Raw genomic sequence first — 111707 nt, 5'->3', positions numbered from 1 at the left:
CTGCTTCGAGGCTGGCCAGATCGTCGCCCAGGGCCGCGCCGCCAATCCCGGCCTGCAGATCATCGCCCGTGCCCATTCGGACGCCGAGGAAGCCTACCTGAAGCAATACGGAGCCTCCGACGTCGTCCAGGGCTCACGGGAAACGGCTGGAGCCATGATCGTCGCTCTCGACACGCCCTCGCCTGCCCCTATCGTCGACCCGGACCCGGCCCGCACGCCGGACAATCCCCCAGACGCCGGCTAGGACGCCACCGAATAACCAGCCGGACAGCCAAGCGTCACGGTCGCGGGACTGTTTTATGCCGCACCCCGCCCCCATATTGCCCCCGCGCCGTCGGGTTCCATTGCCAGTCCCGCCACCCCTCGGCTAGACGGTTCTCATGGCCAAATCGACAAAACCCAATTCCCGCCCCGCCTCCGAGCTGATGAAGACCATCCACGTCCGGGGTGCGCGCGAACACAACCTCAAAAACGTCGACATCGAAATCCCGCGCGACGCGCTCGTCGTATTCACGGGATTGTCGGGGTCGGGCAAATCGTCCCTCGCCTTCGATACGATCTACGCCGAGGGTCAGCGCCGCTACGTCGAGAGCTTGTCGGCATACGCCCGCCAGTTCTTGGAGATGATGCAGAAGCCGGACGTCGATCACATCGACGGCCTGTCGCCCGCCATCTCCATCGAACAAAAGACGACGAGCAAGAACCCGCGCTCCACCGTCGGCACCGTGACGGAGATCTACGACTACCTCCGCCTGCTGTTCGCCCGTGTCGGCGTTCCTTATTCGCCCGCGACCGGCCTGCCGATCGAAAGCCAGACCGTCGCGCAGATGGTCGATCGCGTGCTTGCGCTGCCCGACGGCACGCGCCTGCTTCTGCTTGCTCCCGTCGTGCGCGGCCGCAAAGGCGAGTACCGCAAGGAAATCGCCGAGTGGCAGAAGAAGGGCTACCAGCGCCTCAAGATCAATGGCACCGTCTACGCGATTGAAGACGCGCCGAAGCTCGACAAGAAATACAAACACGACATCGACGTCGTCATTGACCGCATCGTCGTGAAGAAAGACATCGGCACCCGCCTCGCGGACTCATTCGAACAGGCGCTGAAACTGTCCGACGGCCTCGCCATCGCCGAATACGTCGACAAGCCGCTGTCGAAAGCCGAAACCGAAGGCGCCAACAAGTCGAAGAACGACACACACGAGCGCATCCTATTCTCGTCCCGCTTCGCGTGCCCCGTGTCGGGCTTCACGATCGACGAGATCGAGCCGCGCCTGTTCTCGTTCAACGCTCCCGCAGGAGCCTGCCCGGTCTGCGACGGCCTCGGCTCCGAACTCCGCTTCGAGCCCGACCTCGTCGTGCCCGACGGCGCGCTCTCGCTCGAAAAAGGCGCGATCTTCCCGTGGGCGAAAACCGGCGTCTCATCGCCCTATTACGAGCAGACGCTCGAAAGCCTCGCCAAGCACTACAAGATCTCGATGAAGACGCCGTGGGAGAAGCTGCCGAAGCACGTCCAGCTCGCGCTTCTGTTCGGCTCCGGCGACGAGGACGTGACGTTCACCTACTGGGACGGCACGCGCAATTACTCCACCGAAAAGCCGTTCGAAGGCGTCATCGGCAACATCGCCCGCCGCTTCAAGGAAACCGACAGCGATTGGGTCCGCGAGGAACTCTCGCGCTATCAGGCCGCGCACCCGTGCGAAGGCTGCAAGGGCTTCCGCCTGAAACCGCAAGCTCTCGCCGTCAAAGTCGGCGGCAAACACATCGGCGAGGTCTGCGATCTCTCGATCAAGGCCGCCAACGTCTGGTTCAGCGAGATCCCGAAAACCTTCACCAAGCAGCAGTCGGAAATCGCGACGCGCATCCTGAAGGAAATCCGCGACCGCCTGAAGTTCCTGAACGACGTCGGCCTCGAATACCTCACCCTCTCGCGCTCCTCGGGAACGCTGAGCGGCGGTGAATCGCAGCGCATCCGCCTCGCCTCGCAGATCGGCTCAGGGCTAACCGGCGTGCTCTACGTGCTCGACGAGCCGTCGATCGGCCTGCACCAGAAAGACAACGACCGCCTGCTCGAGACGCTGAAACACCTGCGCGACATCGGCAACACCGTCATCGTCGTCGAGCACGACGAGGACGCGATCATGACCGCCGACCACGTCGTCGACATCGGCCCCGGCGCGGGCGTCCACGGCGGCAAGGTCATCGCGCAAGGCACGCCGCAAGACATTATGGACTCACCCCAAAGCATCACCGGCGAATACCTGTCCGGCACACGCTTTGTCCCCGTCCCGAAAAACCGCCGCGCGCCCGACCCCAAACGCATGCTCACCGTCACCGGCGCGCGCGAGAACAACCTGAAGAACGTCACCGCGTCCGTCCCCGTCGGCCTCTTCACCTGCATCACGGGTGTCAGCGGCGGCGGAAAATCGACGCTGCTGATCGACACGCTCTTCAAGGCCGTCGCGCGCAAGCTGAACAACGCCAAAGACCACCCCGGCGAGCACGACAAGATCACCGGCATCGAGCACTTCGACAAGATCATCGACATCGACCAGTCGCCGATCGGCCGCACGCCGCGCTCCAACCCCGCGACCTACACCGGCGCCTTCACGCCGATCCGCGAATGGTTCGCCGGCCTGCCCGAAGCCAAAACGCGCGGCTACGAACCGGGTCGCTTTTCGTTCAACGTGAAAGGCGGCCGCTGCGAGGTCTGCCAGGGCGACGGCGTCATCAAGATCGAGATGCACTTCCTGCCCGACGTCTACGTCACGTGCGAGGAATGCAAGGGCAAGCGCTACAATCGCGAAACGCTCGCCGTCACCTTCAAGGAGAAGTCGATCGCCGACGTTCTCGACATGACGGTCGAGGAAGGCGCCGACTTCTTCAAGGCCGTGCCGTCGATCCGCGACAAGCTCGAAACGCTCGCGCGCGTCGGCTTGGGCTACATCCACATCGGCCAGCAGGCGACGACGCTCTCGGGCGGCGAGGCGCAGCGCATCAAGCTGTCGAAGGAATTGAGCCGCCGCGCGACCGGCCGCACGCTCTACATCCTGGATGAGCCGACGACGGGCCTGCACTTCCACGACGTCGCGAAACTGCTCGAGGTGCTGCACGAGCTGGCGGACGCGGGCAACACCGTCGTCGTCATCGAGCACAATCTCGAAGTCATCAAGACCGCCGACTGGATCATCGACCTCGGCCCCGAAGGCGGCGACGGCGGCGGCACGATCGTTGCTGCCGGCACGCCCGAAGACATCGTAAAGGTCAAGGAAAGCTACACCGGGCAGTACCTGAAGCCGGTGCTGGCGCGGAGCGCGGCTTCCGGCCGGCGCGCCGGAGGCGTGTCGGAAGCCGCAAACAAAAGAGCGAGCAAGAAGCAGGCGGCGGAGTAACTCTCTTCCCTCTCCCCGCTCGCGGGGAGAGGGTTAGGGTGAGGGGCTGACGGAGAGTACTTTGGCCGACGACGAAGCAAACCCGCCGCTCGCGATCAAAGCCGAGGACGCGCCCCTTCGCACCAAACCGTCGAACTATCCGGAGCCCTTCTTCAGCCGCATGGGCAAGCGCGAGAAGCGCCCGCTCGGCGACATCTTCGGTCTGAAGAACTTCGGCGTGAACCTGACGCGGCTTCTGCCGGGCGGCGAGTCCGCGCTGCTGCATCGCCACAGCAAGCAGGACGAGTTCGTCTATATTCTCGAAGGCACGCCGACGCTCGTCACCGACACGGGCGAGATCGATATGGAGCCCGGGATGTGCGCGGGCTTCTCCGCGGCAGGCATCGCCCATCACCTTGTGAACCGGACGACGCGCGACGTCGTCTATCTCGAGATCGGCGACCGCACCCCCGGCGACGAAGGCAGCTATCCGAGCGACGACCTCAAAGCCTCACTCGGCCCGGACGGAAAGTGGCAGTTTACGCGGAAGGATGGGAGTGGGTACTGACAGCCTAGGAGCGGCACCGATCAACGCTTGGCTGTATCGCAAATTCCATCCCGCCAATACCATTCCTCCAATTAGACTTTCGTGAGGGCAGAGTCCGCTAGTCCCACGCTCTTGGTTGCTTTAGACATTACAGCCTCGACGACCCGATTGACCGCATATCCGGATTCAGAGCAGCCGATATTGTGAATTTAGAAGATCGACAAGAATTGAGGGAGAAAATTATAGAATGAAAATAAAGAGATTCAAAATACTGAACTACAGCAGCTTTGAGAACTCCGGCTGGATAAATCTTGATCCCGGAATAAATCTATTTATTGGACAGAACAACTCGGGCAAGACGGCGCTATTGCGAGCATTATCGGGGCTATTTGACGGAAACCCTCACCGCACACTCGAAAATTACCTTGAGGTTCGCTTGCAGTCACCCCTGCTCTACGTCGATTTGGAACTTACCGGAGCTGAACTCGAAACGGCATTTCTTCAAGGAGGCCAAGACGTTTACTGGGGACCTCCGGACAACGCTTTACCGATAGATCAGTCGGCGATCTTTAGTTTCCATCTAAAGAGAAAGCCTCAGAATAGGCTTGAACACGTTGACGATAACACCAGATTGCTATCCAGGCTCCGGGTATCCGACGGGACATTGAAATTTTCCGGAAGATACGAAAAATCCCAAAACGCCAATGAGTCCATCTCTCCCTATTTTGATCAAAAGTTATTTTACTTTGACTCTCAACGCTTCTCGATCGGACGGTGCGACGTAAAAGAGAATCCATATCGACTGCATTTTCAAACAAGAAATTTACCTGCTGTTGTCAATGAAATGCAGGGTAGATACAAAGACAAATTCGAAACATTATGCAGATATCTGCGTTCGATATTCCCAACTGTTCACTCAATATCAGTGAGCACCGCTCCGGGAAATCAAAATGAATTTGTAATTTGGATATGGCCGACGAAAAACCAGTCGCAGCCCGAGTTCGCATTCGAACTCAACAGCTGCGGAACCGGAGTCGCCCAAGTTATTGCAATCCTGACGGTATTGCTCGTGCTTGACAATGCAGTGATCGTGATCGACGAGATCAGTGCTTTTCTACACCCACTGGCTATAAAATCGCTACTGCGCATTATCAACTCATATTACCCGGAACACCAATACTTAATTTCCGGCCATTCAACCGATGTTCTCGCACATTCGTCGCCGTCAACCGTTCACCTTATCCGCCGGCACGGATTCAACTCAACGGTCGAAAGTCTCAATCTAAACGAAGTCGCATCGCTGCGTTCGGCGGCCCAGGAACTCGGCATTTCTATGTCTGACGTATTTGGTGCCGATGGGATAATTTGGGTGGAGGGTCCCACCGAAGCAAATTGCTTTCCATTCATTTATACGGAACTTATTGGCGAAATTCCCCAGGGAACCACCTTCTCGCCGGTTGCTTCGACCAGCGACTTCAGTGCCAAAGGCGTAAAGGCATCGAGGATCATAAACATCTACGAGACGATCTCGAAGCACACCAGCCCGCTAATCAATGCCATTGCATTTAGTTTAGATCGCGAGCAGTTAAAGCCTGAGCAGATAATAGAAATAGAAAAAAAGGCCAACGGCCGATTATTATTTCTTCCTCGTCGCTGCTTCGAATGTTACTTAATCGATCCAGATGCGATATGTGCGCTCATTACTTTGCATATGCCGGACCTGATAGGCACTATAACTCCAGAGAAAGTGCTCGAAGTTCTTTTCAAACTCGGAGAATCGTCTGAGTTTTCTAGCGAAAAATCCTGGTCCGAAGATATCTATGATGAAGTGTGGCTCACCCAAGTGGATGGAGCCCGGCTTATCGCCAAGGCAATCACCTCACTAACAGATGCAAAGCTGAGCTTTGATAAAGTTCGCGACACAATCACGTTGAGCCGGCACATAGTTCAGCACCGCCCGTCTGCGTTCAACGATCTAAAATCATACCTTTCAAAGTTGATGTCGAAAGTATGCAGCGAATGACGCCTTTTTTATCGGCGCATCGCGCCTTCCTTCATCGAGCCGGCCGCCCGCGCACTCAAAAAAACTTATCCCCGCCCTCTCCGCCTGCACGATAATCCCCTCACCCATCCGGCAAGGGCATCGCGCGAGGCGTCGCGCGGCGCTCGGGTGGGACAGCCCGACCCGCTCGCCTCACGCGCGCGATGCGGACAAGGCGGAAGGCAGGTCCGCACGGGGTGAGAAACCCGTGTGCGGAGCACCCCGCTTCATTAAGTGACCTGTCCAGAACCCTGTTCTCGGTCTCGTCACGAAGCGGACCGGTTCCGAGACTGCTCATTGCGAAGACCACGCCGCGGAACCCGTCCGCTTCGTGCTTTATTGCTTGCACACGGCGACTCCCCTCCGGGGAGCCGGCCGCCGTGTGCATTTGCTGCGTCACGCCGGCCGTTGGCGCATGCCTATGTCTTCGTCCTTCGCACTTGCGTTCGAGCAAGCCCGCGCCTTCCGGCCGGCGCGCCGCCGGCGTGTCGGAAGGCGCAAAAGAAAAGCAGTCGCCATGCGCAAATCAAAAGGCGTGTCGCCTCGGCGCAATCAAGAAAAAGCGCATCTATGATGTCGGAACGGGAATGCCGAGACCGTCTTAAGAAAGCACCGGTCGCGCAGCATCAGTCGCGGCTTCCGGCCGGCTCCGCGAAGCGGAGTCGGAAGCCGCAAACAAAAAGGAGCCCAAGTCATGTCCAAGAGCCGGATCTGCGTCTGGTACGACAAGGAGGCCGAAGCCGCCGCCCGCTTCTACGCGAGCGTGTTCCCGGACAGCTCCCTCGACGCCGTCATCCGCGCGCCGGGCGACTATCCCTCAGGCCATGAGGGCGACGTCATCGTCGTCGAATTCACCGTCGTCGGCATTCCGTGCATGGGCCTCAACGGCGGACCGGGGATCAAGCACAGCGAAGCGTTCTCGTTTTCGATCTCAACCGAAGATCAGGAAGAAACCGACCGCTATTGGAACGCCATCGTCGGCAACGGCGGCCGCGAGAGCGAATGCGGCTGGTGCAAGGACAAATGGGGCGTCAACTGGCAGATCACCCCGCGCGTGCTGACCGACGCGCTCGCAGCCGGCGGCGATGAGGCCAAGCGCGCATTCTCAGCCATGATGACGATGAAGAAGATCGACGTCGCGGCCATCGAGAAAGCGCGACGGGGGTAACTCCGCGCAGGCTGCCGCTCGACGAAGGAGCGTCGGCCAGCGCATAACATCCCCGCGCTTTGAGGCCGGCGCGCGGAACGCGTGTCGCAAAGCGCCAACAAAAGCAGAGTCTCCGGGCGCCTACCACGCCAGCGACATTGCCACCTCGCCGGGCATCCCGCCGGGAAAACTTATGATTTCCGCACGGAGCTTGTACCCCAGGGGGCGTAGCTCCGTATCGTAGAATTCATACGCATCTTTTGCGAAACCCGTAAGCGTCGTCGGCCATTCCGGATCGGCAATGTTGATGCGGCGGCCGCCGTCACTGCAGTAGCTCGACGGGAACGTGATGACCTGCAGATGGTGCTGGCCATTTTGAGCGGCAATTCGGATGGCATTATTGACGCGATCAATCGCCAGGGCTTTTTCTGCGACTTTGCGCGACATGAACGCTTCGCGCAGCTCCTTATCCTGCTGCGCTTTCTTTTTCTTGAGGTCTCGCTCTCGATTGTATTCTTCCGTTTCCGCATCGAGCGAAATCATCTTCAGGTCTTCGGGTCGCAAGAGCCCAGGCATTGTTTTTCTCCTTGGATCTTTTCAATTCCCCCCGACTTCAATGGCGTTTCGAACATCCGGTGCTTTTTGGATTCATGCTCGTGTTAGCGAGCGCTTCTTTGACTGAGAACGTCAAGAAATATGCAGCAACTCAGGAAAAGATCAGTCTGCACACTATGTTCGTTCAGGATATTCCGACGCCGAAGAAAATCAAGATTGGAAACCGGAGCAGCATACGGATCGCCCGCTCGCTGCAAGAAACTTTTAACGCCAATCTATCATCGCGCACTTGACGGCAATCAAGGACTTCGCAACGGCACAGCACACCTATTGCAGCAAAATTTGAGCGGCGTACCTTATCCCGGCAGCGCATGCTCAGTCTGCATATGGGGCCTTGAATGACCGTTGACCCCACGGCGACACGAAGCCCGACCCAACGCCCGGTCTTGCGCCCCCAAATGGCAGGTGATCGCGGCGCAGCGGAGCGTTGGCTTCCGGGCCTGAATACGCTTAAGCACTATCAGCCGAGCTGGATAAAGCATGATGTGGTTGCGGGCTTGGTTCTTGCGACGATGCTTGTACCGGCGGGGATCGCATATGCAGTCGCGTCGGGTTTGCCGGGGATTTACGGCCTCTACGCGACGATTGTGCCGTTGATCGTCTATGCCCTTTTCGGTCCGAGCCGCATCCTTGTTCTTGGTCCGGATTCATCCCTTGCTGCCGTCATCCTCGCTGTAGTGTAGCCCCTCTCGGGCGGCGATCCAATGCGGGCAGTGGCGCTCGCAGGAGCAATGGCGATCGTATCCGGCGTCGTCTGCGTCGCAGCAGGCCTTGCGAAGTTAGGCTTCGTCACCGAACTTTTGTCGAAGCCCATCCGCTATGGCTACATGAACGGCATCGCCCTGACGGTATTGCTGAGCCAAGTGCCGAAGCTGCTCGGATTTTCGATTGAAAGCCAGGGCCCCCTGCGCGACATCATTGCGATCGGTAATGGTGTTACCAGCGGCAAGACGAATTGGACCGCGTTCGCGATCGGCGCTGCAACGTTGGCTGTCATCCTGCTTCTCAAGCGCAGCAAGGTTGTTCCGGGCATCTTGATAGCAGTCATTGGGGCTACCGCCGTCGTCGGCATGCTGGGTCTGGCGCAGAGTGCCGGCGTTTCAGTCCTCGGGCCGCTACCCGAGGGTTTGCCGTCGTTTCGCATTCCCTGGATTTATTCGACAGATTTCGCGACGGTCCTGTCGGGTGGCCTCGCCGTGGCCTTGATCTCCTTCGCCGACACGAGTGTTCTTTCGCGGGCATATGCTGCCCGAACGAGGACATATGTCGATCCTAACCAAGAACTTGTCGGATTAGGCGCGGCCAATCTCGCGGCGGGATTTTTTCAGGGCTTTCCGATCAGCAGTAGCTCATCGCGGACCCCCGTCGCGGAGGCCGCAGGCGCCAGGTCCCAGATGACGGGTATCACTGGCGCGCTTGCAGTTGCCTTACTTATCATCGCCGCACCCAATTTATTGCAGAACTTGCCCACGAGCACGCTTGCGGCCGTCGTCATAGCTTCGGCAATCGGGCTGTTTGAAATTCAAGACCTGATGCGCATCTATCGGATGCAGAAGTGGGAATTCTGGCTTTCTATCGTATGCTTCGCCGGTGTCGCCGTGTTTGGCGCAATTCAGGGCATCGCGCTCGCGGTCATCATCGCCCTCGGGCAATTCCTCTGGGATGCATGGCGGCCTCATTATGCGGTTCTCGGCCGCGCCGAAGGCATCAAAGGCTATCACGACATCAGCCGATATCCCGATGCGCGCCGCATTCCGGGGCTTGTGCTTTTCCGTTGGGACGCGCCTCTTTTTTTTGCGAATGCAGAGCTGTTCCAGGACTGCGTGATCACGGCGGTTGAAACCGCACCAACGCCAGCGCGATGGGTTGTCGTCGCCTCCGAACCTATAACGAACGTCGACGTCACCGCAGCCGACACGGTGGCGGAACTCGACCGCACGCTACAGAAAGCAGGAATCGCACTGTGCTTCGCCGAGTTGAAAGACCCGGTAAAAGATAAGTTGAAGCGCTTCGGTCTGGTGAAACAACTCGGCGAACAAGCGTTTTTTCCGACGATCGGCGCAGCCGTCAGCGCCTATCTGAAAGAAATCCCGGTCGATTGGGTCGACTGGGAAGATAGGCTGCCATAGCGCGCGCGGCATCAGGAGAAAGCGATGTGGAATTGGCTGCTGTGCTTCGCCCCTGTCGCTGTGGCGCTTGAGTATCTCGCCCCAAATCAGCACACATATATATTTCTCGCGTCCGCCGTCGCCATTCTGCCGCTAGCAGCCTGGCTCGGACGAGCGACAGAACAACTCGCAGACCGCGCCGGCGAAGGTGTCGGCGGCCTGCTCAATGCGACTTTCGGCAACGCCGCGGAACTGATCATCGCCCTCGCAGCGTTGCGCGCCGGATTGCACGATATCGTAAAAGCCACCATCGTCGGCTCGATCGTCGGCAACATTCTTCTCGTGCTCGGCGCCGCTATGCTGGCCGGCGGTTTGCGCCATCATGAGCAGCACTTCAACGCTGCGGGAGCGCGAGCGCAAGCGACCATGCTGACACTGGCGGCTATTGCGCTCGTCATTCCCGCTGCTTACAGCGCGCTTGTCGGTGAACGCTATAGCGGAGGCGAGAGCACACTGAGCATCGCTATTTCTATTGTGCTTCTCGTTCTCTATGGGCTTTTTCTCATTTTTTCCGTGCGTACTCACCCCAACTTCTTTCTGGCCTTGACCGCACCAAACAATAGCGAACACAGAAAAAACTGGCCGCTCGGCCAGGCGATTGGGGTTCTTGCAGCGTGTACCGTGGCAATTGCCTGGCTCAGCGAAATCCTGGTCGGCGCGATCGAGCCAACGGCACATGCGTTCGGTTTCAGCGATCTCTTCGTCGGCGTGTTCGTGGTCGCCATTCTGGGCAATGCTGCCGAGCACGCGACTGCGGTGACGGCCGCCTTGAAGGACCGAATGGATCTCAGCCTATCGATTGCCATCGGGTCGAGCGTTCAGGTCGCGTTGTTTGTCGCTCCCGTCCTGGTTCTTTTAAGCTTTTTCGTCGGCGCCTCCCCTATGAACTTGCTGTTCGGAAAGGGCTTGGTGCTCGCGGTGTTCCTCGCAGTCGTCGTAACAGGGCAAGTTGCCGGAGACGGCCGCTCGGATTGGTTGAAGGGCGTTCAACTTTTAGCCGTCTACTTCATACTGGGGATCGCTTTCTTCCTGACTCCGCAAGTCTAGTTTGCGCTTCCGCGGAGTTCAGTCGTTCGCATCGCAATAACGAATTTACTCAGATAGACCGTATTCGGATCTTTCTAACGCAGGCAATATCGGCAACAGTGGGCGGCACATTGCATTAAGGACGGCGGGGCACGCGGTTTGCTGAGGCAATGACATGGAAGACAGTAAGAGCGCTGACGCTCCCACCTTGGAAAGCGAACGACCCAGAAATCACAACAAGCTGAAACGCAAGGATTACGAGCGCGAACTGAAGCGTCTGCATACCGAACTCGTCAAACTACAGGAATGGGTTCGCCACGAGCAGAAAAAAATTTGCATCGTATTCGAAGGCAGGGACGGTGCCGGGAAAGGCGGCACGATCAAAGCCATTACGGCGCGTGTCAGCCCGCGCATCTTCCGCGTCATTGCGCTTCCGGCTCCGACCGAACGCGAAAAATCTCAAATGTATATTCAGCGCTATCTGCCCCATCTTCCGGCGGGCGGCGAGATCGTGATCTTCGATCGCAGCTGGTACAATCGTGCAGGCGTCGAGCGCGTCATGGGCTTTTGCTCGGAAAAGCAGGTCGAACGCTTTCTCAGAATCGTGCCTTCGGTTGAGAAGGCCATCATCGATTCCGGCGTAATTCTGATCAAATACTGGCTCGAGGTCAGTCCCGATGAGCAAACGCGTCGCCTTGAGGCGCGCATCGACGATGGCCGTAAGATCTGGAAGCTCTCGAATATGGATCTGAAGTCCTACACCCGCTGGGATGACTATACGCACGCGCGCGACGAGATGTTTTCAGCCTCCGACACCGCATGGGCGCCCTGGTATGTGGCGTACTCGGACGACAAGCGGAAGGCACGGCTCAATATCATCGAGCACCTTCTCAGTCTTATTCCCTACGAGGACATCAAGCGCGACAGGATCAAGCTGCCGAAAAGAGAAGTGAGCAAACCCAAGAAGCATAGCGCCCCCGCGTTCAAGCTCGTCCCTGAACCGCATTGACGACATGAACCAGGAGGCCGAAATGCGCCTTGCTTCGTTCGCCATCCTTGCGCTCTTCGTTGCACCGCCTCTGGCCCTCGCTCAACAGGCTGAGGCACCGAAAATTTCCGTCGGCGTCGTTCGTGCCGATCTTAAGCCGATCTCCAATGCTCTCGATTTCGTCGGCCGAGTGGAGGCGATCGAACGGGTTGACGTCCGCGCCCGGGTCACGGGCTTTCTAGACGCGATCGAATTCAAGGAAGGCGAGATGGTCCCCGCCGGCGCTCCGCTCTTTCGAATCGAAGACGGCCTCTTCAAAGCAGCCGTCAGCGAAGCGCAAGGCGCATTGGAGCGCAGCAAATCCGCGAAAGTGCTGACCGAGGTCCAGCTCGATCGCGCAAAAGATCTGCTTGAACGCAACGTGGGTACCGCTGTCGCCCGCGATCAGGCTCTTGCCGCGGATGAGCAAGCCAAGGGCACGATACTCATCAACGAAGCCAGCCTGCAGACGGCAAAGATCAACCTCGGATATACCGTTATTACTGCTCCGATAGCAGGAAAGGTCGGGCGGTCGACTATCACTAAAGGCAATGTCGTCGGTCCAGACACCGGGCCGCTGACCGTTATCGTTAGCCAGGACCCGATGTACGTGACATTTCCCGTCAGCCAGCGGGAATTTCTGCGTCTGCAAAAAAGCGGGCAATCTCTTGACCTAACGAAACTCAAGGCGACGCTGCGATTTGCGGATCAGAGCGTCTACGATCAAATCGGTACGATCAACTTCGTCGACGTCACGGTCAACCGATCGACCGATACCGTTCTTGTGCGCGCGAGTTTCCCCAATCCGAATGGTGCTTTGATCGACGGGCAATTCGTGCGCGTTGGCGTCGAGACTGGAACGCCCCAAGATAAAGTCGTCGTTCCGCAAGCTGCGCTCATTGCCGATCAGGAGGGCGTTTACGTCTTCGTCGTCGATGATGGAAAGGCAGCGGTTCGAAGGATCAAAACCGGCGGAGATTTCGGAAACGGCGTCGTCGTCGAAGATGGCCTTTCCGCAGGCGAACAGGTCATCGTCGAAGGATTGCAGGGGGTCCGGCCGGGAGCTCCGGTGATCGCAACGCCCGTGCCATCCACGACGGATCGGAGCTGATCAATGCTCTCAGCCATTTTCGTCGACCGGCCGAGGCTCGCAATCGTCATCGCCATCGTCACGACGATTGCGGGTGCGCTCGCGCTCTATGCGATCCCGTTGGCGCAATACCCCGACATCGTTCCCCCGCAGGTGCAGGTTACGACGACCTATCCCGGTGCGAATTCCGCGGTAGTCGATGCGACCGTCGCGCAGCCCATCGAGGCGCAGGTCGTCGGCGTCGACAAGATGATCTACATGAAGAGCGTCAGCGGCGACGATGGCAGCTATACGCTCATCTGCTCGTTCGAACTCGGCACAAATCCTGACATTAACACGGTCAACGTCAACAACAGAGTCCAGGTCGCATTGTCGAGCCTGCCGCCGGAAGTGCAGCGACAGGGCGTATCGGTGAAAAAGAAATCGTCAGCGTTGCTGGGCGTCATCGCACTTTACTCGCCGAAGCACACGCACGATCCGCTCTTTCTCTCCAATTACGTGACGATCAACCTTCTAGATCAAATCAAAAGTACGCCGGGCGTCGGCGACGCGACGTTGTGGGGACCGCAGGACTACGCCATGCGCGCCTGGATCCGGACCGATCGGCTCACAGGGCTCAACCTCACGACGGGCGACATTATCAACGCGATCCAAGCGCAGAACATTCAAGCCGCCGTGGGGCGCATAGGCGCTCGACCAATTTCGAACGAGCAGCAGTTGCAGCTCAATCTCACAACGAAAGGCCGCCTCAACAACGTCGCCGATTTCGAAAAGATCGTTCTGCGGACGAACTCCGATGGTTCCATTCTGCGCCTTGGCGACGTGGCGCGTCTTGAGCTTGGTGCGGCCAATCTCGACCGCGAAACGCTTTTTAATGGTGGCCCCGCAGCTGTCGTCGCGATCTATCAGGCTCCCGGCGCCAACGCGATCGCGACTTTGAACGAAGTGAAAGGCAAGCTCGCAGCGGCAGAGAAGCGGTTCCCGAAGGATCTTGCCTGGAAAGTGACCTACGATCCGACTGAGTTCGTCACCGATACCATTCACGAAGTTCAAAAGACGCTCATAGAAGCTTTCATTCTCGTCGTTATCGTTGTCTATCTCTTCCTCGGCAGCGTTCGCGCGACGTTGATCCCGACACTTGCCGTTCCAGTCAGTCTCATAGGCACTTTCGTCGTGCTGCTCGCCATCGGCTATTCGGCGAATACAGTATCGCTACTCGCAATCGTTTTGGCGATCGGCATCGTGGTCGACGACGCCATCGTCGTGGTCGAAAATGTCGAGCGCGTGATGGAGGAGCGGCCGGACCTATCTCCCGCCGAGGCGACCAAACTCGCCATGCAGGAAATTACCGCGCCGATCATCGCCATTACCCTGGTTCTTCTCTCTGTGTTCGTGCCGGTCGCGTTTATCCCTGGAATTTCGGGAGAACTGTTTCGCCAGTTTGCCGTTACCATCGCAGTGTCGATGTTCCTCTCTGCCATCAACGCGCTTACGCTTTCCCCTGCTCTGTGCGGCATTTTTCTGAAACCGCACCATGGACCGCGCAGAGGATTGATTGGCATCATTATGAGAAGCATCGATTACATTCGGGACGCCTACGGCGCCGCGGTGGCGCGGATGCTTCGGTTCTCGTTGGTCGGCCTCGCTCTCGTGGCAATCTCCGGCGTCGGAATCTGTGCGCTGTCAAAAGTCACGCCGACTGGTTTCCTACCGGAAGACGATCAGGGCGCGCTGTTCGTTATCGCGCAGCTTCCGGGAGGTGCATCCGTCGTGCGCACCACCAATGTCGTGAAGCAGGCCGAGGAAATTTTGAAAGGCGAGTCTGCCGTCCAGGATGTTACGTCCGTCATCGGCCTCAATTTCATCGATAACTATTCCCAGGCCAACGGCGCGTTCATGGTTGTGACGCTGAAACCTTTCGCGGAGAGGAAGGACCGCTCGCAAGGTGTCAATGCATTGATCTCGCGGCTGGGGCCAAAGTTCCGCGAAATCGTGGGCGGAATTGTCGTACCGTTGGCGCCACCGCCGATCATCGGTCTCGGATCGGGTGGCGGTTTCGCATACGTTCTGAAAGATCTCCGCGGCGGCGATCCAAAAGCCCTGGCACAGGTATTACGAGGGCTTCTCGTTGCCGCCAACCAGGACCCGAAGCTCTCGCGCGTCTTCAGCACGTATTCCGCGACGAACCCTTCCATCTATCTCGATATCGATCGTGACAAGGTTCAGGTTCTTGGCGTGAAGCTCAACGACGTGTTTCAAGCATTGCAGGCATCCCTCGGCGGATATTTCGTCAACAACATGAATCTTTTCGGCCGGACGTGGCAGGTCCAAGTGCAGGCCGACGCTGCCGATCGCACGAGCGTGGACGATATCTTTCGGATCAATGTGCGAAACGACAAAGGCGAGATGATTTCGTTGCGGAGCTTGGTGGAAGTGCGGCCTGTCATCGGTCCATCGGCGATCATTCGCTATAACAATCTCCGCGCGGTGACCATTCAAGGCAGCCCGGCGGCCGGTGTGTCCTCCGGTCAAGCTCTCAACTCGATGGAAGCCGTCGCCGCACGCACGCTGCCTGACGGATACGCGGGCGAATGGACGGATACGGCCTTTCAGGAAAAGCGCGCCGAAGGCAAGACGGCGATCATCTTGGGATTTGCCCTACTCTTCGCCTATCTGTTCCTCGTCGCACTCTATGAGAGCTGGACCATTCCGGTCCCCGTTCTGTTGTCGGTCAGCGTCGGCGTGTTCGGCGCATTCGCGGCCATCGTGCTGGGCGGCCTGACGCTCGACCTTTATGGCCAAATCGGCATGGTCGTGCTGATCGGTCTCGCGGCGAAGAACGGCATTCTCATTGTCGAATTTGCCAAAGAGCAGCGTGAGCGCGGTATCGAATTGCATGAAGCAGCGACCGAAGGCAGCCGATTGCGATTCCGACCGGTGATGATGACGTCGTTCGCTTTCATCCTCGGATTATTGCCGCTTGTCATTGCCGTTGGAGCTGCCGAACTCGCGCGCCGGAATGTCGGCACGCCTGTATTCGGCGGAATGATTTTCGCGTCGTTCATCGGGATATTCGCAATCCCGTCACTATACGTGACGTTCCAGGCGCTTCGCGAACGCTTGAGACCATCCGTCAGGCGGCGGGCGAACGCTATATCTGGCAGCCAGAGCCCTACGGCATCGAAAAGCTAAGCATCGCCATGAGGCTTGGTTGTCGCCAACCGACATTTCCGAGCCCACGCGCATGGCGGCCTGCTCCCTGCTGGGGACTTGTTGTGCGCCATCAAAAGACGCCGACGAAAGACAAATCCCGCGCCCTGCCACTCAGCGACAATACGCAGCCGGTGCTGTCACGGTCCGTACGCAAAACCCTGCAAGTGATGCGCGATTGACTCCCTCTCCGTTCCGAGACAGGGTCGGAGCTAGAGGAGCCGTCATTAGCACATGCGCTATTCGCTGGTTATTTTCGATCTCGACGGCACCCTCGCCGACAGCTTTCCCTGGTTCATCGGCAGCCTGAACGACGTGGCGGATGCGTTCCGCCTGCGCCGCGTCAGCGAAGACGAGATCGAACCGTTGCGCCGTGCCGACGTCCCCGAGATTCTGAAACACCTCGGCGTACCGCGCTGGAAATTGCCGATGATCGCCCGCTACATGCGCAAGCTGAAATCGACGCAGCTCGAGACTATCTCGCTCTTTCCCGGCGCAGGCGACATGCTGCACACGCTGAAGAGCGGAGGCGTCACGCTGACGCTCGTCTCATCCGACAACGAGGAGAACGCGAAAGTCGTTCTCGGTCCCGAGAACACTGCCCTCTTCTCAGATTACAATTGCAGCGCGGCGCTCTTCGGCAAGTCCGGAAAATTCCGCCGCGTAATGAAACGCGCGGGCGTCGCCCCGCATCAGGTTCTGGCGATCGGCGATGAAGCCCGCGACCTTAATGCCGCCCGCGCTGCCGGCATTGACTTCGCCGCCGTGACCTGGGGCTACACCGCACCCGAAAAACTACGCACGCTCCAACCTGATATGATATTCGAGCGTATCGAGGACATCGGTGCGCACCTGCTCACGAGCTAGACCAATCCAAAATGTCATCCGCGCTCGGCTCTCCGCCTCCCGGGCACGGAAGGCGCCGAGAGAACTCGCATAAAAAAAAGAGCCGGACGGACGCCCGGCTCTTCCACAAAAAAACGCAGTCGATCATAGAGACGCAAAGGTCTCTTATGGGCACATCCAAACCGGTCCGATGATCACACAACCGCGCGAACGCCAGTTCCACGGACGGCGATGATAGCGATGCCAACCACGATAGCGATTGTGCCGCCAGTGACGCCGATGATGCCAATTCTTGTGGCGATAATGGCGATTGCGTTTCCAATGTCCGCGTTTATGCCGAACAAGCTCTACGCCGCTCTGCGCTTTTCCGACGCCGGCAAGGCTGGTCGATGCAGGCGCGGCTGATACTGCCGTGCCGCCGATGGTCGTTCCGATTGCCATTAAACAAATAAGTGCGAAACGTTTCATCCCGAAGTCTCTCCTTTGTTTTGATTGCGAATGACGCGGCTTGACACCCACCAAGCCGCTGCAATTGCACGGCGATACAGAGATACTCGCCGCATACGTTTTGAAACGATCTCACAGGAAATATCCGCCGCAAGAAAACAGCCTCAAAAGCCTATATTTTAAGTGCTGTGGGCGGAACTTTTTGGGGACGTGCTTGCAGGCAGGCGCCGGTTGGCTCCATCAACGGTTGCCCCCGCATTTTGCAAATGCGTGCAAGGCGTCGCAGGATTATCCACCCGCTCGCCTCGCGCGCTTAGAGATTCGATCGTCAGCGATCAGTAACCGTAAACGCCGACGCCACCAGGGCCAACATAAACACTCACGCCACCGGGGCCATCATCGTAATAGCCATCATCGTAATAGCGATAGCGTCCACGCCAACCGTAGTCATCGTTGCTACCGTAACGGCGAAGATGCTCACGGTCGCTGCGATTGAGATAGCGGCCCTGGCGCTCTTTGGCGCGGGCGCCTTCGACACCACTAATGGAATCCGCGTGCGCAATCGGCGCCGCAAACGCCGCGATGGAAACCGCGCCGATGATAGCGACAAATGTCCTCTTCATCGAAGTCCTCCATGTCCTGGGCGCGCTGGCAGTTTTTTTGCGCGTCCTCAACTACAAAGGGCAACGCGTCCACATGCGGGGCTGTTCCACGCCGATCGGCGACCCAAGGCTACGGCCGCCTTCTGCTTACGGATGAAGCGCTAAAAAAAACGTCGTCTAGTTACCTTTTTTCGTTGGCTTTTAGGCTATTGAGGTAGGCGATGATCCACCCAATCTGGTCCGGATCGAAGCTGAACTCGGGCATATCGGGATGACCCGACATAATGCCTTCCGCCAGCGATTCCTCGAGATCCTCGACAGGATAGCGATGGACGATATCGCGAAACGGCGGCGCTTGAGCGTGCGGGCTGTTTTCCGTCAATCCCAGCGCATGACAACGCGCGCAGTTCTTTTGCAGGATCGCCAAGCCCTTAGCCGCTTCTTGCTCATCCCCGTTTGCGCTTGCGTTACTCGACACTAAGAAGACGAAGCCTAGCGCCAGCATCAATGCACGACAATCCACGCTCAAATAAATCATCTCTACCCACCCGGCCAATTTGCGCTTCGTCAATTCATGACCTAGCGCACCGATGTCACAATTGTATTGATTTCGAACAATGGATTTTGAGGGGTTAGATGACGGCAAAATTGGCGATACGTGCGACGTGTACGTTTGCGACGAATGCTTTGGCATTTGCGGTCATTGCATTTGGCTGTACGGCTCCGTTGCCGGTTTCAGCTTTGGCGCAGCAGATGGATGCGCCGCCGAACTTGAAAGAAGAGCCGGGCAAAGCAGAATCTAAACATCCTGACCTCGAGAACGGAAACAATCTCGCACGCAAGCTGTGCACGTCCTGTCATCTGATTGGAGAACCGGCGAACGCTCCGGTCCCTAGCGATGTTCCGACGTTTGCCGGCATCGCCAACCAACCGGGACAAACGCTGGACCATCTTGCTACGTGGCTTACGCGGCCACACCCGCCGATGCCCAATCTAAATCTGACGCGCATCGAGATCCGAGATCTCGCCGGCTACATCATGTCACTTCGAACCGAGAAATAAGAGAACATGGACGGAGGAGAAGCCGCATGCATCAGTTGCATTCCAAAACGATGCGAGGGCTCGCCACGGCTGCAATGCTCGCCGCCGTCTCAACGCCATCGGCCGTCGACAGCCAGGAGATTGGCGACGCACGACAGGGATACAATTTCGCCGCGAAACACTGCGCTGAGTGTCATGCGATAGACTTCGGAAATCCGAAATCACCCAATGCCGATGCTCCCTCCTTCACAAGTGTCGCTCAAACGTCTGGCATGAGCGGACGTGCACTCGCTGTGTGGCTGGACACATCTCATCCCACGATGCCGAATTTCGTGCTGCATGCGGACGACCGTAACGACGTTATCGCCTACATCATGAGTCTCAAAAATCGCCCGCCGCCTAAATAGAGATCGGACAGCGATCTTGATACTATGTCTGCATTCGGTGAGACGTATCGGCGCAACGCACGTCATCACGCCCGCGCAAGACCGCGGACAAGGCTGAAACGCGAATAGATCAAATACGCGATGATGAAGGCCAACCACGATACGATCGCAAGCCAATCGTGCCATGCCTGCTTCTCGGTGGATATCGTCATCCACACGCCGAAAATGCAGAACGAAAGCATGGCAATCCACGAGGCGATAATCTGTACGCGCAGTGCCCGGCGGACGCCGGTTTCTTTGTCTGCAGGTAATAAATAGCCGCGCCCTCGTCGAGCAAAGGGAAATACCAGGGTGTCGCCAGATGCATCATTGGCAAAATGCCGATCCAAACAAAGGCGATCGAAAAATTCTGTTATTGCAATCATCCGCATTCCAAAATCATGTCGCCGAACTGAGGCAACTGAAACCATCGGCGAATTAGAGTTGTACCATCCGCCCGGTAAGTACGTGGGCGGCCAAAAATTTAACGGCAGCTCAACCAAATCCGTCACTAACAGCCGGCCGTTGAGACACTTCGTCCTGAAACGGGCTATGCTTCACCGAAAGCTGGAGTGCCCTAATGCGTATGCCGTTCGTCTTTCTCGCTGCCTCCCTTCTGTTTGCAGCAACCGCCCGCGCCGAGATTTCACTCAATACGCTGCTAGACCCGATCCGTACAAAACATGCACTCCCGTCGCTCGCGGCGGCGGTCGTTAAAGATGGAAAGCTCGTAGCAGTTGGCGCGGTAGGCGTGCGTGTGGCGGGAACGACAATTCCGGTCACGGTCGATGACCGCTATCACCTCGGATCCGACACCAAGGCCATGACCGCAACCCTCGCGGCGATGATGGTAGAAGAAGGCAAACTGAGTTGGAATTCGACCATTGGAGAGGTTTTGGGCTCCGATCTTCCCAATCTCAGGCCGAAGTTCGCCGCCATCACGCTGAAAGAGTTGCTCTCGCATACGAGCGGCATACCGACCGACAATGAAGAAATTGGCAAACTTTATTTCAGCGCTGACGCCTACGAGCATACGCTCAAGGACTGGCGTCTACACATGATCGAGGCCTGGGGTTCGAAGCACGACCCGAGCTTTCCGGCATCCGGCAAGTTTCAATATTCGAACCTCGGCTACATCACCGCCGGAGCGATGATCGAAAAAGCGGCGGACAAACCTTGGGAGCGTCTGATGTATGAGCGGATTTACGAACCGCTCGGGCTGGCGACGGCGGGCCTCGGCGCTCAAGCAACATTTGGTCTCTACGACGCACCTGTTGGCCATCGCATCGAGGCTGATGGCAAGATCACACCGATGGCATGGGGCGAAAGCGCAGATCTGCCGGCTTCCCTCGGTCCAGCCGGGCTGGCACATATGAGCATCAAGGACTTCGCAACCTGGGCTGGATGGATTGCAGGCGGCGGCAAGCGCGGCCCGGCCCTGGTGACACCCGAGACGCTGAAAATCTTGGAGGCGCCGGCCGTTTCGATGGAGATAAAGAATCCAAAGCCCGGCACGCCGAAATCTGGAGCCTACGCGCTCGGCTGGGGACTTTCAAAATTCAACTGGACGGAAAAACCGATCCTCACGCACAATGGCTCGAACGGTCTGAACTTCGCGTCCATCGCAGTCGACCCAGATCACGATCTCGCCATCGTGGTGACGAGCAATATCGGCGGCCAGAAAGTGGACGAGGTCACGCTGGAAGTCATGAAAGCACTTTACGAAGAATTCGAGAAATAGCGATCCGCAGCAGTTTGAGAACCGCCCATGTCTCTCTTTCTTCCCTTCTGGCAACGCCTGCTCGTCACGATCGTCGCCATGCTGGTGGCGAGTTGGGTCGCTGGTTTGATCTGGCAAGCCGTCTTCCGCTTCCCGCTGCCGAGCTATGTCGGCGGCATGGTCGGGGGGCTAGCGGCGCTCCCGCTTTGGGATCTCCTGAAACGCATCCGTCCGAGCGGCGGACCCTGACACCGTGTCAGGTCGCGCGACACTCGACAGCGTCAGAAAAATTTGCAGCGCGCGGCGGCTGGGGCGCAGGCCGCATGTCACCGCGCGCCAATGAAGCTAGATCGGCAGAACCGAACGGATCTGGTCTTCGTACTGCTTGACCGCTTCCAACGCCCGCTTCTTCATCGCCGGATCGACGTCCACATGCGATGTAAAGCCCTCGATTGCCTCGCGGGCGTTGCCGACGATCTGCGTCGCAGCATTCTGCGGACTCATCTCGCGGCTCACGATCTTCTGCAGAAGCTGCGTAAGAATAACGCCCGTGGCGAGCGACAATCCCGAAAGCTCGGCGATTTCGCGTTTCAGTTCGGCGATTGCCGCGTTCGTATCCGTCGTCTCCGCCATTAGCCCATTCTCCCTTCGAGCGCCGACTTTACGGCCGTTTGCTAATACCGCATCGGAAAGAGCGCAAGAGGACGTCGGTGGCAACGCCGCGCGCTGCCACATGAGTTGCCGCCGCCGCGGACGCAAGATACCTTTGCCCGGTGCGAAAAAGCCTGAAATTCGCCGAAAATATCCGTCAGGCTGATGCCAGCGGGAGTTGTGTCGGCTACGGACGGGTACAAGTTTTATGCGTGACCTCAAGACGACCACCAGCGTCGGCCGCACACTCACTATTCCGCGCACCGCCACCATCGAAGGTGGCATCGACTATCCCGGCCCCCTCGTCATCGAGGGCACGGTCCTGGGCGAAGTCAATTGCCTCTCTCTCACGGTCGCCGCGCGCGGCGTGATCGAAGGCCGGATCAAATCGGAAACCGTCACTGTCGTGGGCGAAGTCACCGGCGAGATTTTTGCCAACGATTTGACGCTGAAATCCGCCTGCGTGGTCAACGCCAACATCGTTCATAAGAAACTGCTGCTCGAAACTGGCTCCTTTTTTGAAGGCAAATCCCGCAGACATCCTAATCCGCTGGAATTGGCTTAGACGCGAGACTAAAGTCCCATAAAAACAGAGAAGCTGCCTCAAATCGCCGATAATAAACGAGAATTTGCTCTTGTTTTGGACGTGTCCATTTAAGCATTCCCCAGTTAGATTCGGTCGTCGATATCTGGGAGGCTTTGATGCTGTCGCGCCGTCATTTTTGTTGCAGTAGCGCCTTAGCCGCCGGTCTGCTGGCAGTCGATCGGGCTTTCGCCGCCGATCAGTGCTCCGTCATGACCTCCGAGCGCCAGTCCGCGACCAGCCCGGACGACGCTTTGGCTAAGCTCAAGGCCGGAAACGAACGCTTCGCCACACAGAACATGCGCAATTGCGATCTGATCGAACAGGTCCGCGCGACAGCGGGCGGCCAGTTTCCCTCGGCGGTCGTGATCGGGTGCATTGACGCCCGCGTGCCGCCCGAACTCGTTTTCGATCAACGTATCGGCGACATATTCAGCGCCCGCGTGGCCGGCAACGTCATCAACGACGATATTGCCGGGAGCGCTGAATTCGCAACGAAGCTGGCAGGCGCCAAGCTTATCGTGGTGCTCGGCCATAGCGAATGCGGCGCTATCAAAGGCGCCGTCGACGATGTCGAGTTCGGTCTGCTGACCGGCGTCCTGGCGCGGATCAAGCCCGCTGTGGCCGAAGCAAGCAAAGACTTTCCGGACGATCGCACGTCGAAGAACAAGGCTTTCGTTCAGGCCGTCGCAACAGCCAATGCCCACCTAGGCGCGGAGCGGCTGACCGCCCTCAGCAGCGTCCTCCGCGATCTCGTCTCAGCCCAACAGCTGAAGATCGTCTCGGCTATGCACGACGTCGCGACCGGACGCGTTACCTTCCTCGACTAGTTCCAGCCCAATCGCAACCGCCTCAGGGAGTCGGCCGCATCACGACGCCCCTGTGAGCCGGCGGGAACACAGGACTTGTCGTTTCGCGGCCGACACCGCGACGCGGCGTCGTGGGGAATAGATTAACCGGCGCCGCTCCCACCTCGCTGTTCCCCAGGGAACAGCCCGGCCTCGATTCAACGCCGGCAGTCGCGTAAAACGCCGACAACAACAATTCGCGGAGCCCCTGCCCCATGCCAAGAGTTCTCGTCACCGGGACGTCGTCCGGCTTCGGACTAGCCATAACGGTCGAACTCGCAAAGCAGGGCTGGGACGTCGTCGCCACGATGCGCGACCTCACCAAGCGCGGAGAACTCGACCGGGCGCTAGTCGCGGCAGGCGTGCACCAAGCGGTAACGGTCGGACAGCTCGACGTAACCGATCCAACGTCGATCGAACGCGCCGTCGCCGAATTGGATCTTCCCAATCGGCAACTCGATGCCGTCGTGCACAATGCGGGCGTCGCGGCAGGCGGTGCCTTCGAAGATCTCCCCGAGACAGACGTCCGCCGGATCATGGAGGTCAATTACTTCGGCGTCTTGGCGCTGACGAAATGCCTGCTGCCGACTTTTCGCGCGCAGCGCCGAGGACGTATCGTCATCATCTCAAGCGAATCGGCATTTGCTGGCCAGCCCGCCAATTCGCCTTACTGCGCCTCGAAATGGGCCGTGGAAGGATGGGCCGAATCACTCGCCTACGAGGTCGAGCACTTCGGCATCGACATTATCCTAATCGAACCCGGCCCCTACCGCACGAGCATCTGGGAGAACTCGCCGCGCATCCTCCCGAAAGATAGCGTCTACCTGCCGCTACTGAGGCATCTCGAGGTGACGGTCGAGGCCCTTGTCGCCAAGTCAGCGGGCGATCCTGCAGATGTCGGCAAGGCCGTCGCGAAAGCCCTGGCGGCGCGGCACCCTCGGTTCCGCTATGCAGTTGGCCCGACGGCCAAGTTCAACCACTTCGCGCGCGGCAAGCTGCCAAGCACCGTCGTCAGAAAGCTGATCGGCCGGTATCTGGGACTTGGCCGCGTCCGCTGGTGACGAAGAGGCGGACCAAAAGAAAACCCGCCACCGCAAGATGCAGCGACGGGCGCAAAGCTTGTTCGAAAGACGCCCGCAGCGCGAGCAAAATTACTTGCCGTGCTCGCGGTGATATTGGTCGATATCAGCCTGCGTAACTTCGCTCGAATGTCCAAGCGCATGGATGCACGAGTCGGTCAACATCTTGCGATGCTCGCGCATGCAGGACCTTGCTGCCTGCGTACCGACTTTGTGCTGACTGCAATACGCAGCGTAATCGGCGCTGCATGCATCTTTCACGGCCTGACTGACCGCGAATGCACAACCCGACGAAAAGGCAAGCGCCACCGCAGCCAAAACCGCGACCCTCTTCATATCCGTGTTCCTTCTAAGTGATATCCCGTCCCCAAACGCAAATGCAGCGGCGTTGTTCCCTGGTCAAGAGCGACAAACACAAACGCAACATGGCAAGAGAGATGTCGCACGAACCTCGTGCCAGCCTTGCATATCAGGAAGCTGATCGTGCATGAGCTCGAAGATGCCTAATCCGTGCATTTTCGAAATGCTCTTGCCGACAACTTTAGTGCGCGAAGAGCCCGCGCTCAGCCATTCCGACGAATTCGACGAACTGCATCCGCGGCGCCACTTGGTTGCGACCGTTTCGCTTCGCCGAATAAAGCGCCGCATCTGCCGCAGCGATTACCTGACCCACGCGAATATCTCGACTCAGGACCACCGACGCGACACCCATACTGACCGTCACGACCTCTCCTAGGTCAAGCGCCGGATGCGGGATCGATGCATCCTCCACTGCTTTTCGAATCCGCTCCGAAATCCTGATCGCCCTCGGCAGATCGACGCCATGCAACAGGACGACGAACTCCTCGCCGCCGAAGCGGAAAACATCGTCGGAATAGTCCCGCAACTCGCTCTGCACGATCCCCGCAACGCGCTTCAGGCAGACGTCTCCGGCCTGATGACCGGCCGTATCGTTGAACGATTTGAAATGATCGATATCGAGCAGAATGACCGCCAACTCTTTGTCAACGCCATCCGCACGGTCACAGTCCTCGATCGCTTCGTCGAGAGAGAGCCGGTTGCGAAGCCCTGTCAGCGCGTCCCGGCGGCTCTTGGCATCGAGATCCTGGCGCTGCAATCGCCCTCTGAGCGACAACAGATAATTCATCCGCGTTTCGCGCTCCAGCACATATGAGGCGAAAAGGGTCAGAACGACGGCGCATCCAAACACGGTGTTGGCCGAAACCTGGAACTCGAACGTGGATGCGGGTAGCAACGACAATCCGACGGCGTGCATCGCAAAACAAGCCAGACACGCGGCCATGGCCCACCAAAACCGCACCCGCTGCACCATCGTTATGAAGAGTATGATGAGAATGAGCGACTGGTGCTGCGCGTCCCCTGGCCCACCTTCGCCGACGAGCATGAGATAGAGAATGCTGCCTGCGCCGAGCACAACGCCACCGGCCGCCACCAGGAATTCGCGGATCGCCACCGGCGGATTGAGGTAGAGCGACGCGATCATAAGCAACGCGATTGGCGTCACCACACCGAGGCGCACCCAGAGGGACGTTACAAACGTCTGCGGGGAAACCAGCCAGTCGGGGATGAGAAACAAGTCGTAAAGCAAGATCCCAAACAACCCGCCAAACGCGAGCTGTCGGCACCGCTGAACCGCAACTTCTTGTTCAAAGGCCGCTTCGAGCTGCTGAGGAAATTTCAGCAGCGGAAAGCCAGACGCAATTGCATTTTCAAGCGTCGAGCGTTCGACGCCGGCCGGAATGGATTCGCCCGTCACTCGTTCCATCACAAGCATTTACCCCGCTCCTCATGAGCGGAGGCTACGGCCCGGACGCTACTATCGGCCTCCTTAATGCGAGGTACACAGACCGCGTGAAGATAAAAGCAATTATTCTCGTCGAGAAAATAATCAGCTGTTTTCCATCTGCGCCGCGCAGACCGCGGGCAACTCGGCACGCAAAAAATATCCAAAGCAGATCAGCACTTTACCAAACAGCCAATTAGCAGCCTTAGCGTGTCGCTTAAGGTGCACGATCATACTTTGTGAGAATCCCAATTAAATTTGAAAGCATGCTTGCCTGAACATTAAGATTTGCCCGTTTCAAATCATGCCGGTCAAAGCGGCTTCCGGACGGGCTGAGATTCGCCAGGCTTTTTTGCACCATCCGCGTCAAGCCCAACACGGAACAAGCTCGACGTTTCCGGCGTTGCTCCCGCGTTCACATGCGTATCCAGACAATCGCAATCGACCACGGGAGATGATCATGAAAGTCGTCGCGCTTGGAATATGCATCGCCGCTCTTGCGCTCGGCGCTTGCCGCAGGGAAACGCCGGAATATGCGCCAATGAAGCTCGGAGGCACGAATACGGCTTCCGATGCCGTGCAGCAGCAATAAGTGTCCGTCCCCTCCTCCGAAACACGTAACGAAAAGAAGCTCTGCAGCGTCGCGGCCACTCTCAGCGGGTGTCGGTGACGCTGCTTCACTTTGGCTATTGTGGCCGAGCCTGAGTCGAACTTAGCCTGTTGAGAACGTCATAAGAAACTTCTTCGGGATCGCCCAGGACCGCACGATTGGCAGTTTGTCTGCCATCGCAACAACCTGTTGGAGCGATCATGAGCGAGAAGACCGACGTGACCTTCCTCTTAGCTCTCCTCATCCTGACGGTCGTCGGACTTGTCATTTCATCGGCTACGCACGCCGAAGAGCTGCTTGCCGCGACGCTGCCTGCCTGATTTCGCGTAATACCAAGGCAGCGGACAAATTCCGCAGGTCTGTCGCGAAGTCGAGTTCGGCGACCTCAATCGTAGATGTAAGTCACGATGAAGGTGCGGTCGGCCTCATTAGAGCCCGCCGGCGGAATAGGATAGCTCGTCTGCTTGGCTGCAAAGACCACATCCTGATTAAGCGATGGATCCTTGGATCCAGCGAGCATTTTTACGAAAATCACGTTGCCGCTGTCGGACAGAAAAATTCGAACGGTCACACGGCCGAGCGTATTCGAGAGCTGCGGCATGGTCTGCTGAAGCGCCCTGATCACCGCCCTCGCGAAAGCATCGTTGAGGCCCGAGCGCGTGATGCCCGGAGGGCGCTGGAATGCAGCCGCGCCACCGCCGCCGCTAAAACTCGGAGCCAGGGCCTGCGTCGATAAATCGAGCGCAGCCACCTTCTTCTGAGCCTTCGACGAAGATTTTTTCGCAGCCTTACTCGTGCTCGGCTTCTTGCTGGCCCGCTTCGTGTCTTCCTTAGGTTGCGGTTTCGGCTTCGGCTCGTTCGCGCTCTGCAGTTTCGATGGATCCTGATCGTCGAGCGAGAAGAGGTCCGGCGGCTGGCTGTCTGGGCTCGTATCGTCTTGTTTGGCGACCTGATCCGGTTTGGCCGGGTCCGTCTCCTGAGGAACGTCCGGTTGCGGCTGATCCGGCGGCTGCGGCGTATCTTGAGCCTGTGGCTCCGGCGGAGGCTGCTGGGGTTCGGGCGGCTGCGGCTCTTGCTTAGCCTGCTCCTGCTGAGGCGGCGTCGGCTGTTGTTGTTTCTCCGGCGGCTGCTGAGGCTCAGGCTTGGCCTTCTGCTCCTGCTGCGTCGGCGCGATCGGCCCAGGCGGTGGCGAAACTTCGTCGGCGACAGTCGCCCGGCTCTTGAGATCCTGCTCGGTGACCAGAGAAACGCTGATCGCGTCATCCGCTCCATTTTCGGCGCCAAGGCGCTTGGCGCCTCCGCTGCTAACCGCGCTGATCAAAAACGAAGCGTGCAGAAGAAGCGCAACGGCCAGCGCGATATAAAAATTCCGCTCGCGCTTCGACGCGCCCGCACCCCAAGGTACGAAGCCCGCAATGGAAAGACCGGCCGTTTGCCCCACGTTCTCGGCAGTCATGTGCCTAATGCTGATCCCAACGGCGCAAGATTACAACGCTTGCCCCAAGCGCTGTCACCAATGATAAATGATCGGCGAAAAAACGCCGAGATGCCGTGCCCGCGATTATCCGTGCATGCGCCCCGAGGTCGCGGGAAAAACAAGAACTTGCCCAGAATTATGGCGATTCGCTGAACACGGCGATTCTGTCCTCGAATATGGAAGGCCTGTCATGGCGCGCAAAGCCGAAACTGCCCGCAGCGGCACGATCCGGGCCGGCATCGGCGGCTGGACATTCGAGCCCTGGCGCGGCGTTTTCTATCCCGAAGGCTTGGCGCACGCGAAAGAACTGGAATACGCCAGCCGCCATCTCGCCACGATCGAAGTGAACGGCACATACTATCGGACGCAGAAACCCTCGACGTTCGCAAGCTGGGCAAAGGCGACGCCGCCCGACTTCATTTTCACATTGAAGGGTCCGCGTTACGCTACGAATCGGCGCATTCTTGCGGAAGCTGGAGATTCGGTTTCTCGTTTCATCGATTCCGGCGTCGCCGAGTTGGGAGACAAGCTCGGGCCGCTCCTTTGGCAGTTTGCGCCGACAAAGAAATTCGAGGAAGGCGACTTCGGCACCTTCCTCGAGCTTTTACCGAAGAAAGTCGGCAAGCGACCACTGAAGCACGCCGTCGAAGTGCGGCATGCATCGTTTTGCACGCCGTCGTTCGTTGCCTTGACCCGCGAGCATGCGGTCGCCATCGTCTTCGCCGATCACGCGATTTATCCGGCCATCGCCGACGTGACGGCCGACTTCGTTTATGCGCGGCTTCAGACGGGACAAGACACGGTGCCCACCGCCTATAAGCCGAAAGCTCTCGATCAGTGGGCGGCCCGCGCAAAAATATGGGCCGACGGTGGCACACCCGACGACCTGCCGGTCATGGCGCCAAAGGATAAGGCTCCGAAAACGCCACGCGACGTGTTTGTCTATTTCATTCACGAGGGAAAGATACGCGCTCCCGCTGCCGCGATGGCTTTTCAGAAGCGCGTGACGCCGGACGGCAAGTCCTGACAGCCTGTCTAGCACGCGAGTCGTCTTAAAAAGGCTCACTACTTACTTTCGGGCTTCGGTGCCTCTTCATCGAGATTGAGGCAAACCGAATTGATGCAATAGCGCTTGCCGCTATCCGTCGGACCGTCGTCGAAAACGTGACCAAGGTGCGATCCGCACCGCGCACATGTGATCTCGGTGCGCACCATCCCGTGAGATGTATCGGTGTGATATTCGATAGCGCCCGGCAGCGCCTCATCAAACGAAGGCCAGCCTGAACCGGAATCGAACTTGGCATCGGAGGAAAATAGCGGATTGCCGCAAGCCGCGCAGGTGAACGTTCCATCGCTCTCGGAATGCAGGTACTCACCGGTGAAGGGCGGTTCAGTGCCCTTTTCGCGCAAGATCCGATATTGCTCCGGCGTCAAGAGTTTCCGCCACTCGGCCTCGTCGGCTGGCATCGATTTTTTATCCATGCCGCATATATCGGCCAACTGCGGCCGCCCTTCAAGACCACCGCTCAGTCGTAATAGCGATCGCGATAGCGTTCTCGTAACCAGAGCCGGCGCAGATCAATCCGGCGGGGCGGCGGCGGCCCGTACTGTGGGTAAAAGCCGCTGGGCGCACCGTAGCGTCTCAACTGCTCCATATCGTACCGGCTGGCGACGCCGGCACGGTACATGGCGCGCGCATGTTCGACATCGAAGATCGATTGCGCTTTCGCCTCGGTGGCGACGAATGCCAATGGCGACAGAGCGATAAGAACAGCACGCGCAAGCGGTTTCATGTAACTTCTAAATGCTCCTGCGGTCGGCAGTTAAGCCGCCGACTCATTCGGACAATTTGGGCACCACGGCCTGAAGTATCAATAACCTGGACAGATGCGCGCGCGATACCTGCGGCTGTAGTAGCAGGTCGGATAATCCGGATAGTAGTAATCATCGTAATAATAGTCGTCATAATACGGGTAATAGCCGCCATAGTAGGGATACCCGCCGTAGAAGCCGTAACCCCAGCCCCTACCGCGCCAGTATCCACCGTGCCAGTGGCGGCCGCCGCCCGCCCAGTGACCTCCACCACCCCAATGACCTCCGCCACCCCAATGGACACCTCCGCCCCAGTGACCTCCGCCGCCACCGCCCCAGTGACCGCCACCTCCGCCGTGCGTCAGGACAAGACCGCTTGGCTTGCCAAACGCGACCGCACCTAAACCGCCAGGCGCCGCGGTCGCGGTACCCGACATACCGACGATTGCCGCCAGCAAAGCGCTGGCAAGCAAATGTACGAAGCGAAGCATGAACGCTCTCCGATCTGGAACCGCGCCTTAAATCCGCCGGTCCCGTTCATCGCTAGCCGCAGCATATGCGACGTCCGTCCAGTATATCCCGGCTTCACTGAACGCTGTTGCCGAAGCTGCGAACATAGTGATCAAGTTGCTTTGAGAGATCGGGCACCGGAAAAGCTCGCCTCGTTGATAAGTCAATGAGGTGCGAACGCCTCGCCCCTGCCACGTTGCCGATGCGAATCTGATAGAAAGGGAGAATAAATCCGGGGCTCCGTGGCGATCGCCGTGCCCCTTCGCCTAAGCAATACGGGAGCAAACCATGTCGGACCGGACGCAACTCGCTATTGGCCGCAATTCCATATCCGTACCACGGCTGACCAAACGTCTGGTCGAAGCCGTTATCGCCACCGCCTTGACGTCGCTCGTCGCGTTCGTAGTTCTCGTTCTCAATAATGTCCTGACGAACCGCGGCGGATGGATTGAAGGCTTCAACGTCTGGCAGTCCTTCATGCGCCAGCCCGCTATTCTCGGCACCATGCTGCTGACGTCGCTCGTAACGGTGCTGTTTCTGTCGTGGCAGCGCGAGCGCGAAATGAAACGCTGAGACGGGGCTCTCCGAAACGAAAAACGGCGAGATGAAAATCTCGCCGTTGTCAGGTCTGCAGCAGATCAGGCAAAGTTACTTCTTCAGGGCCGCATTGCACTGGCTGTAGTAACCGCCGCCCTTTTGAATCCACTTGAGGCCGCCGTTGCCGCCGTTCGCCTTGTTGGCCTTGTACTGATCGAGGCACGTATGCATCCGAGCACGGCCCGCGCTCTCCTTGGCATACTTCGTATCGACCGCCTTCGGGAAAATGGCGCCGGAAGCAGCTTTCGTCGTCTCGACTTTTGCGGCCGGCTTTTCTTCCGTCGTCGTCGCAGCTCCAGCGCATTCCGTTTTGCGGAATTCCGCCCAGGTTTGTCCGTTCAACGTTCCAGCGGACTTCGCAGCCTGATATTTCACGCTGCATTCCTTGGTCGAAAGAGCGAAGCTTGGGCTGGCGCCGGTGACAGCGAGAGCGGCAAACGCAGCCGCATATAAAGCAATGCGTGAGGTCATGTGATGTCTCTCTCCTAGGGACGGCGCACGGGCAAGCTCAACCCATAATACGATGATATCGCCGCCAGCCGGCAAGCTCAAAGACAGGATAGCGCCTTCGATCGCCAATTGCGAAGATAGGGTATATGAGGTTGATGGATTTGCTGAAATGCAAATCGCTTCGACTTACAAAAAAGTATATGCATTTGATGGCATTCTTCGCATCGTTGCCAGCGTAGACTTACATCCGGCACCATCAGCACGCGCTGCAATTCGGACGATAAGTTGCTGAAGCAATCAACGCAACCTAGGAGTACCCCGATGGGCTTGAGGCGGCCAAAAAGCCTTTCTATGCTGCCCTTTCTGGCTCTGGCCGGACTGCTGGCCGACGATAACGCTGCCACGGCAGCTGATCCGCCCAAGGATCTTCTGACGGCCACGCGCACCGCCATCGCCGCCACCAATCTGACGCCTTACGACATTGGTTCCCGCTATGCCCAGGCCCGAGGCGCATCTGAAACCTGCCCCGGCGGCAAGCTGACGGACAAAGCGGCCGTTCTTCCGTCGGTTTACAAGGGCCCCGAACTCGATGTTTTCAACGCCCAGGAAAAGAAGATTTACGACGCCTGGATGCGTGCCAAGCACTGCGCCCAAGATGATCCCTCGAACCAATGCAAGCTGGTCATCGACGAAAGCTGCGCCGCTGCGGTTTCCGAAATCGGCCCATCGGGATCAGCCTTCCCTGGCCTGTTCGAAATCACCCATCCCTAGCGCCTAACCGCCGCGCCGCGTTCCCGCTGCCACGTCCGTGCCAGCAGGGCGAAGACTTCGACTACGGCCCAGACGATCAGCACGGCCGTCAGGATCAGGAATGCGATCTGCCCAAGGCTCGCGGTCAGCAACAAATCCGTGAGCAGTGGACCAAAGTCGATGCCATGCGCTGTGCAGGGTTCCATCGCAGCATCATTGATCTCGCAGCCGAGCGTCGAGGCCAAAAGCGCCGCCGCCGCAATTCCTGAAAACGGCGCAAGAGCGAGAACAATTGAAAACGCGATCATGAACGAGCGAAAGCGAAGCAGCACGCAGCCATCCTGAATATCGTCTGAATGACTCTACGGAGTCGAACGTCATAATCAGCTAGACGTGCTCCTGCGTCTTTGGGCAGCGCGTTCCGAAAAGCTGGTTAATGCTAGCCCTGTTTACGAGCTGCACCAATCCTATTGATCATTCGAGCGACGCCCCTTAATGGCCGTTCCAGACGAGAAGGAGCGTAACGGATGGCCGATCTTTCGCAGTTGCGCGCTGGACTAAGCGGTACGGCAAGCATGCTTGTCACTGATGAGCGCCTCGCAACGCGTGTCGGAAGTGGAAATGTGCCTGTCTTCGCGAGCCCGATGCTGATCGCCGCGATCGAAGCGGCAGCGGTCGACTGCCTTGATGGTTTCCTGCCGCAAGGCCACGAAAGCCTCGGCGTGCACCTGGATGTGACACACACTTCGCCGACGCCGATTGGCTATACGGTAACCGCGACCGCAACGGTCAAATCTATCGATGGCCGAAAAATCACGTTCGACGTTTCGGCAACCGATGGCATTGATCGAATAGGATCGGGAACGCACACTCGGATTATCGTTGACACCGCCCGGTTCATGGCGCGCATTGCCGCAAAATCTGCGTCACGACCGTAACAAAGGCTTCTGCTCGTTTGCGCAAGACCGACGATCGCCCGGCACTGGCGACTGATATTGGAGCTGCAAAGCCATGCGATCGACGCTTGCATTCATTGCCATGATGGCGGCATTGCTGACAACCGCGCCGCGCGCAGTGGCCGCAACCTGCACGGCAAATGACTTCGCTGCAGCCGTCGATCAGTCAGGCGCAAGTCTGCGAACTTTGACGCTCGAAGTGCAACCCAAGCTGCAGGAGCGCCTCAAACGCTATAAGCAGGCGTTGCAGTTGCCCGACACCGATGACGAGGATCTGGCTCTCAACGCCATCGACGACCCGAAGCTCGAAGAATTCGACAAGAAGAGCAGCCAGCTGCTGCTTACCGTAGACTCTCTCGGCCGCATACCCGACGGCGAAGAACCCGACTGCGCCAAGCTCGAAGAACTGAAAATGGCGGCGGCCGAACTCAATACCGTCATCAAGGCGAAATCGGATTATATGCTGAAGCGCCTCGATGAGAAGATCGCCGCAGCAAAGCGCAACGCTCCGCCACCGGCGACAGCGCAGGCCGCCCCTCCCGTTCCAGCGCCCTCTCCCGCAACGCCGCCGGCGGCATCCGCCGCAAAGAAACCGTCCCCGCCTGCCGTTGTGGCGGCCAAGAAGCCGGCCGCCAAAGCCACGCCACACCCATCTCAAGGCTGGGCCACGCGCACACACCCGGATGAGGCTGCGCCGCCGCCGGCTGTTGCAATGCGAGAGCCGCCCCCCATTCCCAATCTACCGCCACCGGAAGAGGAAGGCTATTCGATCGAAGAAATCCGCGACGTCACGCGCGGGTTCTTCGGATCGATTTCGACAAACTTGGCAGCCGTCATCGAGCATGCCTTCAAACAGTCGGGACGCCCGACGGCCTACGTCCTCGGCGTCGAAGGCGGCGGCGCGTTTCTCGCAGGTCTTCGCTTCGGCAAAGGCACTTTGTTTATGCGTTCCCAGCCTGGAACGCGGGAAGTTTATTGGCACGGGCCTTCGGTGGGCACCGATTTAGGCGCCTCTGGCTCGCGCACACTTTTCCTCATCTACCGCATGGATAATGCGAACGATATCTATCGCAATTTCACAGGCATCGACGGATCGGCATATTTTGTCGGCGGCGTCGGTGTGACCTTGCTGAAGGGCGGCCCCGTTATCATGGCGCCAATTCGATCAGGCGTTGGCATGCGTCTGGGCGCCAATATCGGCTACCTTCGGTTCACCGAACAGCCGACTTGGAACCCGTTCTGATCGCCGACAACAAAAAAGGCCCGCAAATCGCGGGCCTTTTCAATCATGGAACGGTTTCACGTATCAGTTTGCGCCGTAGGCGTAGCCCGAATACTTCTTCCCTTTCGGCCTCTTGTAGTAATACGTGCCGTCCTTCGCCTGATAGACCTTCGTGCGAACGCCATCGATATAGACATAGCGTGTTTTCTTGCCGTTCGCCTTGGCGGACTGCGGACCGCCAAAGATGTTGCCCCAGAACGAGCTGCTGCCGCCATTGCTCGCGTAATCATCGTCATCGTGCGAGTCGCGACGCGCGACGGCGTTATCACCCCAATTCGGGCGTCCATGCACGCTGACGCGCGTGCGCATCATTCCGTGGCGCTGAACAAGATCGTAGAAAATTTTGGCATTCGACGGCGCTAAGCGAATGCAGCCGTGCGACGCCGGACGGCCGAGCGCAGCCATATGATATGTTCCATGAACGGCAACGCCACCGTTGATAAAAACAGCGTTCGGCATGGGCGCATTGTCGTATTTCTTCGAATACCACATTCGCGACGTCCATTGCGGGTAGAAGTTGCCCGTCGGCGTCGCATACTGCTGTGTCCCGGACGAGATACGCCAGCGATAGCGCGGCTCGCCATTGACCGAAACGCTCATCGTCTGCCGAGAAAGATCAATGGATGCGGTGAGTGTCGGCGGAAGCGGCCGCGGCTTGGCGACCGGCTCCTTCTTCGCCTCGACGGTCACAGGCTCTTTCGCTCCTTCGGCCTTGCCAAAGTATGTCGTCGTGCCCGACTGCGTCTCGGTGGTCGTCGATGCCCCGTTCGCCGGTGCTTCACTCGGCTCGGCCATAGCCGCAACCGACGGAACGGCAAACAAAATTGCCGCCAACATCATCCTACGCAACATGATAGCTCCCTACGCAATACGCTTATTGCCCGCATAGTACGGCGAAAACGCCCCAACGTTAATGGGAATTACCAATAAATCGCCCCCCGCAGAGGACTGCGGCTCATCTAGCTTACGAAACGGTTTCGAGGTTCGTCGTGAGCATTTCAAAATCACGCACCTGCAAAGCTTCTCTTCAAGGATTCATGTGCAACGACGTTAAATGTCGGAAGTCGCCTCGTATTTTCAACCTCGCTTACTCGATTTCACGCGGTCATACGCCGTCAGCGCGCGAGCGCGCGCCTCTTTATGGTCCATGATCGGCAACGGATAATTTTTCCCGATAACGACTCCCGCTCGTTTCAGCGTCGTCGCATCGGCCGCCCATGGCTTGTGAATATCGGCAGACGGTAACCGTTGAAGCTCCGGAACCCAGCGGCGAACATAGTCGCCATCAGGATCGAATTTCTCACCCTGCAACACAGGATTGAAAATACGGAAGTAAGGCGCGGCATCTGCACCGCAACCGGCAACCCACTGCCAATTCGCAGCGTTATTTGCGAGATCGGCGTCGACGAGCGTGTCCCAGAACCATGCCTCGCCTGACGTCCACGGCAGAAGCAGATGCTTCGTCAAAAAAGACGCCGCAATCATCCGCGCCCGATTGTGCATATATCCGGTGGCCCAAAGTTCGCGCATTCCGGCATCGACGACGGGATATCCCGTTAAACCGCGCTGCCACGCCTTGAGGTTAGCCGACTTCGCCCAGGGAAACGCCGCAAACTCATCGCGCAACGGTTCATTCGGCATTTGCGGAAATTGAAAGAGCAGCGCGTAACTGAACTCGCGCCATGCAAGCTCTTTCATAAATGTTTCGACGGCGCGATCGCTGCCGTGCGTTTGATGCAATGCGTCCACTGCTGCACGCCAGCACGCCGCCGGAGAAATTTCACCGAATGCAAGGTGCGGCGAAAGTCGCGACGTCCCCTCCACATTGAGCCGATCGCGTCCGTCATCGTAATTTGCAAGACCCTCGCTGACGAAATTTTTTAGACGCAACTGCGCGCCACGCTCGCCGGGCCGCCACGCCTTAGCCAAACCTCCCGACCAATTCGGTTTCGTCGGCGCGAGCTTCCAGTCTGAAATATCGTCCGATGCAATCGCGTCCGGCACCGAGCCAAGATGACGTGGCGCCGCTAGTGCTTTCGGCGCTGAAAACTCTTTCCTGAAGGCGCGCCAGAACGGCGTGAAGACCTGATATGCAGCGCCGGACGATGTGCGCAAATCTTCCGGTTCCCTCAGCAAACGACCGCCGAAGCGTTTGAAGACCACACCCAATCCACCGAACGACTTATGGAGCTTTTCCTCCAACCCCGTGGCCCAGGGCTCATAACTACGAGTGACGTAAATTGCCGTTGCACCGCTCTCATCGACGAGACGTTTCAAAATACTTTCCGTATCGCCTCGACGCAAAATCAGGCGTGCGCCACGCTGCGCAATGTCGTGGCTCAACGCTTCCAGACTTTTCGCCAGCCACCACCGCGATGCACCGCCCAGCTTCCAACGCCCCGCAGCCGCATCATCGAGAATGAACAGCGCAATGACCGGTCCACCCCGCTTTACCGCAGCGGTCAACGCGGGGTGATCATGAAGCCGGAGATCATTGCGAAACCAGACGATCGTCGCGCTCTCGGTCATCACCAGCATTCCGATTGAGTCGCCGTTATTGCGGCGACGCGCTGAATATTAGAACCCGAAGAGCAACTGGAAGAAAGATTTCGGCTTGGAGCGTCTCTGCTGCCGCTCCGCTCGCGCCCCGTCGGCGTACGTCTGATCGCGACTGCCGACAACCGCAGCATTCACCGGATGAAGTTGATATTCGTCGGTGACGCCATCCACGCTTGCGATCTGCAGACGATCGCCATCCCACGTCCACGACGCGACGCGCGGACCCTGCCGATGCGGCTCGATTGCCAAAACCTTGCCGCCGGCGATATAGATGATCGCGGCAAGTTCGGTGTCTTCCGGGCCGTTTTTCCCGTGAACCGTGCCGCCTGAAAAACGCAGTATGCCGTATCCCGCGTAAGGCGGCTTTTGCACTTCCCACGACAACAGCTTCGGCAGCCCTTCGCCTGTCATCTCCAGCGGCACGCGTATTTGCGGATAGTCGACGCTGGTCGCAAAATAATCTTTGCCGTGCAGCACGACATGCCATTTATCGATATCGAGCGGTGGCACCGGCTTGTCCTCGACATCGTCCGGCGCCGCACCTAGTCGCTGCAGCGCATCCGACGCGAATTGCCAGCTCGGACGAAGCTGCAAGGCGTGGCGCAAATCCGTAATGGCCGTATCGGCCTGGCCATTGGCTTCTTCGATTTCGCCACGCGCCCACAGCGCTTCAGGCGAATTGGGATCGAGTTTGATTGCCGTCTCGACGTCCTTGGCGCCGATATCCGGCTGGCCGTTCTGCTTATAGATGTACGCCCGGAACGCGAACGCCACCGGCGAGCGCGGATCGAGTTCGATCGCGCGATTGAGGTCAGAATTCGCGTCGTCAAAGGCTTCCGCCACACCGTTGGCAAGCCCGCGCCCTTCGTATCCCGCGCTCGATTTGGGATCGAGTTCGATGGCGCGCGAAAAATCCTTGATGGCCGACGCCGGATTGCCGCTGATCAGATAAGCGTATCCGCGCACCACATAAAGCTCGCCATTATTAGGATCGAAGGCGATGGCACGAGACAGATCTTCGATCGCATCATCACGTTGCCCAACGGCCATGCGCGCCTCTGCCCGATTGCGATAGGCCGACGCAAAACGCGCATCGGCGCTGACGGCGCGCGAAAAATCGCGAATGGCAGCGTGTGGCTTGCCGACGGCGAGATAGGCAAGTCCGCGTCCCGATAGCGGCGGCGCGCTCGCGGGCATCAGCTCGATCGCCTTGGTGAAATCCGCCAGCGCCGCAGCCGACTGGCCGAGCTTCATCTTCGCATTGCCGCGGTTCGAATAGGCGGCGGCAAAGCTCGGCGCCAGAAGCAGAGCGCGATCGAAATCCTTCATCGCTTCTTTCAACTGGCCGAGCGCCAGAAGAAGATTGCCTCGGTTGTTGTATGCAACCGGATACTCGGGAAAAAGCTCAACGGCGCGATTGTAGTCCTCAAGCGCCGCCTTGGTCTCGCCAAGACGCACGTTGGCGACAGCGCGATCATTGAGAATCGTCGCGCGCCGGTCGTTGGGCAGCCCCGTGTCCTTGAGCGCTGCCGTATAAGTTGCAACAGCCTTCTCCGCGTCGCCCCGAATGAGCAACGTCGCGCCTTCCTCGACCGGCGAAGGCGCGGTGATGGCATCAGCCGCGAGCGCAGGCGCCCCCGCCAGAGGCGAAGCCATGAGCAGCCACACCGGAAATGCCCGAAAGCTTTTCATGCGCCGAGCCAAACCCTCTTTGGTTCGTCAGATTCGCGATTCATAATTGCACAGGCGATATCGTGCCATTGTGGCCCGCCGACGGGCAATCGCCAAATGAGATCGCGGCAGACCGCGCAATTGACGTATAGGTAAAGGCTGCTTAGGTCTCAATGCCTACATTTCGGAAAACCGGCGCATGAACCTTTGGTTCAGACTGATATGGGTCCTAATGACGGCACGCCGCCGAGGACCTCTCTCGCTGCCCAGCGAAACATCCAAGTTGTGGTTTCGCGTCTGGCCGCACGATCTCGATATTTCGATCCATATGAACAACGGCCGCTATCTGACGCTGATGGATCTCGGTCGCCTTGATGTGCTCGTCCGGTCCGGCCTTTGGCGGCTGGTTTTGCGCCATCGTTGGACCCCGATCGCCAGCGCGATCACCATCCGCTTTCAACGCGAGCTGCGGCCTTTTCAAAAATTCCGCCTCGAAACGCGGCTTCTCTGCTGGGACGCGGCGCTTGTCGTCATGGAGCAGGTCTTCGTCATCCATGGCGGCCCGCGCGACGGACAGCCCGCAACGCGCGCCTTATTCAAAGGCGGCCTTTACGACCGCAGAGAAAAGAAGTTCGTCGAGATCTCCCGGCTGATGTCCCTCCTCGGCGTCTCGGAGGTCAGCCCACCCGCAACGCCGGAAGTCGAAGCATTCCTACACGCCGACGATCAGCTCAAGCAGGCCGGACGAACCGCCATGAGTTCCAGCGCCTGACGCAACCGATCCGGTCAGACGCGCTCCGTAAACAATCGCTGCAGCACCTTCGGCAGAACGTCGGGCAAGTCCTCAGCGATCAAGCCCATGCCAAACGCATTGGCTGCCTCTCCGTGCAGCCAGACGGCAGCACAGGCGGCTTCGAAAGGTGGCATGTGCTGTGCCAAAAGCCCCGTCACGAGGCCACCGAGAACGTCACCGGATCCGGCCGTGGCGAGCCAAGGCGGCGCGTTGGAATTGACGGCGGCGCGACCGTCCGGCGCGGCGATGACGGTATCGGCGCCTTTCAGAATGATGAACGCGCCTGAGAGCTTCACCGCTTCGCGAGCGCGATCGATCTTCGAACCAGGTAGCTCTCCGAACAAACGCTTGAATTCACCCTCATGCGGCGTCATCGCGACAGGCGCCGGCCGCTTCTTGATTGCGGCAAACAGCGTCTCACGACCATGCGGATTATCGCCGTTCCGTGCCAGAAATCCCATGCTGGCTTCGCTGCGCGGCTTTTCTCCTGTATCCGAGAATGAGGTCAGCGCGTCCGCATCGAGCACGACTGAAGCCGATGATCGAAGCACGGCCAAAACGTCATCTGCCGTCTCTGGCCCAACAGACGCGCCTGGACCGATCAACGCCGCGTTGCGACGCGTATCGCGAAGAAATTCCGACAAAGCCGTGGCGCCTGAAACCGATCGCACCATGATCGAGGTGATCTGCGTCGCGATGATTGCCGTTGCGGCAGCGTTGCCGACGAGCGTGACGAGCCCAGCGCCGACCCGCAGCGCCGCGCGCGCACCAAGACGCGCTGCTCCCGTTTGCAACGCCGGTCCCGAGACGACGACCGCATGTCCACGGTCGTACTTATGGCCGCCATCCTTCGGCCAGTTGAAATGATCGACCCAAAGCGGCAGGCCGTTCTCGTGCAGCTTCGGCTTCAACGTTTCGAGCACGCGCTCCGGAATGCCGATATCCGCGACGATAACCTCACCGCAGAGCTGCCGCCCCGGCATCAGCACATGCCCCGGCTTCTTGCGGAAGAACGTCACAGTCCGGCGCGCTTGAACAGCAACGCCGCGCACCTCACCGCTCGTCCCTTCGAGCCCGCTCGGTACGTCGACGGAAAGGACAGGCAGACCGCTGGCGTTGACGGCGCGCACGAGTTCCGCCGCCTCCCCTTCAAGAGGCCTCGACAGACCCGCGCCAAAGAGGGCGTCGATGACCAAATGCATGCTTTGCAGGGCATCCGGGGTTGCCGGGCGAACGACGAGCGGCCAACGCCGAGCCATCTCGGCCGCGTCACCTTTGAGCGCATCTCTGTCCCCGAGCAGAAAAAGCCGGACGTCCCAACCCTTGTCACGTAGGTGCCGGGCCGCAACGAACCCGTCACCGCCATTGTTTCCCGGGCCGCAAAGCACCGCCACGCGCCGGTCCGGACCCCAGACCATGTCAAGCGCCGCCTCGGCCACCGCCTGCCCTGCACGCTCCATGAGGCTGATCGTGGCGACACCGGCCTCGGCCGCCAGACGGTCGGCTAGTCCCGCCTCCGACGTCGTCAGCAATTCATTCATATCCGCTACCTGAACCCCTACTGTTGCTCCGCCTCCGGCGACTGCCTGGAAATTCAGCGCCTAAAAGCCACTCACCGTCGTTGAGAAAAATCAGCATAAAAAATGTGCAACCGGCATGCATTTAAGGCTTACTAAACAGCGGCCGACCATCTAAGAAGCCATCACGACACGCTAAGCCAATGACATATGTAATGTTTCTCGCGAACGTCGCAGGTGGCACGGCCTCTGCTAGCCTTCGGGCCGCTGGGCAAGCGTGGGGTACGACCGACATGCTGTCCAAGATCTAAGGGGCGAAAATGAAAAAGATTGAAGCGATTATAAAGCCCTTCAAGCTCGATGAAGTAAAAGAAGCGCTACAAGAAATCGGCTTGCAAGGCATCACAGTTATCGAGGCGAAGGGCTTCGGACGGCAGAAGGGTCACACCGAGCTGTATCGAGGGGCGGAATACGTGGTCGACTTCCTGCCCAAAGTGAAGATCGAAGTCGTCTTGAGCGACGACATGCTGGAAAAGGCCATCGAGTCCATTCAAAAGGCCGCGAAGACCGGCCGGATCGGTGACGGCAAGATCTTTATCTCGTCCATCGAAGACGCTATTCGCATCCGCACCGGGGAATCCGGTCGCGATGCCATTTGATCGATAAAACGAACTATAAAAAGACTGTCACGCTTGAACCGGCCTAAACCGGCTAAATGACTTGGCACGCGTGAACTTTAACGGAATGCCTAGGCATGGGAGTGTCTATGAAAAATGCAAATGACGTCCTGAAATTCATCAAGGACAAGGAAGCCAAGTTCGTGGATTTCCGATTCACGGACACCAAGGGCAAGATGCAGCACGTCACGGCCGACGTCAGCTGCGTTGACGAAGCCGTCTTCTCCGACGGCTACGCCTTCGACGGGTCTTCGATCGCCGGGTGGAAATCGATCGAAGCCTCCGACATGACGCTGATGCCAGACCCGGTAACAGCCCACGTCGACCCGTTCTTCGCCCAGACGACCGTCGCGATCTTCTGCGACGTTCTCGAACCCTCGACCGGCCAACCCTACGAGCGCGACCCGCGTTCGGTCGCCAAGAAGGCCGAGGCCTACATGATGTCGCTCGGCATCGGCGACAAAGTCTATTTCGGGCCTGAAGCCGAATTCTTTATCTTCGACGATGTCCGCTTCACCACTGACATGTATTCGATGGGCTATCAGATCGACTCTAGCGAGCTGCCCTCGAACACCGGTACGATTGTTGAATCCGGCAACCTCGGCCATCGTCCGCGCGTGAAGGGCGGCTATTTCCCGGTCCCGCCGATCGACAGCGCTCAAGACATCCGTTCCGAAATGCTCTCAGTCCTTTCGGAAATGGGCGTCACCGTCGAAAAGCACCACCACGAAGTCGCTGCTGCCCAGCATGAGCTCGGCGTAAAATTCGGCCCGATGATCACGATGGCCGATCACATGCAGATCTATAAGTACGTCGTGCACAACGTCGCCCAGGCCTACGGCAAAACGGCGACGTTCATGCCGAAGCCAGTCTTCGGCGACAACGGCTCCGGCATGCACGTTCACCAGTCGATCTGGAAGGGCGGCCAGCCGATGTTCGCCGGCGACAAGTACGCCGACCTCTCGCAGATGTGCCTCAACTACATCGGCGGTATCCTGAAGCACGCGAAAGCGATCAACGCTTTCACCAATCCGCTGACCAACTCATACAAGCGCTTGGTGCCGGGCTTCGAGGCGCCTGTGTTGCTGGCCTATTCGGCGCGCAACCGTTCGGCTTCGTGCCGCATTCCGCACGTTTCAAGCCCCAAGGCCAAGCGCATCGAAATCCGCTTCCCGGATCCGGGCGCCAATCCTTACCTTGCCTTTACGGCGATGCTGATGGCTGGCCTCGACGGCATCCAGAACAAGATCGATCCGGGTCCCGCCATGGACAAGAACCTCTACGATCTGCCGCCGGCTGAGCTGGCGAAGATCCCGACAGTATCGGCTTCGCTCCGCGAAGCGCTCGACAGCCTCGACAAGGACCGCGACTTCCTGAAAGCGGGCGGGGTCATGAACGACGACATGATCGACGCCTACATCGCGCTGCGCATGGAAGAGAATATGCGTTACGAGATGACGCCGCATCCGGTCGAGTTCGACATGTACTACTCGGTCTGAGGATCGAGCCACATTTCAATGCTTCGAGAGGCGGTCCGTCGGGCCGCCTCTTTGCATTTTGAACTCAATAGAAAACCAGAACGCCCGCGCAGATCGCGATGAGCGCATAGTAGAAGAACTTTTGCTCGCGGATCAAAAACCATGTCACGATCCGGCGCGGGATATCCGACCAGTTGAAGCGGCCGATAGCGCCGAGCGTCAAGCCCAGACCCAGACCGACGGCCAAAGATCCAAATTGCAGACCTTCGGTCAGCGAACGCACGCTGTCGGGAACATGGGCCGACAGCCAAGGCGTCAACGCAAAAAAGGCCGCCGCGGCCATGACGCCGAAGGCAAGCACGGAAAAGAACGACAGGACGGATCGCACGAACATGGGCAATCTCGCTAAAAACGCATGATTGTGAAGCTTGAGCGAGACTAGCGTCAGTACGCAAACAAACAATTAACCATGATCGCGGTGCGTCGCTCATCGCGCTCGCCGCTGCTCCCATCGATCAAATACGAGTACCAGCGCACCAGAGACAACCGTCAGACCAACAACCGTCGCGACGAAGCCGTGGACCGGCTTCTCCGTCATCGCGATCCCGGAAATGATCGGCCCCACAAGCGCCCCGGCCTGATACATCACGATGAAGGCCGCGTTGACGGCCGCGAGATCCGCAGGACCGATCCGCTCGCCGACGATGGCGAGACCCAGCGCATAAAAGCCCAGGATCATCCCACCAATAAGAAACATCACGATCATCGACGCGACCGCATCTCCGAGCGCCCATGGCAGCATCAAAGAGAACAATATGAAAAGGAAACCGGTGCAGATGACCAAATTGATGCGACACATCTTATCGGATAGCCACCCCAGCGGGTATTGAAGCAAAATCCCGCCTATCGTCATGACTGTCAGAAGTCCGAGCGCGGCGTCTTGCGACCAGCCAGCCGCCAACGCGACGTTGGGGATAAGTGAAAGATTGGTGATCTCGGCGAAGCCGCCCATAAAGGCAGCCATCATCGCCGCCGGGGCAAGCCGCATCGCCCAAAGGAAGCTCTGCGTTCCGTCATGATGCAGCGGAGGCGCCAAGTGCCGACCCAGCACGATGGGTACTCCCGAAAGCACGGTAATGGCCGCTGCCGCACCAAACGGCGCTAATCCCGATATTCCGAGTTGGCGCAACAACATCGGTCCAACAGCGTAGCCAGAGAAAAAGGCAATCGCGTAGACAGCGATAACGCGCCCGCGCATATCTTCACGGGCAACCGCGTTGATCCAGGTCTCGCCTGCCAACCAAGGTAATGCAAATCCGGCGCTCATCAGCAGTCGAATGACGACCCACGCATTTGGCGATGGAAACATATAGAGTGCCAAGAAGCCGATCGAGCCAATGACACAACCGCTTCCGATCGCTCGCACTGCGCCGACTTTCGTCATCAATCGCGAAAGCAGGGGCAAAGCGATAAACACGGCAAGTGCCGGCGCGGCGCCCGCCAGCCCGATCATCCATTTCGGTTGGTGCCAGTCTTCGAAGGTCAGCGCGGTGAGCGGAAAGCCGATACCGAAAGAAATCCCCACGCCGAAAGACGTCGAGATGACCGCAGCCAGACTGAGCATCCTTTCGCGCTCGTTGAACTCGCGCTCAGCCATGACCGCCATGTTCGTCCCTCGTTATTTCAACAGTGTTGGAATAGCGCTTGACGACCGCATTCGCAAGGGGCAATTTCAACACTGATGAAAACAAGGCATACCCGCGGGCAAAGAGGGCTCATCGCAGCCGATTTGGTCCAAGCTGCGCTTTTAGAAATCGAGCGAGCTGGTCTTGAGGGCTTCAGCCTTCGCTGCGCCGCGCGTGCAGTAGGCTGCGACGTCGCGACCTTGAGCTACCATTTCGGCTCCAAGGAAGGTCTCGAACGCGCCGTCGCCGACCGCCTTCAAGGCAGTGTCGAGGCACCAGAACGAGAACTCCCCTGGCAAACCCGCTTCATCGAAACGGCAAAGGCCTATCGCAAACTTGCGCGACAATATCCAAATGCGTTCCCCCTGCTTTTGAGATTTTGGACCAGTGGGCCGATCGATCTGCAATTGGCCGAGGAATGCTACCAAATCCTCCTCGATGCCGGCGTCCCTGAAGCAGAAATTCCGGCCCTAAGCTTCGCCACCTACGCCGCAATTCTCGGCATTTGCGCCGGCGAGATCGGAGGCCTTTTGCAAAAGCCTAGCGCCGAGGCGCTGCGCGAAGTCGAAGAGCAAAGTGGTTTGCCGTTAACGAAAAAACTGCTGCCCATATTCGCGCGTTTGAAAGACGACGATGTCTTCGATGCAGCAATATCCAATTTAATATTTGGCATCGAAGCGCAGGTCGCAAAACAATGGACACCGTCATCCGCAGTCCCCCAGGATTAAGGGCAGCGCTCGTCCCTATGCGTGCACACCCATGAGCACATCAGCGAGGGCACCTGCAAAAATATCGAGATCTTCGTCTCGCCCGCACGAAATGCGGATGAACGGATCGAGCCCCTTCGCGACAGGTTTGCGAACGAAGACGTCCCGCTCCAGAAGTCCGTTCAAGACGCGCGTCGCAAAGGCGCCATCGCCGCCACAGTCGATGGCGACGAAACTCGCTGCCGACGCCACCGGTCTCAAGCCATTTTCGATAGCGATCGCGGCGATCCGCTCGCGGGCCGCAGCAATCTGCGAGACCGCTGTCCTGAGATAGTCCTGATCGAGCAGTGCAGCCCGCGCGCCAAGCTGTCCGACGCGATTGATACCATAGTGATTTCGCACTTTGTCGAACGCTTCGATGGTGCTGCGCTCACCGAGGGCATACCCGATCCGCGCACCTGCAAGCCCGTACGCCTTCGAAAACGTCCGATACCGCACGACCTGCGGATTGGAGACATCGATGGCCGGTGCTGTTCCGATCGGCGCGGTATCGCAATAAGCTTCATCAAGAACGAGCAACGTCCGTGGCGGCAACTCCTTGATAAACGCGTCGATCTGATCCGCCGTCCACCATGTTCCCATCGGACTATTCGGATTGGACACATAAATCAGCGTCGCCGCGATCTCCGCCGCCGTCTCGATCAGGCGCGGAACATCTTCGCGAAAGTCGCGCATGGGAAGGACGTGCACGTTGCCGCCATGTGCTTTGACGTGAAAGTTGAACGTCGGGTACGCACCATCCGTCGTAACGACATTGCTGCCGGGCGTCAGGAACAGCGAACATGTCAGGCCAAGCAGCCCGTCGATGCCCTCGCCGACCACGACACACTCGATCGGGACGCCGTGATACGCCGCAATGGCGGCACGTAATTCGTAGTTCTCGGGATCGGCATACATCCAGTTTCCAGCCGCCGCCTCGCGCATGACGGCAATGGCCTTTGGCGACGGCCCGAAAATGCTCTCATTAGCGCCAAGGCGCGCCTTGAACGGCCGCCCTCGCGCCCGTTCCATCGCTTCCGGCCCGACGAACGGCACGAGCTTCGGTAGAACTTCGATTGTCGGTGTAAACGGAGGACGGGACATGGATCGCTCGAATAATTTCCGCGTTCAAATCAATCCGAGATCGGCAAGCTTTTTGCGCATCTCGGCAGGCATCGCCGCAATCTGATCCTTCTTGCCTTTGCGAAGATCAGGCGGAGCATCGGCAGAATCAAGATAACGCCAACCTTGAAACGCGCGCCGTGGCGTGGGTCGCACCGGAACGAGTGTCCGGTCCAGCATCAACGTACAGCAAGCCGATCCGTCCTCCTTCGTTCCTTCTTCGAAACCGACGAGCTTCTGGCGAACCATGATGATGCCGCGGATAACCCAATAGATCGAGCCACCGTCGAGCAGCTCGGCCTGCCTCTTCGGTGTTTGGAATGTCCGGTGATAGGCGCAATCGACGCCGTCCTGGCTCTTGCGGCGTCGGTGCTCGGTCTGCCAGGCCGCAAGATCTTCGATCGCCGAAACGCCAACACACAGCTTGACGAGGTTCAATGTCATGGCGAGCCTTTTGCCTTAGCCCAACGGCAAGAGCAATTGAGCCGTCCACATGGCTCAGGGCTTAGGAACACATTCACCGGCATACTGTGCAAACACAGGCTGTCCGAAGAGCCCGAAATGCCGTGAATGTATGGCCGGATATTTGCCCGTCGCCGGATCCAAATCATAGATCGTCGTGAGGTTCAGGAACCCCTCGTTGACCACTTCGATGAAATGGTTGGCGTTGATCGCGCGCACGACTTTCAGGTCTTTGGCGGGCTTACCGCCGAGAATGAGCGACGCCGTCTGATGTTCGAGGTCGATACGCGCCACTTCGAAAGCGAGATCGGCGGGCGGAGCGGCTTTGTATTTTCCGGCTTCATAAGTCCACGCATAACCTTGGTTGAAATCGCAGACAAAATGCGTCGGAAAATCCTCCTGGGCCAGAGCCGCTTGCGTGCCAAGAACGGCGGCGATGAGAATAACCCATTTTCGAATATCCAGCATTGCAACGCCCCGCCTGGCAACGGAGGCACCCGCGCCTCCCAACCCCGACCCGCGAAGCAACACGACGCCCTGGCCGCCGTCAATGCCGCCCGTTGGTCCGGGTACCTGGAGTTTGCCTTGAGGCTGCCCAGGAAATGATATGTTTTTCAGATCGAACCCCTGCGAGGCACGATGCGATCATTTGTTCTCATTCTCCTTATCGGCCTAGCCGTCGCCGTGCCTTCTGGTGCCGACGCCAAGAAAAAGAAGCCGGACACGCCCGAGGATAAGCTGAACTGCAAGCAGCTAACCGGACGCATACAGATAAAAATCATGGAAATGCGCGGCTTCAGCGACCGCAAACAAGCATCGGCGCTGGCACGCGGCATTCAATCGGGCTTTTCGGCGACGCTCGGCAACCTCTCGCACGGTGTCGATCCCAATGGCGAATATCAGGGCGAGCTCAACACGCTCCAACAGTACAATCAGCGCCTGGTGACGCTGGGCTGCAAGAGCTACGACCTCGAGGCCGAGCTTAACAAACGCGACATCGACGATGTCCCGGCCCCAACGATACCGCCGCCGAAAAAAGCCAAGGCAAAGAACTGATTCACCGAGCTGACCGCCTCGCTATTTGGCGATAGTCTCCCCGAATGATCGACGAGACACACAACTCTCTCCCCTCGACGCCAGCGACACGGTTTCCTTGGCCGCCGGTGCTGTTCGCACTCGCCATTGCGGCCGCTTGGCTGCTGACGGTATTCGCCCCCATTCCCTGGCCCGGTCTTGACGATAGGGCGGGCCATTGGGTGGGCGCCGCATTCGGCGTCTTCGGCTTGCTTTTGATCGTGTCGGGCTTTGCGACGCTTGCCTGGCACCGGACGACCTACCTGCCGCACAAAGCGTCGACCAAGCTCGTCACGTCAGGACCGTTCATCCGCTTCCGAAACCCGATTTACCTTGGCGAAGTCATGCTTCTTCTCTATGGAGCGGAAATCACCAAGTCGGTCTGGTTCGTCGCGGCAGCATTGCTTTTTGGCCTTCTTGTCACAATTCTGCAGATCATTCCCGAGGAGCGGCACCTGGAAGCGGTCTTCGGGGACGAATATCTGGCTTACAAGGCTCGCTCACGCCGCTGGATCTGATATCAGATCGCCATGAGTTCCGCTTACGCCGAAAAAGAACGCGAATTCGTCGCCAATCTCGCCGAAGACACGGGCCGCGATCTCACGGGCTGGATGACCGCAATTGTCCAGAGCGGACACACCGAGCGCAACGACATCATCGACTGGCTGCGCCTGCAAGGCTTCCAGTTCGCGTGGGCGTCCTGGCTTGAACGCATCCATCATAACGGCGGCCGCCTCATTTACGCTGGCGATCTTCCCGCCGTGCAGACCGACGAGCCGCCCCCGCGCGCGCCGAAGCTTCGTCCGCCGATTCAGCCGCCGCCCAAGACGTCCCCAACCGATATTCAGTCTCTGCTGCGTGAAGCCAAAGGGCTGCGACCGCTGGCCGAGCACATTCTCCGCGAAGTCGGGCGCGCCGTCCCTGCGACCGTGTTTGCAACTTCCGGGCAGCTGGTTACGATGTCTGCACCGCAGCCCTACGCTGCGCTCCACCCTTCGCCGAGAAAGTTACGGCTTTACGCTAATTTCGGAATGGCCGGCGGCAATCGCAGCAAGCCGGCGGAGGCGCTAAACAAAAGCGCGCCGCCGTTCGCCGAGATGCTCGTCCTCGATGACGCCCGCAGCATCGACGAAGACTTTTACCGCCTGATCCGCGCCGCAGCCGCCCGCTAACCCCGCGATAACCTCCTGTCGGCATAAATTGCATCAACCACATCAGCCCAGCACCATTGATTTGCCGGATTTTTCATCGCCATTGTCGCGCCGGAGGCGCTATGTCGGTTGAGCGGAGGCCCTGTTTCGTTGTGAAATCGGCCGGGTATCTTGCACTTATTGTTCTGCTGGGATTTTCCAGCGGCGCTCACGCACAAGCGGCCAAACGCGACGCGATCGCCGACTGGCTGAAATCCGTCGAAGGCAAAACCGCCGCCGAGGGTGCCACGGACGCTCTCGATCCAACAAAAAAGCCATCGAAGCCCAGCGCCGCCGAAGAAGCTGCCAAGGCCGCAGCCTCCGACCCGCGCGATGGCGATCCGCAATACGAGCAGGCCAAATCGCTGATGGCCGCCATCGACAACGTCTTGCGAGATGCAGCCGACACGCGCGCAGGCGCCGAAAAGCTGCCGAGCCGCGACGACTACATTATTCCCCCATTCTGGAAGGAAACCCGCGAGGACCGCAGCACCAAGGTCCGCGGCCTGCTCGATGCCGCGCTCGGCATCGTAACGAATGCGCCGGTCGTTGAAATGCAGAAGCGGGTCGAACTTCTCCGCCACAACATTCGCGAGCTTGAAGACGCGAACGTAAAGATCAAGGAAAAGCAGCTCCTCGCGCCGAAAGACGCTGACTTCCCCGGCATCCTGACCGATACCGTCTCGTCGCTCCAGGATCAGATCACCGAGAACAACAAGCGCATCGAGGCGAACCGCACCGAAATCAAAAGCGTGAAGGCCGAAATCGCAGCCGCGTTGAAAGCCGCAGGCGTGGAGTTGTCGCAAGAACAGGTCGATCTGCTTCTCGATAGCGTGCTCTCCGGCGATCTCGTCCGGCTCGTCGCCGTGTTCAATGCCGCCAAGTTGATTGACGGGCAGCTTGCCAAGCTCATTGGCACCACGGGCGACAACATGGAAGCTGCGCGCCGCTACTTTGCGATGCATGCGGCTCTGTTTGCGATGCTGGTACAGGCCCAGGATGCGACCATCGCCAAGATCGATACGCAATACCTGCCGAAACTCGACGCCATCATCGCCGACATCGCCGCCGCCCGTAAGCGCACGTCCGAACTGCTTAAGGCCGACAATCGGCCCGATCAGACACGTGCGCTGCAATCAAATCGCGACAGCCAGCAGGTCGCCGACGAAGCAGCAAAGGCGTATCGCCGCTATCTTCAGCAACAGCGCGAACAGATTGCCGGTGCCCGTCTCAAAGCGACTCACGATCTGAAGATCGCGGACAACACTTACGAGACTGTCGAAGCCAGCGTCCAGCTTCGCAATTTGATTCGCGAAAGCTCGACATCCTTCGAAGCGATCCAGAAACTCGAAGCACCGAGCTTCGAGCAGATCTTCAAAAGCGATGAGTTGCGTAGAGAATTCGAAGATCTCACCAGGAAACTTGATGTTCCTGCCGGCTGATCGCGTGTGTGACATCTGTGCAAGGCTTCTGTTTCCTTGCCGCATCGACTATGTTTCTGCTCGGACTATTAACGTAGTCCCATGAGCAGGTTTTCGATGGTATTTTCGGGACGTATCAGAGAGAGCGCAGCTGCGACCAAAACTTTCGGTTCGCTGCGCATTGACCGCCGCGTGCTATCGACGCCGACGCGCACGATCGCCATCGCCAATATCGCGACGGTCAGCACGGGCACGCATGTCGCGCACCGGCCGACCGCAATCTATTGGCTGTTGACGCTTCTATTTGTGCTGATGGCGTTGGGTTCCATGCGGCCGGACTTCACATGGGGGCCGCTGGCTCCTAATGGCGGCACGGTCTTGCTCGGCTTTCTGGCCGTCGTCTTTGCCGCGCTTGCGCTGCGCCCCGACGACAAGACGCATTACCTGCTGATCTCTTCGACGGATGGCGTGTTATCTCGCTTCTCCGCTCCGGACCGAACGATTCTCGAAGAGGTCCGCACGATTCTCACCGACAAGATCAATCGCGGCGACGAGTCGATGACGTTCAACGTCAACTTCGATCGTGGGCACATTGAGAATCTCGGCGGCGCGATGCAGCCCGCAGCTCTTCCCGCGCCCGATCATACCTCGCAACATGCCGGCCCATCCACTCGCCCCGCCAATGTCGGCGCGTCCGATCGCAGTCCTCAGACGGCAGGCGGCAGGCCGCGCCAAAACCCGGCCGAAAACACCGTGCCGCCATCACGCCAGCATCCGCAGCAACGCATGCAGCCGACATTGTCGGGAGCGATGAATGGCGCCGCTTCACCCAGTGCGGCACCGACCGAAAGCTTTGTCGATTATAGCGGCGTGCTACCGGCCATCGTCGAAATGCATCGGTTCTATGCGCGCCAATCCGGCACGCAGCATTTGGAGCAACGCTTGTCGGAACTCGAACTTCTGATGCGCGCCGGGACGCCCACGATCTCGCAAAAGACCCGCTTGCGCGAACTCTCCGGCGAAATGTCCCAGATCCTCGGAGCCTATCCGCAGGCGGTCGAGCTTTTCGATCACATCAACAGTCTGGTCTAGACGCGCGGTTTCCTGCCTGCTTGGAGAGCGGCACAGGAGCGAACACGCGCCGATCGACAGCTCATCGCCGATACTGCACGAACTCCGTGAGCGTTCCGATGCGATCGTAGAGTTTACGTGCCGTCGCATTGTGATCCTGCGTCGCCCAATAGGTCCGCCCAGCGTCGCGACGATCCGCTTCCGCGTAGACGGCTTCAATGAGCGCCCGCCCGACGCCCAGTCCGCGCGCCTCCGGTGCGACGAATAGGTCTTCAAGATAACAATACCAGCTCGATGCCCATGTCGAACGGTGGAAGACCAGCGTGGCGATTCCGAGCATGTTTCCGCTATCGTCGACGGCAGCCAGCGCCATCATGTTGTCTTCCTGATTAAGAAGTCGGCGCCACGTCAGTGCGATGATCTCGTCCGGCACGCTGGCTTTGTAGAAAACGATATAATCCCGAAAGAGTTTGAGCCACGCATCTTCGTCGCTCGCAACCACCGGCCTGACACTGACCATCGATCGTTCCACCTCCCGATCTTGAAAGGGTTGCTCTATGACGCAATTCACGGGGGTTGTCAGCGGTCTCCAACGCATCGCCCCTCAGCCCGAAATCGCGCTCGCAAGGTCAGATCGTCAGCATTCGTTCATATTTGGCTTTACAAAAACGTAAGAAATACAGCCAAAAGCGGCACTTCAGTAACAGCGCGCCGAGGATCGGCGGAGGATAATCGCCGTTGCTTGATCATTCATATTCGCCCTCATAATAGTCCGCTTCGGCTCCCTGAACGAAGCGAGAGAGATGCGGTACGTTTCCGTCTATATCCTGGCTGTTGCGTCGCTGTTGGCATTTGCTACGCACGATCCGCTGTCGGCCGAAATCGAGCCCGGCGCCGCCGTCAAGGCTGACGCATGCGCAGGCGACACCACCAAGCTTGGCGTGTCGCGTATCGTCGAAATCGATACCGCGGGTGGCGGTGACATCGGCGGCGATAAATCCGGCGCTAAGCAATTTCTCAACGATGGCGAAGTCGTCCTGACATTCGACGACGGCCCGCTAAAGTCTGTCACCGGACCAATTCTCAAGGCGCTTGCCGATCAATGCACGAAGGCGACGTTCTTCATGGTCGGTCAGATGGCGCTTGCCAACCCCGATATGGTGAAGGAAGTCGCGGCGGGCGGCAACACCGTCGGCACGCACACGTGGTCTCACAAGAACATCCGCGCCATCTCGTTTGAAAAGGCGAAGCAGGAGATCGAAGCTGCGGTCTCGACCGTCTCGAAAGCCAACGGAACCCCGGCCGCGCCGCTTTTTCGCTTTCCCTATCTCAACGCCACCAAACAGACGGAAGCCTATCTGAAATCGCGCAATATCGGCGCGGTCTGGATCGACGTCGACTCCAAAGACTATCGGACGCGCAGCCCAAAGGTCGTCGAACAGAACATTCTTTCGCAGCTCGCCAAGCACAAGAAGGGCATCATCCTGATGCACGACATTCATCCCTGGACGGCGGCACAGCTTCCTGACCTGCTGAAAGAACTGCACGACCGCGGGTATAAGGTCGTTCACCTCGTGCCGAAGAGTCAGGTCGACACAATCGCCTCCTATGACGCCGCGGCCGAGAAGGCGCTGGCCGCCAAAGCCGCAGCAAAAGCGGCCAACCCCTTGGTCGCCCGCTCGATCGTGTGGCCGATGGCAACTGCACCGGGAACGGGAAATGCAAACGCGTCGGCAGCAGCGCCGCGCCGCAAATCGCCCTCCCGTTATAAAAGGGTCGCAACCAAACCTACGCTCATCGATGGTGTGGTGGAGGATAGCCGGCCCGTTAAAATCCCGGCATCGAAATATAGGAAAGGCGCCAAACCCAAGGATGAGGACGTCACCTCGCCCTGGAGCATCTTCAACTAGGAAGTCTGCCGACTCCTCGTGGTACTTCAGTTACTCCGCGCAAACAAATACGCCGCCCGAAGAGACCCGGACGGCGCATCATGAATTTCTACTAACCAGGATGCCAGCAATGCAGGCGTACTGCCGGCTGGTCAGGCTGCCGGAGGCTGCGCTGCTGCCATCGCTGGAGCGTGCGTTGCGATCGCATCGCGCAGGGCCTGTTCCTTTGTATTATCTAGAGACGTCTTGAGTACGACGCCGCCAGTGCCCTTGATCGCTTCGAACACCTTGTCTTCCGTCATCTTCTTGATCTCGACGAACAGCGCAGCGCTTCCAGGCTGCAGGCTTTCCGAGAGGTCCTTCATGAAATCATCGTTGATGCCGTAATCCGAAAGTGCGCCGCCGAGCGCGCCAGACGCCGCGCCCACAGCAGCACCAAGCAGCGGCATCAGGAAAATCATGCCGACCAGCGTGCCCCAGAAGCCGCCCGAAAGCGCACCGGCCGCGGTCGTGTTGATGAGCTGATTGAGCTTCACCTTGCCGTCGTCGTGCTTGACCGCAATCACGGCATCCTTGATCTCGATCAGATACTCTTTTTGAAGATCGAACAGCTTCGTGCGCATTTCCTCGGCCTTTGCCTCGGACGGATAGACGATGACAACGAGATCAGACATGGGGGCTCACTCCACCTGTGGGGTTCCTGGCAGCCCTTCATCGGGCATCGCAGCATATTTGCCAATGAAATAGATCAAATTGACGAATGCTCGAGCGCGGGAAATCTCGAAGCGGTAAATGCCCGGTTAGAACCACCGCTTCGACCACAAACGGATTAGTGCGACGACCGCTTGGATGTGCGAGCCTTGCGCGGCTTATCCGCCATCAGCCGGCGAATTTTAGTGGCGTCGCCTTGCAGCGTGATCCGTAGATAGGTCGGCAATCCACCATGTCCATCCGCACCGTCTGCGATCGAGCTGACGAAATCCCCGATCGTCAACGGCCTGTCGAAATGGCGCGTAACGATGTCGTGATCCGGATAAACCGCCGCCGCTTCGTCGACGTCAGCCAGAATGATCGGATCGTGCTCGGCTGCTTCGTTGTACGAATAAACTCGATTTGCCATTGCCGTCTCTCCTGAGCGTCCGCCGCTGCGGACGACGCCTGTATGGGTTTGAAACTAGCGGCTCTGCAGGGTCGCTTTCTTTCTCAAACGATCTGAAATTGTCCGATTGCACGATATAGAGCGCATTTTGCCGGAACAATTGCGCCGAATGGAATAGGGCTTTTACTTTCTGATTTTTAAGCCATTGGACGGATTCCGGAAAGCTTGGCTTTGGCACATTCGCGTCAACCCCAGCCCGGGGCCAGTGCCGATCCCGCGCACTGCACCTCGTAAAATCAGGAAGACTACGAATGGATGAGACCAACATGAACGCGCCGCAACATTCGGGTGCCGGCCGCGTGATTGCGCGCCACAAAGCGAAATTGGCAGCCTGCGCCGCAATGATTGCCGTTCTCGGCGCTGGCGCTGTTTTCGCGGCAGAGAAACCCGCCCCGAATTCTTTGCTGACGCCGGTCGCAGACGTCAGCACATCAAATGCGCCGCAACAGGCCGTTCCGAGCTTTGCGAATCTGGTCGAGCGCGTGAAACCAGCCGTTGTTTCCGTATTCGTGAAAGCTGAAGAAGTCGATCAGGTCGCCGACTCCGGCCAGCCCGGACAAGGCCAGAACCCCTTTGAAGGCACGCCTTTCCAGGGCCTTCCGTTCCAGTTCGGACCGCAGTCTCAAGATAGCGGAAAACCACACCTGATGCAGGCACAGGGTTCAGGCTTCTTTATCTCGGCAGACGGCTACCTGATCACCAACAACCACGTTGTTGATCACGCCAAGAGCGTCGAGATCATGACCACGGACGGCAAGCGCTACAAAGCCAAGGTCGCCGGCACGGATCCCAAGACCGACCTCGCGCTTCTCAAGGTCGATAGCTCCGGAGACTTCCCCTACGTCCGCCTCGCGACGCAATCTCCGCGAATCGGCGACTGGGTCGTCGCGATGGGCAACCCGTTCGGCCTCGGCGGCACGGTCACGGCGGGTATCGTCTCGGCAAACGGACGTGACATCGGCTCCGGCCCTTACGACGATTTCATTCAGATCGACGCCCCTATCAACAAGGGCAACTCTGGCGGCCCGACGTTCAATCAGAACGGCGAAGTCGTCGGCGTGAACACGGCGATCTTTTCGCCGTCCGGCGGGTCGGTCGGCATCGCATTCGACATTCCCGCCGACACGGTGAAATACGTTGCCGAGCAACTTCGCTCGAGCGGTCACGTTACACGCGGCTGGATCGGCGTCTCCATTCAGCCTGTCACGGCCGATATAGCCGACAGTCTGGGCCTGAAGGAAGCCAAAGGCGCCCTCGTCGATGAACCGCAAGATGGCGGCCCAGCGGCTCGCGCCGGATTGAAGTCGCAAGACGTGATTGTTTCCGTCAACGATCACGAGATCAAAGATGGCCGCGATCTCGCTCGGACCATCGCTGCGGTATCGCCAGGCTCGCAGATCAAGATCGCCTACATCCGAAACGGCGAAAAGCACAGCGTCGACCTGCACGTCGGCAAGTACCCGGATGGCAAGACCGCCAAGAACGACCAAGGCTCCGAGAGCGACTTCAAACTCGGCATGACGCTGGCTCCGGCCGATCAGGTGGACGGCGCCGGTACGCATGGTGCGGTCGTGATGAATGTCGATCCGGAAGGCAAGGCCGCCGAGAAAGGCATCCAGCAGGGTGACGTCATCCTGTCCGTTGGGGGCAAGTCGGTCTCCGGGCCGGCCGATGTCAAGGAAGCCCTGCGTGCGGCTAGGAACGCCAACAAGCGCGCCGTTCTCATGCAGTTAAAGACGGCACAGGGCGATCGCTTCGTCGCCGTTCCGACCACAAGCCAGGGCTAAGAGCTCAAAATGCAATCGGCAGCGGATAGAGATATCCGCTGCCGATTGAGCATGAAGCATCAGGAGTGACGTACAATCAGTGGCGCGTGGGTTCGCTGTCCCGCCCGAGGGCCTTATCGATGCATTGAATCATAGCGCCACCGTCAAATGGCTTGCTTAAAAAGCCGATCGCGCCGGCAGCATTTACGCGCTGCCGTGTCCGCTCTTCCGGAAAGGCCGTAATAAAGATCATCGGCACATTATGGCCCTGCGCCTGAAGATGCGACTGTAATTCCACGCCGGTCATGCCCGGCATGTTGACATCGGTGATGACGCACGAAATTTCCGGCAATCGGGCCGAGTTCAAGAATTCTTCCGCTGAAGCGAACGTAGTTGCCCCGAAGCCGAGAGACCGCACAAGGCTCTCGGTTGCCACGCGAACCGCCTCATCGTCATCGATGATGCTGATCAGGGGATTTTTGGACACTTCGGCAGTCCTTTCGAAAGATTAACGCGGATTGAACCGCATTTGCCAACTCAACCTGCCGCTTTTGCGCTCGGTTTTAAATTATACGCTGGTTTGTAACGGATCGGCCTTTCGGACTGCGCCCTCGAAACGAAAAGCGCGCCGGCTGCGTTCAGGCCGGCGCGCTTGGGCGTCAGAACATCTTCCGGGGGGGTGGGGACAGCCCCGTGGGGGAAACGGGGCAGAGATGCTTCTGACAAACCCTCTAATTAAGCGGTTAACGAGAATTGGGGCCCAGGGCGACCCTGACGCGACCAACATTGCCATCGTCGCGACAAAGAATATTCCCTCTCCGCACAATAGATTCCTAAAATGCACGACCCCGCCTCGACGCTAAAAGCCTTTGCCCCAACAAAAGCGCGAGGAAGCTCCAGCATGCGGCGAGCGCGGTTCGCACTAAACTCCCAACCGCAATATCCATACGAAAGTATGAGCCGACTAATCTGACGATGTAGGATCCCAAACGCTCGTAGAATGGAGCGCCACAGCTCGCTTCCGTACCTTCCCATCACGCTAGGCCAGACACGGATCAGCATTGATCCAAGTCACGCCGGCCACCGAAGCGGTTAGAAAATGGGAAGGCCTCACGCGATGTCGCTCCAATTGACCTCACACTTCCACGGCAACACAGCACAGCATCACCACGTCGACCCGGCCATTTTGGATCGCTTGGCCAAGGCATTGGTGGAAGCCGGCGTCAATCCCGAGAAGCTCGACCGTCACGCCGAAAATGAAAAGCGCCTGGCGATCGTCGCGCGCCTCTTCGAACTTCCGATCTCGCCTATCGCCAAATCAGAGCAGGAACAGCCAACTCGTAGGGCGCCGTCGGCACTCCCGAAGTGGCGCATGAAGCGTGTGGTTGAGTACGTCGACTCGCACATCTCGGAGCAGATCACGCTGGCCGACCTCGCCTCGGCGGCGGGGATGAGCCGCATGTACTTTGCCAGCCAGTTCCGCGTCGCAACCGGCATGCGACCGCACGACTACGTGCTGCACAAGCGCATCGAACGTGCGCAGCACCTGTTGTGCACAACATCAGAATCGCTCGTCGAAATCGCTCTCAGCGTCGGCTTCCAGACGCAGGCGCATTTCACGACGATCTTCAAGAAAATCGCTGGCAACACGCCGCTTCGCTGGCGGCGCGAACAGCAGGCCTGAGCGGTGATCCCGCTCAGGTAGTCCTCATGGCGCGGTTCAGAAAACCCATCGGCTTATCCGAGTTAAACCGCGAGATCTTTCCTCGCAGCTAGCCGGAGCACATTGGGCCGATTGGCCCACCCGCGCGGATTACCCATTTCTATTTCTGATTTTGAGTACCGGCGCCCTGGTCGGGCACACGTGTGCTCATATTCCCTGTCGCAGGCAGTTTGCCTTCATCGCCCATCGTGTGAGAGCCGGACGTTCCGCTGCTCGCTCCGGTTCCTGCGCCCATTTCTGGAACGCGGGTCGTTGCGGAGTTGGTCGCTGGAAGTTTTCCTTCATCGCCCATTCTGTGTCGCGTAGGATCGTTTGAAGGCTGCTGATCTTCGGAGAATGCAGGAAGAGGGGCGAGAGCGAGGACGAAAGCGGAAAAAGCCGCTGCCAAAATAACTTTCATCACATTGAACTCCTTGGTTACAGCCGTTTTTGCCCCCAAAGTGTCCCAGACCCGTATGCGGACTATAGCAAGAGTTCATGTCGAATGCACAAAATGTGCAGGCGATTTTTCGATAGCAATTCGAACGCGTCGATTGAAGATGAGACTTCCCTTCACAAATTCTGCGTCTTTTCCAGCGGCGCCAAGCCTTTGGCGACGCAAAATTTGGCGAAATAATCAATTAAATTGCGGTGTTCGATCCGCGAATGCGACGAGATGCAATTGGCCTCAAGAAGCACCCCACCATCCGTAGACTGAATGAAATTCTGAGGCAGGTCGCTCCTGCTTACTTGCGAAGCGATATCGCTTTCAAGAATCTCGCTCCATCCATTCCTGTCTATGACATGATCGTTGACCAGGAGGCTGCCTTCCGCACAAGCTTCAACGAAAGCTAGCAACTCATTCACGTTAACTGCCGAACGCCTCGGCTTCGGCACGAGAATTGTGGGACGAATTAAAACCGGTTCACCACTTACGACCATGGTGGGGTGCAATGCCGACCAGCAATGTTTTCGAACGTGATCCGGTGCTTGTAGATCTTGCGCTTCAGGGCGGCGGATCCCATGGCGCATTCACTTGGGGCGTTCTCGATCGCTTACTGGAAGAGCCCTGGCTCCGGATCGATGGCGTGTCGGGCACATCGGCTGGCGCAATGAACGCCGCCATTCTCGTCTATGGTCATCATAAAGGCGGCGCGCTCGGCGCACGTGAAGCACTTGCACAGTTTTGGCGGCGCGTGGCCGAGGCAGCGCGCTTCAGCCCATTTCAACGAGGACCGCTTGACGTTCTCCTCGGCCGCTGGACGCTCGATTCCTCGCCCATGTACATCGCCATGGATCTGATGTCGCGGCTTGTATCACCTTATGACGTTAATCCGCACGGCGCCAATCCGCTTCGCGACATCCTTGCCGAGGTCATCGATTTTGATGTGCTGGCAGAGGCGCCGATTCATCTTTTCGTCACCGCAACCAACGTGCGCACCGGCCGCGGCAAGGTTTTCAAGAATGCCGCTGTGACACCCGACGTTCTACTCGCCTCTGCCTGTCTGCCAACGTTGTTTCAAGCGATTGAAATAGATGGTGAAGCCTATTGGGACGGCGGCTACTCAGGCAACCCGACGCTCTCGACGTTGGTGCAAGAGTGCGAATCCGAGGACACGATCCTTGTCCCGATCAACCCTATCGAACGTCCTGGAGTGCCCCGCTCGGCCAGCGACATTCTTAACCGTTTGAACGAAATTTCATTCAATTCGGCAGCGCTCAAGGAGTTGAAGATGATGGCGCTCCTCCGCAAGGTTGCCGATCCCGGTGACGGGGAGGGCCAGCGATGGGCGCGCATGCGGCTGCACGTTGTCCGCAATGACATCATGGCTGAGCTGGGTGCCTCTTCCAAACTCAACGCCGAATGGGCTTTCTTCGAATATCTTCGCGAGGAAGGACGCAAAGCGGCGCAAACCTTCCTTGAAGCCCATGTGCACGATCTCGGTCGTCGCTCGACGCTCAACCTCGACATCCTGCTCGAAGGAATTTGAAACATGGGGCTGCTTGGCATCCTGATCGCGCTAGGGCTACTGATCTACCTCGCCTATCGCGGCTGGAGCATCTTGCTGCTTGCCCCCGCTGCCGCAATCATTGCTGCCGGCCTTTCCGGAGAACCGCTGTTGGCGCACTGGACGCAGACCTTTATGCGCAGCGCAGCACAGTTCGTAATGCAGTTCTTTCCAATTTTTCTTCTCGGCGCCTTATTCGGAAAATTGATGGAAGATAGCGGTTCGGTATCCGCAATTGCGGACTTTATGACGGAACGATTGGGTGCCAAACGGGCCATCCTCGCCGTCGTTCTGGCGGGCGCGCTCGTCACCTACGGCGGCGTCAGCCTGTTCGTTGCTTTCTTCGTGCTCGCGCCGATGGCGCACGCTCTTTTTCGCGCCGCCGCCATCCCGAAGCGGCTCATGCCCGCCGCGATCGCGCTCGGAACGTCCACGTTCACCATGTCGATGCTGCCCGGAACGCCCGCCATCCAGAACGCCATTCCTATGCCGTTCTTTGGCACAACGCCGTTCGCTGCGCCTGGACTTGGAATCCTCGCCTCGGCGATCACGCTCGGCTTCGGCTTATGGTGGCTCACTTTGGTCGAAGCCCGCGCGCGCAAGAACGGCGAAGATTATGAAGGTAATGCGGTGGCGGCCACGGTAGCAGCAAACGACGAGAAGATCCGCGAACGCGCTACGACTTCGGGCACTTTCGATCCCGTCGAGGTCGAGCACGGCGCGCAAAGCGCCGATGCGCCGCCGATTACCATCGCGGTCTTGCCGTTGGCCATCGTCGTCGGCGTCAATCTTCTGATGTCGACGCTTGTGCTGCCGCGCCTCGACACCTCCTATCTCGCCGAACCCGGGTGGGGGTCGACCTCGTTATCCGCAGTAGGTGGCATTTGGGCCGTCGTTACCGCACTCACCGTCGCCATCGCGGTTCTCATAGCCCTGAATCTGAAACGTTTGCCGAAGCTGCGCGAAACCATGGACGCCGGCGCGAATGCCTCAGCGCTGCCCGTACTCAGCGTCGCCAGTTTGGTCGGCTTTGGCGCCGTTGTTGCGGCGCTGCCTGCTTTCGCGGTGGTGCGCGACTGGGTGCTCGGGATCGAAGGCGGCCCCCTCGTCTCGCTTGCTGTAGCGACCAACGTCCTGGCCTCGCTGACCGGATCAGCATCGGGCGGCCTCACCATCGCGCTCGACGCCTTAGGGATGACATATCTCAAGATCGCTCATGAGCAAGGCATCAACCCGGACCTTCTGCATCGTGTCGCCGTCATCGGCGCCGGCACACTCGACAGCCTGCCCCACAACGGCGCAGTCGTCACGTTGCTCGCCGTTTGCGGATCGACGCATAAGGAAAGCTATCTGGATATCGTGATGGTAGCGATTGTCGGCGCGCTCATTGCGTTGGTGGCCGTGATTGTTCTCGGCACGGCGTTCGGATCTTTCTAGACCGCGGCCTCACGCTCGGGCTCTTTGATGCCGAACCAAGCAACGTAGAGCGCCGGCAAAACGATCAATGTGAGCATTGTCGCCACAAACAAACCGCCCATGATCGCAAAAGCCATTGGGCCCCAGAAAACGGTCGGCGCAATCGGTATGAAACCGAGAACCGTGGAAATCGCTGTCAACATGATGGGCCGGAAGCGGGAGACCGTCCCCTGCACGACCGCGTCCCAGGTGTCGCGCCCGCCCGCACGTTCCGTTTCGATTTGCTCGATGAGGATGACGGCATTGCGAGCGATCATGCCCATCAACGCCAAGATCCCGAGGATCGCGACAAAGCCGAGCGGCCGCCCCGACATGAGAAGCGCGGCGACGATGCCGATCAGCCCCATCGGGACAATGCACAAAACCAGAATCAGGCGACTGAAACTATGTAGCTGCGCCATTAAGAACAACAGCATCAGGAACAGCATCAACGGCACCTTGGCAAAGACCGAGGCTTGCGAGTTCGCGCTTTCCTCTACAGTGCCGCCCACATCGACCCGATATCCCCTCGGAAGGGCATCACTAAGTTTTTTGACGGCCGGAGCCAAAGCCGCAACGGCCGCTTCCGGTGTCGCGCTTGACGCCACATCCGCCTGAACTGTGAGCGTCGGCAGACGCTGTCGCCGCCAGATCAAGGGATATTCTTGCTCGAAATCAAAAGTAGCGACCTGTCCAAGCGGCACGGTTCTCCCGTTGGCGACCGGCAACTGCAATGCGCGCAATGTTGATAGCGACACCCGTTGCTCATCAATGGCTCGAGTGACGACGTTGACGAGATATATGTCGTCTCGCAGCTGGGTGATCGGCGTGCCGGTCGTGACCGTATTCAAGACTTCAGCCAAAGTCTGCGAGCTGAGACCCAGAAGCCGGGCTTGATCCTGATCGATCTGGATGCGCACCTTTCTCGCAGGCTCCATCCAATCGAAATTGATGTGCCGCACATTCGGGTCGTCTCCCATGATCTCGCCGAGTTGCAAAGCGGCCGTGCGAACCTTTTCGACGTCGGGACCGGTCACGCGATATTGAACCGGCCAGCCGACGGGCGGCCCCAGTTCCAGCGGCGAGACGCGAGCCACCACACTCGGCAATTGTTCCGCGAGTTTCTTTTCGAGCATGGCCTGGAGACGCTCCCTCGCCGGCACATCTTTGGCGATGACGACAGCCTGAGAAAAGAAGTCGTTGGCCAATTGCACGTCGAGCGGCAGATAGAAGCGGACGGCTCCGCGCCCGATATAGAGGCTCCAGCTCGCAACGTCCGGATCGCCTTTGAGGATCGCCTCCAGTTTCGTCGCAGCCTGCTCGCTGGCAAAGATCGACGCGTTTTGCGGGAGTGCCAGATCGACGACAAGTTCCGGCCGGTCCGATGCCGGAAAGAACTGACGGGGTACCAGCGGAAGCGCCAGCAGGGAGAGGACAAAGCATACCAGCGTCGCCCCGATCGTCAGCCAGCGTCTGCGCATAGCGCCGATGAGGACGTCGTGGAAAATGCGAAGAACCATGCTTTGCTTTTTGGACGCATTCGGATCTGGCTTTTTCAAAAGCCAGACGCCAAGCAATGGTGCAAACAGAACCGCGACGAACCATGATACGATCAGCGCGATCGTCACGACCGCGAAGATCGAAAACGTATATTCTCCTGCCGCGCTTTGAGCGAAGCCGATCGGCACGAACCCCGCAGCCGTGACGAACGAGCCCGTCAGCATTGGAAATGCCAGCGACTTGTACGCAAACGTCGCAGACTGCTCTTTACTGTCCCCGGCAGCCAGACGGGAAGTCATGACGTCGACCGTCGTCATCGCATCGTCGACGAGAAGGCCCAAAGCAATGATCAGAGCACCAAGCGAAATTCGTTGCAGATCAATGCTGAGCCATTCCATAATCGGAAAGACGATCGCCATGGTCAGGGGTATCGACAGCGCGACGACCGCGCCGGGGCGAAAGCCGAGGCTGATAATGCTGACCGCCATAATGATGGCGATGGCCTGCCACAGCGATTCCGTGAATTCGTTGATGGCCGTTTTCACCACCATCGGCTGATCGGAAACAAGCGTCGCATCGATCCCGATCGGCAGATCGGCCATGCTCTCTGCGACCGCTTTTTTGACGTTTGTTCCGAGGTTCAGAATATCGCCGCCATCGCGCATGGCGATCGCAAGCCCGATCGCAGGCTTGCCGTTGACGCGAAATATCGGCTGCGGCGGATCGGAATAGGCGCGCCGCACTTCCGCAATGTCGCGCAACCGGATCAGCCGCCCGTTGGCGTAGAAATTGACGTTCAGAATGTCCTTTTCCGACCGGAAAGACCCTGACACCCGTAAAATGAGCTTCTCGTTTCCGGTTTGAAGAACGCCCGCCGGACTGACCGAATTTTGTGCTTGCAGAGCCGCGATCAGAGCCGCCCTGTCGATCCCGAGCCCTGCGAGTTGCTGCGTTGAAAACTCGACATAGATCTGCTCGTCCTGCGCACCGAGGACGTCGATTTTCGAGACATCCGGAACCTGCAGCAAGCGCGAGCGGATATCTTCGACGTAATCGCGCAACTCGCGGTGACTGAACCCATCGGCCGTGAAGCCGTAGATCAGCCCGAAAGTGTCGCCGAAATCATCATTGAATCCAGGCCCCACGACCCCCGCCGGCAACGTATGGCGAATATCACCAATGTTCTTTCTCACCTGATACCAGATGTCAGGAACGTCCGCGGGCTTCGTCGAGCCTTTCAGCGTAACGAAAATCGTCGTTACGCCGGGCTTTGTGTAGCTACGAAGAAAATCGAGGTCGCGCGTCTCTTGAAGCTTGCGTTCGAGACGTTCGGTAATCTGTTGTAGCGTGTCCTCCATCGTGGCGCCGGGCCATGACGCCTGTACGATCATCGTCCTGAAAGTAAAAGGCGGGTCCTCGGCCCGCCCCAACCGGAGATACGACGAAAGGCCCGCGAACGTCACCGCAATCATGATGAATACGGTGAAGGAGCGATGCTTCAGTGCCCATTCGGACAGGTTGAGTCCACTCACGAAGATGCTCCGAGCAGCCTGACCTTTTGGTCGGGGTGCAACGCCTGAACACCCGCCGTCACCACGATGTCACCCGCACTCAGTCCATTCGATACGACCACTGTTGCAGGATCGAAGCGCTGAACCTCGATATTCCGCAGCGATACAGTAAATTTCGCAGGATCGACGATCCAGACCGCAGGCTGGCCATTGCTGCGGGTCAGCGCACTCGCCGGTATCGTCATACCGGGAGAAGCCTTCTGGCGCATGCTCCCCGTGACGGTTGCACCGAGGCGCATCGTGGCCGGAGGATCAACGAGACTGACTCTGACCCGAAACGTGCGCGTCACCGGATCGGCCTGCGGATCGACTTGCCGCACCCATCCTTTCACTTTCACAGACGGGTTGTCCGTCAACCCCACCGTAATCTCGGGATCGGGCGGCGCAGAGTGAATGACTTGCGCTGGAACATCGAAAACCGCGTCCCGACCCTCGATGCGCGCAACTTGAAAGACCGCTTGGCCAGCCTGTACGACCTCACCCGCTTCGGCAGACCGCGAGGTAATAGTCCCCGTGACATTCGCCTTGAGTTGAGTGAAACTGACGCGATCCTGCGCGATTTCCAACTGCGCCTGGGCGTCGTCCTCTCGCGACTGTGCGGTGCGTAAATTCTGCTGCGCCTGATCGAATAGCACCCGCGTGGTATGCCCGCGGGTTAAAAGCTGAGTCTGACGATCATAATTGTTCCGCGCCTCAACGAGTTGGCCCTCGGCCGCAGAAAGAGCGGCCCTCGCCGATCTAAGTGCGTTGAGTTCGTCCTGAGGATCGAGCTTTGCCAGGACCTGATCAGGCACGACATGGTCGCCCACGCCGGCCAACCTCTCGATAATCCTGCCGCCGATCCGAAAGGAAAGAGCAGCCTCGTTTTCGGCCTGAACCTGGCCGGTCAACGTAACAAGTTCACCCAGTTCACTCTTTTCAACGGTCACTGTTCGAACGGGGCGTGGCTGCTGATCTTCAACCTTCGCCTGTTCCGCACACCCGGTAACCAGAACAGCACACGCTGACAGACAGATCATCATGCCGAGCAAGCTGCGTCGTGCTGCATCCATGGCAATGACCCCGGGGATCTAAATGTTCGTCCCTCAGCGAAATCGATATAGTCGAAAAGCAAATGCGCGAATTAAATCGCCACGAAGAATTTCAGCATACATACTACTCAACGAAGTCAAAATTGAACAAATCGACGAAAAAGGGAGATGGCTAATGCAAAGGAAATGGCTTTTTGCAATTTCATTGTGCATTGCGATGACCGGGCTCATCGGCATTGCGACGCCACGGGCAAACGCTGGCGCGCTCGTTTCCAGCGTTCAGATTATCAAGCCCTCAAAATCGAGCATCGTTGAGAATGCGCGTTATCGGTGCTGGTGGCGCAACGGACGCAGACACTGCCGTTGGGTCGGCGGATGGCGCGGTCCCCGCCACTGCTGGTGGCGGAATGGTCGTCGCATTTGCCGTTGGTAGGCACTGCGACGCCTCGCGTCTTTTCTCCACAAGAATGACGAATGCGCCGGGGCCGTTGCTCCGGCGTAGAGGACAGCAATAGCGCTTCGTCCTCATCTCGATGGTGGACGATCGAGAAATACGACGCAGAGTTTCAAATCGCCAAGGAGCGAAACTCGCCCTGACCAGCGCTCAAGCTCAAGGCCGCTCAGAAGCGGAAATAGTTGAACTTCATTGGCGCAGCTTCAGAGCGATCAAACTCGAACCGGAAATTGCCGCACCGGGGTGACGTGCCCGCTTCACGCAAACAAAAATGGTGTAGGTTCGAGGACTTCCTCGAACCGGAACCCGCGCGATGGGTTGGCGGGCAGCATCGCGCAAATAAAAATGGTGCGGTTGAGAGGACTCGAACCTCCACGCCGTTTCCAGCGCTACCACCTCAAGGTAGTGCGTCTACCAATTCCGCCACAACCGCAGTCCAGACCTGAAATCTGGGAAATCGCGAAAGGCATTGGCGCTGCCCAAATCCGCGAAGACGCCGACGTATCAGAGCCCCTGCCGGAACGCAAGCGGCAGATTGGCCTGAAAAGCACTGAAGGCGCAAATGTCGAGACTCATTATTATATATGCGGCATGGCGAACAGAATGCCGCAAGGTTGCTGGACCTACTTGAAAGCCTAGCGCGGCACGCACGACTTGACGGTCACAGGCGGTCAACAGTGAAGACGCTCACATCGAAACTTCCGAATGCCGGCACGCCTGCCCCAGTCGAGTGGGCCATCACCGAAGGCTACGTCGATTACGATTCTGCTCTGGAGGTCATGCGCCGACGCACGAGCGAAATCCGCGATGGAACAGCTAGGGAGCTTGTTTGGCTTCTTGAGCATCCCCCGCTCTACACCGCCGGCACCAGCGCTAAAGATGAAGACCTGCTGAACCCGAATGCTTTGCCGGTGTTCCGCACCGCCCGAGGTGGCCAGTTCACGTATCACGGACCGGGCCAGCGCGTGGCTTACGTCATGCTCGACCTCGAAACGCGCGGTCGCGACATTCGCGATTTCATCGCCCGCCTGGAATTGTGGCTGATCAACGCCCTCGCGGAATTCAACGTCACCGGCGAAATTCGGCGCGATCGAGTCGGGATCTGGGTTCGCCGATCGTCGAAAGGGGAACAGGTCGAGGACAAGATCGCCGCCATGGGTCTTCGCGTCAGCCGTTGGGTGTCGAGCCATGGCGTCGCCCTCAACGTCGACCCCGACCTCTCGCAGTTCGGCGGCATCGTCCCGTGCGGCATCCGCGATCACGGCGTGACGAGCCTCGCTGACTTGGGCCTTCCGGTCTCCATGTACGATGTGGACGTCGCGCTTCGAACCAGTTTTCAGAAAATCTTCGGACCGACGAAGGTCATCGATCTGCCTGTCATCTCACCCCAGCCCGGGACCGGCACAAACGTCGGCTGAACGTCCGGCAAACTAAAAAGGCGCCTGCATCCGAGGGGGATACAAGCGCCCGATTACCGTTGCCGCAACCTTATCTCTACGTCATTTTCCTTGCCGCTCGTCCGAGGCGCTGCCAACCGGCGGCGCGCCCCCATTTGCGGGTGAATCGTAGTAGAGAAGACCCCCTTCGACAGAAACGCTTTCCGAACCATCGAGTTCGTACTCGTCATTCGCATTGTCGTTGAGGCGGATGATACAGCTCTTCTGACAGACCCCGCCGACCACCTTACCTACTGGGAGAACTTCGTCCTTGATCGACGTGTCCTCGGTGATGGTGAGCTTGACCTCTCTGTCACCTCGGTTGGCAATCGTGGCTGCTGGAGCAGCCGAGGTCATAAGAAGAACTGCGATCGCGCCTGCCGCTATAACCAAAAGGTCGAAACGGCCGCTCCTGCGATCGCGGCAGAAAGTCATTACTTCTTCTTCTTCGCTGCCTTTTTGGCAGGGGCCTTCTTGGCGGCTTTCTTTGCAGCTTTAGCCATTTTCGATCGTCCTTCCGTTTGAACGTTGACAGACACAAGAATCTGTCGACCAGACTTCAAGTCAGGTCGTTTTCGACATTGATGAAATTCAAAGCGATGCACAAACGAAATTTGACGTTTGGTGATATCGGAAATTTCGATAGATGAGTTTCACACCTCATCGATGAGGATCTCAACGGATGGATGTCAATCTCGCGCGTACTTTCCTCGTTGTTGCCGAGACGGGAAGCTTCGTCGACACGGCTCGCAAGCTCAACATCACCCAATCGACAGTCTCCGCACGCATCAAAGGCCTCGAAGATTTGCTCGGCCGACCGCTCTTCACGCGTTCGAAATCAGGAGCAGAACTGACGGGAGCGGGCGAACTCTTCCAGAAACACGCCCTCGCCATGGTGCGCGTCTGGCAACAAGCGCAGCTCCAGGTTTCGCTCGCCGATCAGCATCCCGAACACATTTCTGTTGGTGCGCCGCTCAGTCTTTGGAGCGGTTTTCTGCTGAAATGGGCCGCCGGTCTGCGCGTTCAGATCCCGGGAATCGCCGTCTCGGCAACAGCTGGAGCTTCCCCAGTGTTGGGCCAGCGGCTGATCGAAGGCACGCTCGATCTTGCAATCATGTATCGCCCCTCCCCGCCTCCGGGCCTGACGATCGAACATTTGTTCGACGAAGAGTTCGTGCTCGTTTCCTCAGCCAAGCCCTCAGCTAGGCGTGGCGTGAACGATTATCTGCTCATCGATTGGGGGACGGATTTTGTTCAGGATCACGCCGCCGCGTTTCCCGAGCACGCCAATCCGGCGCTCAGTCTCGACCTTGGCCCGATGGGCCTCGACTATCTTCTGGCAAACGAATGCTCCGGCTATTTCCCCGCGCGTATGGTGCGGGGACTGATCAGCCGTGGGCGGGTGAGAGAGCCGAAGCGGGCCCGGAAATTCGTCTATCCGGTCTATATGGTCTATCCGGAGACGCGCAACGAAGAGGCTTACGAGCCAATTCTGCGAGGTCTGAGGCGGGCGGCGGCGAAGCTCGGCTGAGGCCGGTTCACAAACGTAACGGCTTATTTCAGCGCCGCCCGCGTCTTTGATCTTAAGCGAACTCGATGATCACTGCGTCGACGGCGAGGCTATCGCCGGGCTTGGCCGCGATCTTCTTGACCTTGCCGTCACGCTCGGCTCGCAAGATGTTTTCCATCTTCATGGCTTCGACGACCGCCAAGTTATCTCCGGCTTTGACGTCCTGCCCCTCGGTCACGTTCACTGCCTTGACCAGCCCCGGCATCGGGCAAAGCAGGAACTTCGACATGTCGGCCGGAACCTTCACAGGCATCAGCGCCGCAAGCTCAGCCTCCCGCTGCGTGTAAACATACGTCTGGGCCTGGATACCGCGATACGACAGCGTCATGCCATTCGGAATTGGACGGACCTGGACCGCAACGTCGGCTCCATCGACCGTTCCGATCCAAACCGGCTCGCCCGGCCACCATTCCGATGTGATCTCCATCGTCTTCGAGGGGTGTCCGTCCTTGTCGAGGATCGACACGTAATAGGGTCCGGGAATGACGCCCAGCGCCTCCAACTCCACTGTCGCCGAGCCGATTTTAACGATTCGCCGCTTGGCAAAGCTCACGGCCTGCCCCGACATCTGATGGGTGATGTCCCGACGGCGCGCATTGCTCAGATGGTCGATGGCGCCGGCCACGGCGGCCAACGTGATGAGATCCTTCCCCTCGGGTTCGCGTGGGACGAAACCTTCGGGGAACTCTTCCTTGATGAAGCCGGTCGAAAGGTTGCCTTCCCGCCAGCGCGGATGCTGCATCACGGCCGAAACGAACGGCACGTTGTGTTGAATGCCGTCGATATAGAACGCGTCGAGCGCCGTCGACTGTGCGTCGATGGCTTCGAGACGGGTCGGCGCATGAGTGACGAGCTTGGCGATCATCGGATCGTAATACATCGAGATCTCGCCGCCTTCGAAGACGCCGGTATCGTTGCGCACCGTCACGCCGTCCTTCGTGCCTTCCTCTGGCGGGCGATACTTAACGAGACGGCCGATCGACGGCAGGAAGTTCCGGTACGGATCTTCGGCATAGACGCGGCTTTCGACCGACCATCCCGTCAGCTTGATGTCCGACTGCTTGAACGGCAGCTTCTCGCCCGCCGCTACGCGGATCATCTGTTCGACAAGGTCGATGCCGGTCACGAGTTCCGTCACCGGATGCTCGACCTGCAGACGCGTGTTCATTTCGAGGAAGTAGAACGAGCGGTCCTGTCCGGCAACGAATTCCACCGTGCCGGCGCTGTCGTAACCAACCGCCTTGGCCAACGCGACCGACTGCTCACCCATCGCCTTGCGGGTCTTCTCATCGAGCAGCGGCGACGGCGCTTCTTCCAGAACCTTCTGGTTGCGCCGCTGAATGGAGCATTCGCGCTCGCCGAGATAGACGACGTTGCCGTGCTTGTCGCCCAGCACCTGGATTTCGATGTGGCGCGGATTTTCGATGAACTTTTCGACGAAGCAGCGGTCGTCGCCGAACGACGACTTGGCTTCCGACCGGGCAAGCTCGAAGCCCTCAGCCGCTTCCCGGGCGTTATAGGCAATGCGCATGCCCTTGCCGCCGCCGCCGGCCGACGCCTTGATCATGACCGGATAGCCGATCTCGTCGGCGATCTTGACGGCATGCTTGGCGTCGCTGATTTCACCCATGTAGCCCGGAACGGTCGAAACCTTCGCCGCAGCTGCCGCCTTCTTGCTCTCGATCTTGTCGCCCATGGCGGCAATCGCCTTGGGATTCGGACCAATGAAGACGATGCCGTTCTTCTGGAGCGCCAGCGGGAACGCCTCGCGCTCGGACAGGAAGCCATACCCCGGATGGACCGCCTCGGCGCCCGTCGCCTTGCAGGCCTCGATGATCTTATCCATAACCAGATAGGACTCAGCCGCCGGCGCTGCGCCGATGTAGACAGCCTCATCCGCCATCTCGACGTGGAGCGCATCCCGGTCGGCGTCGGAATAGACGGCAACGGTCTTGATGCCCATCTTGCGAGCCGTCTTGATCACGCGGCACGCGATTTCACCGCGGTTGGCAATCAGAATTTTCTTGAACATCAGCGCTTCCCGGTCCTTCCCGTGAATATTTTGGCTGCCTCAGCTTGTCGCAAGACAACACGCCGTTCTAGAGCGTGTGCAACGCCGCGTAAACACGCCGTTGGCACCCCGAATGCCAGGACCTGTGCGATCCGCTGCCGCATAGCAAAACCGCCGGCGAGAGGGCTCACCGGCGGTCCCGAAGTAACTATGGGGGACCGGGCTGTTAGGCGGCCTCCCCCAACCGGCAGACGGCTTCGGTAAAGGTCGGGTGGATCCGCGGATTTTCGTGATTAAGGTAGGAGACGAGCGCCCGCTCGCTCGGCGTCAGGCGACCGTCGCGGCCGAGGCGACCCACGAGCCACGACGGATCGGCTTCTGCGATCTTCTCGTTGGTAATGATCTCGATGCGCTGATGCTCCAGCCGCGCAAGCGCCCGCTCTTCCACGCTCTGGTCGTGATAGGAATCCTGCATCGACGACAGATTCGCGTGCACCATCGACAGCAGCGAGAACAGAATTGACGTCTGCTCGTCGTCATCTTCGTCGAGCTTCGCCTCCTGCCGCAGCGCCTCCTCACGTGATGGGACCGCGTAACCGGATGCCGACATCATCACATTGGCGATGGCTTTGACGAAAAGGTCCGTCCAGACCGCATTCGGCGGCGAACCCGCGACCGCTTCGTCGATATCGAACAGAATGTCGGCCTCGGCGCGCGTCACAGCCACATGCCCATCGCCGCCAAAGGCATAAAGAATGCGGCGAAGGAGATCGACTTCGCTCTCGCTGATCTTGCCCGCAGCCAGCGACTTGCCTCGACGCAGCGGGCCGCCACCGGTCAGCACCGCGTGCTTGACCTGTTCGAGTGCAAACTTGGAAAGGCTTGCAGGCGCCCAGCGGGCCTTTTCGAGCACGTTCAGAACAAGATCGAGTTCCGTCTTGGACCGGATCTTGCCTTCACGCGAAACCCTGCTTATCAGCCAATTCGCGTTGGCGGCCGTCAGATAGCCGCGCGGCTGTTCCTGAATGATGAGGTAATCGGCAATGGCCTCGACAAAAAAATCCGGCCAATCGGCATGCTGCACCGAGCATCCCTGCTGCAGCGAAAACAACAGATTTGCTTCATCCGACGAGACGACGCCGTCCTCATAGAAGACGCGCTTCAAAAGGAGAATGTCGTCAAACTCGATCGTTTGCCGCTCCAGAATGTCGTCAATCGGCAGCGACCTTAACCCACCCATCGAAAGCCCCCACGCCACGACCTATGCTCATGAAGCGTAAGCAACGATGTTTAATCGCGTCTTAAGCGGCGTCGGAAAATGGAAGGGAAATGCCTGCGATTTCTGCGGCGTGGGCTCCGCGCGCCGCATCAGGCTGTCATAAAACTATCGGGACCGCAGTTCGCACTGCGGTCCCGTTAATTCCCACCGTACTCCCGCATGCACAGTGAGAAAGACAATAACGCTTTTAATAGTTGTCTACGCATCAGCATGAACGGTTGCTGAAGAAAAGGGTTTTTCTCTCCTGAACGGCGGCAAGTCCGAAACTTTCCGAATCCTGATGCAAGAGAGCCCGTTCGGAGGGGGGATCCGAACGGGCGGTCGCGAGCCGGGCGGGCGGTGTGGGTCGCACGCGAGGCCAGTTGCAGGGCACCCCGGGCTGACCAATGGAGAAAGAAGCCCGGCGATGCACTCATGGCTGGGGGTCAAAACGAAAGCTCTTCCGTTTGCCCGCAGTCGATAAGAGGAACGACCACACTGCAGGCATTCCGTCGCTCCCACCGCGCAAATCCGCATTAAAAAACCGAAGGATTTCGAATTCTAGGCCGCGAGCTGCGCCACAAGCCGCATGCGCGACGCTGGCAATGTCTGTCCTTTCGGCAGCAACAGATGCTTTTCTATGAAATGCCCAGTCAGCGCAAAACCGAGATGGACGTCTTGCGCCGTTACCGGGCTCGATCGCTGCTTCGTCAAAAATTGCGGCAGCGCCAGCAGCTTGTCGCGATAAGGCTCACCTGCCGACGCCGAAACGGCGCGGCCCGATTTCGGCGACACGTAAATCAGCTGATCGTTCGCACCCGTCGCCGCACACTGGCTAAGATCCAAACCGAAACCGAGTTCATCGAGCAGCGCCAGCTCCCACCTGACGAGCAGAGCCGGCCATACGGTGGGATCATTCAGGAAGCCGAGAACGAACAGCGTGATCTCATAGAGATTGGGATGCGGATCGCGCTCGGGCAGCAGCGCTGTCAGCGTCGTGATAGATGATAGCGCCATCAGCGCTTGGCTGTCGTCCATCGTCTCCGCCGCAAAGGCGCGCCGCATCTCGACGCTCATCGAGCCGAGCTGATCGGCAAGCCGCGCCTTCCAAATGGCATCGACGTGATTGCCGGGTTGAAGAATGGGACGCAGCCGCCGCGAACGGCCGCCATGGACCAGCCCCATATGCCGTCCGTGGGCACGCGTCCAAAGATCGACGACCGCCGCCGTTTCGCCATGCGGCCTTACCGATAGAACGATGCCTTCATCCGTCCACTGCATCGGGCTTCATAGCAGGCTGCTCAGGATTTGGGAAAAGGCAGGCCCATTTCCCGGTAGCGCTCCGGATCGCTTTCCCAGTTCTCGCGCACCTTGACGAACAGGAACAAATGAATGCGATGCCCAGCCATTTCCTCGATTCCGTGCCGCGCTGCGCTCGAAATCTTCTTGATCGTCTCGCCGCCCTTGCCGAGCACAATCTTTTTCTGCCCATCGCGCTCGACGTAGATCGTCTGCTCGACGCGCGCCGAACCGTCCTTCAGCGTCTTCCAATCCGTCGTTTCAACGGTCGTCGTGTAGGGCAGTTCCTGATGCAGGAAGCGGTAGATACTCTCGCGCGTCATCTCGGCGGCCTGCGTCCGCATCGGCACGTCGGTGACATCGTCTTCCGAATAATGCCACGGTCCTTTCGGCACGACGCCCGCGAGATAGGTCAGCAGATCCTTGACGCCCTTTCCTTCTAGCGCGGAAATCATAAAGATCCGATCCGGCGACAAACGCTCATCGAGCGTTTTTGCAAGCTCCAGCAGCTTCGGCTTGTCCTCGACCCTGTCGATCTTGTTCAACACGACGATCTTTGGCATCCGCACGGACTTGAGCCGCTCGACGATGCCTTCAACGTCCTCTCCGAGACTCGCCGCGGCGTCGAGCACCAGAAGCACCGCATCGGCGTCTTCGAGACCGCCCCACGCTGCGTCAACCATGGCACGGTCGAGCCGCCGCTTCGGGTTGAAAATGCCCGCCGTATCTATGAAGACGATCTGGCTGTCGCCTTCCATCGCGATGCCACGGATCGGGGCGCGCGTGGTTTGCACCTTGTGTGAGACGATGGCGACCTTCGCCCCCACCAATGCATTGACGAGGGTCGACTTGCCCGCGTTCGTCGGACCGAGGATGGCAACAAAGCCGCACCGCCGACCGGCCTCTGTCGATACGTTGTTCTCAGACATCTCCGACACGCGCTCCCACGCCTTCGCGCGTCAGAAGCGCGCTGGCAGCCGCCTGCTCCGCAATTCGCTTAGACGCGCCCTCACCCTGCGCCGGAGCGCGCCCTGCAATCAAGACCTCAGCTGTGAAACGCGGCGCGTGATCCGGACCGTTGCGCGCCACCACGGTGTAACGCGGCAGCGCAAGCCCCTGCCCCTGCGCCCATTCCTGCAGAGCAGACTTGGCATCGACCGTCACTTCCGGCACCGGCTCGGATTGATCCTGCCAGAGCTTGGTGACGACGGCACGCGCCTTGTCAAAACCACCGTCAATAAAGACTGCGCCGAGCAGCGCCTCGGCCGCATCGGCCAAAATCGTTGTCTTGTTGCGACCACCGCTATCGGCCTCGCTCTCGGACAGAATGAGATGAACGCCGAGATCGATGCTGCGTGCGACCTTGGCGCAAGCCTCGCCGCGAACGAGCCGGTTGTAGCGACGGGCAAGCTCGCCTTCGTTCGCTTCCGGATATTGCTTGTTCAGGGCTTCCGCGATGGCAAGACCGAGTACCCGGTCACCAATGAATTCCAGGCGCTCGTTATCGGAGCGGGCGACCTTGCCGCCACGCACGCTGGCATGTGTAAGTGCGCGCTCAAGAAGGCCGGGGTCCTTGAATTTATACCCCAGCTTCGTTTCCAGTTCTTTGAACTTGCGTGGTCTCAACATGGCGCAAATGCCGCTTCGCGGTCACCGCACGAGAGTGAAGAACCTGTTCCAGCGAATGTCAAACGGCCAGTTCCAGGGTGCCCACCAATGCATGGCGTCCGGCCCGTCGACCTTCGCAGAGAAGAAAATGATCTCGGCGCGCCCAATGAAATTCTCATAGGGAACGAAGCCGACGGCGCTCCGGACGCGACTGTCCGTAGAGTTGTCGCGATTATCGCCCATCATGAAATAATGACCCGGCGGAACTTTGTAGACCCCGGTATTGTCGTACGGGCCATCCGGATCGCTATCGAGGACCTTGTACTTCACCCCGTTGGGAAGCGTTTCCTGAAAGACTGAGATTGTCCGTTCCCGGCCATCTTCCCAAGTCGTGAAAGATCCGGCAGGCTCCTTGGGCACACCCTGCCCATTGATGAATACCTGCCCGTTCCGCATCTGGATTTCGTCGCCCGGCAGACCGATCACGCGTTTGATGTAGTCGGTCGAGTTATCACGCGGCAGCTTGAACACCGCGACGTCGCCGCGCTTCGGCTCAGCGCCCCAAATGCGACCTGAAAAAAGGTTCGGGCTGAAGGGGAACGAGAAGCGGCTGTATCCGTACGAAAGCTTCGAGACGAACAGATAGTCGCCGATCAGAAGCGTTTCTTTCATCGAGCCGGATGGAATGTTGAAGGGCTGATAAAAGAAAATCCGCACGAACATCGCAATAGCGAGTGCTTCGACGACGATGATGAGGGTTTCCGACCAGCTCGATCTCGACGTCTTCGTACCAACGCTCATTCAAAGGGCTCCCTTTGCGCCGCCGAGCGGCATTGGCCGGGGCTCGCTTCGTTTTAGCGGACCGCTATAGCGAGTTTGGTCTAACGCCGCAATGACGGGCGCTAATCTGACTAAAAGGTAAGGAAAACAGCGACTCGATGTCGTTTGGCATCAGCAAAATCGCCGTTGGACAACCAATCTGCCGCAACCCAAAAGCTCAGCCTGGAAGATCGATACCTTCCGGCACAGCCGAAATGATGACGATCGCCTCCGCCATCGGATACTCGTCGGTGAGCGTAACGTCGATCCGGGCCTTGAAACCGGCCGGAATGAGATGGGCCAGACGGCGCGCCGCTCCGCCCGTCAGCGCCAGCGTCGGCCGTCCCGACGGAGCATTCACGACCCCGATATCTTTGAGGTAGACCCCGGCGCGAAACCCCGTGCCGAGCGCCTTGCTGGCCGCTTCCTTGGCCGCAAAGCGTTTGGCGAACGTACGCGCGGCATGTGCCCGCGAAAAAGCTTTGCGACGCTCTTCCGCCGTGAAGACCCGCTCAATGAAACGGTCGCCGAAACGCGCGAGCGTCTTCTCGACCCGACGAATGTCACAAAGATCGTTGCCGATGCCGATAATCATTTCGCGCGCCGTGCTTGGGGCGCTGTTGTCATCGCCTCTCGTGCCTCGTCCATCAGCACGCGCATTCGCCGGACTGCCATCGACAGGCCGCCAAAGATGGCTTCCCCGATCAGGAAGTGACCGATATTGAGCTCGACGATCTCAGGCAGCGCCGCAATCGGCTTGACGGTGTTGTAGGTCAGTCCGTGTCCGGCATGCACTTCAAGACCGGCTGCAGAAGCCGCAGCGGCGGCTTTCCGGTGACGCTCCAATTCGCGCGCCATACCGGTCGCATCGTGATCGAGCGCCAGATGGCAATATCGGCCGGTGTGCAACTCAACGATATCGGCACCGACGCTCGCCGCGGACTCGATCGTCTTCAAGTCGGGCTCAATAAACAGGGAGACCCGGATACCTGCATCCTTGAGCTTGGCGATAAACGGCTTCAGCGTCTTCGCCGCTCCGACGACATCCAATCCACCCTCGGTCGTGCGCTCTTCGCGCCGCTCAGGCACGAGACAGCACGCGTTCGGCACGTGCCGCAACGCAATCTGCTGCATTTCTTTCGTCGCGGCCATTTCGAGATTGAGCGGTCGCGTCAGCTCGTTCTTGAGCCGCGTGATATCGGAATCGGAGATATGGCGGCGGTCTTCCCGCAAATGCGCAGTGATACCGTCGGCACCACCTTCGATCGCCAGATGAGCGGCGCGCAAGGGATCAGGATGAATGCCGCCACGTGCATTCCTGAGCGTCGCGACGTGATCGATATTGACGCCCAGGCGCAGGGCGCGGACCGGCATCATAGCTTTATTGGTGTCAGAGGCTTTGCGTGTCGTTGCCACGGGCTGTGCCACCGATTGTTGGGAATTGGCCTAGGACGGGAAGAAGAGCTGCGATCCACCTAACTGACGCTGCGATGACGCTGAAAAACGCGGACCGCGCGACGCGTAGGGTAATAGCTGAAGATAGCTGCAATCAAGCCGACGAGAAGTCCCCCGACTACCATCGGCTCCGCGATCGGCAAGAGATTATCGATGGCGGCGTCAAACGTCTGCAGCGAAGGCGTCATCAAGGTTGCGCCGAGCACGTTGGCCGTTTCACCCAGATGGTTGGCGGCATAGGTCGGATCTTGTCCCAGAAGCAGAGCGCCTGAGACATACGAGGCGGTCCAGATTGCCGGCCAGCTTAGCGGGTTGCCGACGAACGTCCCAAGGAGTGCCGCCGGCATGCTGACGCGCAGCACCAACGCCAGCGCGCAGGCAAGAATCGTCTGGACGCCAAGGAAGGGCGTGCACGCTGTGAATACGCCGATGGCAAATCCCAGCGCCACCTCATGGGGCGTTGCGCGCAGCCGAAGAACCTGCCGCCAGAAATAACGCAGACGCGACCAGAGCCGCGTGGAATTCCACCACGACGTTGCGCGGTCCGCCAATGCCAGTTGCTTTGCGTTCAAACGATTATGTTCCTAGGCGCCATTATGCGACCCATTCCGTGCGCACATTAGCTCACTCGAAAAGCCGTTCCACCTTTGCGACGGATGACTTCGCTCTGAGCCCGGCAATGATGTGGTTTAAATGCACCAAATCAAAAACCTCAAGCTCGATGTGCATCACCGTAAAGTCTGCCGCGCGGCGAGCCATTTTGATATTGTCGATATTGCCGCCCGTCTCGCCGATCACCTTGGCAATCTCGGCAAGCGACCCGGGAGCATTAACCGCTGTAACGCTGATTCGCGCGGGAAAACGTTGCGGCCGATCAGGATCGACGTCCCATGTGACATCAATCCAGTGCTCTTCCTCGTATTCCTTAAGACGAGGCGAATGGATCTGAAAAACGCGAATCCCCTCGCCTGGCGCCATCACACCGACAATCCGGTCACCGGGCACCGCGCCGCCCGGCTCGAATGCGACCGGCAGCTCCTGGCTCGGCCCTCCGATCGAAATAGCCGTCATGCTGTCGATTTCTGTCGTTCGGAACTTGAGGCTGTTTACCTTGTCGATATTGAACCAGCCGTCCTGCTCACGGGCGCGTCCAAACCGCCGCGTTGGTTTATAGCCATCGCCGAGGGTCTGGCCTTGCGGGAGCACGGCCGAAAGAACATCGGGCAATTGCACATCGTTGCGCCCGACGGCAGCAAGCAGTTCGTCTGCAGTCTTGAAGCCGATTTTCGGAGCGGCCGCCCTGACTTTCTCATCCGAATAATCGACCTCGACACCGGCCAGCGTCGATTGCACGAGCTGCCGCCCGAGTTCGACGAAACGCTTGCGCTCCGCTTCACGCGCCGCTCGCCTTATCGCAGCCCGCGCCCGCCCGGTGACGGCAAACGCTTCCCACGCCGCAGGGCGAACATGCCCCTTCTGAGTCTCGATCACGACTTCGTCGCCGTTGCGCAGGTGCGTATCAATCGGAACATGGCGCCCGTTGATATAGGCGGCGACCGCTTCATTACCGATATCCGTGTGAACGGCATAAGCGAAGTCGAGCGGCGTCGCCCCACGCGGCAGCGCAATGAGACGCCCCTTCGGCGTGAAGCAAAAGACCTGATCGTGAAACAACTCGAGCTTGGTATGCTCAAGAAACTCTTCCGGATTTGCCGCTTCGAGAAGCGACGTGATCATCGTCCGCAGCCGTCCATACGGGCTGTCGTCGACTTCTTCGCCCTCACCGACGGCATGCCCATTCATGTGGCCGCTCTGCTGAGCCTTGTAGAGCGCATGAGCCGCAATGCCGTATTCGGCGATATGCTGCATCTCGCGCGTCCGGATCTGCAGTTCCACGCGCTGGTGCCGCGGTCCGTAAACCGTGGTGTGAATGGACTGATAGTTGTTTCGCTTCGGAGCTGAAATGTAGTCCTTGAAACGTCCAGGCACCGTGCTCCAAGTCGTATGCACTATGCCAAGCACGCGGTAGCAGTCCTCGATCGTGTCGACCATCACGCGGAATGCGTAGATGTCGGAAAGCTGTTCGAGGCTGATCTGCTTGTGCTCCATCTTGCTCCAGATGGAATACGGCTTCTTCTCGCGTCCGAACGTGTCCGCCTTGATCCCGGCATCCGCGCATTTTCGTGCGATGGCCTGCCGAATTTCTTCGACAAGACCCTCGTTTCGCTCGCGCATATCTGCGAGCCGCTCCGTCAGCGCTTCGTACGCTTCCGGATGCAGCCAGCGAAAAGCATGATCTTCCAGTTCTTCGCGAAGCGCCTGCATGCCCATCATGCCGGCCAGAGGCGCATAAATATCGAGCGTTTCTTCCGAGTTCCGCTTGCGGCTCTCTGGCTTCATGTGCTCCAGCGTCCGCATGTTGTGTAAGCGGTCGGCGAGCTTGACGAGCAGCACCCGGATGTCGCTGGAAATGGCGATCAGAAGTTTGCGGAAATTTTCCGCCTGCTCGGCTTTCTTGGAAACGAGGTCGAGCCGCTTGATCTTCGTCAGCCCGTCGACGAGACCGCCGATTTCCGGCCCGAACATCTGGTCGATTTCGGAGCGTGTCGCATCCGTATCCTCGATCACGTCATGCAGCAGCGCAGTCGCGATCGTAGCGTCGTCGAGCTTGAGATCAGTGAGAATGGCCGCGACTTCCAGCGGATGCGAGAAATATGGCGCACCCGACGCACGTTTCTGGTTGCCGTGCGCCTTCATCGCATAGACGTAGGCGCGATTGAGCAGAGCCTCGTCCGCACTAGGATCGTATTTGAGAACCCGCTCGACGAGTTCGTACTGCCGCATCATGACCCGCCGCACTCCTTCTGGGCGCAAGCGTAACCGAAGACGCAGGACGGATTAAAGTTGAATGACGCGAGCCTGTTGTCGCGAGCAGGCTTTCCTGGCCGGCTCAGCGGCCGCGGTCGCGCGGATCGCGATCCCGCTCGCGCGGCCCCGAACCCGAGCCGATGTTGGCCGACGGCTCGAGCGGCGTCATGCTTTCCAGGCCGCGGAGAAGCTGCTCTTCCGTCATGACGTCGACTTGTGTGTCGGACGAAAGGTCATCGCGACCGAGCATCGGCGCGCGGCGCTCCGGCGGGAGCAACGGTGCTGCGACCGCTTCCGGCTCGTCGACTTCGGTATTCTTCTGGATTGAAGAGATCAGCGTCTCGCGCATGTCGTCGGGAGAAAGCGTGCGCTCTGCAATCTCACGCAGGGCAATGACCGGGTTCTTGTCATCATCGGGTGCAATCGTAATCGCGCTTCCGTTCGTGATCGCGCGAGCCCGGTGAGCGGCGAGAAGCACCAGCTCAAATCGGTTAGGAATTTTGTCGACGCAATCTTCGACGGTGACGCGAGCCATGGGGCAAACCTTCCCTTGGTGAAATTCAGCCGCACTCTTTCGGGCGTTAATGGGCGCAAACAGCCGTTCGAGACAGCCTTCCGGCGCCACGCTGATGCCTCTGTGCCACGTCGAAAAGAATTAATCAAGCGCTGACGAAGAAAAAACCGCTGCCGAACGTTCTATAGGCACGTCAAAGGAATTACGTGCTCTTTAATAGACTATTTGTCACAATTGTTGACTGCTGCGCACTTCTGTTAGTCCTAGCGACGATAGTATTCTACGCCGTAGAAACTTGTGGACTTCGAGCCTTCGGTCAAGTCCCGATGCTCCACAGTCAAGTCCCTGTAGCCTATAGCGAAGTAGAAAATCCCAACGTTATTTTTTAACATTGTTTAGTTGGGAATTTTACTCAGGATTCGCCAATGCATTTTTACCCCACCGAACGTATCGCTCTTTTCATTGATGGCGCAAATCTTTACGCCACTGCAAAGTCACTGGGGTTCGACATCGACTACAAGCGTTTGCTGGGATTTTTCCGGCAAAAAGGACACCTTGTCCGTGCACTCTATTATACGGCCCTGGCCGAGGAGCAGGAATACTCTTCGATCCGGCCGCTCATCGACTGGCTTGACTATAACGGCTTCTCGATGGTGACGAAGCCGACCAAAGAATTCACCGACGCGACCGGCCGCCGTAAAGTCAAAGGCAACATGGACATCGAGCTGGCCGTCGACGCTATGCGTCTGGCCGATAACCTCGATCACATCGTCATTTTCTCAGGCGACGGTGATTTCCGCAGTCTCGTTGCTGCTCTTCAGCAGAAGGGTAAGCGCGTCAGCGTCGTCTCGACGCTGCAGACCCAGCCGCCGATGGTCGCCGACGAATTGCGCCGTCAGGCCGATCAATTTATTGACCTCGCCGACCTCGAAGAACAGGTCGGCCGCTCACAGACCGGTGGCGGCTCCAACGGCGGCCGTACGCCTCGCGAAGGCGGACGTAGCCCGTCTGCACGCGGACAGGCTTCGTCTCCGCGCGACACCAATTACCTGGGCGACGACGACTTCGCTGAAGAGGAAGTCTAAGCGACAGACGATAATTGAGCGAAGGTAAGATGGGCGCGGCCTTAGTCGAAGCGGCATTGGGCCCCGAAGCTCCGCCTAAATGCACGCGCTGCCCGCGCCTCGTTGCCTACAGAGCTGAAAACGAGCGCCATGAGCCGAACTGGTTCAACGGCGCGGTCGCTTCATTCGGAACGCCAAACTGCAGCCTCCTGATCGTCGGCCTGGCGCCAGGTCGCAACGGCGCCAATCGCACAGGACGGCCGTTTACCGGCGATTACGCCGGCGATCTGCTTTATGGCACGCTGATCCGCTATGGCTTCGCGACCGGCGAGTATCACGCTCGCGTCGATGACGGTCTTCGCCTGCGCAACTGCATGATCACCAACGCCGTACGCTGCGTGCCACCCCAGAACAAGCCTGAGCCGTTAGAAATTGCAAACTGCCGTCCCTACTTTGCAGCGCGGCTTGAAAGTCTGCCGAAACTGAAAGTCATCCTCGCCCTAGGCCGGATCGCGCACGATCAGACACTCACCACGCTTGCAAAAAGAAAGGCGCTTTTTCCGTTCGCACACGGCGCCCGCCACGAACTCGCGCCGGGCCTCGCCCTTTACGACAGCTTCCACTGCTCACGCTACAATACCAACACCGGCCGGCTAACGACGGAGATGTTTCACGCTGTCTTCGATGCGATCAGGCACGAACTGCCGTAAGAGACTCCAGTAGCGTCCGCGCGTGCCCAGCGGGGTTGGTGACCGGATAGATCACTCGATAAATGATGCCGTCACGGACGATCATCGTCAGCCGCGAAAGATAAACGACGCCGCCGGTTTCAAAGCGTGGCAGATCGAGCGCATCGGCAAACGCCAGCTTCTCATCGCTCAGCAGCAGATACGGAATACCGGCGCGCGCAGCGAAAGCGTGCTGCGCCTCCGAAGATTGCCCGCTCACGCCGAACACCTCGTAACCGGCCAGCTCGAATTCTGCATAAGCGTCACGAAACCCTTCGGCTTCAGGTGTCGAACCGTGCGCACCGGGAATCGTATCCCAGTCCGGCGGATTGGGAACGCCCGGCGTCCCCGTCATCGGATAGACGAATACAATCGCTTTCTCTTGAAAGCGCGCGAGATTGACCATCGCACCACGCGTGGCAGGCAGTGCCACATCCGGAAGGCGCGTTCCCGCGATCAGATGTTTCGCCGCGCCATCATCGACCGGCGTGGGCCAGGGTGAATGTGTTTCCATAACGCGTTTCCCCTTCGCTAGCGCGAGCGAAGCGGCCCGCATTCCAGCCGCTCACACGATCAGCCCTTTTCGCGCATGAGGCGCGCTTTTTGCCGGTTCCAATCGCGTTTCGCAGCGTCCTGCCGCTTGTCCGCGTGGTTCTTGCCCTGCGCTAAGCCCAGCTTGATCTTGGCGCGGCCTTTCTCGTTGAAATAAAGCTCCAAGGGCACCAGCGTCATGCCCTTGCGCTCGATCGCAATGCCGATCTTATGAATTTCGGTGGCATGCATCAGCAGTCGGCGCTTGCGCCGTGGCTCATGCGGGAACAGCGCTGCGCCCGGATATTCAGCGATATAGCTGTTGATCAGCCAGATCCCGCCGTCCTCGACCGAGGCATAGCTTTCCGCGATATTCGATTGGCCACGCCGCAGCGACTTCACCTCGGAGCCGAGAAGCTCGATACCCGCTTCCCAGCTATCGGTGATGAAGTACTCATGCCGCGCCTTGCGATTTTCGGCGACAAGCGTGGTGCCGTCGTCGCGTTTGGATGCCATGACTTAGCGCTTTCCGACAGTCGTCACTCGGCCGCTTTCGCGCTCACGAGGTCGAGGTCGCTCAGCACCTGATCGATCGCCCGCTTCGACGCGTCGGTGAGCGGCACCATCGGCAAACGCATGTCCGCCGTGCCGAAACCGAGCCGCGAGACAGCATATTTGACCGGCGCCGGATTGGTCTCGATGAACATCACTTCGTGCAGCGGCGTAAGCCGGTCCTGGATGGCAAGAGCCTTCTTGAAGTCGCCCGCCATGCACGCGTTCTGGAGATCCGCGCATAGCCGCGGCGCCACGTTCGACGCGACCGAGATGCAGCCCGCGCCGCCATGAGCCATGAAGCCCAGCGCCGTCGCGTCTTCGCCCGAGAGCTGACAGAAATCCGGCCCAAGCACTGACCGCACCTGCGAGGGACGCGCAAGATTGGCAGTCGCATCCTTGACGCCGACGACATTCTTCAACTCGTAGCAGCGCGCCATCGTCGCGACCGACATGTCGACGACCGAACGGCCCGGAATGTTGTAGATAACGATCGGAATATTGATGGCGTCGTTGATCGCCTTGAAGTGCTGATAAAGCCCTTCCTGGTTCGGCTTGTTGTAATACGGTGTCACGATCAGCACCGCATCCGCGCCGGTTTTCTCAGCGTATTGCGACAGCTCGACCGCTTCATCGGTCGAATTCGAACCCGTGCCTGCGATCACAGGAACGCGCTTCTTGGCGGTCCCGACCGCAAGCTCGATGACGCGCTTGTGTTCGTCATAGTCGAGGGTCGGGCTCTCGCCCGTCGTTCCGACGGGGACCAGACCATGCGTGCCTTCGGAAATCTGCCACTCGATGAACCGCGTAAAGGCGGCTTCATCCACCTTGCCATTGCGGAACGGCGTAACGAGCGCCGTAATTGAACCTCTGAACATGCGTTCGCCTTAGATTGAAAAAACCGAGACCGGCACCCTGCGGTGCAGCACCCCTGTCTCGATCAGGAATTCAACGTCATTAGGGACTCGAGCCATACGGCCAGGGGCCACGGTCTTGCCGTACGTATGTGCCATGCGTCCGGCCTGAACCGCTTGCCTCAGCATGCATAATTCCGCTTAATACGGTGTATCGTTGCTAGCGACGCAAGCGCTGTAACATTAGGCGCTCGTAAAGCTTGCCGCAAGGTCGGGGCGAGTAGGGCGTTTTACCCAATGGGGAGCAATGCGACTAAGCCTCAAATCCAGAACGCGAATTCGCTCCCTCACCCGCGTTCTCTGCGGTCTGTCGCCGTCCCTTTTCTTGGTTGGCGTCACGTTAACGGGCGCGCCTTCCCCCGCCGAATCTGCGGTGAAGGCGGTTCCCGCGCCGCAACTGCTGCCGTCCGAGAAGGCGCAAGAGCGCAAACTTGATTCGGCGCTGAGCCCTTTGCTGTCGCTCTCGCCTGATCCTGGCGACCTGTCCGCCCTACGCGATGCGGCCTCGGCCATCCGGTCGAAGAACCTCGACGACTTTGCGACGGCGAAAAGCAAGATCAGCGACCCCATCGGCCGAACGCTGGTCGTCTGGATGCGCCTGCGCGCCGGTCTTGGCGACCCGCAGGAATTTCGCGATTTCCTCCGCGAGCATCCCAATTGGCCGGATCGCTCGACGATCCGGGAGGGCTTCGAAGAAGCCGTGTTCATGAATGGCGGCAGCGCCGACGCCATCAAGGCCTACTTCGCCAACAACCCACCCGAGACCGGCGCAGGCTATGCCGCTCTCGCCTCGGCCGAGTTGGCCGAGGGCAACACGACGGCGGCACGCAAGTACGCCTCCAAAGCCTGGCGCGAGATGTCCATTCCGCCGACGCTCGAAAATGGCTTTCTCGATCGCTTCGGCAACCTGCTGACGCCAGCCGATCACAAATGGCGCTTCGACCGCCTCATCACCGATGACGTGCGCTACGCCGGAAACCGCAAGGACCGCGCCGCGCTGGCGAAGCGTCTCATCCCGCTTCTACCAGCAAGCGAACGCAAGAGAGCCGTCGCGCGTCTCGCCGTCTTCAACAAGGCCTCTAACGCCCAGGCCCTGATGAGCGCGCTCGCACCGGGCGGCCGCGACGACGTCGGCCTCGCTTTTCATCGTGAGCAGCTGCTGCGCAAAGCCGGAAAGATCGAGCAGGCCGCCGACATCATTCTGTCCATCCCGCCCGATCCGAAGAAGGTCGCGGCGCTGGACGAGTGGTGGGCAGAGCGACGCGAACTGGCCTACGGAGCACTCAAGCTCGATAAGCCGAAGCTTGCCTACGAACTCGTCAAGGACGCCGGTCCCCTCTCCGTCAATCCGCGCAAAGACCAGACGTTCATGGCCGGATGGATCGCATTCCGATATCTCAAAAAGACCACCGCCGCCGAACGCCACTTCCGCGATATGATCGCCGCTTCGGACGGGCCGTTGAGCAGCGCCAAGGCACATTATTGGCTGGGACGCGTCCTGGCTGCGCGTGGGGACAAGGCGGCCGCGGCCCAGCAGTACCGTGAGGCAGCCAAGTATTCCGATACGTTCCATGGTCTCCTGGCAATGCAGACGCTGGACCCCGGCCGCACCCATCTCGAAATCACCCCGCCCGCTTATCCGACAGCCGCGCAAATTCGCAAGCTGAACGCCTCCGATCAGGCGCATGCGCTGGTGCTTGCGCAAAAGGCGGGCCTCTCTCGCGAAATTACCCGCACGCTCCTGGCAGGCTTGAGAAACGCTGCGCCGTCCGAGGCGGAAGTCGGTATGGTCGCCTTTCTCGCGGAAGAACTGGGCGACCCACAAATGTCCCTGCGCATCGCCAAGATCGCCATCGCGCGTGGACAGAACTTGCTGATCTATGCCTATCCGCTGAAGCCGTTCCCCGGCTACACACCGCTGCGCGCCCCGCCCGAGCTTCCGCTCCTTCTCGGCCTCGCGCGGCAAGAGACGGAATTCAACGCTCAGATCGTCTCGGGCGCCGGCGCCAAAGGTCTGCTGCAAGTCATGACTGGAACCGCGCGCCACGTATGCCGCGACTACAAGATTAAATGCCAGATTGATCGTTTACTCTCCGATCCTCGCTATAACGCGATGATCGGTTCGGCCTACGTCGCGGACCGGATGGATGACTTCAACGGCTCCTATGTGCTTGGACTTGCCGGCTACAACGCCGGCCCGGGCCGGGCACGCCAATGGATGAACGAGTTCGGCGACCCGAGAGACGCAAACGTCGATCCGATCGACTGGATCGAACGCATCCCGATTCCTGAAACCCGCAATTACGTCACCAAGGTTCTGTCGAACATCCAGATCTATCGCGCGCGCATGGGCATGAAAAACCCGCTGCGTCTTCGACAAGACCTCTGGCGCGGCCGTAGCGATACACGGATGCCGAAAGACGACGATTCAGGTAGCGGCATCGCCGACAACAACAGCGACGGTTGAGCAAACCCAAAACGAGGCGCGATATCCCAATGGTGGCGGTGCAGGAATTCGAAGACATTCACTTCACTAGCCGCGATGGGCTGCGCCTCTACGGCCGCCATTATCGGCCCAAGGTCGCGTCCGACGCGCGGCCGGTCGTTTGCCTCGCCGGATTGACGCGCAATAGCCGCGACTTCCACGACGTCGCGGTGGCATTGAGCCAGGGCGCGAAGGCGCGCGACGTGTTCACGCTCGATACGCGCGGCCGCGGCCTGTCCGAATACGATTCTGACTGGAAGAACTACGCCGTGCCGATCGAAATGCAGGACGCGATCGACTTCATGATGATGCTCGGGCTGCGCAACGCCGGCATCATCGGAACGTCTCGCGGCGGCCTCATCTCAATGGTTCTGGCAGCTGCGCAACCCTCACTGATGGGAGCGGTGGTTCTGAACGACATCGGTCCGGTGATCGAACAAGACGGGCTCGCACGCATCGCGGGCTATGTCGGTCGCATTCCCCAGCCGAAGAACTGGGCCGACGCGGCGCGCATCATCGGCGATCTCTTCCGCCGCGATTTTCCGCAAATGACTGATGACGATTTTGCCGCCATCGCCCGCCAGATGTTCAATGACAAGGACGGCAAGCCGGTCGGCGCTTACGACCCGAAGCTGGCGAGATGCTTGTCCGTCCTCGATGGCCCGATCCCGAAACTCTGGCCGCAGTTTGAAGCTATGAAACGCATTCCGGTGCTCGTGCTGCGCGGCGAGAACTCTGACCTTCTATCGGAGAAGACCGTCGAGGAAATGCGCCAGCGCCATCCGAAACTGTCGTCATTCACGGTGTCCGCCCAAGGGCACGCGCCGCTGCTACGTGACGAGCAGACGATCTCAGCAGTCGCCTCGTTCTTTGCCGAAACCGACGAGCAGAATGACGGTACGCGCTACGGAATCCTGTCCCGCAGCGATTTCGGTCACGTCTCGCGGCTGGTATCGACCTCGCCCCTGTCGACCCGGCGCGAAAACTCCGTATAGCCGCCGCTCGCCAGAATGCGCGCCTGCTCAACCCAGCTCTCGCGCTCGATCCGGCCCTTGAATTCCAGCATGCGGCTGACACGGTCGATGTCGCCGCTGGTCCAGTTCGCGATCTGATCGTAGCGGCGAACGCCCATGGCATTGAGGCGCTTCTCGATCAGGACACCTATACCGCGAATGCGCTTTAAATCGTCGGAAGGACCTTCGGCCGTGGCCTCCGGCAATGGCGCATTGTCTTTCGTGATTTCGACGGTCGCCGTGCCCGTTCCCTTTTCCCGGATCGCGTCCGTGATCCGCGCCGGCATCGAAATCTTCGGATCGACCTTCGACAACGGCGAAATCGGCTCGATCGGTTTGAGCCCGCGCGTCACGCTTGCCGACGAAGCAGCAATCGCCGCTGCAGCCGCCGCCGCCATTTCGGCAACCGAACGTCCCTGACTTGCAGCCGCGACGCCGGAAAGCCCCTCGCGCTGCGAGGTTGTCCCTGTGACGGACTGCAACGGCGCCGGCGCTGCTGAATCGTCCCGTGACGTCGTCTGTCCCCCAGTCGGACTTGGCTCCGTTTTCGCTTCGCTTGCGGTCTCTGCTTTGGCCTTAAGCATCGCCTTGCGGTTTCGCGAGTAATAAGTCTCGCCACCTTTCGCCAGGATCTGCGCCTGCTCGACCCACTGCTCTCTATCGATCCGGCCGGGCATTTCGAGTTCCTGGCCGATCCGCCGGACATCGGATGCGCTCCAGCCCGCGATGTGCTCGAAATATACGATGCCGCGCGTCTTGAGCTTCTGCTCGATATCGCTGTCGATGGCACGAATACGTTGAAAATCGTCGCCGTCTTCGATCAGCGCCGCAGGCACGACGGGCGCAGACACCACGGGTTCCGGCTCGGGCTCACGCGTCGGTTCTTGTTCAAGCTCAGGCTCCGGTTCAAGCGCGGGTTCGATCTCCGGCTCAAGCTCCGATGGCGTTTCGTCATCTGATTGTGATTGAGAATCGGCCTCCGGCTCGGCCTCAGACGCTGGCTCCGGCGCCTGTTCCTCTTCAGCCACAAACGTCTCTTCCTCTGCCACAACAGACGGCGGCTCGGCTGCGGCAGCCACGATCTCTTCCGAGGGTTCCACCGCTTCATCGCGATCCGCGTCCGGAGCTTCAGCCTGCGCCGGTTCCGTCATCACCGGTTCCGCACTCGCCTCCTCGATGGAAGGCCGCGTTTCCTCAACGGGCGGTTCTTTCACCGGTTCGCGCCGCGACAACCCCATGCCCGGCATCGCGACCGACGCTGCAGCCGCGGCTTTGGCGGCTGCAACGGCCCCGGCGGCCGCCGCAGTGGTCGCATCACGCAACCGCGCAGCCAACCCACCCGTACGCGGCTCCCGCTCCGGCGCAGGTTCGGGCACCGGTTCTGGCTCCGGCTCCGGCTCCGGTTCCTGTGCTTCCTCGGGAATGTCTTCGATGTCCGGCACTTCGGGCGGAAGTTCTTCGACAGGCGGCGGAGGCGGCAACTCCGGAGGCGCAGGCTGATAGATATCCGTCACCGGCGGCAGCACTGCAGGGCAAATTTCAATAATCGCGATACGCGGAACGCCTTCGTTGAAATGCGGACCGGTCAACGCGCGCTCAAAGCGCGACGGATCGAGCACGGCCGGCGCCGGACGCGGTTCCGGGCGCCGGAGAACTTCGATTTTCGGCTGAACCGGATCAATTGTCCGCGGCGTGACCGGCGGCATCGGTTGCGCCGCACGCGGACGCACCGGTTGCGGCGGGATGACGATCGGAGGTCCGACCGGCACGTCGGCCTGCACCGGCGCAAGCACGCGCTCAGGTGCTTCATCCCGCGAACCGAACAGAGCGCGTTTCACCGTGCACGCGACGAACGCGCCGAGAAAATACGACGCGAGCAACAGCAGGAATGTTTGCAGCAGTAGATACGTCATTTCCTACCTAATCAGATGCCCGAGGGCGGCCGGATAATCTCGGCTGCGCGTCATCTCTTTTTTTCACGGCACGAGACCCAACCAACAACAAGCCCCAGCGCGAACGCCGCTGCGATCCACCAGATCAACTTCATGAACAGATAGTCCATTTGCGGTCTTCCTCCGTTCCCCTCAGTTGACCTTGACCGTAAATTCGATGCGGCGGTTCTTGGCCCGCCCTTCCGCCGTCGCGTTATCGGCGATGGGTTTCGTCGCGCCGTATCCGACCGTCGTCATGCGCCGCGGATCGACGCCGTTCTGGGCCAGGAAGTCGGCGACAGCTTGCGCCCGCCGGTTGGAAAGCCGCTGGTTGCGCTCATCCGTGCCTTCCGAATCCGTATGGCCTTCGATTTGAATTTTGAAACTCGGACATTCGTTGGCGATCTGAGCCAGATCTCTCAGCGTCTGCGCACTGTCCGCCGTCAAATCCGCCTTGGCGCGCGCAAAGTTGATCGTCCCATTGGCCGACGCTTGCCGCATCAGCGTCTGACAGCTGTCAGCCGCCTTCTCTTCCTGGGACATGACCGTGATCTCGTCCCGGCTCTTGAAGCCCGGCGGCAGATCCGTCGAGAGAACGCTGCGGATATCGTTCGCGACCCGATCGCTCTCCGCCGCGCCCTTGATTACGAATTCCTTACCCGCAATCGAGACTTCGCCGTTCTTAAGACGCGCCATCTCCTCAAGTCCGAGATGTGCCGCCGACGACCAGGGCTCGGACGACGCACCGACGATTTTCATGTTGTCGGTCACGCTGGAACCGGCAAAAATCTGCTGCGCGATCTCAACGATACGCAGGCGCGACGCGTCGTCAGGCGCCTCACCCTCGATTGTCACCATGCCGTTTGGCTCACGCGCGGCTTTCCACGTGAGATCGGTCTTCATCTTGCCGGTGAACGCGATGTTCGTCGTCGTTTCGCAGGTCTGCCCGGCGGCCGCCTTCACATCCCCCGGCACCGACTGCGACGCGGCGTAATCATCCGTATCGCCCGACACCTCAAGTTTGTGGTCGGTCAGAACTGACTTGCCCTTTTTGAGCCGCGGCAGCGACGACAAACCTGCAACGACGCATTGCTGCCAGCCATCGGGGGCTCCCGGCGCAACCTGCGATTTGTCGTTGACCTGTTTGCCGGGGAACCGCGCCTTGATCGCATCGAGCAGTGCGCCACGAGCCGCCTCGCTCGGAACCATGCCGACCAGAGACAGCGACGCCCCATCATTTACGATGCCCATGACATAGCCGCTCGGTGGCAGCTTGATCTCCGGCTTTGGGAAGCGGATGTGTTCGACGATCCGGAAATTCTGCGGCACATCGAGCTTCAACGTTCTCTTGACGGCGGTCGCCGTCTGCTCGTCCGGTGCTTCGCCAGAGAAAGCCAGATCGCGATCCGTAAACGCGACGTCGCCGGTGCGAAGCTGCGCAAGCTGTTCAAGCGCCACACTCGTCGCTTTGTTCCAGCCCTGCGGCGCCCCGTCGCCGATATCCGAATTGTCGGTAATCGTCATCGCCCGGAACAATGATTTGGCGCGCGCCTTCAACCGCTCGCGGTCGTCGTCGCTCGGCGCAAAGCCCGAAATCTCGATGCCCGCACCGCTCTTCTTGATGCCCCAGACGAACGGCCGGACGAGCGGCGGCGTAATCGCCTCGCGAGCCAAAGCAAGCCCTGCCGGCCGCTTCTCGGACAGCGCCTCACGAACGTCGCGATAGGCATCTGCAGTCTTGGCTTCGCCTGCGATCGACAGATCCAGCATGGAGAGCGACGCTTGTCCGCGCTTCAACTCGGCCAGATTTTTCATGCTGAAGATTGCAGCAGAGAGCCACGCGTTGCGATTGATACTTCCCCGCGCCAGCCGCGTCTCATCCTGAATCTTAGCGCCGGAGAAAGCTTTGCGAGCAGCGTCCAGCAGCGCGCGGCGCGCGTCTTCCGATGGCACGTCACCCGCAATCCGCACGCGCCCATCGTCGGACGACGTCACCGACCAATGATAGTTGGCGACACTCTCAAGCAGCGCAGCCCTGTCGGCAACGACGCGCACGCCCCAAACGTTCTCGACACTCGCGAGAGCCCGCCCCGGATCCCGCTCATCCGGCGCACGTCCCGTCAGCACCGCATCGCGGCCGACGACATGCAGCTTGGCCCAATCGAGTCCCGAACGCCGCAGCGCTTCGCCTGCACGGCGTGACAGATCGAACTCGATGCCGCCCTGTTCGAAGTGCACGGCAACCCAAGTCAAAAGCGCGATCGGGACGAGTCCCAAAAGCCAATATGATGGATTGCAGCGCATGCGCACGCGACTCCGAATGCTTACCGACGTCTCGCTGTCGCGGAACGACAAAAAACCAACCATGAGGGAAGCGATGCGCTAACCCCCGCCCAGCGTGACAATCTTTGATCCGAGCGGATCCCCCGATCCGAAGTATAGACAAGAGGAAAGACCATTCCAAGCAGGCGAGAGCCACAGCACCGCGCCATAACCGGCTGAAAAAGAAAGATTTTATTCCGTCTTCGCCGAACCGGCTACACCCTGTTGCTCCAGTGCCGCTCAGGCCCGTTGCTCGCACCCCTTCACGGCAACCACATGGCAAAAAAGGTAAAAATCGCTTCTTGTCACCATCGGGCATCGCCTTGGCGGCATCTGTCACGATGACAGCACAACCACCGATATGCCGGCGGCTCGAAGTGCCTCCAGCTCTTGCCCGCCGCCTCGTCTACCCGCATCCGCGTTGAGCCTGAGGCGCACAACTTGGCGGCCGCTCTTTGCCGACGCGACAACGGCCGATGTGTCGCCGCCTTGGGTGCTCGCGATCGGATGACGGCGCGCCTCGCGCCGGGCGAAGTCCAACACAGCGGCCAGAACATCGTCGTCGTAGAAAATATCGTCCGCACCCCGCAACGCTCTCACGGCTCCAAGCGTCAGCATGTCCGCGTCATTTCCAACCCCGATAACCGTCACCGCCTCCGGCGTGCGCGCTTCCGGTTCGCCAGCGATCAACTGCGCAATGTCGTCGGCTCCCGGCCCCCGGTCGAGATGGCGAAGAGCGAAATCGGTAAACCGCCGCCAGAAGCGTCGCTTTTGTTCTGGCGTCTCTCCTAAGCGATCGCTCTCCCTGCGAAGATCGCGCGCTGCGGCTGCCCAGAGCCGGAAACTTTCAGGCAGCAAGCTTTCGACCAGCGAGCGAATGGCCTGTCCGAAAACCGGCGCCGCTCCGTCCGTCGAAATCCCCACGACGAGTGGCGAACGATTGACGATCGCGCCGAACTGAAAATCGCAAAGCGCCGGTCGATCGACCACGTTGACCGGTACGCCGGCAGCGCGAGCTGCAGCCGCAAACGTCGCCGCTTCCGCTTCGTCGGCAAAGGAGCCGACGGCCAGCGCTGCGTTCGCCAAATCCTCCGGCGACCATCCTCGCTGAACAAGAAGAATTTGCCCGCGCGGCGGCGCTTCGGCCAACGCGAAAAATTCCTCGGCAAACGCTTCGGCAAAAACTTCTACCAGCGCGCCCGTCGCCGCCAACAGCTCCGCCTTCCAGAGCGCCGGTTCGCCGCCGCCGATGAGCACGACGCGTTTGCCGTCGAGCTTAAAGAAGACAGGCAGCGTTGCGAGGGGCCCGATACGGGCGCCCTGACGTGTTGAAACCGTCTCTTGGTTGGCGTTCGACATCGATAGAGGCTCGTTTCCGTGCCGCAGCTTCAATGCGGCGACTCTACGAGCTTCGTAACGATCCGAGCCGGAGCGAACAAGCGCCTTCCTGCCAAGATTTGATACGTCAATTGGATTGAAAAGCCCTCAGCGGGAGCAAAAAACTCCCGCTGAATTCGTTAACGTGGCAGGCGGCTTACTGCGAAGCCTGCTTGCTGATGCTCCTGACTTCGTCGGCGGTGATGCGCGACTTCTCGGCTCCGAACCGCGCGGTGATGTAGTTCGACACCGCTGCGATTTCTTCGTCCGTATAGGCGGCGCCGAAGGCGGGCATCTTCACAACCCCGTCCGGCGTGTGCCGCGTCACGCCCCAGACGATCGCCTGAGCGACGTTCCTTGCCGTCGGATCGTTGACCGTCCGGCCGCCGATGAAGTCGGCGTAGGAAAGTACGGCGCTCTTGCCGGTCCAGTTGTGGCACGCAGCGCATGCTCCAGCGAAGACCATGGAACCCCGTTGGTTCTCGCTCATTTCATGGTCGCTTGGGAATGCGGACGCCAGCATCGTCTTCGGAACAGGCAATGAGGTATCGGCGATCGCCGGGATCGTCTTCAGATAGACGACGAGCGCATTGATATCTTCAGGCGCCATATGCCGAAGGCTCATATCGATGGCTTCGCCCATCGGCCCCGAAGCGGTGCCCAAGCCTTCGACGTGGCCATGCGCCAGGAAGTTCGCCGTCGTCTTGATATCCCAGCTGCCGATGCCGGTCGTCTTGTCCTGTGTGATGTTGTAGGCACGCCAGCCCGCAGTCACAGCTCCGGCAAACTTCTTCTTGTTGTCGACGGCTTGCAGCAGATTGCGCGGTGTATGGCATTCGCCGCAGTGCCCGAGCGCCTCCGCAAGATAAGCGCCGCGGTTCCATTCCGCGCTCTGGCCCGGATTCGGGCGATACCGCTGGTCGCTGTTGTAGAACAACGACCAGAACATCATGCCCCAGCGCTGATTGAACGGAAACATCAGCGTGTTTTCCGGCGTCGGTTGATGCACCGGCTTAAGGCTGAACAGATAAGCCTTGATCGCCAGCGCGTCGTCGTCCGTCAGCAGCGTGTAGGACGGATACGGAAACGCCGGATAGAAACGCGAGCCATCCGGCGCAATGCCCTTGTGCAGCGCATTGATGAAGTTGGCGTCCGTCCAGTTACCGATGCCGGTTTCCTTGTCGGGCGTGATATTCGGCGAGTAAAGCGTGCCGAACGGCAGCTTGAACGCTAAGCCGCCCGCGTAAGGCACGCCGCCCTTGGACGTATGGCACGCTTCGCAGTCGGCAGCACGCGTCAGGTATTCGCCGCGCGTGATGATGTCGGCCTTCCCGAGGCTAGGCGGCACGCCCGTCGGATTTGTGTCCTTGTAGTCGGCCAGCGCGACTGTGCTGCCACCCGCAAACGCTGTCGGACCCGGCACATAGATGATTATGCCGGCGACGATGCACGCGACGGCCGCGAGCGCCAGTAGAACCCAGTAAATGCGTTTCATACAGGCTTTCTCCCGGCCAGCGCCTTGCGATCGATCGGAAGCCGCGTCAGCCGCACGCCCGTTGCTGAAAACAGCGCGTTGACGAGGGAGGCTTGCACGGATGCCGTTCCCGGTTCACCGATCCCGCCCGGATGTTCGGTGCTCGGAATGAGATGCACCTCTATCTTCGGCGCTTCGTTGATGCGCAACATGCGATAGTCGTTGAAGTTGCCTTGCTGCACCCGACCGTTCGCAATCGTGATCTCGCCGAAAAGCGCTGCGGTCAGACCGAAAATCATGCCGCCTTGCAGCTGGGCGACGATCGTATCCGGGTTGACGGGAATGCCCGTATCGACAGCCGTGACGAGCCGATGAACGCGGACCTCTCCGCTCTCATCGACCTCCGCTTCGCAGATGGTGGCAAGGTAGGTGCCCCACGCATTCTGCACCGCAACACCTCGGCCCATCCGCGGCGACAAGGGCGCCCCCCAGTTACCCTTTTCGGCAGCGAGCTGAAGCGCAGCTTTAGCGCGCGGATTGTGATCGAGATGCTTTAGCCGAAATGCGACCGGATCGACCTTCTCCTTGAAGGCAATATCGTCGACGAAACTTTCGATCGTGAAGATATTGTTGTTCGGTCCGACACCGCGCCAGAAGCCGGTCGGTACGGCAGGTGGCTCGGCGCGGATATATTCCACCTTGAAATTCGGGAAGTCGTAGGGCTGATCGATCGCCGCATCTACCGCGTCGATATCGACGCCGTTCTTAAACGCCGGCGGAAGCCAACGCGCGATAACGGCAGATCCTGTAATGCGATGTGACCAGCCGACGATCGTGCCGTCCTTGACGGTAGCCGAAACCGCATTGTGGTAGACGGGCCGATAGACATCGTGCTGCGTATCTTCTTCACGGCTCCATGTCACCTTGACCGGACCGTCAACGTGGACCGCGACGCGCGCCGCCCTGACGGCCATGTCTTGGTCGAGTCTCCGCCCAAAACCGCCGCCAACATAGAAGTTATGCGCTGTTACTTTCTCGACCGGGAGCCCGACGGCCTTGGCGACGTCTTCCTGCACACGGCCGATGACCTGCGTTCCGATCCAGACTTCGCATGCGTCTTTCGTGTAGTGGACCGTGCAGTTCAGCGGCTCCATCGTCGCATGCGCGAGGAAGGGCAATTCGTAAACACCGTCGTAGCGCGTTCCGTCCGACAGCGCGGACTTCACGTCACCTACGTCCTTCGCGACTGCGCCGTGTCCTGTGCTGGCGGCCCTCAGGGCCTCCCAGATTTGTTCCGAATTGACGTTCGCGTTCGGTCCTTCGTCCCACTTGATGTCGAGCGCATCGAGCGCCTGTATCGCGGCCCAAGTCGTATCCGCGACCGCCGCGACAAAATCATCCTCGGCAACGAATTGCCGAAAGCCCTTGATCTCTTTCGCCTTCGCATCGTCGACGTTTCCGACCTTTCCGCCGAACACCGGGCACTGCGCGATAGCCGCAAACTTGACGCCTGCCGGCATCGCATCGATACCGTACTTCGAGGCGCCAGTTGTCTTGTCCGGCGTGTCTTTGCGCTTCACCGGCTTGCCGATAAGCGTGTAATCCTTGGCATCCTTGAGCTTCGGATCTGTAACAGGCTTCATCGTAGCCGCCTGCGCCGCGATCGCGCCATAACTGACCTTGCGGTTGCCGGCGTCGTGAATGACTTCGTTGTTCGACGTCCGGCATGACGAAGGGTCGACACCCCATTGTTGCGCAGCCGCTTCGACCAGCATGCCACGCGCCGAGGCGCCCGCTTTGCGCAGCGGATCCCAGAAGGCCCGAACCGACGTCGATCCGCCGGTGGCCTGCACGCCGAAAATTGGATTGATATAGGCTTTATCGGGCGGCGCGTGCTGCAAAACGACTTTGTTGAAGTCGGCATCCATCTCGTCTGCCAGGATCATGGCGACAGTCGTGTAAATGCCCTGCCCCATCTCAACCTGGGGCATAACGAGCGTCACGACATCGTCGTCACCAACGCGAATGAACGCGTTGGGTGCAAACGAGCCGCTCGCCGCACGGGCGACGGGCATCCTGAAGCTGACAAGGACAAAACCAGCGGCACCGGCCTTCAACAGGTCGCGCCGCGAAAGGCCGGGTGTCTCGGCCATGACATTTGTTCGCATGAACGCCTCCCTTACGCCGCAGCGGCTTTTTTGATGGCAGCTCGAATGCGGACATAGGTGCCACAGCGGCAAATATTGCCGGCCATCGCCGCATCGATATCGTCGTCAGTCGGGTTCGGCTTGTGCGCCAGAAGCGCAGCCGCAGACATAATCTGTCCGGACTGGCAATAGCCGCATTGAATGACTTCAAGGTCGAGCCATGCCTTCTGAATTTTAGCACCTGTTTCCGTCGCGCTGACGCCCTCGATGGTCGTGATCGGGCGATCACCGACCGATCCGACCGACAATTGGCATGAGCGAACCGCCTGACCGTCGAGATGGACTGTGCAGGCACCGCATTGCGCGATACCGCAACCGAATTTCGTTCCGGTCATGCCGAGCACATCGCGCAAGGCCCACAGCAATGGCGTTTCGGGCGAAACGTCCACCTCGTGCGACTGACCATTAACTTGAAGGGTGATCATCGAGAGCTCCCGGCACAAAATGATCGACGTTAGACCGACGACCTCTATCGCAGTCTGAGAAGGCTCTTATATTACTTCTATCATTCCTTCGTTCAATGTCGCGGGAATGTCGGAATTCATGCGATTTCCGACATGCGATATAGTCAAACAACTATATAGAATTGCCGTTTCAGTCCGAATCTCCGATTGCCATCGCAGTCGTCGCTCCGCGATCCGCTCGAGAAAGATATGAGACAATCGCACGCATCACCGGCGGTGCGAACAAGATGTTTCGATGACCGAAACCCTGAAACGGCAGCAACTCCGCTGCGGCGACGTTATTGGCGATCTCTTCAGCCGCCTCGAACGTGACGTCACGGTCATCCCGATCGTGGACGACGAGCGCTTTCGCGCCGATAGCCGGCAAAAGCTTAGTGATCGCGAAACAGCGAAGCGCACGGCCGCCGACGCGTTCCAGCCGATGCTCGAAGGCCTGTTGCCCGCCAAGTGTCAGGCCCCAATGCGCGGAAAAATCGGCGGTGACTTGCAATAGACGGTTCGGACAGGCAATCAACACGAAACGCGAAATATCGAGCTTGCAGGGCATCGGCATGCGCCCCTCCGCCGCAACGAGCGAGATCATGCCGCCGAAGGAATGTGCGACGACCGCGCTGATCGGACCAAAATGCGCGGCCACTGCCGCCGTTGCGCGCGCGCAGTCGATCAGGTTCGTCGAATGAGCGCCGCTCAAGCCATGCGCCGGCAAATCGAGCAGGACCACGCGATATCCCGCTCGGCGAATCGGCTCTGCAATCGCGGTCATGAAAGAGGCTTCGGCCGTCCAGCCGTGAACGACGAGAATCGTGCCCCTCGGCACATCGGTGTCTGGATCGAACGTGTACGTTTGAATATTGGCGACCGGCGTCGGAATACGAGCCCAAGACGCATTGCGCAAATGAAACCGCGCCCGCTCGACGAGCTGATAATGATTTGACGCACGATATTGCGATAATACCGGCGTACAAAAAATCCTGAATGCCGTATCACCCGCAATTCCCGGAGGAAGCGCGGAAAGTCGCTGCCCATTCAGCAATGTCTTGGGAATCCAAATCATCGGTTATCTCTGAATTCCGATATTCAATTCCGCAAGGCGCAGCCTGCGACGATGGTTGATGCACCGTTTATTGCGCCACGTTTGCGCCAAGTCCGCAATTAAGAACCACGAGTTCGATTATCTTGCCAGCCAAGAGATATACGGAAATGCCGCCTATTGCATTTCGCTGGATGGTGCCGCCGCGAACGGACGGGCCGCCGACCGACGTGAACAATGCAATCCACTCCCGCGAGTTCGATTGACATTAAAATGACAGCACAATTAGTGGTGCTGACGGGCGTTGCGTCTTTGCTGCGCCGTCACAGAGAGGGATACGCTTGCTTTCTCCAGAACAGCTCCATCACCTGTTCCAAACCTATGGCGTCTGGACAGTTGCCTTGATCGTCGCACTCGAAAGCCTAGGTATCCCGCTGCCCGGCGAAGCCGTGCTGATCCTGGCGTCGGTCTATGCCGCAACCCATGACGGCAATATCGCGATGGTCATCGCCGCGGCCACGATCGGCGCTATCGTTGGCGACAACATCGGCTACATGATCGGCCGTGAATTCGGCTATCGCCTCGTTCTGAAATTCGGTGCTTACCTCGGGTTGACCGAAGGACGCATCAAACTCGGACAATACCTTTTCCAGAAGTATGGCGGTACGGTCGTTTTCTTCGGCCGCTTCTTTGCCGTGTTGCGATTTCTTGCCGCGTTCCTCGCCGGCGTCAATCAATTGGCGTGGCCGCGTTTTCTTGTCGCCAACGCTTTGGGAGCACTCGTCTGGGCGAGCATTGTCGGCATCTCTGCCTACACGTTCGGACGGAGCATACACGCGGTTCAGGGGCCGGCAGGAATCATCGGCATCACGATCGCTCTGGTCATCCTGTTTGCGATCTTTATCTATTTGAAACGCCATGAAGCGGAACTTCAGGCCCGGGCGGAAGCTTCTCTTCCAGGACATCTTCCCGGCTTTGAACCCCGCGATTGAGTTGCGTCACCATCTGAGCAAGATCGCCATCTGCTGGCCCTCTTCAATAAGTGGCAATGGAAACGTCTTCGTTTGGATTGAACCGGCGGTGTAAAAACATGCTGATCGCAGTTTTCGCTGCCAATTTGTCCGCCGTTGCCATACTTAAGCCGCGTCGAGGGCGGTCATGCCGCTGATGCAAGTTTGCTCGGGTTCTGCCCCTAACAATTATCGTCGTATCTCAAAGGCTTATATCTGATGAGAGGATTTCTCCGGGCAGTCGTGGATCAAGTGAAATTGGCGCTCGCCATTCGCTCGCTTTTGCCACCCCGCCCCGAAGACATGGAAGCCCGCGCCGCGGCGCGGGAAGCCAGGTTTCGCAAACTCCTGAACTACGCCAACGAAAACTCACCGTACTATCGCAAGCGGTTTCAGGGCATCGACTTGAATACCTGCGCCATCACAGATCTGCCCACCCTCACGAAGGCGCAGATGATGGAGAACCTCGACGATATCCTGACCGATCGGGCCGTTCGGCGCGAAGGTCTGGAACGCTTCATGTCCGATCCTTCAAACGTCGGCTCGTATTACAAAGACAATTACGCCGTCTGCCATACATCCGGCAGTCAGGGACAGCCGGCAATTATCGTCCAGGACAAACCCGCGATCTTGACGACCTTCGCAGCGCAATTTGCGCGTGGCACACCGGTTTCGCGGCGCTTTCTGCCGTTCCTGCAGAAGCTCTTCAATCCGGCCCGATTTGCGATCATCACGCAGAAACCCGGTTTCTATCCGAGCAGCACGTTCTTCAACTATTTCCCCGAGCGTGCGCGCCGGTACATCAAGTTGCAGCGCCTTTCCGTTTTCGATCCGCCAGAGGTGCTGGTCGAAAAGCTGAATAGCTTTCAGCCGAACTTCATCACCGGCTACACGAGCGCGCTCGAAACGATCACGCATGAACTCCACGCCGGCCGCTTGAAGCTCAACGGCGATCTCCAGCAGATGACGAACATCAGCGAGCCATTGCCGGAAGCCATCGCCCAGCGCGTCGAGAAAGCCTTCGGCGTTCACATCACCAACGTCTACAGCATGGCGGAATGCATGGCTCTGACATGCGGCTGCCAAGCCACGCACGGCAGCCACCTGAACGACGAGCTGGCCTTCCTTGAGATCGTCGATGCTAACAACCGTCCGGTCCCCAAAGGGACCGCGGGAAGCAAAGTGCTGCTTACGAACCTCTACAATCTCGCCCAGCCGATCATCCGCTATGAGATCGACGACGTCGTCACGATCAGCGCAGAGCCTTGCGAATGCGGCAGCCTGCTGCCCTTGGTCAAGGCTGTCGAAGGCCGCGCCAAAGATCAGTTCTGGGTCGACGTCAATGGCGAGATCCGCGACTTGCCGTATTATGTGTTCCTGCTCGCACTCCATACCGAGACCGATCTCGCTGAGCATCAGTTTCTGCAAACCGGCGTCAACAAGTTCGTCTTGCGAGCCGCGCCGCTCGCTGGCCGCACGTTATCCGCCGAAAAACTGCGCGAACTCATTCAGCGGTCGGTGACGGCTGAGGGCCTTGCCGACGTGATTACGTTCGACATCGAAATTGTCGATAAAATTACGCCGGAACAGTCGGGCAAAGTGCGCCGCGCCAAGAACGTTTTCGGCCCACCGCCATCGGCGCCCAACCCGGCGCACGAACTAGCAAGCGAGCCCTGAGCCGCAGCGAAACCGCACAAATCGAGAATGCCATCTGACCGGAATGAACGACGTCACTACACGTCGTTCATTCCCGACGTACGGCATTCTCCTGCCGCCGCCACCAAGCTCATCAAATTCGACCCAGATATCCGGCAGACATATTGAATTAAGCCTACTCATCAGAAGTCATAAATTTTCCTAATCAATTCAAGCGTCCGTGGACTACCATTTGTCCCATGGCGCATCGAATAGGGCGCGTGCTTACCACTTACGGCGAGCCGCGTTGCACGAACGTCGAATGCGGCCGCACCGAGAGCGCCGGGCTACTTTCGGAAAGCCTGCATAAGACGAGTACGGACCGAATGTTGAAAAATACAAACTTGCCTTCCACTATGCAGTCAAATTCCCATCTCAATTCCACACTTGCCCTTCTCGGCGCGACGGCGATTTTTCTGATCGATACATTCACGCCGCTCGATATCGCGGTCGCGGTGCTCTACGTGGCCGTCATCATGCTGTCGGCGACATTCCTCAGCCGCACAGGACTGCTCGCCATCGCTGCCACATGCGTGTTCCTGACGATCTCATCGTTTATTATCGCGCACTGGTCTGATCTGGAATCCAGCGCTCTCATCCGTTGCCTTGTTAGCCTGAGCGCAATCATCGTCACGACGCTGCTGGCGCTTAAAAACAATCAGGCGACCCACGATCTACGCGATCAAGCTGCCCTCCTCGATCTCACCCACGACGCGATCTACGTGCGCGACAACCACGACGTCATCACGTATTGGAACGCTGGCGCGGAACAGCTCTATGGCTGGCCCCGCGAAGACGCGATCGGCAAGGTCGCTATCGACCTGCTGAAATCGAAGTTTCCCAAACCGCTAGCGGAAATCACGAGAGACCTTACGGCCGAAGGTCGTTGGCAGGGCGAAATCACCCATACCAAGCGTGACGGCAGCAGCGTGGTTGTCGCCAGCCGCTGGTCGCAGCAGCGCGACGATAAAGGCCGGCCCGTCGCCACGATGGTCACGAACAACGACATAACCGATCAGCAGCTTGCCGAAACGGCGTTGCACAAAGCACAGTCCGAACTTGCCCATGTCACACGCTTGACGACGCTCGGCGAACTGATGGCCTCGATCGCCCACGAAGTGAACCAGCCACTCGCAGCGGTCGTCACGAACGGCGAAGCGGCATTGCGCTGGTTGAAGCGTGATGTCCCTGATCTCACTGAGGTCAATAACTCGCTCGAACGAATGATCAGCAACGGCCGTCGGGCGAGTGACGTCATTGCGCGGCTGCGGGCGCTGACGCGAAAAACCGATCTCATCCGCGCGCCGCTCGACGCCAACGAATTGTTGGAGGATGTCCTGCTCCTCGTTGAACGGGAACTCATCGCCCGGGACGTTGCCCTGCGGCTGGACCTCGCGGCGACCTCGTTGCCGCTACTCGGAGACCGCGTTCAGCTCCAGCAGGCCGTCATCAATCTCGCATTGAATGCCGTCCAGGCGATGTCGTCTGTCACCGATCGGCCGCGCACCCTCCGCATCTCGACCAGGCTCGAACAGGACGACAAGGCAGAACCGCCGCAGAAAAACGCGATTATCGAAATTGCCGACAACGGCCCCGGCATCGATCCGGCTGTTATTAGCAAGCTTTTCACGGCATTCTACACGACGAAGTCCGAAGGCATGGGTATGGGACTATCTATTTGCCGTTCGATCATTGAAAGCCACGGTGGCACGATCGTCGCGACGTCCGAACTCGGACATGGCGCGACGTTCACGATCCACTTGCCAGTCCGGGAGGACGCAGCGTGAAAAGCAACCCTACTTCAGATCGTTCGACCGGCGGCCGCGCCGTCTACGTCGTCGACGACGATCCCGCGCTTCGCGATGCGCTCAGCAGCTTGTTCAGATCCGTCGGCCTGCAAGTTGAGGTGTTCGGCTCCGCCGCAGAATTCCTGGAAAAGAAGCTGCCGGAAATTCCGAGCTGCCTCGTTCTCGATATCCGCTTGCCCGGCGTCAGCGGCTTGGATTTCCAGGCCCAGCTCGCGAAGGCCGGCATTCGGATGCCCGTGATATTCATGACCGGGCATGGTGATATTCCAATGTCCGTCCGCGCCATGAAGGCCGGCGCCATCGACTTCCTGACCAAACCCTTCCGCGACCAGGATATGCTCGACGCCGTCTTTTCGGCGCTGGAGACTGACCGCAAGCAGCTCGAATCCGATCAAAGCATCGCGGATTTATCGGCTCACTACGAAAGCCTGACGGCCCGCGAGAAAGAAGTCATGGCCTACGTCACGAAGGGGCTCATGAATAAACAGATCGCGGGCGAGATGGGTCTAAGCGAGATCACCGTCAAAATCCATCGCGGTCATGTGATGCGCAAAATGGCTGTAAGGTCTCTCGCCGATCTCGTGCGCGCGGCCGAGAAACTGGGGCTCTCAAGCGTCAGCGCCTGACCGCACCGATTGCACAAATCATCTGTCTTCAAAATAGGGGGCGGCGCCTCGAAGACGGGAGTATTCGAAGGCCTTCGGGGACCAAGGGGGATTGGCTCCGCAGACGACTCGCCGCCCGCCCATAGTTCGTCTAGCCCAAGAAAACGCTTATCGAACCGCGAATTTAGAAGGTCTGCCAAGCATCCCGGACATCCCGCCGGCCATTGAAATTCTGCGCACCGTCACGCCATGCCAAATAGTATAAGAGCATCCCGAAGCGATCGATGCTCGGCCCCTTGGAGCTCATGCTTTGCGCATTCGAACGCGCGGAAACGAAACGGCTACACTATCAGCATTTGATATGAAGCTGATAGGTGCGCTCGGCACTCCCAAACAGATCCGATCCGGAATGGACGACGAACTCTTTGACGATCTGCGGCGCCTCGCATTGATTTTTCAGCGCCAGCAGCGCCATACGATCACGGGCCAACTGATTATCGGCGTTGATGCCTAAATCCTTCCCGTTCTTGATCGTGACGAGATAGTCGTATTCAGGCGATGGCGATCGCTCGACGCGGAAATTTTCCGACATCGGAAGTCCCGTCTTCACGACGCCGTTGTTGGATGTGCCCGTGCTGGCGCAAGCGGATAGCCCGGCGGAAACAACGAGTGAGCTTAGCTTGATCCAGTCCATAATACGCCCACGCAGGCTCGACGCGTCTCGCCTGATCTGACAAATCCATTCTTGTGGCAGCCCCGACCCAAGGCGCCGGAGCGACGCTCCGGCCTGTCCCGAAGCTAGCCCCCTGAGCTTCACGATCTGGAACGCCATTGTGAACAAAAAACGGAAACGCCGTCGTCCATCCACGATGGCATCAAGTTCCGGTGCCTGTGCACTGTCTGTTATCTCGGGGTGGGGTGAAGCAAGGGTACTGGCGGAGACGGAGTAAAAATTAGGTACATCCGTTAGCATCCGTTGATGTACGATTTAGCTCGACCCATCAACGGCTTAGTCTCCGGTTTTGTCCGTTACCGTCCACATGCAACCATCCGAATGACAGGCCGAAATTAGGCCGAGAATTATGCCAGCTTTCCGGTTTGGACGCGTGCGGATGCGGGTTGGAATCTTGCCCCTCTCCCCAAAGTTTTCGGTTATACGCAACCCATATGCGCCTACCCAATAGCGACCAGCATGAGGCGCATGCTAGACGTTGAGACCGTCCGCAAACATCAAACAGACGCCACTCATGCATTTCCGGGTCAAGATTAAAGGCTTCCGAGCTTTCCGTGAGACCGGCTGGGTACGCGTGCGCCCAATCACCCTTCTGATTGGTGAAAATAGCACAGGGAAAACATCCTTTCTAGCAGCCCTCCGCTATATGCTGAAGGCGCTAGGCTCAACCCAATCCTCTTCATTCAACCAGGAGCCATTTTATCTGGGCGCTTACGATCAAATCGCCCACTATCGAAAAGGCGCGGCGGGGCGGGCGAGATGCTTTCAATTTGGCATTGAATTCGAAAACCAAAATTTTCTGCATCGTAAGGAACCGTTAGAGAAACCTGTTTCGCTTGTGATGGAGTTTAAATCGAAATCGGGTCAACCGGTAAATACGCAGATCGAAGCCAGATGGAATCACGCATCCGTACACGCCGAGCTCGGCGACGTGGGCACCGTCGAGATAAACGATGATGGTCGGGCCTATAAGCTATCAAACACTAATGACGCGATTGCTCCCGGCGTCTTCCGAAATCTCTCACTCGATACTCTCAGATTTGTTTTGACGATGGCTCCCTATTTTGATGCCAAAGAGGGCCGCCATGCACCATTTGTTCGCAAAGCTGAGCAATTGGGCCGCCTGCTCACCGACCTCGGTCATGCCTTAGATGGTCGAGTAAAAACGAGTTCTCCAGTTCGGACACGACCAGAAAGGACGTACCAACCAATTGAAGTTTTAGAGAGCGCCGAAGGAAGCGACACGCCATTGCTCCTGGCGCGGATGAACGCGACAGACAAGGCTGGCTGGGCGAGAATCGAAGAAGGCATATCTACATACGGCAAGGCATCGGGACTATTTGAAAACATCTCAATTAAGAGGCTTGGGCGCTCAGCCAGCGACCCGTTTCAAATTATAGTCAAAGGGCTAGGGGCTCCGGCGAATCTCATCGATGTGGGGTATGGCGTAAGCCAAATTCTTCCTCTTCTCACAGATCTTTTAGCGAGCACCGGCCCCACAGTTTTTCTTCACCAGCAACCTGAGATTCACTTACATCCCACGGCGCAAGCAGCGCTAGGTAGTTTGTTTGGAGCAGTGGTGAAAGAACGTCATCATACAATCGTTGCCGAAACACATAGTGATTACATTCTCGATCGACTCCGAATGGATATACGGGATAAAAAAACCATCGCGCCGGGGGATATGATGATCCTTTATTTTAGCCGAAACAATTCCGAGACGGAAATACATGAAATAGAGATTGATGAAAATGGAATGCTAATTGGTACCCCGCCGGGATACCGAGAATTTTTTATCCGAGAACAGATGCGCTCACTTTGGGAATAGCGCATGTGCATAATAATAGATGCAAACACATCGCCCCATTTTAAAGGTAAAACTCCCGAAGCCCAATTCGTTGTGAATTGGATAATCGATGGCAAGGGGACCTTAGAGACCGGCGGCCGTAACCTTGATGAGATTAGGGCGTGCCCCCTCAGAAACTTACTCCAGCAGTTTCTGCTTGCTGGACGCGTCAGATTATACCGACATCAAGATGTCATCCAATATCAACGGGGCTTAGATCAAACCAAAATGGAATCAGATGATCCGCATATTCTAGCCCTGGCTCTGGTGTCTGGCTGCCGGTTGTTATTCTCTCATGACAAGAATTTGCATAAAGACTTCACCGGGAAACATTTCCTCTCGCCTCGCGGAAAGGTATTTCAAGATTTGGACAAGCATAAAAAACTCTTGAAAGGCGCCAAAAAGGTCAGAGCGAATTAGACATGATCACGTTCCAAAAAACTTTGGCCGAAATCTACTTGTTGACCCGGAAAGGGCGCGGCCGGGGGCATGTCTTCCGGCAGCAATTGAAGGACGATGAGCCCGTTGACCTTGGTTCGTCCCACCTCGCGAAAGCCCGCGCGGCGATAGCACTCGCCTGGCGCACTCCGCTTCGAGCGGCGTGATGCCGTCTTCGCCTCATTGATGAAAGTCACCATGCCAAGCACAGGCGGATCGCCGTAGTGGGCTCGAGTCGCTGCAACCGCCTGGCGGATCAAATCACTCGACAGGCCAGCACCCTCATTACGGAAAAGCGAATTGATCCATGCCCCGGCCCATGCGTGTCGCGTCCATTCCGCCAATGGCCAGCTTGTGACCCACAAAGCGCGGCCACAGGCGGAATGCAGCACAAGGCATGATCCGGTCGGCACGAATTGCGGCGAACCGACTTTTTGCCGGTTGTAGTGCCGATCTGCGATCTCGCGGCTATCGCTGCGGGCGCGAGTGGAAAGTTCCCAAATCACGTACACTCTAAAGCACGGCGTCGTCCCCGCCGCGTGGCGAATCCGGTGGCCTAACGGACACCTCCGTTGCGCCCTATCGACATCCGTTAGTCAGTACAAGGATTAATTCGAGTTGGCATAATTTCGGCGCGGAAAATCAGCGCGATTCAAGCGAATTTGGCGATTGGATTTTCTGTAGCCAGCAAGTGGATGATAGCCGTCAATCCACAAGTTTTGAACGCAAGCGTCCGCCCCTAATTAGGCCGGCGCAAAATAAAATCGTTTTATTTCAATGACTTAGAAGACTTCTGGCGGAGACGGAGGGATTCGAACCCGGCAATGGCGACCCCGCAGTGCGTTGTTTTAAATGCGTTTTTCGGGATGGCGTTTTTAATATGTCAGACAAAATGACCTGCAATTTGTCAGACCAACTGAACAGTGCAAAACCAGCGTACTACCACGCCGCCTTAACCCGCATACCGCCGCGCCCGTGATCAATGGCCACGCGCAACACAAAATCACGTGTCATCCCCGCAGGCAGCGGTCCGAGATCACCTTCATAACCCAGATATCCATAGAACCTTAACCGAAACCGCAGCCGTCCATTATGCGCGTCCAGCATCATTCTGTGCTCGCCCTCGTCGCGCGACGGCGGGAAATCGTCCGGCCACAGCCATGTCGTCCACCGCGACCTCAGCCCCAGAAACCCGCACCTGTGCATGACCTCCGCGTCGGCGCCGACATCCAGGATCTCGCCCCGCAATTCATCGAAGGCCTTATCACGCGCCGTTTCGGCCCCGCAGCTGTACGCCACCAGATTAAGCCCTGTTTTCAGCACGCAGCGGTAAACAAGCGGCAGCCGAATTTGCACCGGCACGTGAACCGCCTGCTCGTCGGCGCTGTACCGCCGTTGTGGCAGCAATTGAGGCGCCACACTCAAACGGTCAAAGAAGTTTGCCGCGTCTTCCGCATCGGCCGCCCTGAGATAAAGACGCCCGCGATCGTCCAGCGCCAATCTTCGCGTGATCGCCCGCACTGTGCCGTCCCGGTCGTTAAATGTAGCGCCACGCGCAAGCGCCCGCAGCCATATGCCTTCCGGCGCACTCGCCTCAACGCTTGATTCAACAACATGCTTGCGCGTCGCCGCGTCAAGCACGATCGTCGTTGTTTTGTACCAGCCCAGTCCGCTCCCCGTCGGCTCCGTCAGCACAAACCGCCCCGAACCGACCGACTCCGTCACCGCTTTCTCCAGCGCCGCGCCCTCTTCAGCGTTCGCCGCCACCATCACGACGCCTGTACCGCTCTCGACGATTTGCGGCCGGAAATAGAAATCCCCCGGAAACGCAAAACCCGCCTCATACACCAGCGGATCATCGCCCTGCACCAGGTAGAGCTCATCGACCTCCATCGCCTGTGCGCGCGCATCACCTCCGGACGAACGCCCGCGCGGCCCGCTGAAATTCCGCATCATCGCCTCGACCGCGCTGCCCGCCCAGTGCGATTCAAACTTTGACAGGATGCCGTTGCAAACCCCGCATACCGTCTGCAAGAGCGTCCAGTTTTCGCCGCGGCCGCAAAAAGCGCGCGTCAGCACGTGCTCCTTGGAAAATTCCCCGGGCGCCTTCTCCTTCAAACAATAGATACAGACTGGCATCATCCCTCATGTCCGCATGATCCCATGTTGCCATGGGATCATGCCTGTTCCCGCTACGTCACGCCCATGTAGCGCTTCCACATCGTCAGAAAGAGCTCACTCTTCGCGCCCTTGCCGCTGCCCGAGCGCACCGCCTCGATGCTAAAGCCCTCCCACACCGACTCCGGAACCCAAACCTGCAACGGCTTGAGCAGCTCCGTCTTCTCGCGCGGCGGCTTCTCGATATTCCGCGGCGCTTCCTCAATCGGCGGCGGCGCGCCCTTGCCTCTCAGTTTGCCCACGTCCGTCATGCCACCGCCCTCTCCTTCTCGCGGGCCGCCGCAGCCGCATCGACGATGCTCTGCGCCAGTTCTTCCGCCCGCCGGTTCAGCGTCCTGAAATTCGTCTCGCTCAGCGCCCTGCCTTCGTCCGACGCCTTCCCGTAAGCCGTGCGGAACGGCACGTCGCCCTTGAGCACATTGTAGCCTGAGCGCTCCAGATAGACGCGCGCCGCGCGCTGCTCCGGTCCGCTATCTGAAATCTTCCAGAGCGCGATCGCGACCTTGCTCATCGGAATCCCTTCCTTGCGAAGGTCGTGCGCCAACAGCACCGTCGGATAAAGATCGTCAACCGCCTGCCCCGTCGGGATCACGATCAGGTCCGCCGCCTTGGCGATCTCCCGCGTCTCGCGCGAGGCATGCGGCGCGCCGTCGATGATGAAGACATCGAACTGCCCCGCTTCCGCGAGCGCCGTCTTGACGCTCTGGAACGTCTCGATCCGCACCTCCGGCTCGAGCTTTGCTTCCGCCCGCCGCTTCGCCCAGTGGTAGCTCGTCGCCTGCTGGATATCGAGATCCGCGATCTTGACCCGCAGACCTCCCGCCGCCATTTCCCGCCCCAGCAGACGCGCGATCGTCGACTTGCCGACGCCGCCCTTCTGCGAGACCACGCCAATCACAAATGTCATTGCTTTCTCCGCTGTTGATGGTTCCGTCCAGAATAGGACGTGTACGGATAATCTACCATGCGCGCATGCCGCCCTCAAGCCATGCGTCCATGCTGTCCCCATCCCATGACGCCATGCCGCCCTCACGCCATGGCGTCATGACCGCATGCGCCTGCCGGCCCGCATTACGCGCCGCACGCAGCGGGTGCCTTGCCCATGCTCCCATGCAAAAATGCCGCCATGGAACCATGACGGCGTATCCTTCAGCGCCATGGCGTCATGACCCCATGCGATCATGCGACCATGGCCGCGCGCGCGTTCTTTCGTCCCATAGTTGCACGTGAAACATAGCATTCCATAAGGCACGCCGGAGCTGATCTTTGCGCCGTCATCCGCGCTGAAAGGAATTCCCGTTCCTTCGTCCTTGCTCCGGCGCTCACCAAAAGCAGGCGCGCCTGCTTCACAGCCGCCCTCCAAGGCGCGCGAAGGTGCGGCAGCACCGCCCGGCTATGCGTCAACCCCCGGCTAAAGCCTCTCCCCGAAGGCGGGGAGGGGTTTGACGCGCCGGGACGGGCCGCCGCCCATCCCTTCGCCGCGACGGGCGGCTCCGAAAGCAGGCGAAAAAACCGGGCTCTTCAAACACGATCGGAAGGCCGCGCCGCCACCGGTCGCCGGATACCGCCGTCGCTTCCCGCCGGCCTCCTTTGTTCCATCGCTTCCTGAAGCCGGGCCACCAGCGCCGCCGCCTGGTCCGAGGCTGCAAGCGGCATTTCCGCGACAACGACGCGGCGCTCGCCATACTGCATCACCACCGCCACGACAGGGCGGGAAGAAACCGCGCCCTCAAGCC

107 protein-coding genes, 1 tRNA gene and 1 pseudogene (2 of these 109 running past the window's edge) are annotated in these 111707 nt (G+C 59.0%); 50 read left to right on the top strand and 59 right to left on the bottom strand.

Annotation, left to right across the window (positions count from 1 at the left end; translation table 11 throughout):
- The 5 genes from ACLB1Z_RS07980 to ACLB1Z_RS07960 all read left to right on the top strand — a co-directional run.
- Positions 1-244, top strand: the end of a protein-coding gene (locus tag ACLB1Z_RS07980) for a cation:proton antiporter (protein WP_409562828.1). The gene continues 1565 nt to the left of window position 1, outside the view; the window shows 244 of its 1809 coding nt (coding positions 1566-1809); its start codon lies beyond the left edge, outside the window; it ends in the stop codon at positions 242-244.
- A 136-nt stretch (positions 245-380) separates the two neighbouring features.
- Positions 381-3386 (top strand): excinuclease ABC subunit UvrA, encoded by a 3006-nt coding sequence (gene uvrA / locus ACLB1Z_RS07975; protein ID WP_409562827.1) that lies wholly within the window; start codon positions 381-383, stop codon positions 3384-3386.
- Positions 3387-3447: 61 nt separating this feature from the next.
- Complete coding sequence (locus ACLB1Z_RS07970; RefSeq protein WP_409562826.1) at positions 3448-3933, top strand: cupin domain-containing protein; 486 nt, start codon at positions 3448-3450, stop codon at positions 3931-3933.
- Positions 3934-4159: 226 nt separating this feature from the next.
- Complete coding sequence (locus tag ACLB1Z_RS07965; RefSeq protein ID WP_409562825.1) at positions 4160-5935, top strand: ATP-dependent nuclease; 1776 nt, start codon at positions 4160-4162, stop codon at positions 5933-5935.
- A gap of 712 nt (positions 5936-6647) precedes the next feature.
- Positions 6648-7121 carry a VOC family protein gene (locus tag ACLB1Z_RS07960; RefSeq protein WP_409562824.1) on the top strand — a complete coding sequence of 158 codons (474 nt, stop codon included), beginning with the start codon at positions 6648-6650 and terminating at the stop codon, positions 7119-7121.
- 120 nt (positions 7122-7241) lie between these two features.
- Here ACLB1Z_RS07960 and ACLB1Z_RS07955 read toward each other — a convergent pair whose 3' ends face one another.
- Positions 7242-7676, bottom strand: a complete 435-nt coding sequence (locus tag ACLB1Z_RS07955) for a hypothetical protein (RefSeq protein WP_013946972.1) — start codon at positions 7674-7676, stop codon at positions 7242-7244.
- Here ACLB1Z_RS07955 and ACLB1Z_RS07950 point away from each other — a divergent pair.
- The 7 genes and pseudogenes from ACLB1Z_RS07950 (at position 7676) to ACLB1Z_RS07920 (ending at position 17103) form a co-directional block, all read left to right on the top strand.
- Entirely contained in the window at positions 7676-7948 is a 273-nt protein-coding gene (locus tag ACLB1Z_RS07950) for a hypothetical protein (protein ID WP_409562823.1), read from the top strand. The genes ACLB1Z_RS07955 and ACLB1Z_RS07950 overlap by 1 nt on opposite strands.
- Positions 7949-8113: 165 nt before the next feature.
- Positions 8114-9844: pseudogene (locus tag ACLB1Z_RS07945) on the top strand (SulP family inorganic anion transporter).
- Between the two features lie 24 nt (positions 9845-9868).
- Positions 9869-10930: a calcium/proton exchanger gene (gene cax / locus ACLB1Z_RS07940; RefSeq protein WP_409562822.1), complete on the top strand. Its 1062-nt coding sequence runs from the start codon at positions 9869-9871 to the stop codon at positions 10928-10930.
- Between the two features lie 154 nt (positions 10931-11084).
- Complete coding sequence (gene ppk2, locus ACLB1Z_RS07935) at positions 11085-11918, top strand: polyphosphate kinase 2 (protein ID WP_409562821.1); 834 nt, start codon at positions 11085-11087, stop codon at positions 11916-11918.
- Between the two features lie 22 nt (positions 11919-11940).
- Positions 11941-13047 (top strand): efflux RND transporter periplasmic adaptor subunit, encoded by a 1107-nt coding sequence (locus ACLB1Z_RS07930; protein ID WP_409562820.1) that lies wholly within the window; start codon positions 11941-11943, stop codon positions 13045-13047.
- 3 nt (positions 13048-13050) lie between these two features.
- Positions 13051-16218, top strand: a complete 3168-nt coding sequence (locus tag ACLB1Z_RS07925) for an efflux RND transporter permease subunit (RefSeq protein WP_409562819.1) — start codon at positions 13051-13053, stop codon at positions 16216-16218.
- A 252-nt stretch (positions 16219-16470) separates the two neighbouring features.
- Positions 16471-17103: an HAD hydrolase-like protein gene (locus ACLB1Z_RS07920; protein ID WP_409562818.1), complete on the top strand. Its 633-nt coding sequence runs from the start codon at positions 16471-16473 to the stop codon at positions 17101-17103.
- A 761-nt stretch (positions 17104-17864) separates the two neighbouring features.
- Here ACLB1Z_RS07920 and ACLB1Z_RS07915 read toward each other — a convergent pair.
- The gene (locus ACLB1Z_RS07915; RefSeq protein WP_409562817.1) at positions 17865-18152 is read right to left on the bottom strand and encodes a hypothetical protein; all 288 of its coding nucleotides are present in this window, start codon (positions 18150-18152) and stop codon (positions 17865-17867) included.
- 160 nt (positions 18153-18312) lie between these two features.
- On the bottom strand, positions 18313-18669 hold the full coding sequence (locus ACLB1Z_RS07910) for a c-type cytochrome (RefSeq protein WP_409563241.1): 357 nt from the start codon (positions 18667-18669) through the stop codon (positions 18313-18315).
- A 98-nt stretch (positions 18670-18767) separates the two neighbouring features.
- On the opposite strand from ACLB1Z_RS07910, the gene ACLB1Z_RS07905 reads away from it, so the two are divergent.
- Complete coding sequence (locus ACLB1Z_RS07905) at positions 18768-19193, top strand: c-type cytochrome (protein ID WP_409562816.1); 426 nt, start codon at positions 18768-18770, stop codon at positions 19191-19193.
- A gap of 26 nt (positions 19194-19219) precedes the next feature.
- The gene (locus tag ACLB1Z_RS07900) at positions 19220-19579 is read left to right on the top strand and encodes a c-type cytochrome (RefSeq protein WP_409562815.1); all 360 of its coding nucleotides are present in this window, start codon (positions 19220-19222) and stop codon (positions 19577-19579) included.
- 65 nt (positions 19580-19644) lie between these two features.
- Here the strand turns inward: ACLB1Z_RS07900 and ACLB1Z_RS07895 are convergent, their stop codons facing one another.
- Positions 19645-19989, bottom strand: coding sequence for a hypothetical protein (locus ACLB1Z_RS07895; protein ID WP_409562814.1), 345 nt, complete (start codon positions 19987-19989; stop codon positions 19645-19647).
- Positions 19990-20177: 188 nt separating this feature from the next.
- On the opposite strand from ACLB1Z_RS07895, the gene ACLB1Z_RS07890 reads away from it, so the two are divergent.
- Positions 20178-21338 (top strand): serine hydrolase domain-containing protein, encoded by a 1161-nt coding sequence (locus ACLB1Z_RS07890; RefSeq protein WP_409562813.1) that lies wholly within the window; start codon positions 20178-20180, stop codon positions 21336-21338.
- A 27-nt stretch (positions 21339-21365) separates the two neighbouring features.
- Positions 21366-21566, top strand: a complete 201-nt coding sequence (locus tag ACLB1Z_RS07885; RefSeq protein ID WP_409562812.1) for a hypothetical protein — start codon at positions 21366-21368, stop codon at positions 21564-21566.
- A gap of 96 nt (positions 21567-21662) precedes the next feature.
- On the opposite strand, the gene ACLB1Z_RS07880 is transcribed toward ACLB1Z_RS07885, so the two are convergent.
- Positions 21663-21950, bottom strand: a complete 288-nt coding sequence (locus tag ACLB1Z_RS07880) for a hypothetical protein (RefSeq protein WP_409562811.1) — start codon at positions 21948-21950, stop codon at positions 21663-21665.
- 226 nt (positions 21951-22176) lie between these two features.
- Between ACLB1Z_RS07880 and ACLB1Z_RS07875 the strand changes: the two genes are divergently transcribed.
- The 3 genes from ACLB1Z_RS07875 to ACLB1Z_RS07865 all read left to right on the top strand — a co-directional run bounded on the left by ACLB1Z_RS07875 (position 22177) and on the right by ACLB1Z_RS07865 (position 24460).
- Positions 22177-22533, top strand: a complete 357-nt coding sequence (locus ACLB1Z_RS07875) for a polymer-forming cytoskeletal protein (protein WP_409562810.1) — start codon at positions 22177-22179, stop codon at positions 22531-22533.
- Positions 22534-22670: 137 nt separating this feature from the next.
- Positions 22671-23381: a carbonic anhydrase family protein gene (locus ACLB1Z_RS07870; protein WP_013946953.1), complete on the top strand. Its 711-nt coding sequence runs from the start codon at positions 22671-22673 to the stop codon at positions 23379-23381.
- 233 nt (positions 23382-23614) lie between these two features.
- Complete coding sequence (locus ACLB1Z_RS07865; RefSeq protein ID WP_409562809.1) at positions 23615-24460, top strand: SDR family NAD(P)-dependent oxidoreductase; 846 nt, start codon at positions 23615-23617, stop codon at positions 24458-24460.
- 90 nt (positions 24461-24550) lie between these two features.
- On the opposite strand, the gene ACLB1Z_RS07860 is transcribed toward ACLB1Z_RS07865, so the two are convergent.
- Positions 24551-24814, bottom strand: a complete 264-nt coding sequence (locus tag ACLB1Z_RS07860) for a hypothetical protein (RefSeq protein WP_409562808.1) — start codon at positions 24812-24814, stop codon at positions 24551-24553.
- Between the two features lie 205 nt (positions 24815-25019).
- Entirely contained in the window at positions 25020-26273 is a 1254-nt protein-coding gene (locus tag ACLB1Z_RS07855) for a diguanylate cyclase (protein WP_409562807.1), read from the bottom strand.
- A 469-nt stretch (positions 26274-26742) separates the two neighbouring features.
- Between ACLB1Z_RS07855 and ACLB1Z_RS07850 the strand changes: the two genes are divergently transcribed.
- On the top strand, positions 26743-26874 hold the full coding sequence (locus tag ACLB1Z_RS07850) for a hypothetical protein (RefSeq protein WP_409562806.1): 132 nt from the start codon (positions 26743-26745) through the stop codon (positions 26872-26874).
- Positions 26875-27277: 403 nt separating this feature from the next.
- Here ACLB1Z_RS07850 and ACLB1Z_RS07845 read toward each other — a convergent pair whose 3' ends face one another.
- Entirely contained in the window at positions 27278-28348 is a 1071-nt protein-coding gene (locus tag ACLB1Z_RS07845; protein ID WP_409562805.1) for an energy transducer TonB, read from the bottom strand.
- 211 nt (positions 28349-28559) lie between these two features.
- Between ACLB1Z_RS07845 and ACLB1Z_RS07840 the strand changes: the two genes are divergently transcribed.
- Positions 28560-29396 carry a DUF72 domain-containing protein gene (locus tag ACLB1Z_RS07840; RefSeq protein ID WP_409562804.1) on the top strand — a complete coding sequence of 279 codons (837 nt, stop codon included), beginning with the start codon at positions 28560-28562 and terminating at the stop codon, positions 29394-29396.
- Between the two features lie 38 nt (positions 29397-29434).
- Here ACLB1Z_RS07840 and msrB read toward each other — a convergent pair whose 3' ends face one another.
- The 3 genes from msrB to ACLB1Z_RS07825 all read right to left on the bottom strand — a co-directional run bounded on the left by msrB (position 29435) and on the right by ACLB1Z_RS07825 (position 30672).
- Positions 29435-29836: a peptide-methionine (R)-S-oxide reductase MsrB gene (gene msrB / locus ACLB1Z_RS07835; protein ID WP_013946944.1), complete on the bottom strand. Its 402-nt coding sequence runs from the start codon at positions 29834-29836 to the stop codon at positions 29435-29437.
- A gap of 59 nt (positions 29837-29895) precedes the next feature.
- On the bottom strand, positions 29896-30162 hold the full coding sequence (locus ACLB1Z_RS07830) for a hypothetical protein (RefSeq protein WP_409562803.1): 267 nt from the start codon (positions 30160-30162) through the stop codon (positions 29896-29898).
- 78 nt (positions 30163-30240) lie between these two features.
- A complete protein-coding gene (locus tag ACLB1Z_RS07825) occupies positions 30241-30672 on the bottom strand; it encodes a hypothetical protein (protein ID WP_409562802.1) in 432 nt (143 codons plus the stop codon).
- Positions 30673-30979: 307 nt separating this feature from the next.
- Here ACLB1Z_RS07825 and ACLB1Z_RS07820 point away from each other — a divergent pair, with 307 nt between their 5' ends.
- Complete coding sequence (locus ACLB1Z_RS07820) at positions 30980-31264, top strand: hypothetical protein (protein ID WP_013946941.1); 285 nt, start codon at positions 30980-30982, stop codon at positions 31262-31264.
- A gap of 75 nt (positions 31265-31339) precedes the next feature.
- On the opposite strand, the gene ACLB1Z_RS07815 is transcribed toward ACLB1Z_RS07820, so the two are convergent.
- Complete coding sequence (locus ACLB1Z_RS07815; protein ID WP_409562801.1) at positions 31340-31759, bottom strand: hypothetical protein; 420 nt, start codon at positions 31757-31759, stop codon at positions 31340-31342.
- Between the two features lie 330 nt (positions 31760-32089).
- On the opposite strand from ACLB1Z_RS07815, the gene ACLB1Z_RS07810 reads away from it, so the two are divergent.
- Positions 32090-32509, top strand: a complete 420-nt coding sequence (locus tag ACLB1Z_RS07810; protein ID WP_409562800.1) for a hypothetical protein — start codon at positions 32090-32092, stop codon at positions 32507-32509.
- On the opposite strand, the gene ACLB1Z_RS07805 is transcribed toward ACLB1Z_RS07810, so the two are convergent.
- Positions 32506-32820 (bottom strand): hypothetical protein, encoded by a 315-nt coding sequence (locus ACLB1Z_RS07805; protein WP_409562799.1) that lies wholly within the window; start codon positions 32818-32820, stop codon positions 32506-32508. The two genes, ACLB1Z_RS07810 and ACLB1Z_RS07805, sit on opposite strands and share 4 nt — an antisense overlap.
- A 195-nt stretch (positions 32821-33015) precedes the next feature.
- Between ACLB1Z_RS07805 and ACLB1Z_RS07800 the strand changes: the two genes are divergently transcribed.
- Entirely contained in the window at positions 33016-33426 is a 411-nt protein-coding gene (locus ACLB1Z_RS07800; protein ID WP_409562798.1) for a thioesterase family protein, read from the top strand.
- 73 nt (positions 33427-33499) lie between these two features.
- Positions 33500-34687 carry a DUF1134 domain-containing protein gene (locus tag ACLB1Z_RS07795; RefSeq protein WP_409562797.1) on the top strand — a complete coding sequence of 396 codons (1188 nt, stop codon included), beginning with the start codon at positions 33500-33502 and terminating at the stop codon, positions 34685-34687.
- 63 nt (positions 34688-34750) lie between these two features.
- Here ACLB1Z_RS07795 and ACLB1Z_RS07790 read toward each other — a convergent pair whose 3' ends face one another.
- The 3 genes from ACLB1Z_RS07790 to ACLB1Z_RS07780 form a co-directional block, all read right to left on the bottom strand.
- Positions 34751-35578, bottom strand: coding sequence for a L,D-transpeptidase (locus tag ACLB1Z_RS07790; RefSeq protein ID WP_409562796.1), 828 nt, complete (start codon positions 35576-35578; stop codon positions 34751-34753).
- A gap of 225 nt (positions 35579-35803) precedes the next feature.
- The gene (locus tag ACLB1Z_RS07785) at positions 35804-37255 is read right to left on the bottom strand and encodes a cryptochrome/photolyase family protein (protein ID WP_409562795.1); all 1452 of its coding nucleotides are present in this window, start codon (positions 37253-37255) and stop codon (positions 35804-35806) included.
- A 48-nt stretch (positions 37256-37303) separates the two neighbouring features.
- Positions 37304-38977: a tetratricopeptide repeat protein gene (locus ACLB1Z_RS07780; protein WP_409562794.1), complete on the bottom strand. Its 1674-nt coding sequence runs from the start codon at positions 38975-38977 to the stop codon at positions 37304-37306.
- Between the two features lie 178 nt (positions 38978-39155).
- Between ACLB1Z_RS07780 and ACLB1Z_RS07775 the strand changes: the two genes are divergently transcribed.
- Positions 39156-39728 carry a thioesterase family protein gene (locus ACLB1Z_RS07775; RefSeq protein ID WP_409562793.1) on the top strand — a complete coding sequence of 191 codons (573 nt, stop codon included), beginning with the start codon at positions 39156-39158 and terminating at the stop codon, positions 39726-39728.
- 14 nt (positions 39729-39742) lie between these two features.
- Here the strand turns inward: ACLB1Z_RS07775 and ACLB1Z_RS07770 are convergent, their stop codons facing one another.
- Positions 39743-41290, bottom strand: coding sequence for an NAD(P)H-hydrate dehydratase (locus ACLB1Z_RS07770; RefSeq protein ID WP_409562792.1), 1548 nt, complete (start codon positions 41288-41290; stop codon positions 39743-39745).
- Positions 41291-41586: 296 nt separating this feature from the next.
- Here ACLB1Z_RS07770 and ACLB1Z_RS07765 point away from each other — a divergent pair, with 296 nt between their 5' ends.
- Both ACLB1Z_RS07765 and glnA read left to right on the top strand, forming a co-directional pair.
- On the top strand, positions 41587-41925 hold the full coding sequence (locus ACLB1Z_RS07765) for a P-II family nitrogen regulator (RefSeq protein ID WP_013946929.1): 339 nt from the start codon (positions 41587-41589) through the stop codon (positions 41923-41925).
- 107 nt (positions 41926-42032) lie between these two features.
- Positions 42033-43442, top strand: a complete 1410-nt coding sequence (gene glnA / locus ACLB1Z_RS07760) for a type I glutamate--ammonia ligase (protein ID WP_409562791.1) — start codon at positions 42033-42035, stop codon at positions 43440-43442.
- Positions 43443-43506: 64 nt separating this feature from the next.
- Here the strand turns inward: glnA and ACLB1Z_RS07755 are convergent, their stop codons facing one another.
- Positions 43507-43815: a hypothetical protein gene (locus ACLB1Z_RS07755; protein WP_013946927.1), complete on the bottom strand. Its 309-nt coding sequence runs from the start codon at positions 43813-43815 to the stop codon at positions 43507-43509.
- 93 nt (positions 43816-43908) lie between these two features.
- Entirely contained in the window at positions 43909-45087 is a 1179-nt protein-coding gene (locus ACLB1Z_RS07750) for an MFS transporter (protein ID WP_409562790.1), read from the bottom strand.
- Between the two features lie 75 nt (positions 45088-45162).
- Between ACLB1Z_RS07750 and ACLB1Z_RS07745 the strand changes: the two genes are divergently transcribed.
- Entirely contained in the window at positions 45163-45834 is a 672-nt protein-coding gene (locus ACLB1Z_RS07745; protein ID WP_409562789.1) for a TetR/AcrR family transcriptional regulator, read from the top strand.
- A gap of 15 nt (positions 45835-45849) precedes the next feature.
- Here the strand turns inward: ACLB1Z_RS07745 and ACLB1Z_RS07740 are convergent, their stop codons facing one another.
- Genes ACLB1Z_RS07740 through ACLB1Z_RS07730 form a run of 3 tightly spaced genes read right to left on the bottom strand, consistent with a single transcriptional unit; the run spans position 45850 to position 47904 of the window.
- Positions 45850-46956: a pyridoxal phosphate-dependent aminotransferase gene (locus tag ACLB1Z_RS07740; RefSeq protein ID WP_409562788.1), complete on the bottom strand. Its 1107-nt coding sequence runs from the start codon at positions 46954-46956 to the stop codon at positions 45850-45852.
- Positions 46957-46980: 24 nt separating this feature from the next.
- On the bottom strand, positions 46981-47418 hold the full coding sequence (locus ACLB1Z_RS07735; protein ID WP_409562787.1) for a DUF1489 family protein: 438 nt from the start codon (positions 47416-47418) through the stop codon (positions 46981-46983).
- Positions 47419-47472: 54 nt separating this feature from the next.
- The gene (locus ACLB1Z_RS07730) at positions 47473-47904 is read right to left on the bottom strand and encodes a hypothetical protein (protein ID WP_409562786.1); all 432 of its coding nucleotides are present in this window, start codon (positions 47902-47904) and stop codon (positions 47473-47475) included.
- A gap of 171 nt (positions 47905-48075) precedes the next feature.
- On the opposite strand from ACLB1Z_RS07730, the gene ACLB1Z_RS07725 reads away from it, so the two are divergent.
- From ACLB1Z_RS07725 to ACLB1Z_RS07705, 5 genes are all read left to right on the top strand, one after another.
- Complete coding sequence (locus ACLB1Z_RS07725; protein ID WP_409562785.1) at positions 48076-48492, top strand: hypothetical protein; 417 nt, start codon at positions 48076-48078, stop codon at positions 48490-48492.
- Between the two features lie 44 nt (positions 48493-48536).
- Positions 48537-49028: a methyltransferase family protein gene (locus ACLB1Z_RS07720; RefSeq protein WP_409562784.1), complete on the top strand. Its 492-nt coding sequence runs from the start codon at positions 48537-48539 to the stop codon at positions 49026-49028.
- A 12-nt stretch (positions 49029-49040) separates the two neighbouring features.
- The gene (locus ACLB1Z_RS07715; protein ID WP_409562783.1) at positions 49041-49682 is read left to right on the top strand and encodes a hypothetical protein; all 642 of its coding nucleotides are present in this window, start codon (positions 49041-49043) and stop codon (positions 49680-49682) included.
- 131 nt (positions 49683-49813) lie between these two features.
- A complete protein-coding gene (locus ACLB1Z_RS07710) occupies positions 49814-51142 on the top strand; it encodes a hypothetical protein (protein WP_409562782.1) in 1329 nt (442 codons plus the stop codon).
- A gap of 81 nt (positions 51143-51223) precedes the next feature.
- Entirely contained in the window at positions 51224-52213 is a 990-nt protein-coding gene (locus ACLB1Z_RS07705; RefSeq protein ID WP_409562781.1) for a DUF6232 family protein, read from the top strand.
- 61 nt (positions 52214-52274) lie between these two features.
- On the opposite strand, the gene ACLB1Z_RS07700 is transcribed toward ACLB1Z_RS07705, so the two are convergent.
- Positions 52275-52712, bottom strand: a complete 438-nt coding sequence (locus ACLB1Z_RS07700; RefSeq protein WP_409562780.1) for an N-acetyltransferase family protein — start codon at positions 52710-52712, stop codon at positions 52275-52277.
- A gap of 283 nt (positions 52713-52995) precedes the next feature.
- Here ACLB1Z_RS07700 and ACLB1Z_RS07695 point away from each other — a divergent pair, with 283 nt between their 5' ends.
- On the top strand, positions 52996-54102 hold the full coding sequence (locus ACLB1Z_RS07695; protein WP_409562779.1) for a polysaccharide deacetylase family protein: 1107 nt from the start codon (positions 52996-52998) through the stop codon (positions 54100-54102).
- A gap of 131 nt (positions 54103-54233) precedes the next feature.
- On the opposite strand, the gene ACLB1Z_RS07690 is transcribed toward ACLB1Z_RS07695, so the two are convergent.
- Both ACLB1Z_RS07690 and ACLB1Z_RS07685 read right to left on the bottom strand, forming a co-directional pair.
- Positions 54234-54755, bottom strand: a complete 522-nt coding sequence (locus tag ACLB1Z_RS07690; protein WP_409562778.1) for a DUF1269 domain-containing protein — start codon at positions 54753-54755, stop codon at positions 54234-54236.
- A gap of 155 nt (positions 54756-54910) precedes the next feature.
- Positions 54911-55201, bottom strand: a complete 291-nt coding sequence (locus tag ACLB1Z_RS07685; protein WP_409562777.1) for a hypothetical protein — start codon at positions 55199-55201, stop codon at positions 54911-54913.
- 290 nt (positions 55202-55491) lie between these two features.
- Between ACLB1Z_RS07685 and ACLB1Z_RS07680 the strand changes: the two genes are divergently transcribed.
- Entirely contained in the window at positions 55492-57027 is a 1536-nt protein-coding gene (locus tag ACLB1Z_RS07680) for a Do family serine endopeptidase (protein WP_409562776.1), read from the top strand.
- Between the two features lie 76 nt (positions 57028-57103).
- On the opposite strand, the gene ACLB1Z_RS07675 is transcribed toward ACLB1Z_RS07680, so the two are convergent.
- Positions 57104-57493, bottom strand: coding sequence for a response regulator transcription factor (locus ACLB1Z_RS07675; RefSeq protein WP_409562775.1), 390 nt, complete (start codon positions 57491-57493; stop codon positions 57104-57106).
- Positions 57494-58123: 630 nt separating this feature from the next.
- Here ACLB1Z_RS07675 and ACLB1Z_RS07670 point away from each other — a divergent pair.
- Positions 58124-58690 (top strand): helix-turn-helix domain-containing protein, encoded by a 567-nt coding sequence (locus tag ACLB1Z_RS07670; RefSeq protein WP_409562774.1) that lies wholly within the window; start codon positions 58124-58126, stop codon positions 58688-58690.
- Positions 58691-58829: 139 nt separating this feature from the next.
- On the opposite strand, the gene ACLB1Z_RS07665 is transcribed toward ACLB1Z_RS07670, so the two are convergent.
- On the bottom strand, positions 58830-59129 hold the full coding sequence (locus ACLB1Z_RS07665) for a hypothetical protein (protein WP_409563240.1): 300 nt from the start codon (positions 59127-59129) through the stop codon (positions 58830-58832).
- A 152-nt stretch (positions 59130-59281) separates the two neighbouring features.
- Entirely contained in the window at positions 59282-59650 is a 369-nt protein-coding gene (locus ACLB1Z_RS07660; RefSeq protein WP_409562773.1) for a hypothetical protein, read from the bottom strand.
- 11 nt (positions 59651-59661) lie between these two features.
- Between ACLB1Z_RS07660 and ACLB1Z_RS07655 the strand changes: the two genes are divergently transcribed.
- Both ACLB1Z_RS07655 and ACLB1Z_RS07650 read left to right on the top strand, forming a co-directional pair.
- Positions 59662-60699 carry a patatin-like phospholipase family protein gene (locus ACLB1Z_RS07655; protein WP_409562772.1) on the top strand — a complete coding sequence of 346 codons (1038 nt, stop codon included), beginning with the start codon at positions 59662-59664 and terminating at the stop codon, positions 60697-60699.
- A 3-nt stretch (positions 60700-60702) separates the two neighbouring features.
- Positions 60703-62154 (top strand): GntP family permease, encoded by a 1452-nt coding sequence (locus tag ACLB1Z_RS07650; protein WP_409562771.1) that lies wholly within the window; start codon positions 60703-60705, stop codon positions 62152-62154.
- Here the strand turns inward: ACLB1Z_RS07650 and ACLB1Z_RS07645 are convergent.
- The 3 genes from ACLB1Z_RS07645 to ACLB1Z_RS07635 all read right to left on the bottom strand — a co-directional run bounded on the left by ACLB1Z_RS07645 (position 62151) and on the right by ACLB1Z_RS07635 (position 67161).
- Complete coding sequence (locus tag ACLB1Z_RS07645; protein ID WP_409562770.1) at positions 62151-65204, bottom strand: efflux RND transporter permease subunit; 3054 nt, start codon at positions 65202-65204, stop codon at positions 62151-62153. The genes ACLB1Z_RS07650 and ACLB1Z_RS07645 overlap by 4 nt on opposite strands.
- Positions 65201-66295, bottom strand: coding sequence for an efflux RND transporter periplasmic adaptor subunit (locus ACLB1Z_RS07640; protein ID WP_409562769.1), 1095 nt, complete (start codon positions 66293-66295; stop codon positions 65201-65203). Before ACLB1Z_RS07640 ends, ACLB1Z_RS07645 begins: the two co-directional genes overlap by 4 nt.
- 779 nt (positions 66296-67074) lie before the next feature.
- A tRNA-Leu gene (locus ACLB1Z_RS07635) sits at positions 67075-67161 on the bottom strand.
- A 244-nt stretch (positions 67162-67405) separates the two neighbouring features.
- Here ACLB1Z_RS07635 and lipB point away from each other — a divergent pair.
- Positions 67406-68146 (top strand): lipoyl(octanoyl) transferase LipB, encoded by a 741-nt coding sequence (gene lipB, locus ACLB1Z_RS07630; RefSeq protein ID WP_409562768.1) that lies wholly within the window; start codon positions 67406-67408, stop codon positions 68144-68146.
- Positions 68147-68227: 81 nt separating this feature from the next.
- Here the strand turns inward: lipB and ACLB1Z_RS07625 are convergent, their stop codons facing one another.
- Complete coding sequence (locus ACLB1Z_RS07625) at positions 68228-68599, bottom strand: hypothetical protein (protein ID WP_409562767.1); 372 nt, start codon at positions 68597-68599, stop codon at positions 68228-68230.
- A gap of 247 nt (positions 68600-68846) precedes the next feature.
- Here ACLB1Z_RS07625 and ACLB1Z_RS07620 point away from each other — a divergent pair, with 247 nt between their 5' ends.
- The gene (locus ACLB1Z_RS07620) at positions 68847-69695 is read left to right on the top strand and encodes a LysR family transcriptional regulator (RefSeq protein ID WP_409562766.1); all 849 of its coding nucleotides are present in this window, start codon (positions 68847-68849) and stop codon (positions 69693-69695) included.
- A 52-nt stretch (positions 69696-69747) separates the two neighbouring features.
- Here the strand turns inward: ACLB1Z_RS07620 and ACLB1Z_RS07615 are convergent, their stop codons facing one another.
- The 11 genes from ACLB1Z_RS07615 to rpoZ all read right to left on the bottom strand — a co-directional run bounded on the left by ACLB1Z_RS07615 (position 69748) and on the right by rpoZ (position 81587).
- Positions 69748-71766 (bottom strand): acetyl-CoA carboxylase biotin carboxylase subunit, encoded by a 2019-nt coding sequence (locus tag ACLB1Z_RS07615; protein WP_409562765.1) that lies wholly within the window; start codon positions 71764-71766, stop codon positions 69748-69750.
- Positions 71767-71971: 205 nt separating this feature from the next.
- On the bottom strand, positions 71972-72985 hold the full coding sequence (locus tag ACLB1Z_RS07610; protein WP_409562764.1) for a hypothetical protein: 1014 nt from the start codon (positions 72983-72985) through the stop codon (positions 71972-71974).
- A 579-nt stretch (positions 72986-73564) separates the two neighbouring features.
- Entirely contained in the window at positions 73565-74284 is a 720-nt protein-coding gene (gene recO / locus ACLB1Z_RS07605; RefSeq protein ID WP_409562763.1) for a DNA repair protein RecO, read from the bottom strand.
- Positions 74285-74304: 20 nt separating this feature from the next.
- Positions 74305-75231, bottom strand: coding sequence for a GTPase Era (gene era, locus ACLB1Z_RS07600; RefSeq protein ID WP_409562762.1), 927 nt, complete (start codon positions 75229-75231; stop codon positions 74305-74307).
- A complete protein-coding gene (gene rnc, locus ACLB1Z_RS07595; RefSeq protein WP_409562761.1) occupies positions 75224-75931 on the bottom strand; it encodes a ribonuclease III in 708 nt (235 codons plus the stop codon). The genes era and rnc overlap by 8 nt, the downstream gene beginning before the upstream one ends.
- A gap of 21 nt (positions 75932-75952) precedes the next feature.
- Entirely contained in the window at positions 75953-76711 is a 759-nt protein-coding gene (gene lepB, locus ACLB1Z_RS07590; protein ID WP_409562760.1) for a signal peptidase I, read from the bottom strand.
- 196 nt (positions 76712-76907) lie between these two features.
- Entirely contained in the window at positions 76908-77324 is a 417-nt protein-coding gene (gene acpS, locus ACLB1Z_RS07585; protein ID WP_409562759.1) for a holo-ACP synthase, read from the bottom strand.
- Positions 77321-78103 (bottom strand): pyridoxine 5'-phosphate synthase, encoded by a 783-nt coding sequence (locus ACLB1Z_RS07580; protein ID WP_024275576.1) that lies wholly within the window; start codon positions 78101-78103, stop codon positions 77321-77323. The genes acpS and ACLB1Z_RS07580 overlap by 4 nt, the downstream gene beginning before the upstream one ends.
- Positions 78104-78204: 101 nt before the next feature.
- A complete protein-coding gene (locus ACLB1Z_RS07575; protein WP_409562758.1) occupies positions 78205-78756 on the bottom strand; it encodes a DUF2062 domain-containing protein in 552 nt (183 codons plus the stop codon).
- A gap of 52 nt (positions 78757-78808) precedes the next feature.
- Positions 78809-81031: a RelA/SpoT family protein gene (locus tag ACLB1Z_RS07570; protein WP_409562757.1), complete on the bottom strand. Its 2223-nt coding sequence runs from the start codon at positions 81029-81031 to the stop codon at positions 78809-78811.
- 103 nt (positions 81032-81134) lie between these two features.
- Positions 81135-81587 (bottom strand): DNA-directed RNA polymerase subunit omega, encoded by a 453-nt coding sequence (gene rpoZ, locus ACLB1Z_RS07565; RefSeq protein ID WP_013946810.1) that lies wholly within the window; start codon positions 81585-81587, stop codon positions 81135-81137.
- Positions 81588-81991: 404 nt separating this feature from the next.
- On the opposite strand from rpoZ, the gene ACLB1Z_RS07560 reads away from it, so the two are divergent.
- Positions 81992-82651, top strand: a complete 660-nt coding sequence (locus ACLB1Z_RS07560) for an NYN domain-containing protein (protein WP_409562756.1) — start codon at positions 81992-81994, stop codon at positions 82649-82651.
- Positions 82652-82680: 29 nt separating this feature from the next.
- Entirely contained in the window at positions 82681-83340 is a 660-nt protein-coding gene (locus tag ACLB1Z_RS07555; RefSeq protein WP_409562755.1) for a uracil-DNA glycosylase, read from the top strand.
- Here ACLB1Z_RS07555 and ACLB1Z_RS07550 read toward each other — a convergent pair.
- Genes ACLB1Z_RS07550 through dapA form a run of 3 tightly spaced genes read right to left on the bottom strand, consistent with a single transcriptional unit; the run spans position 83321 to position 85319 of the window.
- Positions 83321-83872, bottom strand: a complete 552-nt coding sequence (locus ACLB1Z_RS07550) for a peroxiredoxin (protein WP_409562754.1) — start codon at positions 83870-83872, stop codon at positions 83321-83323. The two genes, ACLB1Z_RS07555 and ACLB1Z_RS07550, sit on opposite strands and share 20 nt — an antisense overlap.
- Before the next feature lie 59 nt (positions 83873-83931).
- Positions 83932-84405, bottom strand: a complete 474-nt coding sequence (gene smpB / locus ACLB1Z_RS07545) for an SsrA-binding protein SmpB (RefSeq protein ID WP_409562753.1) — start codon at positions 84403-84405, stop codon at positions 83932-83934.
- Positions 84406-84428: 23 nt separating this feature from the next.
- Positions 84429-85319 carry a 4-hydroxy-tetrahydrodipicolinate synthase gene (gene dapA, locus ACLB1Z_RS07540; protein ID WP_409562752.1) on the bottom strand — a complete coding sequence of 297 codons (891 nt, stop codon included), beginning with the start codon at positions 85317-85319 and terminating at the stop codon, positions 84429-84431.
- 409 nt (positions 85320-85728) lie between these two features.
- Here dapA and ACLB1Z_RS07535 point away from each other — a divergent pair, with 409 nt between their 5' ends.
- The gene (locus ACLB1Z_RS07535) at positions 85729-87822 is read left to right on the top strand and encodes a lytic transglycosylase domain-containing protein (protein ID WP_409562751.1); all 2094 of its coding nucleotides are present in this window, start codon (positions 85729-85731) and stop codon (positions 87820-87822) included.
- Positions 87819-88835, top strand: a complete 1017-nt coding sequence (locus tag ACLB1Z_RS07530) for an alpha/beta fold hydrolase (RefSeq protein ID WP_409562750.1) — start codon at positions 87819-87821, stop codon at positions 88833-88835. The genes ACLB1Z_RS07535 and ACLB1Z_RS07530 overlap by 4 nt, the downstream gene beginning before the upstream one ends.
- Here the strand turns inward: ACLB1Z_RS07530 and ACLB1Z_RS07525 are convergent.
- The 7 genes from ACLB1Z_RS07525 to ACLB1Z_RS07495 all read right to left on the bottom strand — a co-directional run bounded on the left by ACLB1Z_RS07525 (position 88775) and on the right by ACLB1Z_RS07495 (position 99682).
- Entirely contained in the window at positions 88775-90766 is a 1992-nt protein-coding gene (locus ACLB1Z_RS07525) for a hypothetical protein (protein ID WP_409562749.1), read from the bottom strand. The two genes, ACLB1Z_RS07530 and ACLB1Z_RS07525, sit on opposite strands and share 61 nt — an antisense overlap.
- A 171-nt stretch (positions 90767-90937) precedes the next feature.
- Complete coding sequence (locus ACLB1Z_RS07520; RefSeq protein WP_409562748.1) at positions 90938-93088, bottom strand: OmpA family protein; 2151 nt, start codon at positions 93086-93088, stop codon at positions 90938-90940.
- Between the two features lie 354 nt (positions 93089-93442).
- Positions 93443-94465 carry an NAD(P)-dependent oxidoreductase gene (locus ACLB1Z_RS07515; RefSeq protein ID WP_409562747.1) on the bottom strand — a complete coding sequence of 341 codons (1023 nt, stop codon included), beginning with the start codon at positions 94463-94465 and terminating at the stop codon, positions 93443-93445.
- A 175-nt stretch (positions 94466-94640) separates the two neighbouring features.
- Positions 94641-95978 carry a cytochrome c gene (locus ACLB1Z_RS07510; RefSeq protein ID WP_409562746.1) on the bottom strand — a complete coding sequence of 446 codons (1338 nt, stop codon included), beginning with the start codon at positions 95976-95978 and terminating at the stop codon, positions 94641-94643.
- Positions 95975-98125, bottom strand: coding sequence for a molybdopterin cofactor-binding domain-containing protein (locus ACLB1Z_RS07505; protein ID WP_409562745.1), 2151 nt, complete (start codon positions 98123-98125; stop codon positions 95975-95977). Before ACLB1Z_RS07505 ends, ACLB1Z_RS07510 begins: the two co-directional genes overlap by 4 nt.
- A gap of 11 nt (positions 98126-98136) precedes the next feature.
- Positions 98137-98589 (bottom strand): (2Fe-2S)-binding protein, encoded by a 453-nt coding sequence (locus ACLB1Z_RS07500; RefSeq protein WP_013946796.1) that lies wholly within the window; start codon positions 98587-98589, stop codon positions 98137-98139.
- Positions 98590-98758: 169 nt separating this feature from the next.
- On the bottom strand, positions 98759-99682 hold the full coding sequence (locus ACLB1Z_RS07495) for an alpha/beta hydrolase (protein WP_409562744.1): 924 nt from the start codon (positions 99680-99682) through the stop codon (positions 98759-98761).
- Between the two features lie 317 nt (positions 99683-99999).
- Here ACLB1Z_RS07495 and ACLB1Z_RS07490 point away from each other — a divergent pair, with 317 nt between their 5' ends.
- From ACLB1Z_RS07490 to ACLB1Z_RS07475, 4 genes are all read left to right on the top strand, one after another.
- Positions 100000-100650, top strand: a complete 651-nt coding sequence (locus ACLB1Z_RS07490) for a DedA family protein (protein ID WP_409562743.1) — start codon at positions 100000-100002, stop codon at positions 100648-100650.
- A gap of 261 nt (positions 100651-100911) precedes the next feature.
- A complete protein-coding gene (locus ACLB1Z_RS07485) occupies positions 100912-102345 on the top strand; it encodes a phenylacetate--CoA ligase family protein (RefSeq protein ID WP_409562742.1) in 1434 nt (477 codons plus the stop codon).
- A 374-nt stretch (positions 102346-102719) separates the two neighbouring features.
- Positions 102720-104150, top strand: coding sequence for a two-component system sensor histidine kinase NtrB (locus ACLB1Z_RS07480; RefSeq protein WP_409562741.1), 1431 nt, complete (start codon positions 102720-102722; stop codon positions 104148-104150).
- Positions 104147-104797: a response regulator transcription factor gene (locus ACLB1Z_RS07475; RefSeq protein WP_409562740.1), complete on the top strand. Its 651-nt coding sequence runs from the start codon at positions 104147-104149 to the stop codon at positions 104795-104797. The genes ACLB1Z_RS07480 and ACLB1Z_RS07475 overlap by 4 nt, the downstream gene beginning before the upstream one ends.
- A gap of 328 nt (positions 104798-105125) precedes the next feature.
- Here the strand turns inward: ACLB1Z_RS07475 and ACLB1Z_RS07470 are convergent, their stop codons facing one another.
- Positions 105126-105470 carry a hypothetical protein gene (locus tag ACLB1Z_RS07470; protein WP_409562739.1) on the bottom strand — a complete coding sequence of 115 codons (345 nt, stop codon included), beginning with the start codon at positions 105468-105470 and terminating at the stop codon, positions 105126-105128.
- 553 nt (positions 105471-106023) lie between these two features.
- On the opposite strand from ACLB1Z_RS07470, the gene ACLB1Z_RS07465 reads away from it, so the two are divergent.
- The gene (locus ACLB1Z_RS07465; RefSeq protein WP_409562738.1) at positions 106024-107337 is read left to right on the top strand and encodes an AAA family ATPase; all 1314 of its coding nucleotides are present in this window, start codon (positions 106024-106026) and stop codon (positions 107335-107337) included.
- A 434-nt stretch (positions 107338-107771) separates the two neighbouring features.
- Here ACLB1Z_RS07465 and ACLB1Z_RS07460 read toward each other — a convergent pair whose 3' ends face one another.
- The 5 genes from ACLB1Z_RS07460 to ACLB1Z_RS07440 form a co-directional block, all read right to left on the bottom strand.
- Entirely contained in the window at positions 107772-108137 is a 366-nt protein-coding gene (locus tag ACLB1Z_RS07460; protein ID WP_409562737.1) for a hypothetical protein, read from the bottom strand.
- 595 nt (positions 108138-108732) lie between these two features.
- Positions 108733-109935 carry an HNH endonuclease gene (locus ACLB1Z_RS07455; protein WP_409562736.1) on the bottom strand — a complete coding sequence of 401 codons (1203 nt, stop codon included), beginning with the start codon at positions 109933-109935 and terminating at the stop codon, positions 108733-108735.
- Positions 109936-109985: 50 nt separating this feature from the next.
- Positions 109986-110222 (bottom strand): hypothetical protein, encoded by a 237-nt coding sequence (locus tag ACLB1Z_RS07450; protein WP_409562735.1) that lies wholly within the window; start codon positions 110220-110222, stop codon positions 109986-109988.
- Positions 110219-110878: an AAA family ATPase gene (locus ACLB1Z_RS07445; protein ID WP_409562734.1), complete on the bottom strand. Its 660-nt coding sequence runs from the start codon at positions 110876-110878 to the stop codon at positions 110219-110221. The genes ACLB1Z_RS07450 and ACLB1Z_RS07445 overlap by 4 nt, the downstream gene beginning before the upstream one ends.
- 614 nt (positions 110879-111492) lie before the next feature.
- On the bottom strand, positions 111493-111707 hold the final stretch of the coding sequence (locus tag ACLB1Z_RS07440; protein WP_409562733.1) for a hypothetical protein. 352 nt of this gene lie beyond the right edge of the window; only the last 215 of its 567 coding nucleotides appear in the window; the start codon falls outside the window, past its right edge; its stop codon occupies positions 111493-111495.

It is taken from the genome of Hyphomicrobium sp. MC8b, assembly GCF_905067615.1.
Lineage (GTDB): Bacteria > Pseudomonadota > Alphaproteobacteria > Rhizobiales > Hyphomicrobiaceae > Hyphomicrobium_B.
This window is presented reverse-complemented; position numbering and strand designations above follow the sequence as displayed.

What these genes read in the sequence shown, in the direction of transcription:
- uvrA (WP_409562827.1), top strand. Translation starts at nt 381, where the DNA reads ATGGCCAAATCGACAAAACCCAATTCCCGCCCCGCCTCCGAGCTGATG.
- ACLB1Z_RS07965 (WP_409562825.1), top strand. Translation starts at nt 4,160, where the DNA reads ATGAAAATAAAGAGATTCAAAATACTGAACTACAGCAGCTTTGAGAAC.
- ACLB1Z_RS07960 (WP_409562824.1), top strand. Translation starts at nt 6,648, where the DNA reads ATGTCCAAGAGCCGGATCTGCGTCTGGTACGACAAGGAGGCCGAAGCC.
- ACLB1Z_RS07955 (WP_013946972.1), bottom strand. Translation starts at nt 7,676, where the DNA reads ATGCCTGGGCTCTTGCGACCCGAAGACCTGAAGATGATTTCGCTCGAT.
- cax (WP_409562822.1), top strand. Translation starts at nt 9,869, where the DNA reads ATGTGGAATTGGCTGCTGTGCTTCGCCCCTGTCGCTGTGGCGCTTGAG.
- ppk2 (WP_409562821.1), top strand. Translation starts at nt 11,085, where the DNA reads ATGGAAGACAGTAAGAGCGCTGACGCTCCCACCTTGGAAAGCGAACGA.
- ACLB1Z_RS07930 (WP_409562820.1), top strand. Translation starts at nt 11,941, where the DNA reads ATGCGCCTTGCTTCGTTCGCCATCCTTGCGCTCTTCGTTGCACCGCCT.
- ACLB1Z_RS07925 (WP_409562819.1), top strand. Translation starts at nt 13,051, where the DNA reads ATGCTCTCAGCCATTTTCGTCGACCGGCCGAGGCTCGCAATCGTCATC.
- ACLB1Z_RS07920 (WP_409562818.1), top strand. Translation starts at nt 16,471, where the DNA reads ATGCGCTATTCGCTGGTTATTTTCGATCTCGACGGCACCCTCGCCGAC.
- ACLB1Z_RS07915 (WP_409562817.1), bottom strand. Translation starts at nt 18,152, where the DNA reads ATGAAGAGGACATTTGTCGCTATCATCGGCGCGGTTTCCATCGCGGCG.
- ACLB1Z_RS07910 (WP_409563241.1), bottom strand. Translation starts at nt 18,669, where the DNA reads ATGATTTATTTGAGCGTGGATTGTCGTGCATTGATGCTGGCGCTAGGC.
- ACLB1Z_RS07905 (WP_409562816.1), top strand. Translation starts at nt 18,768, where the DNA reads ATGACGGCAAAATTGGCGATACGTGCGACGTGTACGTTTGCGACGAAT.
- ACLB1Z_RS07900 (WP_409562815.1), top strand. Translation starts at nt 19,220, where the DNA reads ATGCATCAGTTGCATTCCAAAACGATGCGAGGGCTCGCCACGGCTGCA.
- ACLB1Z_RS07895 (WP_409562814.1), bottom strand. Translation starts at nt 19,989, where the DNA reads ATGCGGATGATTGCAATAACAGAATTTTTCGATCGCCTTTGTTTGGAT.
- ACLB1Z_RS07890 (WP_409562813.1), top strand. Translation starts at nt 20,178, where the DNA reads ATGCGTATGCCGTTCGTCTTTCTCGCTGCCTCCCTTCTGTTTGCAGCA.
- ACLB1Z_RS07885 (WP_409562812.1), top strand. Translation starts at nt 21,366, where the DNA reads ATGTCTCTCTTTCTTCCCTTCTGGCAACGCCTGCTCGTCACGATCGTC.
- ACLB1Z_RS07880 (WP_409562811.1), bottom strand. Translation starts at nt 21,950, where the DNA reads ATGGCGGAGACGACGGATACGAACGCGGCAATCGCCGAACTGAAACGC.
- ACLB1Z_RS07875 (WP_409562810.1), top strand. Translation starts at nt 22,177, where the DNA reads ATGCGTGACCTCAAGACGACCACCAGCGTCGGCCGCACACTCACTATT.
- ACLB1Z_RS07870 (WP_013946953.1), top strand. Translation starts at nt 22,671, where the DNA reads ATGCTGTCGCGCCGTCATTTTTGTTGCAGTAGCGCCTTAGCCGCCGGT.
- ACLB1Z_RS07865 (WP_409562809.1), top strand. Translation starts at nt 23,615, where the DNA reads ATGCCAAGAGTTCTCGTCACCGGGACGTCGTCCGGCTTCGGACTAGCC.
- ACLB1Z_RS07860 (WP_409562808.1), bottom strand. Translation starts at nt 24,814, where the DNA reads ATGAAGAGGGTCGCGGTTTTGGCTGCGGTGGCGCTTGCCTTTTCGTCG.
- ACLB1Z_RS07855 (WP_409562807.1), bottom strand. Translation starts at nt 26,273, where the DNA reads ATGCTTGTGATGGAACGAGTGACGGGCGAATCCATTCCGGCCGGCGTC.
- ACLB1Z_RS07850 (WP_409562806.1), top strand. Translation starts at nt 26,743, where the DNA reads ATGAAAGTCGTCGCGCTTGGAATATGCATCGCCGCTCTTGCGCTCGGC.
- ACLB1Z_RS07845 (WP_409562805.1), bottom strand. Translation starts at nt 28,348, where the DNA reads ATGACTGCCGAGAACGTGGGGCAAACGGCCGGTCTTTCCATTGCGGGC.
- ACLB1Z_RS07840 (WP_409562804.1), top strand. Translation starts at nt 28,560, where the DNA reads ATGGCGCGCAAAGCCGAAACTGCCCGCAGCGGCACGATCCGGGCCGGC.
- msrB (WP_013946944.1), bottom strand. Translation starts at nt 29,836, where the DNA reads ATGCCAGCCGACGAGGCCGAGTGGCGGAAACTCTTGACGCCGGAGCAA.
- ACLB1Z_RS07830 (WP_409562803.1), bottom strand. Translation starts at nt 30,162, where the DNA reads ATGAAACCGCTTGCGCGTGCTGTTCTTATCGCTCTGTCGCCATTGGCA.
- ACLB1Z_RS07825 (WP_409562802.1), bottom strand. Translation starts at nt 30,672, where the DNA reads ATGCTTCGCTTCGTACATTTGCTTGCCAGCGCTTTGCTGGCGGCAATC.
- ACLB1Z_RS07820 (WP_013946941.1), top strand. Translation starts at nt 30,980, where the DNA reads ATGTCGGACCGGACGCAACTCGCTATTGGCCGCAATTCCATATCCGTA.
- ACLB1Z_RS07815 (WP_409562801.1), bottom strand. Translation starts at nt 31,759, where the DNA reads ATGACCTCACGCATTGCTTTATATGCGGCTGCGTTTGCCGCTCTCGCT.
- ACLB1Z_RS07810 (WP_409562800.1), top strand. Translation starts at nt 32,090, where the DNA reads ATGCTGCCCTTTCTGGCTCTGGCCGGACTGCTGGCCGACGATAACGCT.
- ACLB1Z_RS07800 (WP_409562798.1), top strand. Translation starts at nt 33,016, where the DNA reads ATGGCCGATCTTTCGCAGTTGCGCGCTGGACTAAGCGGTACGGCAAGC.
- ACLB1Z_RS07795 (WP_409562797.1), top strand. Translation starts at nt 33,500, where the DNA reads ATGCGATCGACGCTTGCATTCATTGCCATGATGGCGGCATTGCTGACA.
- ACLB1Z_RS07790 (WP_409562796.1), bottom strand. Translation starts at nt 35,578, where the DNA reads ATGTTGCGTAGGATGATGTTGGCGGCAATTTTGTTTGCCGTTCCGTCG.
- ACLB1Z_RS07785 (WP_409562795.1), bottom strand. Translation starts at nt 37,255, where the DNA reads ATGACCGAGAGCGCGACGATCGTCTGGTTTCGCAATGATCTCCGGCTT.
- ACLB1Z_RS07780 (WP_409562794.1), bottom strand. Translation starts at nt 38,977, where the DNA reads ATGAAAAGCTTTCGGGCATTTCCGGTGTGGCTGCTCATGGCTTCGCCT.
- ACLB1Z_RS07775 (WP_409562793.1), top strand. Translation starts at nt 39,156, where the DNA reads ATGAACCTTTGGTTCAGACTGATATGGGTCCTAATGACGGCACGCCGC.
- ACLB1Z_RS07770 (WP_409562792.1), bottom strand. Translation starts at nt 41,290, where the DNA reads ATGAATGAATTGCTGACGACGTCGGAGGCGGGACTAGCCGACCGTCTG.
- ACLB1Z_RS07765 (WP_013946929.1), top strand. Translation starts at nt 41,587, where the DNA reads ATGAAAAAGATTGAAGCGATTATAAAGCCCTTCAAGCTCGATGAAGTA.
- glnA (WP_409562791.1), top strand. Translation starts at nt 42,033, where the DNA reads ATGAAAAATGCAAATGACGTCCTGAAATTCATCAAGGACAAGGAAGCC.
- ACLB1Z_RS07755 (WP_013946927.1), bottom strand. Translation starts at nt 43,815, where the DNA reads ATGTTCGTGCGATCCGTCCTGTCGTTCTTTTCCGTGCTTGCCTTCGGC.
- ACLB1Z_RS07750 (WP_409562790.1), bottom strand. Translation starts at nt 45,087, where the DNA reads ATGGCGGTCATGGCTGAGCGCGAGTTCAACGAGCGCGAAAGGATGCTC.
- ACLB1Z_RS07745 (WP_409562789.1), top strand. Translation starts at nt 45,163, where the DNA reads ATGAAAACAAGGCATACCCGCGGGCAAAGAGGGCTCATCGCAGCCGAT.
- ACLB1Z_RS07740 (WP_409562788.1), bottom strand. Translation starts at nt 46,956, where the DNA reads ATGTCCCGTCCTCCGTTTACACCGACAATCGAAGTTCTACCGAAGCTC.
- ACLB1Z_RS07735 (WP_409562787.1), bottom strand. Translation starts at nt 47,418, where the DNA reads ATGACATTGAACCTCGTCAAGCTGTGTGTTGGCGTTTCGGCGATCGAA.
- ACLB1Z_RS07730 (WP_409562786.1), bottom strand. Translation starts at nt 47,904, where the DNA reads ATGCTGGATATTCGAAAATGGGTTATTCTCATCGCCGCCGTTCTTGGC.
- ACLB1Z_RS07725 (WP_409562785.1), top strand. Translation starts at nt 48,076, where the DNA reads ATGCGATCATTTGTTCTCATTCTCCTTATCGGCCTAGCCGTCGCCGTG.
- ACLB1Z_RS07720 (WP_409562784.1), top strand. Translation starts at nt 48,537, where the DNA reads ATGATCGACGAGACACACAACTCTCTCCCCTCGACGCCAGCGACACGG.
- ACLB1Z_RS07715 (WP_409562783.1), top strand. Translation starts at nt 49,041, where the DNA reads ATGAGTTCCGCTTACGCCGAAAAAGAACGCGAATTCGTCGCCAATCTC.
- ACLB1Z_RS07705 (WP_409562781.1), top strand. Translation starts at nt 51,224, where the DNA reads ATGAGCAGGTTTTCGATGGTATTTTCGGGACGTATCAGAGAGAGCGCA.
- ACLB1Z_RS07700 (WP_409562780.1), bottom strand. Translation starts at nt 52,712, where the DNA reads ATGGTCAGTGTCAGGCCGGTGGTTGCGAGCGACGAAGATGCGTGGCTC.
- ACLB1Z_RS07695 (WP_409562779.1), top strand. Translation starts at nt 52,996, where the DNA reads ATGCGGTACGTTTCCGTCTATATCCTGGCTGTTGCGTCGCTGTTGGCA.
- ACLB1Z_RS07690 (WP_409562778.1), bottom strand. Translation starts at nt 54,755, where the DNA reads ATGTCTGATCTCGTTGTCATCGTCTATCCGTCCGAGGCAAAGGCCGAG.
- ACLB1Z_RS07685 (WP_409562777.1), bottom strand. Translation starts at nt 55,201, where the DNA reads ATGGCAAATCGAGTTTATTCGTACAACGAAGCAGCCGAGCACGATCCG.
- ACLB1Z_RS07680 (WP_409562776.1), top strand. Translation starts at nt 55,492, where the DNA reads ATGGATGAGACCAACATGAACGCGCCGCAACATTCGGGTGCCGGCCGC.
- ACLB1Z_RS07670 (WP_409562774.1), top strand. Translation starts at nt 58,124, where the DNA reads ATGTCGCTCCAATTGACCTCACACTTCCACGGCAACACAGCACAGCAT.
- ACLB1Z_RS07665 (WP_409563240.1), bottom strand. Translation starts at nt 59,129, where the DNA reads ATGAAAGTTATTTTGGCAGCGGCTTTTTCCGCTTTCGTCCTCGCTCTC.
- ACLB1Z_RS07660 (WP_409562773.1), bottom strand. Translation starts at nt 59,650, where the DNA reads ATGGTCGTAAGTGGTGAACCGGTTTTAATTCGTCCCACAATTCTCGTG.
- ACLB1Z_RS07655 (WP_409562772.1), top strand. Translation starts at nt 59,662, where the DNA reads ATGCCGACCAGCAATGTTTTCGAACGTGATCCGGTGCTTGTAGATCTT.
- ACLB1Z_RS07650 (WP_409562771.1), top strand. Translation starts at nt 60,703, where the DNA reads ATGGGGCTGCTTGGCATCCTGATCGCGCTAGGGCTACTGATCTACCTC.
- ACLB1Z_RS07640 (WP_409562769.1), bottom strand. Translation starts at nt 66,295, where the DNA reads ATGGATGCAGCACGACGCAGCTTGCTCGGCATGATGATCTGTCTGTCA.
- ACLB1Z_RS07625 (WP_409562767.1), bottom strand. Translation starts at nt 68,599, where the DNA reads ATGACTTTCTGCCGCGATCGCAGGAGCGGCCGTTTCGACCTTTTGGTT.
- ACLB1Z_RS07620 (WP_409562766.1), top strand. Translation starts at nt 68,847, where the DNA reads ATGGATGTCAATCTCGCGCGTACTTTCCTCGTTGTTGCCGAGACGGGA.
- ACLB1Z_RS07615 (WP_409562765.1), bottom strand. Translation starts at nt 71,766, where the DNA reads ATGTTCAAGAAAATTCTGATTGCCAACCGCGGTGAAATCGCGTGCCGC.
- ACLB1Z_RS07610 (WP_409562764.1), bottom strand. Translation starts at nt 72,985, where the DNA reads ATGGGTGGGTTAAGGTCGCTGCCGATTGACGACATTCTGGAGCGGCAA.
- recO (WP_409562763.1), bottom strand. Translation starts at nt 74,284, where the DNA reads ATGCAGTGGACGGATGAAGGCATCGTTCTATCGGTAAGGCCGCATGGC.
- era (WP_409562762.1), bottom strand. Translation starts at nt 75,231, where the DNA reads ATGTCTGAGAACAACGTATCGACAGAGGCCGGTCGGCGGTGCGGCTTT.
- rnc (WP_409562761.1), bottom strand. Translation starts at nt 75,931, where the DNA reads ATGTTGAGACCACGCAAGTTCAAAGAACTGGAAACGAAGCTGGGGTAT.
- lepB (WP_409562760.1), bottom strand. Translation starts at nt 76,711, where the DNA reads ATGAGCGTTGGTACGAAGACGTCGAGATCGAGCTGGTCGGAAACCCTC.
- acpS (WP_409562759.1), bottom strand. Translation starts at nt 77,324, where the DNA reads ATGATTATCGGCATCGGCAACGATCTTTGTGACATTCGTCGGGTCGAG.
- ACLB1Z_RS07580 (WP_024275576.1), bottom strand. Translation starts at nt 78,103, where the DNA reads ATGCCGGTCCGCGCCCTGCGCCTGGGCGTCAATATCGATCACGTCGCG.
- ACLB1Z_RS07570 (WP_409562757.1), bottom strand. Translation starts at nt 81,031, where the DNA reads ATGATGCGGCAGTACGAACTCGTCGAGCGGGTTCTCAAATACGATCCT.
- rpoZ (WP_013946810.1), bottom strand. Translation starts at nt 81,587, where the DNA reads ATGGCTCGCGTCACCGTCGAAGATTGCGTCGACAAAATTCCTAACCGA.
- ACLB1Z_RS07560 (WP_409562756.1), top strand. Translation starts at nt 81,992, where the DNA reads ATGCATTTTTACCCCACCGAACGTATCGCTCTTTTCATTGATGGCGCA.
- ACLB1Z_RS07555 (WP_409562755.1), top strand. Translation starts at nt 82,681, where the DNA reads ATGGGCGCGGCCTTAGTCGAAGCGGCATTGGGCCCCGAAGCTCCGCCT.
- ACLB1Z_RS07550 (WP_409562754.1), bottom strand. Translation starts at nt 83,872, where the DNA reads ATGGAAACACATTCACCCTGGCCCACGCCGGTCGATGATGGCGCGGCG.
- smpB (WP_409562753.1), bottom strand. Translation starts at nt 84,405, where the DNA reads ATGGCATCCAAACGCGACGACGGCACCACGCTTGTCGCCGAAAATCGC.
- dapA (WP_409562752.1), bottom strand. Translation starts at nt 85,319, where the DNA reads ATGTTCAGAGGTTCAATTACGGCGCTCGTTACGCCGTTCCGCAATGGC.
- ACLB1Z_RS07525 (WP_409562749.1), bottom strand. Translation starts at nt 90,766, where the DNA reads ATGACGTATCTACTGCTGCAAACATTCCTGCTGTTGCTCGCGTCGTAT.
- ACLB1Z_RS07520 (WP_409562748.1), bottom strand. Translation starts at nt 93,088, where the DNA reads ATGCGCTGCAATCCATCATATTGGCTTTTGGGACTCGTCCCGATCGCG.
- ACLB1Z_RS07515 (WP_409562747.1), bottom strand. Translation starts at nt 94,465, where the DNA reads ATGTCGAACGCCAACCAAGAGACGGTTTCAACACGTCAGGGCGCCCGT.
- ACLB1Z_RS07510 (WP_409562746.1), bottom strand. Translation starts at nt 95,978, where the DNA reads ATGAAACGCATTTACTGGGTTCTACTGGCGCTCGCGGCCGTCGCGTGC.
- ACLB1Z_RS07505 (WP_409562745.1), bottom strand. Translation starts at nt 98,125, where the DNA reads ATGCGAACAAATGTCATGGCCGAGACACCCGGCCTTTCGCGGCGCGAC.
- ACLB1Z_RS07500 (WP_013946796.1), bottom strand. Translation starts at nt 98,589, where the DNA reads ATGATCACCCTTCAAGTTAATGGTCAGTCGCACGAGGTGGACGTTTCG.
- ACLB1Z_RS07495 (WP_409562744.1), bottom strand. Translation starts at nt 99,682, where the DNA reads ATGATTTGGATTCCCAAGACATTGCTGAATGGGCAGCGACTTTCCGCG.
- ACLB1Z_RS07480 (WP_409562741.1), top strand. Translation starts at nt 102,720, where the DNA reads ATGCAGTCAAATTCCCATCTCAATTCCACACTTGCCCTTCTCGGCGCG.
- ACLB1Z_RS07470 (WP_409562739.1), bottom strand. Translation starts at nt 105,470, where the DNA reads ATGGACTGGATCAAGCTAAGCTCACTCGTTGTTTCCGCCGGGCTATCC.
- ACLB1Z_RS07465 (WP_409562738.1), top strand. Translation starts at nt 106,024, where the DNA reads ATGCATTTCCGGGTCAAGATTAAAGGCTTCCGAGCTTTCCGTGAGACC.
- ACLB1Z_RS07455 (WP_409562736.1), bottom strand. Translation starts at nt 109,935, where the DNA reads ATGATGCCAGTCTGTATCTATTGTTTGAAGGAGAAGGCGCCCGGGGAA.
- ACLB1Z_RS07450 (WP_409562735.1), bottom strand. Translation starts at nt 110,222, where the DNA reads ATGACGGACGTGGGCAAACTGAGAGGCAAGGGCGCGCCGCCGCCGATT.
- ACLB1Z_RS07445 (WP_409562734.1), bottom strand. Translation starts at nt 110,878, where the DNA reads ATGACATTTGTGATTGGCGTGGTCTCGCAGAAGGGCGGCGTCGGCAAG.